Annotated in this window: 100 protein-coding genes, 4 tRNA genes and 2 pseudogenes (2 of these 106 cut by a window edge); 38 read left to right on the top strand and 68 right to left on the bottom strand. The window is 55.6% G+C overall.

The window, feature by feature from the left end; translation table 11 throughout:
- From eno to rlmD, 5 genes are all read right to left on the bottom strand, one after another.
- A protein-coding gene (eno, locus tag FHN83_RS06665) for a phosphopyruvate hydratase (protein ID WP_039029937.1) crosses the window boundary here: on the bottom strand, positions 1-758 show its 5' portion. Its footprint begins 538 nt before the window's first position; 758 of the gene's 1,296 nt are visible here — the first part of the coding sequence; the start codon lies at positions 756-758; its stop codon lies off the left edge, out of view.
- Between the two features lie 82 nt (positions 759-840).
- Positions 841-2,478: a glutamine hydrolyzing CTP synthase gene (pyrG, locus tag FHN83_RS06670; RefSeq protein WP_039029936.1), complete on the bottom strand. Its 1,638-nt coding sequence runs from the start codon at positions 2,476-2,478 to the stop codon at positions 841-843.
- A gap of 224 nt (positions 2,479-2,702) precedes the next feature.
- Complete coding sequence (gene mazG / locus FHN83_RS06675; RefSeq protein WP_139563528.1) at positions 2,703-3,494, bottom strand: nucleoside triphosphate pyrophosphohydrolase; 792 nt, start codon at positions 3,492-3,494, stop codon at positions 2,703-2,705.
- Positions 3,495-3,597: 103 nt separating this feature from the next.
- A complete protein-coding gene (gene relA, locus FHN83_RS06680; protein WP_039029934.1) occupies positions 3,598-5,835 on the bottom strand; it encodes a GTP diphosphokinase in 2,238 nt (745 codons plus the stop codon).
- Between the two features lie 52 nt (positions 5,836-5,887).
- A complete protein-coding gene (rlmD, locus tag FHN83_RS06685) occupies positions 5,888-7,186 on the bottom strand; it encodes a 23S rRNA (uracil(1939)-C(5))-methyltransferase RlmD (protein ID WP_139563529.1) in 1,299 nt (432 codons plus the stop codon).
- A gap of 57 nt (positions 7,187-7,243) precedes the next feature.
- On the opposite strand from rlmD, the gene barA reads away from it, so the two are divergent.
- Positions 7,244-10,000 carry a two-component sensor histidine kinase BarA gene (barA, locus tag FHN83_RS06690; RefSeq protein WP_039029932.1) on the top strand — a complete coding sequence of 919 codons (2,757 nt, stop codon included), beginning with the start codon at positions 7,244-7,246 and terminating at the stop codon, positions 9,998-10,000.
- A 468-nt stretch (positions 10,001-10,468) separates the two neighbouring features.
- On the opposite strand, the gene FHN83_RS06700 is transcribed toward barA, so the two are convergent.
- From FHN83_RS06700 to syd, 8 genes are all read right to left on the bottom strand, one after another.
- Positions 10,469-11,620, bottom strand: coding sequence for a glycerate kinase (locus FHN83_RS06700; protein ID WP_139563531.1), 1,152 nt, complete (start codon positions 11,618-11,620; stop codon positions 10,469-10,471).
- 87 nt (positions 11,621-11,707) lie between these two features.
- On the bottom strand, positions 11,708-13,048 hold the full coding sequence (gudD, locus tag FHN83_RS06705; protein WP_176556536.1) for a glucarate dehydratase: 1,341 nt from the start codon (positions 13,046-13,048) through the stop codon (positions 11,708-11,710).
- Positions 13,049-13,060: 12 nt separating this feature from the next.
- Complete coding sequence (locus FHN83_RS06710; RefSeq protein ID WP_039030113.1) at positions 13,061-14,401, bottom strand: enolase C-terminal domain-like protein; 1,341 nt, start codon at positions 14,399-14,401, stop codon at positions 13,061-13,063.
- Positions 14,401-15,756 (bottom strand): MFS transporter, encoded by a 1,356-nt coding sequence (locus FHN83_RS06715; RefSeq protein ID WP_139563533.1) that lies wholly within the window; start codon positions 15,754-15,756, stop codon positions 14,401-14,403. The genes FHN83_RS06710 and FHN83_RS06715 overlap by 1 nt, the downstream gene beginning before the upstream one ends.
- A gap of 359 nt (positions 15,757-16,115) precedes the next feature.
- A complete protein-coding gene (locus FHN83_RS06725; RefSeq protein ID WP_039029928.1) occupies positions 16,116-16,565 on the bottom strand; it encodes a flavodoxin in 450 nt (149 codons plus the stop codon).
- Between the two features lie 24 nt (positions 16,566-16,589).
- The gene (gene truC, locus FHN83_RS06730; protein ID WP_138370543.1) at positions 16,590-17,363 is read right to left on the bottom strand and encodes a tRNA pseudouridine(65) synthase TruC; all 774 of its coding nucleotides are present in this window, start codon (positions 17,361-17,363) and stop codon (positions 16,590-16,592) included.
- Positions 17,360-17,686, bottom strand: a complete 327-nt coding sequence (locus tag FHN83_RS06735) for a YqcC family protein (RefSeq protein ID WP_039029926.1) — start codon at positions 17,684-17,686, stop codon at positions 17,360-17,362. Before FHN83_RS06735 ends, truC begins: the two co-directional genes overlap by 4 nt.
- 632 nt (positions 17,687-18,318) lie before the next feature.
- Entirely contained in the window at positions 18,319-18,864 is a 546-nt protein-coding gene (gene syd / locus FHN83_RS06740; RefSeq protein ID WP_138370542.1) for a SecY-interacting protein, read from the bottom strand.
- A 69-nt stretch (positions 18,865-18,933) separates the two neighbouring features.
- On the opposite strand from syd, the gene queF reads away from it, so the two are divergent.
- The 5 genes from queF (at position 18,934) to xni (ending at position 25,400) form a co-directional block, all read left to right on the top strand.
- The gene (queF, locus tag FHN83_RS06745) at positions 18,934-19,776 is read left to right on the top strand and encodes an NADPH-dependent 7-cyano-7-deazaguanine reductase QueF (RefSeq protein ID WP_138370541.1); all 843 of its coding nucleotides are present in this window, start codon (positions 18,934-18,936) and stop codon (positions 19,774-19,776) included.
- A gap of 116 nt (positions 19,777-19,892) precedes the next feature.
- Positions 19,893-21,257, top strand: coding sequence for a nucleotide 5'-monophosphate nucleosidase PpnN (gene ppnN, locus FHN83_RS06750; protein ID WP_039029923.1), 1,365 nt, complete (start codon positions 19,893-19,895; stop codon positions 21,255-21,257).
- A 550-nt stretch (positions 21,258-21,807) separates the two neighbouring features.
- Positions 21,808-23,097, top strand: coding sequence for an HAAAP family serine/threonine permease (locus FHN83_RS06755; protein ID WP_039029922.1), 1,290 nt, complete (start codon positions 21,808-21,810; stop codon positions 23,095-23,097).
- A gap of 63 nt (positions 23,098-23,160) precedes the next feature.
- Positions 23,161-24,528: an L-serine ammonia-lyase gene (locus FHN83_RS06760; RefSeq protein WP_139563534.1), complete on the top strand. Its 1,368-nt coding sequence runs from the start codon at positions 23,161-23,163 to the stop codon at positions 24,526-24,528.
- A gap of 113 nt (positions 24,529-24,641) precedes the next feature.
- Positions 24,642-25,400: a flap endonuclease Xni gene (gene xni, locus FHN83_RS06765; RefSeq protein WP_139563535.1), complete on the top strand. Its 759-nt coding sequence runs from the start codon at positions 24,642-24,644 to the stop codon at positions 25,398-25,400.
- Between the two features lie 92 nt (positions 25,401-25,492).
- Here the strand turns inward: xni and rlmM are convergent, their stop codons facing one another.
- From rlmM to FHN83_RS06785, 4 genes are all read right to left on the bottom strand, one after another.
- Complete coding sequence (rlmM, locus tag FHN83_RS06770) at positions 25,493-26,593, bottom strand: 23S rRNA (cytidine(2498)-2'-O)-methyltransferase RlmM (protein WP_039029919.1); 1,101 nt, start codon at positions 26,591-26,593, stop codon at positions 25,493-25,495.
- Complete coding sequence (locus FHN83_RS06775; protein ID WP_039029918.1) at positions 26,586-26,981, bottom strand: DUF423 domain-containing protein; 396 nt, start codon at positions 26,979-26,981, stop codon at positions 26,586-26,588. Before FHN83_RS06775 ends, rlmM begins: the two co-directional genes overlap by 8 nt.
- A 42-nt stretch (positions 26,982-27,023) precedes the next feature.
- Positions 27,024-27,938 (bottom strand): glycine cleavage system transcriptional regulator GcvA, encoded by a 915-nt coding sequence (gcvA, locus tag FHN83_RS06780; RefSeq protein ID WP_039029917.1) that lies wholly within the window; start codon positions 27,936-27,938, stop codon positions 27,024-27,026.
- Between the two features lie 349 nt (positions 27,939-28,287).
- Positions 28,288-28,515 carry a YgdI/YgdR family lipoprotein gene (locus tag FHN83_RS06785; protein WP_039029916.1) on the bottom strand — a complete coding sequence of 76 codons (228 nt, stop codon included), beginning with the start codon at positions 28,513-28,515 and terminating at the stop codon, positions 28,288-28,290.
- Positions 28,516-28,707: 192 nt separating this feature from the next.
- Between FHN83_RS06785 and csdA the strand changes: the two genes are divergently transcribed.
- A complete protein-coding gene (gene csdA, locus FHN83_RS06790; protein ID WP_039029914.1) occupies positions 28,708-29,913 on the top strand; it encodes a cysteine desulfurase CsdA in 1,206 nt (401 codons plus the stop codon).
- On the top strand, positions 29,913-30,353 hold the full coding sequence (csdE, locus tag FHN83_RS06795) for a cysteine desulfurase sulfur acceptor subunit CsdE (protein WP_138370539.1): 441 nt from the start codon (positions 29,913-29,915) through the stop codon (positions 30,351-30,353). Before csdA ends, csdE begins: the two co-directional genes overlap by 1 nt.
- Here csdE and tcdA read toward each other — a convergent pair.
- Positions 30,344-31,150 (bottom strand): tRNA cyclic N6-threonylcarbamoyladenosine(37) synthase TcdA, encoded by an 807-nt coding sequence (gene tcdA, locus FHN83_RS06800; protein WP_039029912.1) that lies wholly within the window; start codon positions 31,148-31,150, stop codon positions 30,344-30,346. The genes csdE and tcdA overlap by 10 nt on opposite strands.
- Positions 31,151-31,220: 70 nt before the next feature.
- Complete coding sequence (mltA, locus tag FHN83_RS06805; protein WP_039029911.1) at positions 31,221-32,318, bottom strand: murein transglycosylase A; 1,098 nt, start codon at positions 32,316-32,318, stop codon at positions 31,221-31,223.
- A gap of 207 nt (positions 32,319-32,525) precedes the next feature.
- On the opposite strand from mltA, the gene FHN83_RS06810 reads away from it, so the two are divergent.
- The 3 genes from FHN83_RS06810 (at position 32,526) to FHN83_RS06820 (ending at position 32,832) form a co-directional block, all read left to right on the top strand.
- A tRNA-Met gene (locus tag FHN83_RS06810) sits at positions 32,526-32,602 on the top strand.
- Positions 32,603-32,645: 43 nt separating this feature from the next.
- Positions 32,646-32,722, top strand: a tRNA-Met gene (locus FHN83_RS06815).
- Between the two features lie 33 nt (positions 32,723-32,755).
- Positions 32,756-32,832: transfer RNA gene (locus tag FHN83_RS06820), tRNA-Met, on the top strand.
- 103 nt (positions 32,833-32,935) lie between these two features.
- Here the strand turns inward: FHN83_RS06820 and amiC are convergent.
- A complete protein-coding gene (gene amiC / locus FHN83_RS06825) occupies positions 32,936-34,189 on the bottom strand; it encodes an N-acetylmuramoyl-L-alanine amidase AmiC (protein ID WP_139563536.1) in 1,254 nt (417 codons plus the stop codon).
- A gap of 229 nt (positions 34,190-34,418) precedes the next feature.
- Here amiC and argA point away from each other — a divergent pair, with 229 nt between their 5' ends.
- Positions 34,419-35,750, top strand: coding sequence for an amino-acid N-acetyltransferase (gene argA / locus FHN83_RS06830; RefSeq protein ID WP_039029909.1), 1,332 nt, complete (start codon positions 34,419-34,421; stop codon positions 35,748-35,750).
- A 469-nt stretch (positions 35,751-36,219) separates the two neighbouring features.
- Here argA and recD read toward each other — a convergent pair whose 3' ends face one another.
- The 12 genes from recD to rppH form a co-directional block, all read right to left on the bottom strand.
- On the bottom strand, positions 36,220-38,040 hold the full coding sequence (gene recD / locus FHN83_RS06840) for an exodeoxyribonuclease V subunit alpha (RefSeq protein ID WP_139563537.1): 1,821 nt from the start codon (positions 38,038-38,040) through the stop codon (positions 36,220-36,222).
- Positions 38,037-41,582 (bottom strand): exodeoxyribonuclease V subunit beta, encoded by a 3,546-nt coding sequence (gene recB / locus FHN83_RS06845; RefSeq protein ID WP_139563538.1) that lies wholly within the window; start codon positions 41,580-41,582, stop codon positions 38,037-38,039. The genes recD and recB overlap by 4 nt, the downstream gene beginning before the upstream one ends.
- A complete protein-coding gene (gene ptrA, locus FHN83_RS06850) occupies positions 41,579-44,461 on the bottom strand; it encodes a pitrilysin (RefSeq protein WP_139563539.1) in 2,883 nt (960 codons plus the stop codon). Before ptrA ends, recB begins: the two co-directional genes overlap by 4 nt.
- Before the next feature lie 141 nt (positions 44,462-44,602).
- The gene (gene recC / locus FHN83_RS06855; RefSeq protein WP_139563540.1) at positions 44,603-47,977 is read right to left on the bottom strand and encodes an exodeoxyribonuclease V subunit gamma; all 3,375 of its coding nucleotides are present in this window, start codon (positions 47,975-47,977) and stop codon (positions 44,603-44,605) included.
- Positions 47,978-47,989: 12 nt separating this feature from the next.
- The gene (locus FHN83_RS06860) at positions 47,990-48,313 is read right to left on the bottom strand and encodes a prepilin-type N-terminal cleavage/methylation domain-containing protein (protein WP_138370531.1); all 324 of its coding nucleotides are present in this window, start codon (positions 48,311-48,313) and stop codon (positions 47,990-47,992) included.
- Positions 48,298-48,702, bottom strand: a complete 405-nt coding sequence (locus FHN83_RS06865) for a DUF2509 family protein (RefSeq protein ID WP_039029903.1) — start codon at positions 48,700-48,702, stop codon at positions 48,298-48,300. The genes FHN83_RS06860 and FHN83_RS06865 overlap by 16 nt, the downstream gene beginning before the upstream one ends.
- On the bottom strand, positions 48,699-49,262 hold the full coding sequence (locus tag FHN83_RS06870) for a prepilin peptidase-dependent protein (protein ID WP_139563541.1): 564 nt from the start codon (positions 49,260-49,262) through the stop codon (positions 48,699-48,701). The genes FHN83_RS06865 and FHN83_RS06870 overlap by 4 nt, the downstream gene beginning before the upstream one ends.
- Positions 49,253-49,717, bottom strand: coding sequence for a prepilin peptidase-dependent protein (locus FHN83_RS06875; RefSeq protein ID WP_039029901.1), 465 nt, complete (start codon positions 49,715-49,717; stop codon positions 49,253-49,255). Before FHN83_RS06875 ends, FHN83_RS06870 begins: the two co-directional genes overlap by 10 nt.
- A 183-nt stretch (positions 49,718-49,900) precedes the next feature.
- Entirely contained in the window at positions 49,901-50,695 is a 795-nt protein-coding gene (thyA, locus tag FHN83_RS06880) for a thymidylate synthase (protein ID WP_138370528.1), read from the bottom strand.
- 6 nt (positions 50,696-50,701) lie between these two features.
- A complete protein-coding gene (gene lgt / locus FHN83_RS06885) occupies positions 50,702-51,574 on the bottom strand; it encodes a prolipoprotein diacylglyceryl transferase (RefSeq protein WP_039029899.1) in 873 nt (290 codons plus the stop codon).
- Between the two features lie 185 nt (positions 51,575-51,759).
- Complete coding sequence (ptsP, locus tag FHN83_RS06890) at positions 51,760-54,006, bottom strand: phosphoenolpyruvate--protein phosphotransferase (RefSeq protein WP_039029898.1); 2,247 nt, start codon at positions 54,004-54,006, stop codon at positions 51,760-51,762.
- Positions 54,007-54,018: 12 nt separating this feature from the next.
- Entirely contained in the window at positions 54,019-54,549 is a 531-nt protein-coding gene (gene rppH, locus FHN83_RS06895) for an RNA pyrophosphohydrolase (RefSeq protein WP_032613763.1), read from the bottom strand.
- Positions 54,550-54,992: 443 nt separating this feature from the next.
- On the opposite strand from rppH, the pseudogene FHN83_RS28525 reads away from it, so the two are divergent.
- From FHN83_RS28525 to FHN83_RS06910, 4 genes and pseudogenes are all read left to right on the top strand, one after another.
- Positions 54,993-55,091: pseudogene (locus FHN83_RS28525) on the top strand (hypothetical protein); the annotation flags it as partial.
- Between the two features lie 143 nt (positions 55,092-55,234).
- Positions 55,235-55,927, top strand: a complete 693-nt coding sequence (gene mutH / locus FHN83_RS06900) for a DNA mismatch repair endonuclease MutH (RefSeq protein ID WP_139563542.1) — start codon at positions 55,235-55,237, stop codon at positions 55,925-55,927.
- Between the two features lie 129 nt (positions 55,928-56,056).
- Positions 56,057-56,275, top strand: a complete 219-nt coding sequence (locus FHN83_RS06905; protein WP_039029896.1) for a YgdI/YgdR family lipoprotein — start codon at positions 56,057-56,059, stop codon at positions 56,273-56,275.
- A gap of 116 nt (positions 56,276-56,391) precedes the next feature.
- Entirely contained in the window at positions 56,392-57,432 is a 1,041-nt protein-coding gene (locus FHN83_RS06910; RefSeq protein ID WP_039029895.1) for an NADP(H)-dependent aldo-keto reductase, read from the top strand.
- 106 nt (positions 57,433-57,538) lie between these two features.
- Here FHN83_RS06910 and lplT read toward each other — a convergent pair whose 3' ends face one another.
- Together lplT and aas are read right to left on the bottom strand one after the other, a co-directional pair.
- Positions 57,539-58,732: a lysophospholipid transporter LplT gene (lplT, locus tag FHN83_RS06915; protein ID WP_139563543.1), complete on the bottom strand. Its 1,194-nt coding sequence runs from the start codon at positions 58,730-58,732 to the stop codon at positions 57,539-57,541.
- Positions 58,725-60,884, bottom strand: a complete 2,160-nt coding sequence (gene aas, locus FHN83_RS06920) for a bifunctional acyl-ACP--phospholipid O-acyltransferase/long-chain-fatty-acid--ACP ligase (protein WP_139563544.1) — start codon at positions 60,882-60,884, stop codon at positions 58,725-58,727. Before aas ends, lplT begins: the two co-directional genes overlap by 8 nt.
- A 423-nt stretch (positions 60,885-61,307) precedes the next feature.
- On the opposite strand from aas, the gene galR reads away from it, so the two are divergent.
- A complete protein-coding gene (gene galR, locus FHN83_RS06925) occupies positions 61,308-62,324 on the top strand; it encodes an HTH-type transcriptional regulator GalR (protein ID WP_039029892.1) in 1,017 nt (338 codons plus the stop codon).
- On the opposite strand, the gene FHN83_RS06930 is transcribed toward galR, so the two are convergent.
- The 4 genes from FHN83_RS06930 to FHN83_RS06945 all read right to left on the bottom strand — a co-directional run bounded on the left by FHN83_RS06930 (position 62,285) and on the right by FHN83_RS06945 (position 66,383).
- Positions 62,285-62,761 carry a GNAT family N-acetyltransferase gene (locus FHN83_RS06930; RefSeq protein WP_039029891.1) on the bottom strand — a complete coding sequence of 159 codons (477 nt, stop codon included), beginning with the start codon at positions 62,759-62,761 and terminating at the stop codon, positions 62,285-62,287. The genes galR and FHN83_RS06930 overlap by 40 nt on opposite strands.
- Positions 62,758-63,531: a GntR family transcriptional regulator gene (locus tag FHN83_RS06935; RefSeq protein WP_039029890.1), complete on the bottom strand. Its 774-nt coding sequence runs from the start codon at positions 63,529-63,531 to the stop codon at positions 62,758-62,760. The genes FHN83_RS06930 and FHN83_RS06935 overlap by 4 nt, the downstream gene beginning before the upstream one ends.
- A 90-nt stretch (positions 63,532-63,621) precedes the next feature.
- Positions 63,622-65,049 (bottom strand): glycoside hydrolase family 1 protein, encoded by a 1,428-nt coding sequence (locus FHN83_RS06940; protein WP_139563545.1) that lies wholly within the window; start codon positions 65,047-65,049, stop codon positions 63,622-63,624.
- Positions 65,046-66,383 carry a PTS sugar transporter subunit IIC gene (locus FHN83_RS06945; protein ID WP_139563546.1) on the bottom strand — a complete coding sequence of 446 codons (1,338 nt, stop codon included), beginning with the start codon at positions 66,381-66,383 and terminating at the stop codon, positions 65,046-65,048. Before FHN83_RS06945 ends, FHN83_RS06940 begins: the two co-directional genes overlap by 4 nt.
- Before the next feature lie 291 nt (positions 66,384-66,674).
- Here FHN83_RS06945 and FHN83_RS06950 point away from each other — a divergent pair, with 291 nt between their 5' ends.
- Positions 66,675-67,712: a LacI family DNA-binding transcriptional regulator gene (locus FHN83_RS06950; protein WP_139563547.1), complete on the top strand. Its 1,038-nt coding sequence runs from the start codon at positions 66,675-66,677 to the stop codon at positions 67,710-67,712.
- Here FHN83_RS06950 and lysA read toward each other — a convergent pair.
- Complete coding sequence (lysA, locus tag FHN83_RS06955) at positions 67,682-68,944, bottom strand: diaminopimelate decarboxylase (RefSeq protein ID WP_139563548.1); 1,263 nt, start codon at positions 68,942-68,944, stop codon at positions 67,682-67,684. The genes FHN83_RS06950 and lysA overlap by 31 nt on opposite strands.
- A 119-nt stretch (positions 68,945-69,063) precedes the next feature.
- Between lysA and FHN83_RS06960 the strand changes: the two genes are divergently transcribed.
- A complete protein-coding gene (locus tag FHN83_RS06960) occupies positions 69,064-70,002 on the top strand; it encodes a LysR family transcriptional regulator (RefSeq protein WP_138370521.1) in 939 nt (312 codons plus the stop codon).
- On the opposite strand, the gene FHN83_RS06965 is transcribed toward FHN83_RS06960, so the two are convergent.
- On the bottom strand, positions 69,989-70,681 hold the full coding sequence (locus FHN83_RS06965; protein ID WP_039029884.1) for an aspartate/glutamate racemase: 693 nt from the start codon (positions 70,679-70,681) through the stop codon (positions 69,989-69,991). The two genes, FHN83_RS06960 and FHN83_RS06965, sit on opposite strands and share 14 nt — an antisense overlap.
- A gap of 137 nt (positions 70,682-70,818) precedes the next feature.
- On the opposite strand from FHN83_RS06965, the gene FHN83_RS06970 reads away from it, so the two are divergent.
- The 6 genes from FHN83_RS06970 (at position 70,819) to FHN83_RS06995 (ending at position 77,017) form a co-directional block, all read left to right on the top strand.
- Positions 70,819-71,142: a cupin domain-containing protein gene (locus FHN83_RS06970; RefSeq protein WP_114385821.1), complete on the top strand. Its 324-nt coding sequence runs from the start codon at positions 70,819-70,821 to the stop codon at positions 71,140-71,142.
- A 451-nt stretch (positions 71,143-71,593) separates the two neighbouring features.
- The gene (locus tag FHN83_RS06975) at positions 71,594-72,484 is read left to right on the top strand and encodes a carbohydrate ABC transporter permease (RefSeq protein WP_039029882.1); all 891 of its coding nucleotides are present in this window, start codon (positions 71,594-71,596) and stop codon (positions 72,482-72,484) included.
- Positions 72,477-73,379: a carbohydrate ABC transporter permease gene (locus FHN83_RS06980; RefSeq protein ID WP_039029881.1), complete on the top strand. Its 903-nt coding sequence runs from the start codon at positions 72,477-72,479 to the stop codon at positions 73,377-73,379. The genes FHN83_RS06975 and FHN83_RS06980 overlap by 8 nt, the downstream gene beginning before the upstream one ends.
- Positions 73,380-73,391: 12 nt before the next feature.
- Positions 73,392-74,519 (top strand): ABC transporter ATP-binding protein, encoded by a 1,128-nt coding sequence (locus FHN83_RS06985; RefSeq protein WP_039029880.1) that lies wholly within the window; start codon positions 73,392-73,394, stop codon positions 74,517-74,519.
- A 13-nt stretch (positions 74,520-74,532) separates the two neighbouring features.
- Positions 74,533-75,822 carry an ABC transporter substrate-binding protein gene (locus FHN83_RS06990; protein ID WP_039029879.1) on the top strand — a complete coding sequence of 430 codons (1,290 nt, stop codon included), beginning with the start codon at positions 74,533-74,535 and terminating at the stop codon, positions 75,820-75,822.
- A gap of 67 nt (positions 75,823-75,889) precedes the next feature.
- A complete protein-coding gene (locus FHN83_RS06995; RefSeq protein WP_139563549.1) occupies positions 75,890-77,017 on the top strand; it encodes an oligogalacturonate lyase family protein in 1,128 nt (375 codons plus the stop codon).
- Positions 77,018-77,122: 105 nt separating this feature from the next.
- Here FHN83_RS06995 and kduD read toward each other — a convergent pair whose 3' ends face one another.
- Positions 77,123-77,884 carry a 2-dehydro-3-deoxy-D-gluconate 5-dehydrogenase KduD gene (kduD, locus tag FHN83_RS07000; protein WP_039029877.1) on the bottom strand — a complete coding sequence of 254 codons (762 nt, stop codon included), beginning with the start codon at positions 77,882-77,884 and terminating at the stop codon, positions 77,123-77,125.
- A gap of 61 nt (positions 77,885-77,945) precedes the next feature.
- Positions 77,946-78,782 (bottom strand): 5-dehydro-4-deoxy-D-glucuronate isomerase, encoded by an 837-nt coding sequence (gene kduI / locus FHN83_RS07005; RefSeq protein WP_039029876.1) that lies wholly within the window; start codon positions 78,780-78,782, stop codon positions 77,946-77,948.
- A gap of 455 nt (positions 78,783-79,237) precedes the next feature.
- Here kduI and FHN83_RS07010 point away from each other — a divergent pair, with 455 nt between their 5' ends.
- Positions 79,238-80,413: an oligogalacturonate lyase family protein gene (locus tag FHN83_RS07010; RefSeq protein WP_039029875.1), complete on the top strand. Its 1,176-nt coding sequence runs from the start codon at positions 79,238-79,240 to the stop codon at positions 80,411-80,413.
- A 163-nt stretch (positions 80,414-80,576) separates the two neighbouring features.
- Here the strand turns inward: FHN83_RS07010 and ltrA are convergent, their stop codons facing one another.
- The 3 genes from ltrA to FHN83_RS07040 form a co-directional block, all read right to left on the bottom strand.
- A complete protein-coding gene (gene ltrA / locus FHN83_RS07020) occupies positions 80,577-81,866 on the bottom strand; it encodes a group II intron reverse transcriptase/maturase (RefSeq protein ID WP_225990717.1) in 1,290 nt (429 codons plus the stop codon).
- Positions 81,867-82,479: 613 nt separating this feature from the next.
- The gene (locus tag FHN83_RS07030; protein WP_139563552.1) at positions 82,480-83,163 is read right to left on the bottom strand and encodes an oligogalacturonate-specific porin KdgM family protein; all 684 of its coding nucleotides are present in this window, start codon (positions 83,161-83,163) and stop codon (positions 82,480-82,482) included.
- 327 nt (positions 83,164-83,490) lie between these two features.
- Complete coding sequence (locus FHN83_RS07040; RefSeq protein WP_138370519.1) at positions 83,491-84,669, bottom strand: acetyl-CoA C-acetyltransferase; 1,179 nt, start codon at positions 84,667-84,669, stop codon at positions 83,491-83,493.
- 235 nt (positions 84,670-84,904) lie between these two features.
- On the opposite strand from FHN83_RS07040, the gene FHN83_RS07045 reads away from it, so the two are divergent.
- The gene (locus FHN83_RS07045) at positions 84,905-86,083 is read left to right on the top strand and encodes a M20 aminoacylase family protein (protein ID WP_139563553.1); all 1,179 of its coding nucleotides are present in this window, start codon (positions 84,905-84,907) and stop codon (positions 86,081-86,083) included.
- Between the two features lie 15 nt (positions 86,084-86,098).
- Positions 86,099-86,875: a lysine/arginine/ornithine ABC transporter substrate-binding protein gene (locus FHN83_RS07050; protein WP_138370517.1), complete on the top strand. Its 777-nt coding sequence runs from the start codon at positions 86,099-86,101 to the stop codon at positions 86,873-86,875.
- A gap of 14 nt (positions 86,876-86,889) precedes the next feature.
- Here the strand turns inward: FHN83_RS07050 and FHN83_RS07055 are convergent, their stop codons facing one another.
- Both FHN83_RS07055 and FHN83_RS07060 read right to left on the bottom strand, forming a co-directional pair.
- Positions 86,890-87,417: a cupin domain-containing protein gene (locus FHN83_RS07055; RefSeq protein WP_139563554.1), complete on the bottom strand. Its 528-nt coding sequence runs from the start codon at positions 87,415-87,417 to the stop codon at positions 86,890-86,892.
- A 72-nt stretch (positions 87,418-87,489) separates the two neighbouring features.
- On the bottom strand, positions 87,490-88,365 hold the full coding sequence (locus FHN83_RS07060; protein ID WP_039029869.1) for a LysR family transcriptional regulator: 876 nt from the start codon (positions 88,363-88,365) through the stop codon (positions 87,490-87,492).
- A 105-nt stretch (positions 88,366-88,470) separates the two neighbouring features.
- On the opposite strand from FHN83_RS07060, the gene FHN83_RS07065 reads away from it, so the two are divergent.
- Both FHN83_RS07065 and FHN83_RS07070 read left to right on the top strand, forming a co-directional pair.
- The gene (locus tag FHN83_RS07065; protein WP_139563555.1) at positions 88,471-88,932 is read left to right on the top strand and encodes a multidrug/biocide efflux PACE transporter; all 462 of its coding nucleotides are present in this window, start codon (positions 88,471-88,473) and stop codon (positions 88,930-88,932) included.
- A 118-nt stretch (positions 88,933-89,050) separates the two neighbouring features.
- Entirely contained in the window at positions 89,051-90,280 is a 1,230-nt protein-coding gene (locus FHN83_RS07070) for an amino acid permease (protein WP_139563556.1), read from the top strand.
- A gap of 34 nt (positions 90,281-90,314) precedes the next feature.
- Here FHN83_RS07070 and FHN83_RS07075 read toward each other — a convergent pair whose 3' ends face one another.
- Together FHN83_RS07075 and yjdI are read right to left on the bottom strand one after the other, a co-directional pair.
- Positions 90,315-90,587 carry a GNAT family N-acetyltransferase gene (locus FHN83_RS07075; protein ID WP_039029866.1) on the bottom strand — a complete coding sequence of 91 codons (273 nt, stop codon included), beginning with the start codon at positions 90,585-90,587 and terminating at the stop codon, positions 90,315-90,317.
- Positions 90,588-90,597: 10 nt separating this feature from the next.
- Positions 90,598-90,828, bottom strand: coding sequence for a 4Fe-4S mono-cluster protein YjdI (gene yjdI, locus FHN83_RS07080; protein ID WP_138370514.1), 231 nt, complete (start codon positions 90,826-90,828; stop codon positions 90,598-90,600).
- A 223-nt stretch (positions 90,829-91,051) separates the two neighbouring features.
- Here yjdI and FHN83_RS07085 point away from each other — a divergent pair, with 223 nt between their 5' ends.
- Positions 91,052-91,450 (top strand): hypothetical protein, encoded by a 399-nt coding sequence (locus FHN83_RS07085; RefSeq protein WP_039029864.1) that lies wholly within the window; start codon positions 91,052-91,054, stop codon positions 91,448-91,450.
- A gap of 67 nt (positions 91,451-91,517) precedes the next feature.
- Here the strand turns inward: FHN83_RS07085 and FHN83_RS07090 are convergent, their stop codons facing one another.
- Positions 91,518-92,135 (bottom strand): outer membrane beta-barrel protein, encoded by a 618-nt coding sequence (locus tag FHN83_RS07090; RefSeq protein WP_039029863.1) that lies wholly within the window; start codon positions 92,133-92,135, stop codon positions 91,518-91,520.
- Between the two features lie 115 nt (positions 92,136-92,250).
- A complete protein-coding gene (locus FHN83_RS07095) occupies positions 92,251-92,880 on the bottom strand; it encodes a helix-turn-helix domain-containing protein (RefSeq protein WP_039029862.1) in 630 nt (209 codons plus the stop codon).
- A gap of 594 nt (positions 92,881-93,474) precedes the next feature.
- Here FHN83_RS07095 and FHN83_RS07100 point away from each other — a divergent pair.
- The 5 genes from FHN83_RS07100 to FHN83_RS07120 all read left to right on the top strand — a co-directional run bounded on the left by FHN83_RS07100 (position 93,475) and on the right by FHN83_RS07120 (position 99,453).
- The gene (locus FHN83_RS07100) at positions 93,475-94,032 is read left to right on the top strand and encodes a fimbrial protein (protein ID WP_139563557.1); all 558 of its coding nucleotides are present in this window, start codon (positions 93,475-93,477) and stop codon (positions 94,030-94,032) included.
- Between the two features lie 77 nt (positions 94,033-94,109).
- On the top strand, positions 94,110-94,814 hold the full coding sequence (locus FHN83_RS07105; RefSeq protein WP_139563558.1) for a molecular chaperone: 705 nt from the start codon (positions 94,110-94,112) through the stop codon (positions 94,812-94,814).
- Between the two features lie 43 nt (positions 94,815-94,857).
- Positions 94,858-97,371, top strand: coding sequence for a fimbria/pilus outer membrane usher protein (locus FHN83_RS07110; RefSeq protein ID WP_039029859.1), 2,514 nt, complete (start codon positions 94,858-94,860; stop codon positions 97,369-97,371).
- Positions 97,372-97,387: 16 nt separating this feature from the next.
- A complete protein-coding gene (locus FHN83_RS07115) occupies positions 97,388-98,731 on the top strand; it encodes a fimbrial protein (protein WP_139563559.1) in 1,344 nt (447 codons plus the stop codon).
- Positions 98,728-99,453, top strand: coding sequence for a molecular chaperone (locus tag FHN83_RS07120; protein ID WP_139563560.1), 726 nt, complete (start codon positions 98,728-98,730; stop codon positions 99,451-99,453). Before FHN83_RS07115 ends, FHN83_RS07120 begins: the two co-directional genes overlap by 4 nt.
- Before the next feature lie 239 nt (positions 99,454-99,692).
- Here the strand turns inward: FHN83_RS07120 and FHN83_RS07125 are convergent, their stop codons facing one another.
- A complete protein-coding gene (locus FHN83_RS07125) occupies positions 99,693-100,577 on the bottom strand; it encodes a hypothetical protein (protein WP_139563561.1) in 885 nt (294 codons plus the stop codon).
- Entirely contained in the window at positions 100,574-102,055 is a 1,482-nt protein-coding gene (locus FHN83_RS07130) for an AAA family ATPase (protein ID WP_139563562.1), read from the bottom strand. The genes FHN83_RS07125 and FHN83_RS07130 overlap by 4 nt, the downstream gene beginning before the upstream one ends.
- A 64-nt stretch (positions 102,056-102,119) precedes the next feature.
- On the opposite strand from FHN83_RS07130, the gene FHN83_RS07135 reads away from it, so the two are divergent.
- A protein-coding gene (locus FHN83_RS07135) for an IS3 family transposase (protein ID WP_088569307.1) occupies positions 102,120-103,207 on the top strand; the annotation gives its coding sequence in 2 pieces (ribosomal slippage) (positions 102,120-102,372 and positions 102,372-103,207; 1,089 coding nt in all).
- A 751-nt stretch (positions 103,208-103,958) separates the two neighbouring features.
- Here the strand turns inward: FHN83_RS07135 and FHN83_RS28530 are convergent.
- The 14 genes and pseudogenes from FHN83_RS28530 to actS form a co-directional block, all read right to left on the bottom strand.
- The gene (locus FHN83_RS28530) at positions 103,959-104,285 is read right to left on the bottom strand and encodes a hypothetical protein (protein ID WP_139563563.1); all 327 of its coding nucleotides are present in this window, start codon (positions 104,283-104,285) and stop codon (positions 103,959-103,961) included.
- Between the two features lie 247 nt (positions 104,286-104,532).
- Complete coding sequence (locus FHN83_RS07145) at positions 104,533-105,318, bottom strand: hypothetical protein (protein WP_139563564.1); 786 nt, start codon at positions 105,316-105,318, stop codon at positions 104,533-104,535.
- The gene (locus tag FHN83_RS28180; protein WP_014830800.1) at positions 105,315-105,488 is read right to left on the bottom strand and encodes a hypothetical protein; all 174 of its coding nucleotides are present in this window, start codon (positions 105,486-105,488) and stop codon (positions 105,315-105,317) included. Before FHN83_RS28180 ends, FHN83_RS07145 begins: the two co-directional genes overlap by 4 nt.
- A 413-nt stretch (positions 105,489-105,901) precedes the next feature.
- Positions 105,902-107,665: a DNA primase family protein gene (locus tag FHN83_RS07150; protein WP_139563565.1), complete on the bottom strand. Its 1,764-nt coding sequence runs from the start codon at positions 107,663-107,665 to the stop codon at positions 105,902-105,904.
- Positions 107,662-107,976 carry a DUF4222 domain-containing protein gene (locus FHN83_RS07155; protein WP_045356324.1) on the bottom strand — a complete coding sequence of 105 codons (315 nt, stop codon included), beginning with the start codon at positions 107,974-107,976 and terminating at the stop codon, positions 107,662-107,664. The genes FHN83_RS07150 and FHN83_RS07155 overlap by 4 nt, the downstream gene beginning before the upstream one ends.
- 10 nt (positions 107,977-107,986) lie before the next feature.
- Positions 107,987-108,190 carry a hypothetical protein gene (locus tag FHN83_RS07160; protein WP_023325056.1) on the bottom strand — a complete coding sequence of 68 codons (204 nt, stop codon included), beginning with the start codon at positions 108,188-108,190 and terminating at the stop codon, positions 107,987-107,989.
- A gap of 115 nt (positions 108,191-108,305) precedes the next feature.
- Entirely contained in the window at positions 108,306-109,181 is an 876-nt protein-coding gene (locus FHN83_RS07165) for a tyrosine-type recombinase/integrase (protein WP_139565425.1), read from the bottom strand.
- A complete protein-coding gene (locus FHN83_RS07170; RefSeq protein ID WP_139565426.1) occupies positions 109,174-109,368 on the bottom strand; it encodes a host cell division inhibitor Icd-like protein in 195 nt (64 codons plus the stop codon). Before FHN83_RS07170 ends, FHN83_RS07165 begins: the two co-directional genes overlap by 8 nt.
- A gap of 47 nt (positions 109,369-109,415) precedes the next feature.
- Positions 109,416-109,700: pseudogene (locus FHN83_RS07175) on the bottom strand (ash family protein); the annotation flags it as partial.
- Positions 109,701-109,803: 103 nt separating this feature from the next.
- Positions 109,804-110,001: a helix-turn-helix transcriptional regulator gene (locus tag FHN83_RS07180; protein WP_139563566.1), complete on the bottom strand. Its 198-nt coding sequence runs from the start codon at positions 109,999-110,001 to the stop codon at positions 109,804-109,806.
- 167 nt (positions 110,002-110,168) lie between these two features.
- Positions 110,169-110,765: a hypothetical protein gene (locus tag FHN83_RS07185; protein WP_139563567.1), complete on the bottom strand. Its 597-nt coding sequence runs from the start codon at positions 110,763-110,765 to the stop codon at positions 110,169-110,171.
- A 68-nt stretch (positions 110,766-110,833) separates the two neighbouring features.
- Positions 110,834-112,048, bottom strand: a complete 1,215-nt coding sequence (locus FHN83_RS07190; protein ID WP_139563568.1) for a tyrosine-type recombinase/integrase — start codon at positions 112,046-112,048, stop codon at positions 110,834-110,836.
- A gap of 164 nt (positions 112,049-112,212) precedes the next feature.
- Positions 112,213-112,286 (bottom strand) — tRNA-Gly (locus FHN83_RS07195).
- Between the two features lie 80 nt (positions 112,287-112,366).
- A complete protein-coding gene (actS, locus tag FHN83_RS07200; RefSeq protein ID WP_139563569.1) occupies positions 112,367-113,101 on the bottom strand; it encodes an amidase activator ActS in 735 nt (244 codons plus the stop codon).
- 181 nt (positions 113,102-113,282) lie between these two features.
- Here actS and idi point away from each other — a divergent pair, with 181 nt between their 5' ends.
- Positions 113,283-113,834, top strand: a complete 552-nt coding sequence (gene idi / locus FHN83_RS07205) for an isopentenyl-diphosphate Delta-isomerase (protein WP_139563570.1) — start codon at positions 113,283-113,285, stop codon at positions 113,832-113,834.
- A 46-nt stretch (positions 113,835-113,880) separates the two neighbouring features.
- Here the strand turns inward: idi and lysS are convergent, their stop codons facing one another.
- Positions 113,881-115,343 carry the 3' portion of a lysine--tRNA ligase gene (lysS, locus tag FHN83_RS07210; RefSeq protein WP_039029841.1) on the bottom strand. 55 nt of this gene lie beyond the right edge of the window, so 1,463 of the gene's 1,518 nt are visible here — the last part of the coding sequence; the start codon falls outside the window, past its right edge — the gene reads right to left on this strand; the stop codon is at positions 113,881-113,883.

Consider the following 115,343-nt stretch of genomic DNA (forward strand, 5'->3'; position numbering starts at 1 on the left):
TAGAATTCAGATGCTGCACAGTCCATCGCCAGGGTGATGTCGGTGCCCAGCTCGTAGCCAGCTGCTTTAACCGCTTCAGCGATTACAGCCAGTGCTTCGGCGTTGGAGCCCAGGTTAGGTGCATAACCACCTTCGTCACCTACTGCAGTGTTCATGCCTTTAGCTTTCAGAACTTTAGCCAGGTTGTGGAACACTTCAGAACCCATACGTACTGCTTCTTTCAGGGATTTCGCGCCAACTGGCTGAATCATAAATTCCTGAATATCAACGTTGTTGTCTGCGTGCTCACCGCCGTTGATGATGTTCATCATCGGAACTGGCATAGAGTATTTGCCTGGAGTGCCGTTCAGTTCAGCAATGTGTTCGAACAGTGGCTGACCTTTAGAAGCAGCTGCTGCTTTGGCGTTCGCCAGGGAAACAGCCAGGATTGCGTTAGCACCGAAGTTAGATTTGTTTTCAGTACCGTCCAGATCGATCATGATCTTGTCAATGCCAGCCTGATCTTTGGCATCTTTGCCAAGGATTGCCTGAGCAATAGGACCGTTTACTGCGCCAACCGCTTTGGTTACGCCTTTGCCCAGGAAGCGGGATTTGTCGCCATCGCGCAGTTCCAGCGCTTCGCGGGAACCAGTAGAAGCACCTGACGGCGCAGCAGCCATACCTACGAAACCACCTTCCAGGTGTACTTCGGCTTCAACAGTCGGGTTACCACGGGAGTCGATGATTTCACGACCGATGACTTTAACGATTTTGGACATTAGATTTTCCTCAGTACAAGTTAAACTAAAACTCCAGACAAACAACGCGTACCTTTGGTACGCGTTGCCGTTCTAACTTTTCTTACTTCGCCTGACGCTTCTGGAACTCATTGGCGGCTTTCACAAAGCCAGCAAACAGCGGATGTCCATCACGCGGCGTAGAAGTAAATTCCGGGTGGAACTGACAGGCAACGAACCATGGGTGGTTCGGCACTTCGATGATCTCGACCAACTGATCGTCCCCGGAGCGGCCCGCAATACGCAGACCCGCGGCTTCAATTTGTTTCAACAGCAGGTTGTTCACTTCGTAACGGTGACGATGGCGCTCAGTGATGACCGGCGCACCGTACATCTGGCGTACCAGGCTGTCGTCAGAGAGCTGGCAAGCCTGAGAACCCAGACGCATCGTGCCACCCAGATCGCTTTTCTCGGTACGGACTTCGACGTTACCTTCTTCGTCGCGCCATTCGGTAATCAGCGCCACAACAGGGTACTTACAGTCTGGCACAAATTCCGTAGAGTTCGCGTTTTCCATCCCCACCACGTTGCGTGCAAATTCAATCAGCGCAACCTGCATACCCAGGCAAATGCCGAGGTAAGGAATATTGTTTTCACGCGCATAGCGTGCGGTAGCGATCTTGCCCTCAACACCACGGTAGCCGAAGCCGCCAGGGATGAGAATAGCATCCAGATCTTTCAGAATTTCTACACCGCGGGTTTCAACATCCTGCGAATCGATCAGCTTGATGTTGACGGTAACGCGGTTCTTCAGGCCACCATGTTTCAGCGCTTCGATAACTGACTTATAGGCGTCCGGCAGTTCAATGTACTTGCCGACCATACCGATAGTCACTTCGCCTGCCGGGTTCGCTTCTTCGTAAATAACCTGTTCCCATTCAGACAGGTTAGCTTCCGGACAGTTCAAGCTGAATCGTTTACAAATATAATCGTCCAGACCCTGTGATTTCAACAGGCCCGGGATTTTATAAATGGAATCGACATCTTTCATTGAAATAACGGCTTTTTCTGGCACGTTACAGAACAATGCAATTTTTGCACGTTCGTTGGCCGGAACCGCACGATCGGAGCGGCAAACCAGGATATCAGGCTGAATACCGATAGAGAGCAGCTCTTTAACAGAGTGCTGGGTCGGTTTAGTTTTCACTTCACCTGCGGCAGCCATGTAAGGCACCAGGGTCAGGTGCATGAACAGCGCGTGTTCACGACCGATATCCACCGCCAGCTGGCGAATCGCTTCAAGGAACGGCAGGGATTCGATATCACCTACGGTACCACCGATTTCAACCAGCACCACGTCGTGGCCTTCGCCACCGGCAATGATGCGCTCTTTAATGGCGTTGGTGATGTGTGGGATAACCTGAACGGTTGCGCCCAGGTAGTCACCGCGACGCTCTTTACGCAGAACGTCAGAGTAGATGCGGCCAGTCGTGAAGTTGTTACGACGGGTCATTTTGGTGCGAATGAAGCGCTCATAGTGACCCAGGTCCAGGTCGGTTTCAGCGCCGTCTTCAGTAACGAACACTTCCCCGTGTTGGATTGGGCTCATGGTACCTGGATCGACGTTGATGTACGGATCCAGCTTCATCATGGTCACATTGAGGCCACGGGCTTCAAGAATGGCTGCGAGGGAGGCTGCGGCAATGCCTTTACCCAGAGAGGATACAACCCCGCCGGTCACAAAAATATAGTTCGTTGTCATGCTGAACCTGAGAAGTTAGGGTGAAACGATGGAATAACCAGGACGGGAAAGTAGTATACCCGAACACGGCGAGCGCCACAAACTTTCATTCTCCGTCTCCTGTCTCAGGCTTTGACTCACATTGGGAGTGAGAAAATAGCCCCTTTTGGGTAAATGTTTTTGACGCAAATCAAGCGCTTGTCATTTAAAAAATCACACAAATTGCGCTTGATCGCAAAAACCCGTTAGAGATCAGATTCCTGGCGTTTTACTTCCTGCCACACTTCTTCCATCGCCTCGAGGTCCACGCCGGTCATTTCCAGGCCGCGGGCAGCGATAATGCGCTCCACTTCCCGGAAGCGACGCTCGAATTTGAGGTTCGCTTTTTGCAACGCCACTTCGGCTTTTACCCCTAAATGACGCGAAAGATTGACGGTGGCAAACAGCAGATCGCCCATCTCCTCTTCCAGCTTATCCTGATCCACAACCGCCTGTTGCGCTTCGTGCATCACCTCGTCGATCTCTTCATGCACTTTGTCGAGCACCGGGCCGAGAGTCGTCCAGTCAAACCCCACCGTCGAGCAGCGTTTCTGGATCTTGTGCGCGCGCATCAGCGCCGGCAGGCTCAGCGGGATATCATCCAGCGCGGAATGCTGCGACTTTTCCGCCCGCTCCGCGCTTTTGATCTGCTCCCAGCGGGCCAGCACTTCGTGGCTGTTCTCAGCGGTGGCTTCGCCAAAGATGTGCGGGTGACGGCGCTCCAGCTTGTCGCTGATGGCAGCGCAGATATCGTTGAAATCAAAGCGCCCCTCTTCCTGGGCCATTTGCGCGTAGAACACCACCTGGAACAGCAGGTCCCCCAGTTCGCCGCGCAGATCGTCAAAATCTTCCCGGGAGATGGCGTCCAGCACCTCATAGGTCTCTTCCAGGGTGTAGGGGGCGATGGTGGCGAAAGTCTGCTCTTTGTCCCACGGGCAGCCGTTTTCCGGGTCGCGCAGGCGTTGCATAATGCCGAGCAGGCGGTCGATTTGGGTCATGTCTTATCCTGTTTGAATCGAGGTTGCCGGGTAGCGGCTGACGCCTTTCCCGGCCTACGTAAAAGCGTAGCCCCGGCAAGCAACGCGCCGCCGGGGAGATAGATTAACCGCCGTGCAGACGACGGGCGTCAATCACATCCGGCACCTGGTTCAGCTTGCCGAGCACCCGGCCCAGCACCTGCAGGTTATAGATTTCGATAGTCATATCGATGGTGGCGAGCTGCTGACGGGTGTCGCTGCGGCTGGCAACTCCCAGCACGTTCACCTTTTCATTCGCCAGAATGGTGGTGATGTCGCGCAGCAGGCCGCTGCGGTCGTTGGCCGAAACCCGCACCACCAGCGAATAACCGGCAGAATAACTCTCGCCCCACACCGCATCCACGATGCGTTCCGGGGCGTGGGACTGTAAGTCGTCCAACTGATCGCAGTCCGCACGGTGGATGGAGATCCCGCGCCCCTGGGTAATAAAGCCGACGATCTCATCCCCGGGGATCGGCTGGCAGCAGCGGGCGATGTGGTGCATCAGGTTACCGACGCCTTCCACCACCACCCTGCCGTTGTCTTTCTCTTTGCTACGGTGCTGCGGGTTGTAGCTCTTCTGCTGCAACTGCTTCAGCGCCGCGGCATCCTGCTCTTCCGCGCTCGGTTTGTTGAACTGCGCCTGCAGGAAATTCACCATCTGGTTAAGACGGATATCTCCGCCCCCAATGGCGGCCAGCAGCTCATCCAGCTCGTTAAAGTTGTAGCGCGGCAGCAGGAATTTTTCCGCCTCTTTCAGGTGGATGCCTAAATGTTCCAGCTCGTCATCGAGGATCTGGCGCCCGGCAAGGATGTTCTTGTCACGATCCTGCTTGCGGAACCAGGCGTGTATTTTTGAGCGCCCGCGGCTGGTAGTGATATAGCCGAGGTTCGGGTTCAGCCAGTCGCGGCTCGGGTTCGGCTGTTTCTGGGTGATGATGTCCACCTGATCGCCCATCTGCAGCTGATAGGTGAACGGCACGATACGCCCGCCGATTTTGGCCCCGATGCAGCGATGCCCCACGTCACTGTGGATGTGGTAAGCGAAGTCGAGCGGCGTTGAGCCCGCAGGCAGGTCAACCACGTCGCCTTTTGGCGTAAAGACGTAGACCCGGTCATCAAAGACCTGGCTGCGCACTTCGTCGAGCATTTCGCCGGAGTCGGCCATCTCCTCCTGCCACGCAATCAGCTTACGCAGCCAGGCGATGCGATCTTCGTGCCCGGAGCGCGCCCCCCCTGAGGTGCCCTCTTTGTACTTCCAGTGCGCGGCGACGCCCAGCTCGGACTCTTCGTGCATCTGTTTGGTACGGATCTGGATCTCGACCGGTTTGCCGCCCGGCCCCAGCACCACAGTGTGGATCGACTGGTAGCCGTTCGGTTTCGGGTTAGCGACGTAGTCGTCAAACTCATCCGGCATGTGGCGGTAATGGGTGTGAACAATACCCAGCGCGGCGTAGCAGTCCTGTAACCGCTCCGCCACGATACGCACGGCGCGCACGTCAAACAGCTCGTCAAAGGCGAGATGCTTCTTCTGCATTTTGCGCCAGATGCTGTAGATATGCTTCGGACGGCCATACACTTCGGCCTTCACGCCCTCTTCTTTCATCGACTTACGCAAGCCGCCGACAAACTCGTCGATGTAGTGTTCACGGTCGATACGGCGCTCGTGCAGCAGCTTAGCAATGCGCTTGTATTCCGCCGGGTGCAGGTAGCGGAAGCAGTAATCTTCCAGCTCCCATTTCAGCTGCCCGATCCCCAGACGGTTCGCCAGCGGGGCATAGATATTGGTGCACTCTTTCGCCGCCAGCACGCGTTCATCTTCCGGCGCGTCTTTCACTTCCCGCAGATGGGCGACGCGTTCCGCAAGCTTGATCACCACGCAGCGGAAATCATCCACCATCGCCAGCAGCATACGGCGGACGTTATCGACCTGTTCAGAGGAGACCGAATCGGTGTGGGTGGCTTTAAGCTGGCGGATGGCCGCCATGTCGCGCACGCCGTGGATCAGGGCGACAACGGATTTACCCACGCTTTCGCGAAGGACATCTTCTGTGACCACCTCCGCGTCCGCCAGCGGGAACAGCAGCGCAGCCTGCAGCGTTTCGATATCCATGCTCAGCATCGAGAGGATTTCGACCATTTCAATGCCGCGCCACAGCATCAGCTCGGCGTCGGGATGCCCCTGAGTGGTGCGCAGACAATAGGCCCATGTTTCGGTTAAGCGTTCACACGACTGCTGGCTGGCAATCCCCAGACTTGCGATCCATTTTTGTGGGTCAAACTCACCAGCTTTATTGAGATGTGCACTTCTTACCGCAACCATTGTCCTCTCCTTTAGGGACCCTTGCCTGTCGAATTCGACAAGCCGAAACTCATCAGTTGTGTTCAAACAACGCCATTGATTCCAGATGTCCAGTGTGCGGGAACATATCAAGCATTGCCAGACGCTGAATCTGGTAACCCGCCGCGAGTAACGTCTCGCTATCCCGGGCAAGCGTCGCCGGATTACAGGAAACATAGACCACGCGTTTGGGAGCGAGTTTAATAATATGCTGCATCACGCCTGGCGCGCCCGCGCGTGCCGGGTCCAGCAGGATTTTATCGAAACCGTGCGCCGCCCAGGGCTGCCTGGTGACATCCTCTTCCAGATTCTCATGAAAAAATGTCACGTTTTGCAGCGCATTGTGAACAGCGTTGTCGCGCCCCTTTTCCACCAGCGCCGCCACGCCCTCTACGCCCACGACGCTGTGCGCCCGTTTTGCCAGCGGCAGGGTAAAGTTGCCCATCCCGCAGAACAGGTCGAGCACCCGGTCTTCTGGCTGAATATCCAGCCACGCCAGCGTGGTCGCCACCATCTGCTGATTTACACCGTCATTGACCTGAATAAAATCGCGCGGACTGAACGTTAAGCGTAGCCCGTCTGAATCATACCAGGGCGTTTCACCGCTCAGTTGCTCAAGTATCTCGCTTTGCGGAGCGAGATAAAGCGCAAGGTCAAGGGAATGCGAAAAGCGTTCCAGTTTTTCACGATCCTGGGCCGACAGCGGCGCCGTATGGCGCAGAACCATCAGCGGACCGCTGTTGGCCAGCACCAGCTCAACGTGCCCGAGATGGCGAGCACCCTGCAGTTCAGAGAGGCATTTGCGCACTTCTGGCAGCAATGCCTCAAGACGGGGCACCAGAATGGGGCACTGTTTTACGTCCACGATGTCGCTGGAGTTAGCCTTGCGAAAGCCCATCTCCAGACGCGCGGTTTTCGGCTGCCAGTTCAGGCTCAGACGCGCCCGGCGGCGGTAGCCCCAGGGCTTATCGGCGATGACTTCATCGACGTCGTGCTTTAGCAAGCGCGCCAGGGCATTGCTTTTGCTGCGCTCCTGGAGCGCAACGCTGGCGTGCTGCTGTTGGCAGCCGCCGCACACGCCGAAGTGCGGACAGCGTGGCGTTTCGCGTTCCGGGCTATCATTAAGACGACGCTTTACCTGCCCGCGTGCGTACTGACGTTTCTCTTCCGTCAGGGTGATTTCCGCACGCTCCTGGGGCAGCAGTCCGGGGATAAACACGGTCTTACCCTCATGGCGCGCCACCCCCTGTCCGAACGGATCGAGGTCTGTCACTTCAACAGTTATGATCTGACGCGTCGTCACGCGTCGCTTTGCAGAGTAGAATTGCGCCATCGCCGGGAATTTTCTCAAATGAACATATTGACTCTAATTGTCCCATAACGGAACTCCATGACCAACTACAGCCTGCGTGCGCGCATGATGATTTTGATCCTCGCCCCTACCGTACTCATTGGTTTACTGCTGAGTACCTTCTTCGTGGTGCACCGTTATAACGACCTGCAGCGCCAGCTCGAGGACGCAGGGGCCAGCATTATTGAGCCGCTGGCAGTCTCCAGCGAATACGGCATGAACCTGCAAAATCGCGAGCCAATAGGCCAGCTCATCAGCATTCTGCATCGCCGTCATTCAGAGATTGTGCGGGCTATCTCGGTGTATGACCAAAATAATCGCCTGTTCGTCACCTCCAACATCCAGCTTGACCCGGATACCCTGAAGCTGCCGGACGGTTCCGCGTTTCCCAAGCGGCTGAGCGTGATCCGCCAGGGCGAAAAAATGATCCTGCGCACGCCGATTATCTCGGAAAGCTATTCACCGGATGAATCACCCGCGTCGGACGCCAAGCCCAATAACAACCTGCTGGGATATGTGGCCCTGGAGCTGGATCTCAAGTCCGTGCGGCTGCAGCAGTACCGGGAGATCTTTATCTCCACGGTGATGATGCTGTTTTGTATCGGCATCGCGCTGATCTTCGGCTGGCGTCTGATGCGCGATGTAACCAGCCCTATCCGCAACATGGTGAATACCGTCGACCGCATCCGCCGGGGCCAGCTCGACAGCCGCGTCGAAGGCTTTATGCTCGGCGAGCTGGATATGCTGAAAAATGGCATCAACTCGATGGCGATGTCGCTGGCGGCGTACCACGAGGAGATGCAGCATAACGTCGATCAGGCCACCTCCGACCTGCGGGAAACCCTGGAGCAGATGGAGATCCAGAACGTCGAGCTGGATCTGGCGAAAAAACGCGCCCAGGAGGCGGCCCGCATTAAGTCAGAGTTCCTGGCGAACATGTCCCACGAGCTGCGCACCCCGCTTAATGGGGTAATCGGCTTTACCCGCCTGACCCTGAAAACCGAGCTCAACCCGACCCAGCGCGACCACCTGCATACCATCGAGCGTTCGGCTAATAACCTGCTGGCGATCATCAACGACGTGCTGGACTTCTCCAAGCTCGAGGCGGGCAAACTGATCCTCGAGAGCATTCCGTTCCCGCTGCGCAACACCCTGGATGAAGTGGTCACCCTGCTGGCGCACTCCTCTCACGATAAAGGGCTGGAGCTGACGCTGAACATTAAAAACGACGTGCCGGACAACGTGATTGGCGATCCGCTGCGCCTGCAGCAGGTGATCACCAACCTGGTGGGTAACGCCATTAAATTCACCGAGAGCGGTAACATCGACGTGCTGGTTGAAAAGCGCGCCATCAGTAATACCAAGGTGCAGATTGAGGTGCAGATCCGCGACACCGGGATCGGTATTCCTGAGCGGGATCAGTCCCGGCTGTTCCAGGCCTTCCGTCAGGCCGATGCCAGCATCTCCCGTCGCCACGGCGGCACCGGGCTGGGGCTGGTGATCACCCAGAAGCTGGTTAACGAGATGGGGGGTGATATCTCCTTCCACAGCCAGCCTAACCGGGGTTCAACCTTCTGGTTCCATATCAATCTTGACCTGAACCCGAATGTCCTGACCGATCGCCTGGCCATGGATTGCCTGCAGGGTAAACGGCTGGCGTACGTGGAGCCCAATACCGCCGCCGCGCAAAGCACCCTCGATGTGCTGAGCACCACTCCGCTGGAGGTGGTTTACAGTCCGGGGTTCTCCGCGCTGCCGGTTGACCATTACGACATTCTGCTGATGGGGATCCCGGTGACCTTTACCGGCGAGCTGAGCATGCAGCAGGAGCGGCTGGCGAAAGCGGCCTCGATGACCGATTACCTGCTGCTGGCCCTGCCGTGCCATGCGCAGATTAACGCCGAGGAGCTTAAGCATGACGGAGCGGCCGCCTGTCTGCTGAAACCGCTGACCGCCACCCGCCTGCTGCCGACCCTGACCGAGTACTGCCGCCTGAACCATCACGCCGCGCCTGCGATCAGCGATGAGAGCAAACTGCCGATGACCGTGATGGCGGTGGATGATAACCCCGCCAACCTGAAGCTGATTGGCGCGCTGCTGGAGGATCAGGTACAGCATGTCGAACTGTGCGAGAGCGGCCTGCAGTCCGTGGAGCGGGCGAAGGAGATGCCGTTTGACCTGATCATGATGGATATTCAGATGCCCGGCATGGACGGCATCCGCGCCTGTGAACTGATTCGCCAGCTTCCTCATCACCTGCAAACGCCGGTTATCGCCGTAACGGCGCATGCGATGGCGGGTCAAAAAGAGAAGCTGCTGAGCGCCGGGATGAACGACTATCTGGCGAAGCCGATCGAAGAAGAGAAGCTGCGCAGCCTGCTGTTGCGCTACAAACCCGGCCCCGCCACGGGCAACCGGATAGCCCCGCCGGAGCCCCCGGCGATAGTGGTTAACAGCAGTGCAACCCTCGACTGGCAGCTGGCGCTGCGTCAGGCTGCGGGTAAAAACGATCTGGCGCGGGAGATGCTGCAGATGCTGGTGGCCTTCCTGCCGGAGATCCGCAATAAGGTGGAAGAGCAGCTGGTAGGTGAAGATCCGGAAGACCTGCTCGGAGCGATCCATAAGCTGCACGGCAGCTGCGGGTACAGCGGGGTGCCGCGCCTGAAGAATCTCTGTCAGCTGCTGGAACAGCAGTTACGTTCCGGCACGCCGGAGAGCGAGCTGGAACCGGAGTTCCTGGAGCTGCTGGATGAGATGGATAACGTTACGCGGGAAGCGATGAAGGTGCTGGGATAGTAAAGCGACCCCCTCTCACTGAGGGAGAGGGTTGGGGTGAGGGAGAATATGCCGCACCGGTGGCTGTTCCGTTCACTTCCAGAGTCGTGCTTCTCTGTTACAACGGAACCGGTGAACGTGCCAGGGCGGCTCAATCGCCACCGCCCTGGCGACCCGGGCTACCGGCAAGAAAATCGCCGCTTCGCGGATTGTTCGCCCCATCCCTGGGGCTCACCCCTTCGGGGCCAGCGCAAGCGCTGTCCAAAATTGCTCCCGGCAATTTTGTCCTCAGCTTATTCCTTCAGGCTTTCGGGTCGGGCACCAGCCTGCATCCATGCAGGCTATGCCCTCTCGGCGCGTCCATGCGCCTCGCCCCGGCCTTACGGAAACGCTTCGGCGATTTTCAGCCGGACCTTGTCATCGCTGTAATTAATTAATTTTTTTCTAAAAAAATCTTTCGCTTTAAAGATAAAAAATCTCTGAGACCTCTTAGCCCTTCTGACCTGTCCCCATCCCCACCTTCAGTACGGCCGCAATATTCCTCGCCGCCATCCGCACATTCTCCTCGGCGTTTTCCAGCGCCTCCTCCAGCGTGCAGACGGTGTAAATCACGCTGAACACCGCGTCGATGCCGTGTTCATGCACCACGCCGACATCCGCCGTCAGGCTGCCCGCGAGGCCAATCACCGGTTTATTGTGGCGTTTGGCAATCTTCGCCACGCCCACCGGTACTTTGCCATGAATAGTCTGGCTGTCGATCCGCCCTTCGCCGGTGATCACCAGATCGGCGTCGGCCACCTGGCTGTCGAGGTTGAGTGCATCGGTCACAATTTCAATGCCCTGGCGCAGCTGCGCGCCGCAAAAGGCATACAACGCTGCCCCCATACCGCCCGCGGCACCGCCGCCGGCCAGGTCGAGCACGTCAACGTCCAGGTCGCGGGCGATGATCCGGGCATACTGCGTCAGCGCACGATCGAGACGAACGATCATCTCCGGGGTTGCCCCCTTCTGCGGACCAAATACCGCGGTGGCGCCGTTGTCGCCGGTCAGCGGATTGGTGACGTCGCAGGCCACTTCAATGCGGCACTCCGCCAGCCGTTTATCCAGGCCGCTGATGTCGATACACGCCAGCTTCTCCAGCTCGCCGCCGCCCGCGCCGAGGGCGTGACCCTGTTCATCCAGCAGCTTCGCGCCAAGCGCCTGCACCATCCCTGCGCCGCCATCGTTGGTGGCGCTGCCGCCAATGCCGATGATGATATGTTTTACGCCCGCATCCAGCGCATGACGGATCAGCTCCCCGGTTCCCCAGGAGGTGGTTTTCAGCGGATTACGCTGGGCCGGAGGGACCAGTTCAAGACCGCTGGCCGCCGCCATCTCGATAAATGCGCTTTTGCCATCGCCGGAGCGGCCATAAAAACCGTCAACATGCTCGCCGAGCGGCCCCGTTACCCGCACCTGAATAATGTCACCCTGAGTGGCGGCGACCATCGCTTCCACGGTGCCCTCGCCACCATCGGCAACCGGCAGTTTCACGTACTCCGCTGTCGGGAAAATCTCGCAAAATCCTTGCTCTATCGCCGTCGCCACTGCCAGAGCACTTAGGCTCTCTTTGTAGGAGTCCGGTGCGATAACTATTTTCATAAGCCGTCCTTACGCATGTTGACTACCATAAGCATACACCCGTCACGCAAGAGAAAATGCCGACTCCCGCAGGAACCGGCACCGGACTTAACGCACCATGCAAGGGCGTTTGTTGTTGAAGGTCCACTCCGGGATCAGGTACTGCATCGCCATCGCGTCGTCGCGCGCGCCCAGGCCGTGCTGCAGATAGAGCTCGTGCGCCTTCATCACCCGATCCATATCCAGCTCAACGCCCAGACCCGGCGTGGTCGGCACCTGCACCATACCGCCTTTGATTTCGAACGGCTCTTTGGTCAGGCGCTGGTTGCCCTCCTGCCAGATCCAGTGGGTGTCGATGGCAGTGATGTTGCCCGGCGCGGCGGCAGCCACGTGGGTGAACATCGCCAGCGAGATATCAAAGTGGTTGTTGGAGTGCGAGCCCCAGGTCAGGCCGAACTCGTGGCACATCTGCGCCACGCGCACCGAGCCCTGCATGGTCCAGAAGTGCGGATCCGCCAGCGGAATGTCCACCGACTGCAGCGACAGGGTGTGCCCCATCTGACGCCAGTCGGTGGCGATCATATTGGTTGCGGTCGGCAGGCCGGTGGCGCGGCGGAACTCAGCCATCACTTCGCGGCCGGAGAAGCCCTGCTCAGCCCCGCACGGATCTTCCGCGTAGGCCAGAACCCCCTTCAGGCGTTTACCGATGCGGATCGCTTCATCGAGCGACCATGCCCCGTTAGGATCGAGGGTAACGCGCGCCTGCGGGAAGCGTTTCGCCAGCGCGATGATCGATTCGGCTTCCTCGTCACCGGCCAGCACGCCGCCCTTTAGTTTGAAATCGTTGAAGCCGTACTTCTCGTAAGCCGCTTCCGCCAGGCGGACAACCGCATCCGGGGTCATCGCCTCTTCGTGGCGCAGGCGATACCAGTCGCACTGCTCATCCGGCTGGCTCTGGTACGGCAGCGGCGTCAGCTTGCGGTTGCCCACGAAGAAGAGGTAACCCAGCATCTCGACTTTAGAGCGCTGCTGCCCGTCACCCAGCAGCGAGGCGACGTTCACCCCCAGGTGCTGGCCCAGCAGGTCGAGCATCGCCGCTTCAATACCGGTGACCACGTGAATGGTAGTGCGCAGGTCAAACGTCTGCAGCCCGCGTCCGCCCGCGTCACGGTCGGCAAATTCGTTACGTACCGCATTGAGGACGTTTTTGTACGCGCCCAGCGTTTTGCCGACGACCAGCGGGATCGCATCTTCCAGCGTTTTACGGATCTTCTCGCCACCCGGGATTTCACCCACGCCGGTATGACCGGAGTTGTCTTTGATAATCACAATATTACGGGTGAAGAACGGGGCATGGGCGCCGCTCAGGTTCATCAGCATGCTGTCATAACCGGCAACCGGAACGATCTGCATGGAGGTGACAACAGGCGTAGTAAAAGTGCTCATAATTCAATCCTTTAATCAGTGGCGACCGAACGCAGGGCGTTTACGGTCAAAGGTCCAGCCGGGGATAAGGTACTGCATCGGGCCTGCATCATTACGTGCGCCGCCAGGCAGTTTCTTATACGCCTCATGCGCTTTGTGGATCTGATCCCAGTCAAGCTCCACGCCAAGCCCCGGTGCGTCAGGAACGGCAATCTTGCCGTTTTTAATTTCGAGTGGATTTTTGGTCAGGCGCGCTTCGCCTTCCTGCCAGATCCAGTGGGTGTCGATAGCCGTCGGCGTGCCCGGAGCGGCGGCACCGACGTGGGTAAACATCGCCAGCGAAATATCAAAGTGGTTGTTGGAGTGGCAACCCCAGGTTAAGCCCCAGTCATCGCACAGCTGCGCCACGCGTACCGCGCCGGAAAGGGTCCAGAAGTGCGGATCCGCCAGCGGAATATCCACCGAGTTCAGCATCACCGCATGGCCCATCTCGCGCCAGTTGGTGGCAATCATGTTGGTTGCCACCGGCAGGCCCGTGGCGCGGCGGAACTCTGCCATCACCTCACGGCCGGAGAAGCCCTGCTCAGCGCCACAGGGATCTTCGGCGTAGGTCAGCACATCGCCCAGGCCTTTGCACAGGGCGATGGCTTCATCCAGCAGCCACGCGCCGTTGGGGTCCACGGTGATGCGGGCATCCGGGAAGCGTTTTTTCAGGGCGCGGGCGCTGTCGATCTCCTGCTCGCCCGGCAGTACGCCGCCTTTCAGTTTGAAATCTTTAAAGCCGTAGCGATCCTGCGCCGCTTCCGCCAGGCGGACCACCGCCTCGCTGGTGAGCGCCTCCTGATGGCGCAGGTGATACCACTCGTGGTTGCCCGGTGAACGCTCCAGATAAGGCAGATCGGTTTTGTTGCGATCCCCCAGGTAGAAGAGGTAGCCCAGCACGGTGACCGCATCGCGCTGTTTACCGGGACCCAGCAGTTCACATACCGGCACGTTCAGCGCTTTGCCGAGAAGATCCAGCAGCGCCGCTTCCAGCGCCGCCACCGCATTGACCCGCAGTTCAAATGTCCAGGCGCCTTTGCCGAAGGTATCGAAGTCGGCAGACTGGTTGCCCTTGTGCACGCGCTGTACCACTTTGTTCAGCCGCGCCACCTCCTGACCGACCACCTGCGGGATGGCATCCACCAGCGTCTGGTAGATCACCTCGCCGCCGGGGGCTTCCCCTACGCCGGTATTCCCGGCGTTATCGGTCAGCACCACGATGTTGCGGGTAAACCAGGCGTTATGTGCGCCGCCGATGTTCAGCAGCATGCTGTCCTGGCCGGCGACCGGAATAACCTTCATTTCAGTGACGATAGGGCTGGATTGCATACTCATCATGAACGCTCCGCAACAGGTTTCAGCTCGATACGTTTGATATCACCCACCAGCACCAGGTAGCTCAGCACCGCTACCAGGGCATGGATCCCGACGTAAATCAGCGCCCCGTTGAACGAGCCGGTAGTGCCGACGATGTAGCCGATGGCAATCGGGGTGACGATCCCGGAGATGTTGCCGAACATATTGAACAGACCACCGCTCAGGCCGCTGATCTCTTTCGGCGCGGTATCTGCCATCACCGCCCAGCCCAGCGCACCGATACCTTTACCGAAGAACGCCATCGCCATAAAGCCGATAATCATCCACTCGGCGTCAACGTAGTTACACACCACCATCGACATGGAGAGCAGCATCCCCAGCACGATTGGCGTTTTACGGGCGATATTCAGGGAACCCGTGCGACGCATCAGCCAGTCGGAAATTACCCCGCCCAGCACGCCGCCGACAAAGCCGCAGATCGCCGGAACAGAGGCCACAAACCCGGCTTTCAGAATCGACATGCCGCGTGCCTGCACCAGATAGACCGGGAACCAGGTAATAAAGAAGTAGGTTAAGGCGTTGATGCAGTACTGGCCGAGGTAAATCCCCACCATCATGCGGGAGCCCACCAGCTGTTTGATCTGGCCCCATTTCTGGCTGCACGGCACTTTCTCTTTGTTTTTCGCCTGATCCATGTTGATCAGCGCGCCGCCTTCGGCGATGTAGTCCAGCTCTTTCTGGTTTACGCCCGGATGCTGGTTCGGCTCGTGGATCACTTTCAGCCAGACAAAGCTGATCAGAATACCCAGACCGCCCATGAAGAAGAACACGTGTGACCAGCCCACCTCGTGAGTCAGCCAGCCCATGATTGGGGCGAAGATGACGGTGGCGAAGTATTGCGCGGAGTTAAAAATGGAGACCGCCGTTCCCCTCTCCTGGGCCGGGAACCAGGCCGCCACTATGCGGCTGTTGCCCGGGAAGGATGGCGCTTCTGCCAGACCCACCAGGAAGCGCAGAGTAAAGAGCGCGACGATAATGCCAAAGCCGTTGAAGATATCGACAAAGCCCTGTAACAGGGTGAACAGGGACCAGATGAAGATGGACCAGAAGTAGACACGTTTAGAGCCGAAGCGGTCAAGCAGCCAACCGCCGGGGATTTGGCCAATAACATAGGCCCATGAAAATGCAGAGAAAACATACCCCATACCGACCGGATCCAGACCGATATCTTTTGCCATCTCTGAACCGGCAATCGACAGCGTGGCGCGGTCGCCATAGTTGAAGGATGTGACGATAAACAGCATCACCACTATCCAGTAGCGGGCATTGGTACGCTTTTCAGCGCTGCTCGCCGCTTGGCTTAATGAACTCATTCTTGCACTCCTGAATCATAGCGTTTTCGCTACGTTCATTCTGAACAGCTCAACCGTAGGGTAATCAGAATGACGTGTATGTGTTTTTTGCAGTTCAAACGTGAGGTCGTTTCGCCTTACTGACTGCATTTTTATTAACTGGCGAAAAAAGTATAAGAAAGGATCCAGGTAGCCCTCACCGTGCAACGCCACAACATTGGGACCATCCTGTGCGGTTGTTTGTGGCAAAAGCCTAACTCAATGGAAGGTAGTTCACGGAAACGTGGCTGAGTGAGAAAACAGCAGAAGAGAAAGAGAAGAGTGTGAATCAGGTCGCTTGACGCGGTGGAATGCCCTCCCGCGGCCGGGAGGGAAAGGATTTAGCCGAGAAGCGTGCCCCAGTGTTCAACCCAGGGATTGGATTCGCTCTCCGGCTCGGGATGTTCAGAGGCATCAATCATCAGCATCTCACCGACGCGCTGCGCGCTTTGCTCCTGCAATAGCGCATCGAACTGCTTACCGCCGCCGCAGAAGTTCGCGTACGTGCTGTCACCGAGCGCAATAATGCCGTAGCGCATTTCCGGCTGGTAACCCAGCTTATCCTTGATCCCCTGAAACAGCGGAACGATGCTGTCCGGCAGATCGCCCTGCCCGGTTGTCGAGGTGACCACCAGCGCATACTGACCCTGATATTTTTCCCAGTCGGCCAGATCGGGATCTTCATAGACCGTGGCTTTATGGCCCATTCCCGCGAGAATCGCTTCGGCCTCTTCAGCCACCAGCAGCGAATTGCCGTACATCGTGCCGACAAAAATTCCGATTACCGCCATGTTTTACTCCCTGATTAGACGCAATTAACGATCATCCTGAACGCTGGCAACGTCAAACTCAACCCTTTCATTTTCGGGGAGTTGTCCGCGCCATCCAAACTGTGACAGCGCCTGCATCCACACCTCGTCCAGCCCGGCCCGGATCGTCAGCGGCTCACCGGTAAAGGGATGGATAAGCTGCAGCTGGCTGGCGTGTAACATCAGCCGGTTGCAGCCAAAATGCTCCGCTGCGCTGCGGTTCTGGCGTAGATCGCCGTGCTTGCTGTCGCCGATGATCGGGTGGCGCAGATGCGCCAGATGGCGTCGCAGCTGGTGCTTACGCCCGGTTTTCGGCTCGAGTTCGATCAGACTATAGCGCGTGGTGGGAAACTTACTGGTGGCAACCGGCATTTCAGTGGTCGCCATCCCGCGATAGTCAGTCACCGCCGGCTGCGGGCCCTTGTCGTCGCGGGCATACTTATCGGCGATTTTATCCAGCTCTTCCGTCAGGGGATAATCGAGGGTTGCGGCTTCTGTGAGCCAGCCGCGGACAATCGCGTGGTAGCGCTTCTGGATCTGATGCTGCTCGAACTGCTGCGACAGACGTCGTCCGGCTTCACTGGAGAGCCCCATCAGCAGAACGCCGGAAGTCGGTCTGTCGAGACGATGTGCCGTAAAGACATGCTGACCGATCTGGTCGCGCACCGTCTGCATGACGACGACTTTCTCATCCCGATCCAGCCAGCTGCGGTGTACCAGCCAGCCCGAAGGTTTATTGACGGCCACCAGCCACTCATCCTGATAGAGGATCTCGATCATGCGTCGTCGCCAAAGAGCGTATCCAGCGCCAGCAGTGCTGTGAGCACCGCGTCACGAGAAGGATGGGCGGCGTCCAGCGCCATTTCATAATAGGGCGCCACGGCAAAGCTCTGGGGCAGCGGATGACCGCTATCCAGCAGGGCGTGCATGCGGGGGATGAGCACCCATTGCAGCCACTCAAACGGCTCCAGGGTATCCATGCAGAAAGGTTGCGTACTTTCAAACGCGTCAGGCTGCGGCGCCGTCTCCTGCCACAGCTGATGCTCGCGCAGTAAAGCTTCGATAGCGTGCAGTTGCGCGCGCACGTTGTCGTGATGGGTCATGAAAACCTCAACTGAAAATGTGAACGACGCGCAGCATAGCAAAGAGCACGCAGAAATAAAAAAAGGGAGCACTGTTTACACAGTGCTCCCGGTTCGTTTCGCAGCAATCCAGCTACTTTTGGTGCTCCCTGCTCATCCGTGACAACTTTTCCTCTGACCCGAAGGTCTGGTCTTCCCTTGACCGCTGCATCCTGCGCACATCGTCCTGATGTGACTGCTTCATCCTGAAACGTCCTGGCCTTCCTGACCCACCGGACATCCTTACCGGCTCTCATTCTCCGTCCTGGAGGTGTCCTTCAACGCGTCCTGCGTTATCCTCTTGCTTCTTCCTGAAGCCTTCCCTGTAACGCCTTCCTGACGTGTCCTTGATAAGAAACGTCATCATCCTGATGTTCGTCTCTTGTGTCGGCTTCCTGTCGACGGACATAGAATCCCTTATTCCGCTTCGTCTTACAAGGCAGTGCGTAAGCCAGATTAAAGAGTCGGCTTATCTGTAAGACAGGATTTAATCGTTCAACTTATTGATTAAATTAACCTTTAATAGAAGCTTAACAGAGTGTGCATACAGGTCATGACGCCGATCTCTCACAAACTCTGTAAGAGATCTCTCACAAGCGCACTAGTATTCAGGATTACACAACGGGATGAAGATGATTGAGGAAATCCGCAAGGGAATCGGAGAGGAGCTGACGTTTTTGCGTGCCCAGCGTCTCTTTAATGACGTTGCCTGTGAGATTACAGACGGAGATAACGTCCATTTCACTGTCGAGCGTGGCGATAAACAGCGTTGGCGATAGCTTCAGACGCTTCTGGGTCACCAGGTGCCCAATCAGATTCTCCTGTACGCGCAGCAGGTCCTCTTCACTCCAGGTTTGCAGCAGCGTCAGCGCTTCATTAGCAAAGCGAGCAGACATATCCCCGGCGAACTGAGTGGTATAGAACGCGTGGACCGCTGGTTGTACCACAATGTCCATGGCGCGTTCAATGGCATTTACATTCTGCTCAGCGGTAAACGGCTGCGGCTGCCAGGTTACCCTATCTGCGGAAGAGGTAATAATGCAGGGTGAAGGCACGCCGTACAGCTCTTCGCTTTGCGGCCATGACTCTTTCTGTTCATGCCATGCGTCACAATAACGCGTGGTAAATGCAGTTAACGCAGCAGCAGTCTCTTTATCCACCGGTTTCTCTCTTCATATAAGCCAGGATACACTCAGCCCCATAGTTTACCTTTAAAGTGACAACGAAACATGTCTTACGAAAATCATGACGCCTTATCGGGCCTGACGCTGGGCAAAAGCACAGCCTACCGCGACATCTACGATGCCAGCCTGTTACAGGGCGTGCCGCGCAGTCTCAACCGCGATCCGCTGGGTCTGAAGGCCGATGCCCTGCCCTTCCACGGCGGCGATATCTGGACGCTGTATGAACTCTCCTGGCTGAACGCCCGCGGGCTGCCGCAGGTGGCGGTCGGTCACGTTGAGCTGGATCACGCCAGCGTGAATCTGGTGGAGTCTAAAAGTTTTAAGCTCTACCTCAACAGCTTTAACCAGACGCGTTTCGACAGTTGGGAAGCGGTGCAACGCACGCTGGAACGCGACTTAAGCGCCTGCGCCCAGGGCAAGGTCACCGTGGCGCTCTACCGGATTGATGAGCTGGAAGGTCAGCCCATCGCCCACTTCCACGGCACCTGCATCGACGATCAGGATATTGAGATCGACAACTACGCGTTTGACGCCGCCTGGCTGGAAAATGCCGCCAGCGGCAAAGTGGTGGAAGAGACGCTGGTCAGCCACCTGCTGAAATCCAACTGCCTGATTACCCACCAGCCTGACTGGGGCTCCGTGCAGATTAAGTATCGCGGCGCGAAAATCGACCGTGAAAAGCTGCTGCGCTATCTGGTCTCTTTCCGTAATCATAACGAGTTTCACGAGCAGTGCGTTGAGCGCATCTTCAACGACATTCTCCATTTCTGCCAGCCAGAGGCGCTGAGCGTCTATGCCCGCTATACCCGACGCGGCGGGCTGGATATCAATCCGTGGCGCAGCAACACCGATTTCGTTCCGGCGATTGGCCGGTTAGTGCGTCAGTAAAATAAATAAATTCACAATATGCGCGGTCTGTTCCGCGCTTTAGGTTGTGAAACGTCATAAGCCAGGGCTATTGTAATCAACAGGGAAAGACGATAAACGTCCCGTAAGGAGCTCACTTGATTACACATATTAGCCCGCTTGGCTCAATGGATATGTTGTCGCAGCTGGAAGTGGACATGCTCAAGAGCACGGCCAGCAGCGATCTCTATCAACTGTTTCGCAACTGTTCGCTTGCCGTTCTGAACTCCGGTAGCCTCACTGACAACAGCAAAGAGTTGCTGTCCCGCTTTGAAAGCTTTGATATCAACGTCCTGCGTCGCGAACGCGGCGTGAAGCTGGAGCTGATTAATCCACCTGAAGATGCCTTCGTGGACGGACGCATTATTCGTGCGCTGCAGGCCAACCTGTTTGCCGTCCTGCGCGATATCCTGTTCGTGAATGGTCAGATCAGTAACGCCGGTCGTTTCCAGCATCTGAACCTGGAGAGCTCGGTCCATATCACTAACCTGGTGTTCTCTATTCTGCGTAACGCCCGCGCCCTGCACGTGGGCGAAGCCCCGAGCATGGTGGTGTGCTGGGGTGGACACTCCATCAACGAAACCGAATATCTCTACGCCCGTCGCGTGGGTACCCAGCTGGGTCTGCGCGAGCTGAACATCTGCACAGGCTGCGGCCCGGGTGCGATGGAAGCGCCCATGAAAGGTGCTGCCGTGGGCCATGCGCAGCAGCGCTACAAAGAGGGGCGCTTCATCGGCATGACCGAGCCGTCGATCATCGCCGCAGAGCCGCCTAACCCGCTGGTTAACGAACTGATCATCATGCCGGACATCGAGAAGCGTCTGGAGGCGTTTGTCCGCATCGCTCACGGGATTATCATCTTCCCGGGCGGCGTGGGTACGGCAGAAGAGTTGCTCTATCTGCTGGGCATTCTGATGCACCCGGCTAACCAGGATCAGGTCCTGCCGCTGATCCTCACCGGGCCGAAAGAGAGCGCTGACTACTTCCGCGTGCTGGATGAGTTCATCGTGCATACGCTCGGCGAGACGGCGCGTCGTCACTACCGCATTATCATTGACGATGCCGCAGAAGTGGCTCGCCTGATGAAAAAGGCGATGCCGCTGGTTAAAGAGAACCGCCGCGATACCGGGGATGCCTACAGCTTTAACTGGTCAATTCGCATTGCGCCGGATCTACAGATCCCGTTTGAGCCGTCCCATGAAAATATGGCAAACCTGAAACTGTATCCGGATCAGCCTGTTGAGACGCTGGCCGCCGACCTGCGCCGCGCCTTCTCGGGCATTGTGGCGGGTAACGTGAAAGAGGTGGGTATCCAGGCCATTGAAGAGTTTGGTCCGTATAAGATCCATGGCGACCGCGAAATGATGCGCCGCATGGACGATCTGCTGCAGGGCTTTGTCGCCCAGCACCGTATGAAACTCCCCGGCACTGCCTATATCCCCTGCTACGAGATTTGCGCATAACCTCTGTGTCCGGCAGCCTGCCGGACGCCTTCTCACTCGCCTGACCGCCGGGAATGGTTATAGCCGCCCGGCTTTTTTATTGCGTTCAGTAACATGGCCTGCGTTGTAACATCATCGTTACTTATATTTCCGTTATTTCATAACATAACGCAAACGATTACGTGGTTTTACAGAGCGTGATAAATTACCCCTAAACACCATAAAGCATTAAAAAATGCTCTAAACAGGCGCTTTTACAGCGTATGCCTCCTATCTTACAGGGCTGTCTGGTACGCCACATATCGTTGATGGTAGCCTTCGCGCCCAGAAATTCGTCGTGATGATTTATTAGCAGATAAATGGTCTAAAGATACCCACCTCAAAAGTAGATTATTGCATTTGAGATCGGGATCACTGATAGATCCATTACGAAAATGTATCTTTCCGCCCGCTGATAGTTACGGAGAAAAATCATATAAAAACCGTCACTGAGCGAATTTCATATTACGTTTAGCTCTTTTTGCATCGAATTTGACCAGAAACCTGACATTAGCTACTCCTGGAGACACAGATGGAAACCACTCAAACCAGCACCGTTGCTTCGATTGAAACCCGAAGCGGATGGCGTAAAACCGATACCATGTGGATGCTTGGCCTGTACGGCACGGCAATCGGCGCTGGTGTTCTCTTCCTGCCTATTAACGCGGGTGTTGGCGGCTTGATTCCGCTGATCATCATGGCAATCATTGCGTTCCCGATGACCTACTTCGCACACCGCGGCCTGACCCGTTTTGTGCTGTCCGGTAAAAACCCGGGTGAAGACATCACCGAAGTGGTTGAAGAGCATTTCGGCATTGGCGCAGGTAAGCTGATTACCCTGCTCTACTTCTTCGCAATTTACCCAATCCTGCTGGTGTATAGCGTGGCGATCACCAACACCGTTGACAGCTTCATGACCCACCAGCTGGGCATGACGCCGCCACCGCGCGCCATTCTTTCGCTGATCCTGATTGTCGGCATGATGACTATCGTGCGCTTCGGTGAGCAGATGATTGTTAAAGCGATGAGCGTGCTGGTGTTCCCGTTCGTTATTGCCCTGATGGTGCTGGCCTGCTACCTGATCCCACAGTGGAACGGCGCGGCGCTGGAAACCCTCTCCCTGAGCAGCGCGTCTGCTACCGGTAACGGCCTGTGGATGACCCTGTGGCTGGCAATCCCGGTAATGGTCTTCTCATTCAACCACTCCCCGATCATCTCCTCCTTCGCGGTAGCGAAGCGTGAAGAGTACGGTCAGGGTGCCGAGAAGAAGTGCTCCAGCATCCTGGCTCGCGCTCACGTGATGATGGTGCTGACCGTTATGTTCTTCGTCTTCAGCTGCGTACTGAGCCTCTCCCCGGCGGATCTGGCGGCGGCAAAAGAGCAGAACATCTCGATTCTGTCTTACCTGGCAAACCACTTTAATGCACCGGTTATTGCCTGGATGGCGCCAATCATCGCGATTATCGCTATCACCAAATCCTTCCTCGGCCACTACCTGGGCGCACGTGAAGGCTTTAACGGCATGGTGATTAAATCTCTGCGCGGCAAAGGCAAGAGCATTGAAATCAACAAGCTGAACAAGATCACTGCCCTGTTCATGCTACTGACCACCTGGGCGGTTGCGACCCTGAACCCGAGCATCCTCGGCATGATCGAAACCCTGGGCGGCCCGGTTATCGCGATGATCCTGTTCCTGATGCCGATGTACGCGATTCAGAAAGTGCCAGCGATGCGTAAATACAGCGGCCATATCAGCAACGTCTTCGTTGTGATTATGGGTCTGATTGCTATCTCCGCTATCTTCTTCTCGCTGTTCGCTTAATTCCTCCCGCGCCGTCTTCGGACGGCGCACTCTTCTCCTCTGACGTAAAGCAACGGACGCATCATGATTAGCGTTTTCGATATTTTTAAAATTGGTATTGGTCCTTCCAGTTCGCACACCGTCGGGCCAATGAAAGCGGGTAAACAGTTCACGGACGATCTTATTGCGCGCGGAATGCTGCACGACACCACCCGCGTGGTTGTGGATGTCTATGGCTCACTGTCGCTGACCGGCAAAGGTCACCATACCGATATCGCCATCATTATGGGCCTGGCGGGCAACCTGCCGGATAGCGTTGATATTGACGCCATCCCGACCTTTATCCAGGACGTAAACACCCACGGCCGCCTGCTGCTGGCCAAGGGTGAACATGAAGTCGAGTTCCCGGTTGATCGCTGCATGAATTTCCATGCCGACAACCTGTCGCTGCACGAAAACGGCATGCGGATCACCGCCCTCGCAGGCGACAAGGCCATTTACAGCCAAACCTATTACTCCATCGGCGGCGGTTTTATCGTCGACGAAGACCATTTTGGGCAGCAGGACAGCGCGCCTGTCGCGGTCCCTTATCCGTATAAATCGGCAGCCGACCTTCAGCGTCATTGCCATGAGAGTGGTCTGTCACTCTCCGGCCTGATGATGCAAAACGAGCTGGCATTGCACAGCAAAGCAGAGCTGGAGCAGCACTTTGCCAGCGTCTGGGAAGTGATGCGCGGCGGTATCGAACGCGGTATCACTACCGAAGGCGTTCTGCCGGGCAAACTGCGCGTCCCGCGCCGTGCTGCGGCCCTGCGCCGGATGCTGGTCAGCAGCGACAAAACCACCAGCGATCCGATGGCGGTCGTTGACTGGATCAACATGTTCGCGCTGGCGGTGAACGAAGAGAACGCCGCGGGTGGCCGCGTGGTCACGGCCCCGACCAACGGTGCCTGCGGTATCGTTCCTGCGGTGCTGGCCTATTACGACAAATTCATCCGTGAAGTGAACGCCAACTCGCTGGCCCGCTATCTGCTGGTCACCAGCGCCATTGGCTCGCTGTATAAGATGAACGCTTCGATCTCGGGCGCGGAAGTGGGCTGCCAGGGTGAAGTGGGCGTGGCCTGCTCCATGGCGGCGGCGGGTCTGGCAGAGCTGCTGGGCGGTAGCCCGGCTCAGGTCTGCATCGCGGCAGAAATCGGCATGGAGCATAACTTGGGTCTGACCTGCGATCCGGTTGCCGGCCAGGTGCAGGTGCCCTGTATCGAACGTAACGCGATTGCCTCCGTGAAGGCGGTTAACGCCGCACGTATGGCGCTACGCCGCACCAGCGAGCCGCGCGTCTGCCTCGATAAAGTGATCGAAACCATGTATGAAACCGGGAAAGACATGAACGCCAAATACCGCGAAACCTCTCGCGGTGGCCTGGCGATGAAGATTGTCACCTGCGACTAAGCCTGAAAAAGGAGCCTTGTTTTGCGAGGCTCCTTCCCGTTCTTCCCGCCTCTCGTAGTTTCATTCCGCCGACGGTGTTACCCTTAATCCACTGGATATAAGAGGGATTATCTGTGGCTGTTCATTTACTTATTGTCGACGCGCTGAACCTTATCCGCCGTATTCACGCGGTACAGGGTACGCCCTGCAAGGATACCTGCCTGAATGCGCTGGAGCAGCTGATTCGCCACAGCCAGCCCAGCCATGTGGTCGCCGTGTTTGATGATGAGGCGCGTAACAGCGGCTGGCGCCATCAGCGTCTGCCGGATTACAAAGCCGGACGTGCGCCGATGCCGGACGATCTGCACGCCGAAATGCCAATGATACGCGCCGCCTTTGAGCAGCGCGGCGTGCCCTGCTGGGGCGCTCAGGGCAACGAAGCCGACGATCTCGCTGCCACTCTGGCGGTTAAGATCGCCAGCGCCGGCCATCAGGCCACTATTGTCTCGACGGACAAAGGCTACTGCCAGCTGCTTTCCCCCACCATCCGCATCCGCGACTATTTCCAGAAACGCTGGCTTGATGCCCCCTTTATTGCCGCTGAGTTTGGCGTATCGCCCCAGCAGCTGCCGGATTACTGGGGGCTCGCGGGGATCAGCAGTTCAAAAGTGCCGGGCGTGGCGGGCATTGGCCCGAAAAGCGCGGCTCAGTTGCTGACAGACTTTCAGGATCTGGAAGGGATTTACGCGCGTCTGGATGAGGTGCCGGAAAAATGGCGTAAAAAACTGGAGGCCCACAAAGAGATGGCCTTTATCTGCCGGGACGTGGCGCGATTGCAAACGGATTTACAGCTAGACGGGAATTTGCAGCAGCTACGGTTAGATCGAGTATGAATGTTTGCCCGGTGGCGCTACGCTTACCGGTCCTGGGGGGACGAGTGTTGTTGTAGGCCCGGTAAGCGCAGCGCCACCGGGCGTTATATACGTTATCGCTCGTCGCGACGTCCACCTACGGCAGCCCACCAGCGGCGCACGTGCACCGTCACCTCTTCGCGGTCATGGTACAGCTGACGCGCCTGGATCTCGGCATTAATGCCATGCTCCTGAAGTTGGGTCTGAATGTACGCCAGGTTCTGGGAAACCTCTTCGTAGCGTTTTTTCATCGGCAGCTTGAGGTTGAAGATCGCCTCGCGGCACCAGCCGTTGACCAGCCAGGTCGCCATCAGCGCCGCCACTTTCGCCGGTTTCTCAACCATGTCGCACACCAGCCAGGTGATGTTATTGCGGTTCGGACGATAGCGGAAACCGTCTTCACGCAGCCAGGTCACCTGCCCGGTATCCATCAGGCTTTGCGCAATCGGGCCGTTATCAATGGAGTAGACCCACATGTTGCGTTTCACCAGCTGATAGGTCCAGCCGCCCGGACAGGCCCCCAGATCCACCGCATACATGCCGTTTGCCAGACGCTCATCCCACTCGTCGGCCGGAATGAAGATATGGAACGCCTCTTCCAGCTTGAGGGTGGAACGGCTCGGCGCATCGGAAGGGAACTTAAGGCGCGGGATCCCCATATAAAACGGCGAGTTGTTAGTCGTATAAGAATACCCGGTGTAGCAACAGCCCGGGGCGATAAAGAAGACATGCACCACCGGACGCTTTGGCGTCTCGTAGTTGGTCAGTACGCCGCTGTCACGCAGCGCAGCGCGCAGCGGCACGGTGAATTTACGGCAGAACTTCATCAGCTCTTTGCTTTCGTTGGTGTCTGCAACCTCAACGCGCAGTTCACCGCCCTTCTCCACCACGCCCTGAAGCATACCGGCGATAGGGGTAATGCGATCTTCTGGCGGCAGATCCTGCAGCAGCTCGCTGGCGACAAACATCTGGCGGGCAAAAATCAGCGAGCTGAACGGCAGGTCGCGAACCAGTTTATCCGCGTCTTCTGGCTGATAGCATTCGAAAACAACATAGCCCGCATTCTCTTTAACACGAGCAAAACCAAAGACTTCACGCTTCGCGGCTTTATCAGTAATTTCCGCGGCACACTCTTTTTCAAAGCCCGGGCGACAATATAAGACAACTTTATTCATGAACAACGCCCTTGCGTTTCAGACGGAACGAACCGATTAACATTAATACCCACCCGACCAGGAAGCTGACGCCACCTACCGGGGTAACAAACGCCCACAGGCGTAAATGCGACAGCGCAAGGCAGTAGAGGCTACCGCTGAACAACACGGTACCCAGCGCCATAAATACGCTGCTCCAGTAAAACCAGATGCTGATGCGACGCTGCATCGCCACCGCCAGTCCGAAGATCGCCAGGGTATGAAACGCCTGATATTCCAGACCGGTGTGGATCCAGCCCATCTCGACCACACCCAATGATTTACGTAATACATGTGCGCCAAAGGCGCCCAGCGCAACAAAAATAAAGCCACTCACCGCGGCAAAAATCAGCATAAAACGGCTGGTCATGTTTTTGTCCTGAAGTTATGCGCGTCCTGCGCGCAAAAGAATTTACTCGTACCTGAAGCGGAATTTTTCTTGCTCGTTGGCCGCCTTTGCCAGGATCCACTGGCGAAACGCGGCTATTTTACCCAGTTCTGCCTGACTGTCATGACAAACCAGATAAAATGCGTTCTTGCTGACCAAAACATCATTAAAGGGGCAAACCAGGCGGCCTGCCTCAATCTCGGACTGCGCCATCACGTTGTTGGCCAACGCTACGCCCTGTCCGTGGATGGCAGCCTGTAACACCATCGCGCTATGGCTGAAGATGGGGCCCTGCTGCACATTTATATGGTTAAGACCGAGCTGGCGGGTATAAGTTTGCCAGTCGCGGCGAGAAGCATCGTGTAAAAGCGTGTGCTGCGCCAGATTCTCCGGCGCTTTTAACGCTTTTTCGCCTGTTAAGAGTAGTGGCGAGCAGACCGGCAGCAAATATTCTGCGTACAATTTTTCGACACGCAGGCCTGGCCAGTTACCGCGGCCATAAAAAATCGCGACGTCGACATCGTCTGCCAGCTTGTCTTCCTGACGGTCGACCGCCTGGATTCGAACGTCGATTCCCGGATAAGCTGAGTTAAAGCTGGAGAGCCTCGGCACCAGCCACTGAATGGCAAAACTGGGCAAAAGGCTGACCGTCAGGGCCCCTTTCGCACTCCGCGCCTGTAGCTTACGGGTGGCCTCGGTGAGCTGAGAAAATATCTCTTTAATATCCTGAAAATAGCTCTGCCCCTCTTCCGTCAGAAGCAGGGAACGGTTGCGGCGGCGGAACAGCTTGAGGCCCAGAAAATCCTCGAGGGACTTGATTTGATGACTTACTGCGGCCTGAGTCACAAAAAGCTCATCGGCCGCGCGGGTGAAGCTTAAATGGCGCGCGGCAGCATCAAATACACGTAATGCATTAAGTGGTGGTAATCGCTTGGACATGGTTATCTGGCTTAGATGTTAACGGCTTTTAACAAACAGGAAACAACGTTTAACCTATTAGTTTTTTTTATCTGAGCCATTATAAATTGTCCGTTGAGGAACTACCAGCAAATACCTATAGTGGCGGCACTTCCTGAGCCGGAACGAAAAGCTTTTTTTGGAATGCGTGTTCTGATGGGCTTTTGGCTTACGGTTGTGATGTTGTGTTGTTGTGTTTGCAATTGGTCTGCGATTCAGACCACGGTAGGAAAACTACCACCTTTTCACTTCCTGTACATTTACCCTGTCTGTCCATAGTGATTAATGTAGCACCGCCCAATTGCGGTGCTTTTTTTTGTCTGCTGTATCCTTACTTGTTCAGCTCAACCATCTCTTTCACATCACTGCGGTTGATCTGCTGTTTGTTCCCGTTCGCATCCTTATACGAGATCATACCGGTATCATTATCTGTCTGCGGCTTACCTTCTGACACGATGGAGCGGCCGTCATTGGTGTGCATCACGTAGTTATTACCAGAACAGGCGCTCAGGGCAAAAGTAAGCATACAGGCAGAGGCAATTGCGATAGTCTTTTTCATTTTCTTCTCCTTTAGCAATAAATGCTATTCAAAGCGTGTTTTATAACAGGCTAAAACATTCTCCAGACACACTTTCAGCATAACCTGCTTCGTCTGTTGCGCCAGGATTAACAGACAATTCCGATAGAGATCAACCTCCTTGCCCTGCCGGGGAAATTGCGCGACGATCTGATCATCACGAAGAGGAATTCCATGAACGCATTCAGCCCTGCCCATTTTCGCGCGCAGTTTCCGGCGCTGGCCGATGCTGGCGTCTATCTCGATAGCGCCGCAACCGCCCTCAAGCCTCAGGCGGTTATCGAGGCTACCCACCAGTTTTACAGCCTGAGCGCGGGCAACGTGCATCGCAGCCAGTTTGCCGAGGCGCAACGCTTAACCGCGCGCTACGAAGCGGCGCGGGATCAGGTCGCCCGTCTGCTCAATGCCGAAAGCGGTAAAAACATTGTCTGGACGCGCGGGACAACCGAAGCCATCAACATGGTGGCGCAATGCTACGCCCGCCCGCGCCTGCAGCCGGGGGATGAGATTATCGTCAGCGAGGCGGAGCATCACGCTAACCTCGTGCCCTGGCTGATGGTTGCCGAACAGACCGGCGCGAAGGTGGTGAAGCTCCCCCTGGGCGCTGATTTGTTGGCAGATGTCGCCCGCCTGCCTGAATTTATCACCCCGCGCAGTCGCATCCTCGCGCTGGGGCAGATGTCCAACGTGACCGGCGGCTGCCCGGATCTCGCCCGCGCTATCAGCCTCGCCCATGCCAGCGGGATGGTGGTGGTGGTGGATGGCGCGCAGGGGGTAGTGCATTTCCCGGCGGATGTTCAGCAGCTGGATATCGACTTCTATGCTTTCTCCGGACACAAACTGTACGGCCCGACCGGAATCGGCGCGCTGTATGGCAAAGCGGCGCTGCTGGAAGAGATGACCCCGTGGCTCGGCGGCGGCAAGATGATCACCGAGGTGACCTTCGACGGCTTCAAAACTCAGGAAGTGCCCTATCGTCTTGAAGCCGGGACGCCAAACGTCGCGGGGGTCATTGGCCTGAGCGCGGCCCTGGAGTGGCTGGCGGATATCGACCTGCAGCAGGCGGAGAGCTGGAGTCGCGGGCTGGCGACGCTGGCAGAAGAGGCGCTGAAACAACGCCCCGGTTTTCGCTCATTCCGCGTGCAGGATTCGAGCCTGCTGGCGTTCGATTTTGCCGGCGTCCATCACAGCGACATGGTGACGCTGCTGGCGGAGTACGGCATCGCCCTGCGCGCCGGTCAGCACTGCGCCCAGCCGCTGCTGGCGGCGCTGGGCGTTAACGGCACGCTGCGCGCCTCGTTTGCCCCCTATAACACCCAAAGCGATGTCGACGCGCTGGTTGCCGCCGTCGATCGCGCCCTTGCTTTACTGGTGGATTAATGACAAGCCCAACTCTGGCCGGACACCCGTTCGGCACCGTCATCACTGAAGAGACGTTAAAACAGACCTTCGCCCCGCTAAACCAGTGGGAAGATAAATATCGCCAGCTGATCCTGTTGGGCAAACAGCTGCCTGCGCTGTCCGATGAGCTTAAGGCCCAGGCGAAAGAGATCCCCGGCTGTGAGAACCGCGTCTGGCTTGGGGTCACGCGTATTGGGGATAAGCTGCATTTTTATGGCGACAGCGAAGGACGTATTGTTCGCGGCTTGCTGGCCGTGCTGCTGACGGCCATCGAGGGGAAAAGCGCCGCACAGATCCTGGGCGAAAATCCGCTGGACCTGTTTGATGCACTGGGGCTTCGCGGCCAGCTCAGCGCCTCGCGCAGCCAGGGGCTGACTGCGCTCAGTGAAGCGGTGCTGGAGGCGGCGCGTCAGGCCTGACGTTCCGCCTTCGCCATCATCTTTTTCAGGGCATGAGACACGGCGATAAAACCAAAGCTCGCGGTCACCATGGTGGCCGCGCCAAACCCGGAGGCACAGTCCATCCGTTTTGGCCCTTCTGCGGTACTCTTCATGGCACACACCGAACCGTCCGCCTGCGGGTAGACCAGCGCTTCCGTTGAAAAGACGCAGTCGATGCCCAGCTTGCCTTTACTGTTTTTCACCACGCCAAAATCGCTTTTCAGGCGCTCGCGCAGCTTAGCCGCCAGCGGATCCTGAATGGTTTTCGCCAGGTCAGTCACCTGGATCTGCGTCGGGTCAATCTGCCCGCCCGCTCCGCCGGTGGTCACCAGCGGCACTTTATTGCGACGACACCAGGCGATGAGGGCCGCTTTCGGGCGTACGCTGTCGATGGCGTCAATCACGTAGCTGTAGCCGGCGCCCATGTATTGCGCCACGTTATCGGCAGTCACGAAATCATCAATCACGGTGACGCGACATTCCGGGTTGATCTGGCGAATGCGCTCCGCCATCACCTCTGACTTTGCCAGCCCGACGCTGTCGCGCAGGGCGTGGATCTGCCGGTTGGTGTTGGTGACGCAGACATCATCCATGTCGATTAGCGTAATGGCGCCGATCCCGGTTCGTGCCAGCGCTTCCGCCGCCCATGAACCCACGCCGCCAATACCGACCACGCAGATGTGTGCATCGGCAAACAGCTGCAGGGCTTTTTCACCATATAAACGCGCGGTGCCACCAAAACGCTGGCGCCAGGCTTCGCTCATTACCACAGACATAAGACCTCAGATGTAAAAAGGGTGAGAGTTGCCCCTCACCCCGGAAAACATAGCGTCAATATTACCACACTCAGCCGCTAAACACGTTGCCCGCGCCTGCTGCGGATTTCAGCACCCATACGCGTCCGTAATGGTTATACCAGCCTGCACGGTGGCCGGCATCGGCACCAATGCCCTGATAAATATCGAAGTGCTGGCCTTTAATCGCGCCGCCAACGTCCAGCGCCACCATCAGACGCAGCTCGTACTGGCCGCTGAACTTGCCTTCATTATTCAGCAACGGGACTTCGGCCAGCAGCGTGGTGCCCGGCGGGATCACCGTCTTGTCTGAAGCCACCGACGCACGGCCAATCAGCGGTACCGCGCTGGCCCCTTTCACCGGCGCAAAGTTTTGCGGTTTAAAGAAGACAAACGACGGGTTCTGCTCCAGCAGCTCGCGCACCTCATATTCGCTGTGCTTCTCGCCCCACTCGCGGATCGCCTGCATCGACATATCTTCGCGTTTCACTTCCCCGCGATCGATCAGCACCTTACCGATACTGCGATACGCATGGCCGTTCTTGCCGGAGTAGCTAAAGAAGTTAAGCGGGCTGCCGTCACCAAAATCGATATAGCCGCTGCCCTGCACGTCCATGATGAAGTTATCCATCAGCGAGTTGCTGTAGGCGAGGACATAGTTGTCGCTCAGCGCACCCGAGTAGATTTCGGCGCGGGACGGCAGGCGGCCGCGTTTTGGCGGCATGCGGTAGATAGGATACTTGAACTCACCCTGTGCGGTATGGCGCGCCTGCACCACCGGGGTGTAGTAGCCGGTAAACTGGACGTTACCGTAGTTGTCGGTGCCTTCCATCTGCCAGGCGTCGATACCGTACTGGCGCATGGTGCGGGTATCGCCCCCGGCACGTAACCAGTCCTGCACGGCGTTATAGACGGCGTTCTGCGAGCCATACAGCCGCGGCGACGCGGTGCGGATCTGGTTTACCTGCTCCGCGAAGTCTCCGCCATTAATAGGCGCGCCCACGGCGTCCGGCTGGTTCACTAAAGAGAAAGGCTGGGTCAGTTTCCCGTCTTTATATTGCTGACCGCGATCGGTCGGTTTGGAGGAACAGGCAGCCAGAATAGCTACCATCGCGCCCGTCATCAGATACTTCGCCCAATGTCCTTTCATATATCCCATCTATAAGTTGCCCGATTCTGCGCAACGAAGATAACAAACCGGCAGGGGTATTGAAATGCGATTACCTTCCCCCACGCAAATTTTGCGCAAAAAACAGTCTAACTGTCGTTATTGCGGGCAACACAACGCCTAATTTGGTGATTTTTACGAAAAAGGGTTGCAACAAAAAGTCAGCAGAGTATAGTGCGCTTCCACGGACGCGGGGTGGAGCAGCCTGGTAGCTCGTCGGGCTCATAACCCGAAGGTCGTCGGTTCAAATCCGGCCCCCGCAACCAATTAAAATTTGATGAAGTATCTTCTGCAAAGCAGAAAGACGGACGCGGGGTGGAGCAGCCTGGTAGCTCGTCGGGCTCATAACCCGAAGGTCGTCGGTTCAAATCCGGCCCCCGCAACCAATCAAATTTAAAGAAGTACAAGCAGTACGGTGCCGCGGGGTGGAGCAGCCTGGTAGCTCGTCGGGCTCATAACCCGAAGGTCGTCGGTTCAAATCCGGCCCCCGCAACCAACACTTCTAAAAACAATAAACACCCTTTCGGGTGTTTTTTTGTTTTTGTCGCCAGCCCACCCGTAGGCCCGCGCAAGCGCAGCGCCGCCGGGCTATGGTGAGGTTATCCGCGTCTTGCCAGCGTCGCCCCATCCGAGAAGTAAGCCTTAATCCCTGACAGTATCGACTCTGCCACTTCCTGCTGGAACTTCGCCGTCTTGAGTTTGCGCTCCTCTTCCACGTTACTGATAAACGCGGTTTCCACCAGAATCGACGGAATATCCGGCGCTTTTAACACCGCAAAACCGGCCTGCTCAACGCTGTTCTTATGCAGCTTGTTCACATTGCCGAGCTTACCCAACACCGCTTTGCCAAACTTCAGACTGTCGGTAATGGTCAGCGACTGCACCATATCGAACATGGTGTGGTCGACGTAGCGATCCCCGCTCTTTCCCACCCCACCGATAAGGTCGGAGGCGTTCTGGGTATCAGCAAGATAGCGTGCGGCGGTACTGGTCGCCCCTTTTGTGGAGAGGGCAAACACCGATGAACCGCTCGGCTGACGACTGGTAAAGGCGTCCGCATGAATGGAGACGAACAGATCCGCGCGCTGCTTTTGCGCCTTCGCGACCCGCACCTTCAGTGGAATAAAGACATCTTCGTTACGCGTCATGTACGCGCGCATATTGCCTTCCCGGTCGATCAGGGCCTTCAGGCGACGGGCGATCTGCAGCACCACGTCTTTTTCCCGCGTCCGGTATTTGCCTACCGCGCCGGAGTCCTCTCCGCCGTGCCCAGGATCGAGCATGATCACAATCGGGCGATCGCGCCCGGCTTTGCCCGGCTGCGGGCCGCTTTGCGCTGGCGGCACCTGTTTTTCGAGATCGCCTTTATTGTAATCTTCCAGCAGGGCCAGCAACGGATCCTGAATATCGGTCGCGTTGGCAGGATAGAGATCCATCACCAGACGCTCTTTAAAGCCCGCCACCGGTGCCAGGGCAAACAGCTGCGGTTTCACGTTCTGCTTAAGTTCAAACACCATGCGCACGGTTTTCGGATCAAACTGCCCGACCCGCGCGGACTTGATAAAAGGATCGTCGCCGCGGATCTGGGCGCTCATCCCCTTCAGCACCGAGTTAAGATTTACGCCTTCGATATCCACCACCACCCGTTCCGGGTTGCTCAGAGCGAATTGCTTATAATTCAACACCCGGTTCGACTCGACCGTCACGCGTGTATAGGTCGACGATGGCCAGACACGCACCGCGATGACCTGACTGACGGCGGCAAGTCCTACCTGACTGACGCTAAGCAACCACATTGCTCCGGCCCCTTGTAACAGGCGGCGACGACTTAATGCTTTACTGGATCCCGACATGCTTCTCCCGAGCAAAGATATCGAATAACTTTTCATAACGTCCAAATTGACCAAAAACTTTAGCGAATGATGCATAACCTGTCATCCATAAAAGGGTAAACAATCATGCGTTAACGATAACTTCGCTGAATCTTTTCTTTGCTTCGCAGGAAATTTTGGCTTGCGCGCAAGGGCATATTCGAATAAAAATACAAAAATTACGAATAAACATTCATTGAGGGGTTATGCCGTGGTGAAGGAACGTAGAATCGAACTGGTCCAGGGATTCCGTCATTCTGTTCCCTATATCAACGCCCACCGGGGAAAGACGTTTGTCGTCATGCTGGGTGGCGAAGCCATTGAGCATGAAAATTTCTCCAGCATAGTCAATGATATAGGCCTGCTGCACAGCCTGGGGATCCGCCTGGTGGTTGTTTATGGCGCCCGCCCGCAGATCGAACAGAATCTGGCCGCGCACCATCACGAGCCGATCTACCACAAGCATACCCGCGTTACCGACGCCAAAACGCTGGAGCTGGTTAAGCAGGCAGCCGGTCTGCTGCAGCTGGATATTACCGCGCGCCTGTCGATGAGCCTCAACAACACCCCGCTGCAAGGGGCGCACATTAACGTGGTCAGCGGTAATTTTATTATCGCCCAGCCGCTTGGCGTGGATGACGGTGTGGATTATTGCCACAGCGGACGTATTCGTCGTATTGATGAAGAGGCCATCCATCGCCAGCTCGACGGCGGTGCGATTGTGCTGACCGGCCCGGTCGCCGTCTCCGTCACCGGCGAAAGCTTCAACCTCACCTCCGAAGAGATAGCCACCCAGCTGGCGATCAAGCTGAAGGCTGAGAAAATGATCGGCTTCTGCTCCTCTCAGGGGGTGACTAACGAGCTGGGGAATATCGTCTCCGAGCTGTTCCCGAACGAAGCCCAGGCGCGCGTCGACGCGCTCGAGGCGCAGGGTGATTATTACTCCGGCACCGTGCGTTTTCTGCGCGGCGCAATCAAAGCCTGCCGCAGCGGCGTGCGCCGCAGCCACCTGATCAGCTATCAGGAAGATGGTGCCCTGCTGCAGGAGCTGTTCTCTCGCGACGGCATCGGGACGCAGATTGTGATGGAGAGCGCGGAGCAAATTCGTCGCGCCACCATCAACGACATCGGCGGCATTCTGGAGCTTATCCGCCCGCTGGAGCAGCAGGGGATCCTGGTGCGTCGCTCCCGCGAGCAGCTGGAGATGGAGATCGACAAGTTCACCATTATTCAGCGCGATAACCTGACCATCGCCTGTGCGGCGCTCTATCCCTTCCCGGAAGAGAAGATCGGCGAGATGGCCTGCGTGGCGGTGCATCCTGATTACCGCAGCTCGTCGCGCGGCGAAGTGTTGCTGGAGCGAATTGCTCTCCAGGCACGCCAGATGGGGCTGAGCAAGCTGTTCGTGCTGACCACCCGCAGCATTCACTGGTTCCAGGAGCGGGGGTTCAGCCCGGTGGACATTGATTCCCTGCCGGAAACCAAGAAAGAGATGTATAACTATCAGCGTCGTTCTAAGGTGCTGATGGCGGATCTGGGATAAGCTCTTCCCTCTCCCATCAGGTTTAGGGATCACCACAATAAATATTGGCACGGTCTGCCCCCTCTCCATTCAGGGAGAGGGCTGGGGTGAGGGGGAACATGCGGCTGTGGTGGTGGTTCCGTTCACTGTATCTTTTGTGCTTCTCTGTCAGCTCCGTCACCCGTGAACGTGCTAAGTGGGCTCGCCGCCGCCCCCTTAGCAATCCCGGCTCCCGGCAAAGAAAATCGCCGCTTCGCGGTGCACTCAGCTTATTCCCGCAGGCTTTTGGGTCGGGTACCAGCCTGCATCCATGCAGGCTATACCCTCTCGGCGCGTCCCTGCGCCTCGCCCCGGCCTGCGGTCAACGCTTCGCCGATTTTCAGCCGAACGAGGCAGTCGCTTTAAGTCATTTATTATCCTGAAATTATTTCATCGCATCAAACATACGAAAATTACTGGGGATTCTTCAACCCATTGGGAGAAGGAATAATCACAGGGTCTCAAAAATCGCACTCAGGCCGCTGCGCCGCTCTGTACGGGTGGTGACGGCCTGGGTCAGCACGCCTTCATCTGCATACAGCGACAGCCGCCGACGGGCGCGGGTAATGGCGGTATAGACCAGCTCGCGGGTGACGACCGGGGAGATCTGGTTAGGTAAAATCAGCGCCGCATGATCGAACTCAGAGCCCTGGGATTTATGCACCGTCATAGCCCAGGCGGTTTCATGTTCCGGCAGGCGGCTGGGCTGGACCGATTTCACGCTGCCATCGGGCATCTGGAACCAGACGCGCAGCCCCTGGCCGCGATCCAGCGCAATGCCAATATCGCCGTTGAACAGCCCCAGCGCGCTGTCGTTGCGTGAGATCATCACCGGCCTTCCCTCATACCAGCGCGAATGCGGCTGGCGACCAATCCGCCGTTTTTGCGCCAGCACCTGCTCCAGCCTTTCGTTAAGGCCGGCAACGCCAAATGGCCCATCCCGCAAGGCACACAGCAGCTGGAAGCCACCAAATGCAGCCAGAATGTCTGCTTCGGAGGCCTGCTGCTGCACGCTGTCCAGAAAGTGTTGATACCCCTGCAGGGCATCTTCGAGCATCACCAGATACTCTTCCCCGCTCTGAAGCTGTTTTTTCTCGATATCACTGAATTTGCCGTCAAATACCGAGCGGATAGCGTGACGATCGCCGCGGTTGACCGCCGCCGCCAGCTGTCCGATGCCTGAATCACTGCCGAAACGGTAGCTTTTTTGCAGCAGGCACAGGCTGTCGCGCAGCGCACCCGCCACCGGGCTGACGTTGCCCTCCATCTCGCATCCCGTCATGCTGGCAAGCTCCCGCGCGCGCTGGACGGTAAATCCGGCGCTGGCCCAGGTACAGATGTCTCCCAGCACCGCGCCCGCTTCGACGGAGGCCAGCTGATCGCGATCGCCCAGGAAGATCACCCGGGCATGAGGCGGCAGGGCGTCGATCAGGCGGGACATCATCGTCAGGTCGATCATCGAGGCTTCATCCACCACCAGCACATCCAGATGCAGCGGATTTCCGGCATGGTAGCGCAGGCGCTGGCTGCCCGGCTGCGCGCCGAGCAGACGGTGCAGCGTGCTCGCTTCCGTCGGGAATCGCGTACGCTGAGCGTCGGTCAGGGGGAGTTTTTGCAGGGCACCGCCCAGAGATTCGGTCAGGCGCGCGGCGGCTTTACCAGTCGGTGCCGCCAGGCGAATACGGCATTTCTGCTCCCCCGCCATCTGGATCAACACCGCCAGCAGGCGGGCAACGGTGGTGGTTTTACCCGTACCCGGCCCGCCGGAAATCACCGAGATGCGCCGCGTTAACGCGACCGCCGCGGCCACCTTTTGCCAGTTGACGGCTTCATCAGAGGTGAACAGCGCGTTCAGGGTACGCTGAACATCGGCGCTGTCATGAGGCAAAGGCTGGTTGGCTTCGCTAAAGAAGCTGGCCACCGCCCGCTCGTAGCGCCACATCCGGTTGAGATAGAGCCGCTCGCCGGTCAGCACCAGCGGTGTAGGTTCATCCCCGGTACTCACCGCGCGGGAGCGCAGGAGCGTGGTTTCCCAGTCCAGTTCTTCATCAAACAGGGCAAAGCAGGGCTGTAACGCGGCGCTTTTCGCCTCGGCCCGCAGTCGCGACAGCGGCAGGCAAACGTGCCCTTCTCCCGTATCACGGCTTAAAACTGCCGCCGCCAGCATTACCGCCGGCTCGTCGTTTCCGGCCACCATCATCGCGAACTGCACATCCAGACGACGCAGCACACGCTGCTCTACGGCCTCCAGCAAGTGTTCCTGCATCGTCATTGTGTTAGCTCCTCGTTACTGGCTGAAAACAGGCTATCCATTTGATCAATTAACGCTTCATCCGGGCGGGTGGCAAAGCAACCGGCACCCGGCGAGCTGCCATCCACCCCACGTAAAAACAGGTAGATCACCCCACCGAAGTGCTGTTGATAGTCATAGTCGGCAATGCGGTGACGTAAATAACGGTGCAGCGCCAGGGTGTAGAGCTGGTACTGCAGATCGTAGCGATGGGACTGCATCGCCCTGGCCATGGCCTGCGGGGTGTACGCTTCGCTGTTTTCCCCCAGCCAGTTGGATTTATAGTCCAGCAGGTAGTAGCGGCCATTGTGGCGGAACACCAGGTCGATAAAGCCTTTCAGCATGCCGCGCACCTGACGAAAATCAAGCGGTGGGCAGCCCTGCGACAGGGGATCGTACTCGCGGATCAGGGCATCCAGCGCATCGGCGGTGAGCGGTCCGGCCACGGGCAGATAAAACTCCATCTCAACCTGTTTATCAGCAGCCTTTAGCTTGCTCAGCGAGATGCCCTCCTCATTGAGCGGTGTCTCAAGCACCTGGGCGATCCAGCGGGTCAACACCGGCTCCCAGTGGGCGTCATAGCCCCCTTTTTGCAGCATCTCCAGCACCCACTCCGGGGAGACGGGCTGCGTAAAATCGAGCGCTTCAAACAGGCTGTGTAAAAAGGTCCCCGGCGAGGCCCCGCGCGGGAACTGGTGCGGGGTCAGCTCAGGCTGCTGCGGCACATCGCCGGTGCCCGAGGCATCAACGTCGAGGCGCGGCATCAGATCCTGGGCGATACTGTGCCCGTTCTGCTGTAACCCGGAGTAGCTGGTAACCCGCCAGTCGTCGAACAGCGAGCGGGCCACCTGCCGCGCCTGCAGATCCGGCGTTACCGGCTCCGGCATGTGCCAGCGTGCGGTGTCTGCCACACCCGCAAGCTGCAGCGCGATGTGGTCGTTGCAGAGCGCCTCCAGGCACTGGCGCAGACCGGCGGCGTCTTTCGGCTCGCCGCGCTGGATCAGACGCCCGAGCGCGCTCAGGTGAAAATCGCTGTCGCCGGATTTTTCACCCCGACGGCGGAACAGCGGCGCCACGCCTAAGCTGCAGTGCCACACCGAACGGGTTAACGCCACATACAGCAGACGCAGATCTTCCGCCAGCCGCTCGGCCTCGGCCAGCTCCACGCTGTCGTCGGCCTTGCTGAGGTCGAGCACCGCTTCAAAGGTTTTACGATCGTGATAAAAGGCCTGATCCTGCACCCGGTAATTGGCAATAAAAGGCAACCAGACCAGGGGATACTCCAGCCCTTTCGATTTGTGAATAGTGACGATTTTGACCAGGTGCTTGTCACTTTCGAGACGCATTTGCTGGCTTGAAGCATTGCTGTTTGGCTCAGCGATGTGCTGCGCCAGCCAGCGCACCAGGGCGTACTCGCTTTCAAGCTGTGCGCCCGCCTCCTGAAGCAGTTCACTGATGTGCAGAATATCGGTCAGGCGGCGTTCGCCTCCGGCGGTTGCCAGCATATTTTCAGCGATGTTGCGCTGGGTCATGATGTCGCGCAGCATCGCCATGACGCCCCGCTTCTGCCAGCGTTCACGGTAGCGGGTAAACTCCTCTACCGCCTCATCCCAGAGGACCTCGCTGTTATTCAGCGTATCGATATCCTGGGCGTTAAGACCGAGCATGGCGCTTGCCAGCGCGCTGCGCAGAGTGCTTTCACGCTCTGGTGCCAGCACCGCCTGCAGCAGCCAGAGCATCTCCTGGGCTTCCAGCGTTTCAAACACGCTGTCGCGGTTTGAGAGATAGACCGAAGGAATGCTCAGCAGGGTCAGCGCATCGCGGATCAGCGCCGCCTCCTGGCGGCTGCGCACCAGCACCGTAATGTCCGACGCCTTAACCGGCTGGGCGTCATCGCCCCGGTGCAGGATCGCTTCGCCGCGCACCCCGGCGCTAAGCCAGTCGCGGATTTGTGCTGCGCAGTGCTGGGCCATAAAGGTCTGGTAATCCCCGACGCCGCACCCCTCGCCCTCCATCAGCCAGATGCTCATCGCTGGCTGGAAGTCGCCCTTATACTCGAAACGCAGCGTGGCGTTCCTCGGGGCGGATTTGACCGGTAAAAAAGGGATTTCCCGGAACATGAAGGCGTCGTTCATCTGTGAGAAGAGCGTATTCACACTGTCGACCATGCCGGGCGCCGAGCGCCAGTTGGTGTCCAGCGTGTAGTGCGCGGCCACTTCGCCACGCGCTTTCATATAGGTGAAGATATCCGCCCCACGGAACGCGTAAATCGCCTGTTTCGGGTCGCCAATCAGCAGCAGTGCAGTATCCGGCTGCTGACGCCAGATGCGGCGGAAAATGCGGTACTGCTGGGGATCGGTATCCTGAAATTCATCGATCATCGCCACCGGGAAACGCCCCCGGATAGCGGCGGCCAGCGCCTCGCCATTGTCGCTGTTCAGGGCTTCATCGAGACGGCTGAGCATATCGTCAAAACCGAGTTCGCCGCGACGGCGTTTTTCGCGCGCTACCGTTTCGCGGATCTCTGCCAGCGCGCGGGTAATCATTAGATCGTTAAGTGTCAGCGGCTCTGCCAGCAGAGTGTCGATGGCGACAAACAGCGGGTGTTCAGGCACCTCGCCGCCCGCTTTCGTGCGCTCAGCAAGGAACGACTGGGAGAATTTTTCCAGCGCGTCGGGCAGCTGATAGCTGTGCTTCTCTTCCTGAGCCCAGGCGGTGATGCGCTCGATATACTTTGCCTGATTGCCGCGGTTAAACTTGCGACGGTCGATGCCGGATCGCTCAATCACCGCGTCGATTTCCGCCACGCTGTCAGACCACTGCTGTTTCATGGTGGCAATTAAGCCGACGATTTTCTCATGGCGGGACGCCAGCGTTTCGTCCGCAGGCGGAGCCGATTTAATGACCGGGGCTTCCCCCTGCAGATAGCGATCGATGGCCCGCAGCAGCTCCTCCGGGCCTTTCCACAATCCGTGTACCGCTTCGGCAATGTCGCGTGGCAAGGGATAACAGTGGCGACGCCAGAAGTCGGCGCACGCCTGGTAGCGCAGCTGGGATTCATCTTCGATCAGCTGTTGCTCAAAGAGCATGCCGGATTCAAAGGCGTTCAGGCTGAGCATACGCTGGCAGAAGCCGTGGATAGTGAACACCGCGGCCTCATCCATCTGCCGTTCCGCCAGCAGCAGCCACTGGGCCGCCTGCTGTTTATCATTAATCTCTTCCAGCAGACTGGCGTACAGCGGGTTATCCGTGCTTTGTCTCAGGCAGGCGATGCGCAGTTCATGAATATTGGAGCGGATACGGCCGCGCAGCTCTTCCGTCGCGGCTTCGGTGAAGGTCACCACCAGCAGCTCTTCCACGCTGAGCGGGCGGCTGAAGGCTGCGCTGCCGCCCAGTCCGAGCAGCAGTCGCAGATAGAGTGCCGCGATGGTGAAAGTTTTTCCGGTTCCCGCTGAGGCCTCTATCAGTCGCTCCCCCTGTAACGGTAAACCTAAGGGGTTAAGGGACTCAGCGGTATCGGTCATTCGTTCTTACTCCTGGGCAAAGATTGCTGCAATGCGCTCACGCTCTTCCATACCGTCCAGCCTGCAGGCGGGGTGACGTCGGCTTTTTTACTCTGGCTACCGGAAACCTGTGACAGGATAGCCATCCCCTGCGGGGCAACCACCGCCTGGTGGAAGAAGTCGGCCACTTTCTGTGGCGTGAGCTGTTTTATCTCGGCCACTACTTTATCACGCGAATCGAAGCGCATATTACCCCGATCAAAATCTTTGCTGATCTTTGACGCTTCTTCAGCCAGCGTCTGCGGCGGCTGCATCATCTGGGTAATGACCGCCTGCTGGATCTGGGCAAACTCTTCTGGCTTCATAGCGCGCAGCTTCGCTTCCGCCTGCGGGAAGAAGGCCTGGAAACGCTGCCAGAGATAATCCGGCTGTTTATCACTGCTTTGCAACAGGAAGCCCATCCCCCACTGGCGGCCAACGTTCATCGAGAAGGCAAAGACGGCATAGCCCAGCTGCTCTTCGGTACGTAACTGGGTGTAGAACCAGGGCTGCACGATTTGTCCGAGCATGGCGCTGTACGCCGAGCTGGCGTATTCGTCATAGCCGGTCGGGACAAAGACCGCTGCCAGCGCGGAATCCGTGCTGCTGCCTGCTTTGTCGAATATCACGTTCTGCTGTTTTTCGACCAGCACGTCCTGGTTACGACACCATTCAGTCCCCTTCGCACCCAGCTGTGTACGCACGTCCTGCGCCAGGGTTTTCGCCTGATCTTCGCTCATGTTGCCCACGACCAGGAACTCCGGGCGGGCGTTGGTTTTCAGCGCGGCACGATAGGCCATCACCTCGTCGAGGGTGATGGACGGCAGCAGCGCCCGGCGCTCTTCGCGCTGGAAATAGGGAACCTGGGAGAGCATCTGCACCGGCATGATGGCCTGATCGAAGGCTTTGCCTTTTTCGGCAGAGTCCATCATCTGCGCATACCAGGATTTCGCCTGCTCAAGCTGCTCCCCGGTGGCGGTGTAGCTGAAATAGCCTTCCAGCAACGCCTTGAACAGCTGCGGCAGACGCTGGGTATAACCGTTAGCGTTCAGCATCAGGCCATTGTTGGCGTTGGTTGAGAAACCGATCCCGCCTACCGCGGCCTGGTTGCTGAGCTGATCCAGCGCGATACCCGCCAGATAGTCATTCAGCGCGAACATCACCTGATTTTTAGCAGTGTCCATCGCCGCAGGGTTACGCAGCACCATGCTGACGTTAGCTTTAGGCTCGCTGGCGAAATAGCGGCTGGGGGTATAGACCACGCGCAGGTCAGGTTCATCCACAATCAGCTGCGGTTTTGGATACTCTTTTGTGGGCTTGATCAGGGTGAAATCATCCGGGATATAGGGGTTCACCTCCGGCAGCTTGAGGGCGATGCCAGCGGCTCTCTTCTGCCAGTCGGCGAAAGTTTGCTCGCTGATTTTGTCCACCTGGTACTCGGCATTCACAAAGTAGGCCGTTTTGTTATGCGGCTCGTTCGGGCTGATATACCAGATACGGGCGTTCTGCGGCGTCATCATCGCCAGGCGGGCTTTAACGGCCTCAGCATCGTATTTATCGGCGATGTTGACCGCATCCAGCGTATGCTCAACCGGCACGCGGATCATGGTGTCCGCCAGCCATTCGACGTAGTCCATATCGCGGGTGATGGAAGGATAACGGAAGTCGAGGTCCAGCACGTGCGCCAGTTCGTCGAAGTAGCGTTTATCAACGCCTTTATCACGCAGCAGCGAGAGGTAGCTGAAAATCGCGGCGACAACGTCGTCGCGATGGGCCAGCCCTTTATCGGTTAAGGTGGCAGAGATCGCCAGCACACCGCTGTTACCGTTGACGACAGGATCGGAGTCCGCGCGGATGCCTTCCACCAGACCCTGCTTTTGCAGCCAGTCGGAGAGCGTGTCCGGGCTACGGTTGCCAATCAGATAGTTAACCAGTTCGTCGGTTTTGCTGCGAAACTGCGCCGTATTGTTATCAATACGGAATTCAACGCGCAGCACCTTACGCGGCATCGCGGGAACATAGTGAATGATTAACCCTTTCTGGGCGTCGGTGACCACCGGAACGGTAGTTTCCGGGCGGGTAATATTTTTATTCGGCACGCGGCCATAGGTCTGGGCCGCCAGCTGCGCCAGTTCCGGCAGCGGCTTATTGCTGTACACCACGGCCTTCATCAGGTTAGCGGAGTAGTATTTGTCGCGGAATGCGTGCAGTGCGTCGAGCACCGGGCTACCCGGTTTATCGCTCAGCGTCTCAAGGTTACCGCCGGAAAAGCGAGAGCCGGGGTGCGCAGGGTTGATGGTTTCGGCGCTGACCTGCGCCATACGCATACCGTCCCGGGTACGCGCCAGCGTCAGCTCCGAGTTAACGGCGTTGCGCTCACGATCGGCATATTTTTTATCCAGCAGCGGCGCGGCAATGGCGTCCGCAAGACGATCGACTGCACCTTCCAGCGCATCGTTTTCGACTTCCAGATAAAAAGCCGTCCGGTAGGGCGCGGTGCTGGCGTTATGGCTGCCACCGTGCATTTTTAAAAATTCGGCCAGGCTGTCAGGCTGCGGATACTTCTTTGAGCCCATCAGGGTCATGTGCTCAAGATAGTGCGCCAGTCCCGGATGGGATTCCGGATCTTCCAGCGAGCCCACCGGCACCACCAGCGCCGACAGTGACTTTACGGCCTGAGGGTCGGAAACCAGCAGCACGACCATCCCGTTATCGAGGCGGATCGCCTGATAGTCACGGGTGTCTTTATCACTTTTGCGGATCGTTTCCTGAACGGGTTGCCAACCGGTATTTGCCTGACTGAGGGGGGCCCAAAGAGCGACGAACAAAACCAACGATTTCAACAAGGTGCTGCCTGGCATTCACTACCTCTTCATCACGGACATCATCATTAACAAGCTTCGTGCCGGACAAGCCAGCATCTCTTTGTTTTGGTACATCAGTCCATGACAAGATGCGCATCATAAATGAATGCCCATCCCTGTGCAATTTTTATACAAATGTCAGGACTGATTAAATTTATACAGCGGCAACAGGTAGCGTCGGGCCTCGTCGGTAATCGCCTCAAAGTACTCAGGTTCAAGGGTTCGCCATAAGCGTTGATACCAGACGTCGTCACCCTCGCCACTGACCATCATGTTGCCTTCGTAGGCCTGCAAAAATTTACTGCGCGCTTTTTGCAGGGTTGCGTCATCCGTTAACATGGCATCATTTGTGGCGTCGTAACAGGTTTTAATCCACGCCCCCCCACTTTCTGGCAGCAGCAGCAGAGGCTTATTCATCCCCTGCAGATAACCCTCAACCAGCTGCGACAGATAGTTCATTGCCTGTTCAGCGGGAAGCGCCGGGAAGCGCCATTCGCCGTCTTTACGTACAAACAACCGGCTCTCACCTTCGCCACCGCTCGCACAGTAGACAAGGTGTTCCAGCCAAAGTTGCAAACCTTGTGAAACGCTGAGCATCGACGGCCGCCAGCGCAGCAGCCCGTCAGGCTGCACATGCTGCAGCCACCCCGTCAGATTGATACCGTTGCAATTGAGATCGATCTCCATGCTCGTACCAGGCTGACGGCACTCAATCACCCGGCCTGCCAGCGCCTGCATCTCCTGACACTGGGCGTCCCAGACGATCTCACCGAAGGCACCATACGGCAGTTGTCCCGCAGCGCGATAGTGCCGGAACAGCTTCTGCGCATCCTCCTGCTCCACCAGCGCATTCAGCAGCTGCTGGTTAAGCTGATAACGGCTTAAGCCATCCAGCGTAAACGGCTCGGCATCCGGGATCTCGCTCTCCTCGGAGCGGAAGTTCACCTGCAACCGCATCTGGAAAAAGGCCCGCACCGGGTGGGCCCAGAAGCGCTGAAGCTGCTCGAAGGGGACAGTATCGATCGCTAACGGCTTCAGGGTCTGGATAAAGTCGCCATGGGCAACCCCTTCTCTCTTCGCGGCGGGCAGCCATTCCCGGGCGTAGCTCTGCTGCTCGTTGTCCTCGTAGTTAACGGCATCAAACGGCATACGGCTGTGGCAGCAGGTGATATGCGCTTTTACGCGCTTTTCGCTTTCGTCACAGTTGAGCTCTTCATCGCCCGGCAGATAGTGGCTTTGGCCGATGTAGTCCACCAGTTCCTGCACCAGCACGGAGGGGAAACGCTCGCTGTTATCCTGAATCGAGCGGCCGATATAGCTGATATAGAGCTGCTGTTGCGCGGAGATCAGCGCCTCAAGGAACAGATAGCGGTCATCATCGCGACGACTGCGGTCGCCGCGCTGCGCATTCTGACTCATTAAATCAAAGCCCAGCGGCGCCAGCGCGCGCGGGTAAATACCGTCGTTCATGCCCAGCAGGCAGACAACCTTAAACGGAATGGAACGCATCGGCATCAGGGTGCAGATATTCACCGGCCCGGCGAGAAAACGCTGGCTGATACGTTCCTGATCGAGACGCTGGGTGAGTTCATCCCGCAACAGCGACAGGGGTATCGCTTCGCCATAATGCGAGGAGATACCCTCGTCGATAATGGCCTGCCACTGCTGCTCGATTAACGCCATTGCCGCTTCGGTTTCCTGGTCCGGCAGGAAGAAATCATTGAGCATCTCCCGGCACACCGGCATCCACTCGTCAAGCGGACGGGCCTTCATCAACTCCCGACGCCAGCGATTAAGCTGCATCAGGAGCGAAGCCAGGTGCCCGACCAGTTCGGCGATTAAGCCGCTGGATTCGTCATAAGGCAGAACGGCATTCCACTCTCCCTGACTGCTCTCCATGGCGTAGCCGAGCAGCATACGCGTAAGACCAAACTGCCAGGTGTGCTGACCGGTGACAGGCAGCTCAAACTCCTGCACGTTGTCATCGTCCATCCCCCAGCGCACGCCCGATTCGTTGACCCACTGGCGCAGGTAGCGCAGTGCGTCCTCATCGATATCAAAACGGGCTGCCAGCACCGGAACATCCAGCAGAGCCAGTACATCTTCCGGAACGAAGCGGCTATCCGGCAGGGAAAGCAGGCTGACAAACGCCTGCAGCGCCGGGTGAGACTGGCGAGCACGACGGTCTGAAATCGTAAACGGCAGATAGCGATCGCCCGTGGCACTACCAAATACGGCCTGAATATAGGGGCTGTAGCTGTCGATATCCGCCACCATCACCACGATATCGCGCGGCGTCAGGTCAGGATCGTCTTCCAGCATCGCCAGCAGTTTATCGTGCAGTACTTCCACCTCACGCTGCGGGCTATGGCACAGGTGAACGGTCACGCTGCGATCGTCAGGATCGAGCAGGCGCTTGCTGTCGCTACGGGAAAACTCTTTGGCGGTGATCCCTGTAACCGCGCGGTTATCCAGCTCCAGGATGTCCCGCTGGACGTTGTGCAGAATGCTGTCCGGACTGACATCCGCAAAGGCGTCGACATCCCCCTCGCCGGAGGCGGTCATCTCCGAGAGCATGTAGATATAGTCGCGCCCCAGCTTGCCCCAGGAGGCCAGCAGCGGGTTCGGTAAGTTCTGTATACCCTGTTCGTCAAAGAGCTCAGACGCCGTCTCGCTGTCCTTAAAGAGCGGCACCGTGCCCTCGTCAAACAGGCGGCGACGCTGGCGGGTCACCATACGGGCCAGCCAGCGGGCATCCTGAATATCCCCCCAGTAATGGCGACAGGGATTGGTAAACAGAATATGGATGTCGATGTGCCTGCCCAGCGCATTCAGCGCTTTCAGGTAGATCGGCGGCAGGGCTGATATGCCGCAGATAAAGACCCGGGACGGCAACCCGGCGGGCGTCTCAGAGGCGGATTCCAGGGTCGCGATAAAGCGATCATAGAGATTCGCACGGTGCCACTGCGGCTGGCCCAGCTGTTCAGTATGCTCAACCAGCGCTTTCCACAACGGTGCCTGCCAGATTTGCGCCTGGTCGAGGCCGTCGACAAGCTCGCCCGCTTCCCAGCGCGTTAACCACTCCGGCCGGTAGACCAGATACTGGTCATACAGATCCGCCGTCCTTGATGCCAGCTGGAACAGTTTTCGTTTATCGGTATCGTCGTTCAGGTAGTGGCGCAGCATGACGAACTCGTCATGGGTCAACATCTCAGGCAGCAGCGACATCAGCTTCCAGCTCATGCTCTGCTTGTTGAATGCGCTCTGTTTTGGGATCTCCGGCAGCACGCGGACAAACATATCCCAGATAAAGCTGGCCGGCAGCGGGAAATCAATGTTGGCGGCGATACCAAACTTTTGCGAAAGGGACATCTGTAACCACTGCGCCATACCGGTGCTCTGAACCAGGATCATCTCCGGTTCAAAGGGATCGTCGAGCCGCTGCTGTTCGACAATAAACTCCATCAGTGCTTCCAGCACATCAAGACGGTTTGAGTGGTAGACCCTTAACATCGCTGCTCCCAACTACTGGCTAACCGGGCAGTGCAGGCGCGTCATTTGACCCTGCCGACCCAGAGGAGAAATAAGTTTGACCGAGATGCTGACACATCCAGCCTGTGTTGTCTGCATCCTGTTTACCTGCCAGCCGGCGGGAACATCCCCGGCGCTCAGCTGTGACTGTGCGTGAACATAACGCCAGAGCTGGCGATACTGCTCAAGGGTGACAAACCGACTGGCTAAAACACGATGGTAACCCGCCAGCGCGGTGACGACCAAGACCATCAGCATCATCGCCAGCAGGACTTCCACCATGCTGAACCCCTTCTGTCTGGCTACGGTTGCTGACATAACGCCCTCTCCTTTATGGGACAAAAATCGCTCCAGCCGTGCGGCGAAAAACGTACGCCGTCTGCCGTTACCTCGCCCTGCCGCCACAGCGTGATGCTGTCGCTGCTGGCGATAAGCAGCGCGCGTGTTTCTATCAGGCGCAAACAGACCCGCCACGGCTGTTGCGGATGCTGCTGGCATGCGTAGTCCCCCTGCGTTTGCCAGTCGAGCGTTCTCCCCCACTCCAGCGCGGACTGAGCTATCGCCTGATGCTCTGTCGCCTGGCGCTCTGTACTAACGATACGCGCCAGTGAATCAAGCTGCTGATTAAGCCCGGCCAGCATCAGGCTGCCCAGAATTAACAGCAGGAGCACCAGCGCCAGCGACGACATTCCCCGCTCACGGCTCACAAATTAAATCCGGTCACGATGTGGTGCGCCTCAACGCCGCCATCGCGCTTCCCCTTAACGGAAGCCGCCAGCGTCAGACTCAGCTCCGGCGCAAAGCCCGCCCGTGTCATACGTTGCACCTGAAAACGCAGCACTCTGATCCTGTCGGGATCGGTCATCCTCTCCCACCCCTTCCCTTCGCAGTGCGTCGCGCCGCGCAATGTTTCCAGCGCGCCGCCGCTCAGGCGAAAACCGGTCTGTTCTGCCGCGGCCGCGGGAGTTGTTTCCCAGCGGCCGTTGCTGTTTTCGTCCCACTGCACAATGACACATTCTCCACCCTGCCCAATTTTCAGCGCCTCACCAACGCACTCGCCTGCACAATATCCGGCGCGCTGCAGATGCTTACCGATGCTGCTTACGCGTAGCCAGAGCTCCTCTTCAAGCTCCTGCTGTTTCGTCAGCACAGTGACAGACTGCTGTAGCGCGGGCAAAAACCGCGCGGCGCTCAACAGCAGCACGCTGCTTATCGCCATGGCTATCAGCAATTCCGTCAAAGAAAATCCCTGCTGCTTCAGCGACACGCGAACTCTCCCTTGCCGTTGCACATGCGGATACGCCCCCACGAGGAGATGACGATCAGCCACTCACCGGCCTGGCTTTGCAGTCTTACTCGTCCGGCCCAGGCGGTATCCCGTAAACCATAAAACCCCAGCGCAGGCGTTAACTCGGTGATGCTGATATTTCCCCACTGCGGAATAAGCACAAAGGCGCTGTCTGCCCGACACTCAGCCATATCCGTCTTTAACAGGCACCACCGTTTTCCGTCCAGTTTCAGGGTGACGACATGGTCACGGTTATTGCGCCAGGCATCATTGCGTAGCACCACCAGATAATCCCGCACCTGGCGCGCCGTCTGCCATAGCTGCTGTTGCCGCTGCCAGCTCCGCCAGCCGTACAGCCCTGCCGCGCTCAGCGTCATGATGAGCGAGAGGGCGATCAGCATTTCCATGAGGGTGAACCCCTTTTCCTTTTTCATGGCAGCAGTGTGCCGTGAGGAGATCAGCAATTCGAGAGGCAGTTAGGCGATTTACGAGGCGCTTTCCGCGCTTTTTTAGGGGTTGCAGCGCGTTGCATTTCTTGCGGAAACAGGCTCGCAAAACGCGTAAGCAGGCATAAAAAAACCGGCGCAGAGGGCGCCGGTTATGTCAGGATTGCAGCATCAGATGGCTACAGGGGCTTTGATCCCCGGATGCGGGTCGTAACCTTCGATTTCGAAATCTTCAAAGCGATAGTCGAAAATGGAGTCCGGTTTACGTTTGATAACCAGCTTCGGCAACGCACGCGGCTCGCGGGTCAGTTGCAGATGGGTCTGCTCCATATGGTTGCTGTACAGGTGGGTATCCCCGCCGGTCCAGACAAAATCCCCCACTTCGAGGTCACACTGCTGAGCCATCATATGCACCAGTAACGCGTAGCTGGCGATGTTGAACGGCAGGCCGAGGAAGACGTCGCAGGAGCGTTGATAGAGCTGGCAGGAGAGCTTGCCATCCGCTACGTAGAACTGGAAAAACGCGTGGCACGGGGCCAGGGCCATTTTATCCAGTTCGCCCACGTTCCAGGCCGACACAATAATACGGCGCGAGTCTGGATCGTTTTTCAGCTGGTTCATCACGGTGGTGATCTGGTCGATGTGGCGGCCATCCGGCGTTGGCCAGGCGCGCCATTGCTTGCCGTATACCGGGCCCAGGTCGCCATTTTCGTCCGCCCATTCGTCCCAGATAGAGACGTTGTTCTCACGCAAATAAGCGACATTGGTATCGCCCTGCAGGAACCAGAGCAGCTCATGAATAATTGAGCGTAAGTGGCAGCGCTTGGTTGTGACCAGCGGAAAACCTTCCTGCAGGTTGAAGCGCATCTGGTGCCCAAAAATGGAAAGGGTACCGGTGCCGGTACGATCGTTTTTTGGTGTGCCCTCATCGAGCACTTTTTGCATCAGTTCAAGATACTGTTTCATGATTCCTCAGGAGACCTGTTGCTGTGGACGACGATACGCCCAGACCATCATTGCAATACCCGCGACGATCATCGGTACAGAGAGGATCTGCCCCATGCTGATGTACTGCACCCACGCACCGGTAAACTGCGCATCCGGCTGGCGGAAGAATTCAACGATGATGCGGAACGCGCCATACCCAATCAGGAACAGGCCAGACACAGAGCCCGTCGGACGCGGTTTACGGATAAACAGGTTCAGAATGATAAACAGCACGACACCTTCCAGCGCCATTTCATACAGCTGCGACATATGGCGCGGCAGGACGCCGTAGGTATCGAAAATCGACTGCCATTCCGGGTGCGACGGCAGCAGCGCCAAATCTTCAGCACGAGACTGCGGGAACAGCATGGTAAAGGATACGCTCGGATCGACGCGGCCCCACAGCTCACCGTTGATGAAGTTACCGAGACGACCTGCCCCCAGACCAAACGGGATCAGCGGCGCAATAAAGTCAGCAACCTGGAAGAAGCTGCGTTTGGTGCGTTTCGCGAAGATGATCATCACCAGGATGACGCCAATCAGGCCACCGTGGAAGGACATCCCGCCGTCCCAGACGCGGAACAGGTAAAGCGGATCGTTCAGGAAGACCGGGAAGTTGTAAAACAGCACGTAGCCGATACGACCGCCAAGGAAAACGCCAAGGAAACCGGCATACAGCAGGTTTTCCACTTCGTCTTTGGTCCAGCCGCTGCCAGGACGTTTGGCGCGACGGCCAGCCAGCCACATGGCAAAAACAAAGCCGACAAGATACATCAGTCCGTACCAGTGAAGCGCAACGGGTCCTACTGAGAAAATGACCGGATCAAACTCCGGAAAATGCAGATAGCCACTGTTCATCTGTCACCACAAGATGTTGTTATTCCGCTGAAAGTGGACAGCGGTAGCGAAGCGCGCAGAGGAATACCCTGCGCTCCAAAGTTGCGAATCATAGCACAAGCGAGCGTGGAGGTTGCGCCGGAGATGTAAAAGATGTGTATAGGGGGTTGTATCCCTCTGCCCGAAGGTCGAGGGATACCCGGGGCTTAACGCCCGCCGCGGATCAGCCCGCCCATGCCGCGACGTTCCATAAAGGCCGCCACCTGATGACGCACTTCCGTCGCCAGCTGTGCTTCAAGGCTGCGCTGCGCCAGCTGCTGGGCCTCCTCATAGTCAATATGGCGCAGCAGATACTTCACGCGGGCCACAGATCGACCGTTCATGGAGAGGTGGCGGAAGCCGAGGCCAATCAGGATCGCCACACACATGGAGTCGCCAGCCATCTCACCGCATAAACGCAGGTCGATACCGTTCGCTTCCGCCTCGCGGGCAATCATCGCCAGCGCACGCAGCATCGCCGGATGCAGACTGTCGTAAATGCTCGCCACCCGGGTGTTGTTGCGATCCACCGCCAGCATGTACTGGGTAAGGTCGTTGGTGCCCACCGAAATAAAGTCGACGCGAGCAGCCAGCTGCGGAAGCATAAAGACCATCGACGGAACTTCCAGCATCACGCCGATACGCGGTTTCGGTATTTCGTAGCCGATCATCTCTTCGACTTCACGCCCGGCACGTTCAATCAGACGACGAGCCTCATCGATCTCATCAATGCTGGTGACCATCGGCAGCAAGATACTGAGGTTGCCGGTCGCCGCATTGGCACGCAGCATGGCGCGCACCTGGATCAGGAAGATCTCCGGCTGATCGAGGGTGATGCGGATCCCACGCCAGCCCAGGCACGGGTTCTCTTCGCTGATGGGCATATAGGGCAACTGTTTATCCGCGCCAACGTCCAGGGTACGTAACGTGACCGGTTTGTCGTTGAACATCTGCAACATGCCCTGATACTGCGCGACCTGCTCCTCCTCAGAGGGGAAGCCGCTTTGCAACATAAACGGGATTTCCGTGCGATAGAGACCGATGCCATCGATGCGGCTGCCGAGCTTCTCTTCGTGTTCCGGACTTAACCCGGCATTGAGCATCACCTTGATCCGCTCACCGCTTTTTAGCGCGGCGGGCTGGTTAACGTCATCTTCCGCCAGGCGGCTCAGCTCGTTCTCTTCGCTGATAAGCTTTTGATATTCCTGCAGCAGGACCGGTTCAGGATCGACCAGCAGCTCGCCGCGATAGCCGTCAACCACCAGCGTTCGCCGGTGCAGCGCAGAGGGCTGAATATCAGCGCCCATAACGGTCGGGATCCCAAGCGCGCGCACCATAATGGCGGCATGGGAGTTGGCAGCACCGTCGCGGACCACGATCCCGGCTAGCCTGTCCTGCGGCAATTCCGCGAGCGTGGTCGCAGAGAGCTCATCCGCCACCAGCACAAAGCGCGGTGGCCAGGTATTGGCCCCCTGAATGGTGTCATCGAGATGGAACAGCAGGCGCTGACCTAAAGTACGCAGATCCCCGGCACGCTCTTTCAGATAGCCATCGGTCAGGGCGGCAAACTGTTCGGCGAATTTTTCGATGATCTTTTTGACCGCCCACTCCGCCACGGAGCCACGGTCGACTTCGTCAAACAGTTCCCGGCGCAGTCGGGCATCGGACAGCAAGTGCGAGTAGAGATCGAAGATCGCCGCCGTCTCTTTTTGCGCGCCGGCAGCAAAGCGCTTGCTGTAGCGGCGAAACTCGTTAGCGGCCTCTTCCAGCGCGCCGGTCAGGCGTTCGCGTTCAAGGGCTGTGTCTAGCGTCGAGGCTTCGTAAACCTGCTCCATCAGCGGCAGCGTGGCGTCCATCCAGCCTTCTGCGATCGCCACACCGGGTGAGGCCGGTAAGGCGCGAATGCGCGTCTGCCGGTACTGACCAAAGAGTGCAGCAAGCTGAGACTGGGAGAGGATCGCCGCCATTTGCGTGGCCAGCGTAACGAGGAAGGACTCTTCGCTTTCGTCGTACTGACGCAGTTCACGCTGCTGAACCACAAGCACGCCCAGCAATTGACGACGCTGGATAATCGGCACGCCGAGGAAGGCGCGGAAGCGCTCCTCTTTTACCGAGGGGATATATTTAAAGCTGGGGTGCTTTTGTGCATCGGCAAGGTTGATGGGTTCAGCCAGACGCCCGACCAGACCCACAACGCCTTCATCAAACGCCAGCGCAACGGTACGGCCACGCGGTTTTTTTAATCCGCGCGTGGCCATAAGGTAGTAACACCTGCGGTCGTGGTCGGCCAGATAGACCGAACATACCTCGGTTTCCATCGCAAGGCAGATATCCGTGACCAGAATATCCAGCGCCTCGTTGAGCCGTGGGGCACTGGCCACCTTCTCGACTATTTCGCGCAGGCGGGTGAGCATAATGTGCGTAGCTTAACCTCTTTTACGTCGCCAGGCAGGTGCGCTCTGCGGCTTAGGAGGGGCCTCCTGAAGCATCATTACGGCACTTGCGAACTCTTTCATTACCCTGCGGTAAACGTCGCGCTTAAATGACACGACCTGACGAACGGGATACCAGTAGCTGACCCAGCGCCAGCCATCGAATTCCGGCGTGCTGCTGGTTTGCATATTGATATCCGCATCGCTGCTCACCAATTGCAGAAGAAACCATTTCTGTTTCTGGCCGATACATACCGGCTTTGTGTCCCAACGCACCAAACGCTTCGGTAACTTGTAACGCAACCAGTTGCGGGTCGAAGCCAGAATGCGGACATCCTTGCGGCTTAAGCCAACTTCTTCGAACAGCTCCCGATACATCGCTTGCTCTGCGGACTCTCCCGGGTTAATCCCCCCTTGGGGAAATTGCCAGGAGTGCTGACCATATCGCCGGGCCCACATAACCTGACCCTGGCGATTACAAATTACGATACCTACATTCGGGCGGTAGCCATCGTCATCAATCACCGGACTACCCCAAAACTAAACCTTATATATAAACGATTGTTTCACACTCCAGAGAGGCGGTAAACCACTCTCTTTGTGGCCTGGAGCCTAATAACATTTGAATAACTCACAATTATCAGCTGAGTTATAAACAGATGACCGCTCAAAAGGGCAATTTTATTCACTTTTTCTGTGGATAGAGTTGTGAAGAAGTGTGGAATTACCGATGGACAACCCAGATCACTCTGAATATTGCAGAGATTAGCGATTTTTACAACTCTCTATATTTCATGTAGTTAAATTATGAATTGTGTGAAATACACAGCATAGTGTGATGCAGGTCACCAGAAAGATCCTGGAGCTGATGAAAGATCGAACAACGTTGATTTTATCCACAGATTGTGCCAATAAGTTAGGCACATTTTGTCTGATTTTTCGATTTTCGTCCCACGTCAAGGCTGTAAATGGAAACAGTAGTAGGGGTTATTCCCAGTTATCCCATTTTTCTGTGGATAAGTGGGTGTAAGATCCTGTTTATTGTCAGTGACCAGTTTTGGACAACCGGGATATCCACTTAGCAGCATAGCGAACAAAAGCAATAAAAATACATATAAATCATTCACCTGGCGCATGCAAAAAGAAAAAGATAAACTCTCCCTGTGCGGTGGAAAACTGCTGTTCATTTTTTAACCAAAAGGCAATAACCATGCTCCCCCTGGCTCCCCTGACTTCTCCCCCTGCATCCGAAGCGGTGTTGCTGCAACAGGCGCAGCGCCTGGCGGGATACTCGCTGGGTGAACTCGCCGCTCTGGCTGGCCTGCCCATTCCTCCCGATCTCAGGCGTGATAAAGGATGGACGGGCGTGCTGCTGGAGCTATGGCTGGGGGCCAGCGCGGGCAGTAAACCTGAACAGGATTTTGCCGCGCTGGGTGTTGAGCTGAAGACCATTCCTGTCGACAGCGCGGGCCGTCCGCTGGAGACGACGTTTGTCTGCGTGGCACCGTTAACCGGCAATACGGGCATCACCTGGGAGAGCAGTCACGTGCGCCATAAGCTGAAGCGCGTGCTGTGGATCCCGGTCGAGGGAGATCGTGCGATCCCGCTGGCCAATCGTCGCGTCGGAGCGCCGTTGATCTGGAGCCCGGACGAAGAGGAAGATCGTCAGCTGCGTCTGGACTGGGAAGAGTTAATGGACATGATCGTGCTGGGCCAGGTTGAACGCATCACCGCCCGCCACGGCGAAGTGCTTCAGCTACGGCCAAAAGCCGCCAACAGCAAAGCCCTCACCGAAGCCATCGGCGCGCGTGGCGAACCGATCCTGACGTTACCCCGGGGTTTTTATTTGAAAAAGAACTTCACGGGGGCGTTGCTGGCGCGTCATTTTTTACTGAATACGTAACTTTTTAAACGGAATCTTGCCGTTTATCACATATTTGCCTGTTTTTTCAGATTTCACCGCTTTCAGAAAACCCTCTGCGGAGTTATTACTACACTAAGATGAGATACGAGCCAGGTGGAGGTCATAAAGATGAAAAAATGGGCAGTAATAATCTCGGCTGTTGGTTTAGCGTTTGCCGTTTCAGGTTGTAGTAGCGATTACGTCATGGCGACAAAAGATGGTCGCATGATCCTGACCGACGGCAAACCCGAAGTCGACGATGATACCGGGCTGGTCAGCTACCGCGATCAGCAGGGTAACAATATGCAGATTAACCGCGACGAAGTTTCCCAGATTATCGAAAGATAGTAAGAAAGGTCAGCAGTTTGCTGGCCTTTTGATTTTTCGCTTCCTCTCTGTCATGTTTATATTCCTTTGTCGGGAGTTTCCTGACGCAGTTAACATGTCTAATAAGGAAGCCGGCTATGCATTATCACCGTATCCCCCATAGCGCTCTTGAGATAAGCCAACTGGGGTTGGGCACGATGACATTTGGTGAACAAAATAGCGAAGCCGATGCCCATGCACAACTCGATTACGCCGTCAGCCAGGGCATTAACCTGATTGACGTGGCAGAGATGTACCCGGTCCCACCGCGTCCGGAAACCCAGGGATTAACCGAAACTTACGTCGGCAACTGGCTGGCTAAACGCGGTAACCGCGAAAAGCTGGTGGTGGCCTCCAAGGTCAGCGGACCGTCCCGCAATAATGACAGCGGCATTCGCCCGAATCAGATCCTCGACCGTAAAAACATTCGCGCCGCGCTGGACGCCAGCCTGACGCGTCTGCAGACCGATTATCTCGACCTCTATCAGGTTCACTGGCCGCAGCGCGCGACAAACTGCTTTGGCAAGCTGGGCTACAGCTGGAGCGACAGCGCCCCCGTCGTCACCCTACTGGAAACCCTGGAAGCCTTAACCGAGTGCCAGCGTGCGGGCAAAATCCGCTACATCGGCGTCTCTAACGAAACGGCGTTTGGCGTGATGCGTTATCTGCACCTGGCGGACAAACACGATCTGCCGCGAATTGTCACCATTCAGAACCCGTACAGCCTGCTGAACCGCAGCTATGAGGTGGGTCTGGCGGAAGTGAGCCAGTATGAAGGCGTTGAGCTGCTGGCGTACTCCTGCCTCGGCTTTGGCACCCTGACCGGTAAATATCTGAACGGTGCAAAACCAGCGGGCGCGCGTAATACCCTGTTCAGCCGCTTTACCCGTTACAGCGGTGAGCAGACGCAAAAAGCAGTGGCGGCCTATGTGGATATCGCGAAACGTCACGGGCTGGACCCGGCGCAGATGGCGCTGGCGTTTGTACGCCGTCAGCCGTTTGTTGCCAGCACCCTGCTGGGCGCGACCACCATGGAGCAGCTGAAAACCAACGTCGAAAGCTTCCATCTGGAGCTGAGCGAAGAGGTGTTAGCGGAGATTGAAGCGGTGCATCAGGTGTATACCTACCCGGCACCGTGATAAACGCGACGTAGGTCGGGTAAGGCGTAGCCGCCACCCGACAAGTCGCTCCGATGCCGCATAATCGCCCGGCGGCGCTTTGCTTGCCGGGCCTACAAGGTCAAAATCACCGCCGACGCTGCCACACCCACAGTGCCGCAATCGCCAGCGCAAACAGGCCGCCAAACCCGACGCCAATGCCCACCACCGGCACACCCACTTTTACCGCCAGCGAGTAAAGCCCAAGCATCAGCAGCATGGCGGCGTTTTCGCCGAGGTTTTGCACTGCAATGGCGTTCCCTGCCCCGACGGTATGCTTCCCGCGCTCCTGCAGCAGCGCATTCAGCGGCACCACAAAGAAGCCGCCGCAGATCCCCATCAGGAACAGCAGCGCATAGGCGGGTAACAGCGCATGTTGCAGGGCAAAGATCAGTACCATCACACCAATCAGGATCCCGGCGGGCATGCAGCGGGCCACGTTTTGCAGCGTCACCAGTTTTGCCGCCGCCCCGGCGCCCAACACGATCCCCACCGCCACCATGGCGTTGAGATAGGTTGGCGTGGCGTTATCGGTGATCCCCAGCGCCGTCGGCACCCACAGCACCAGCAGGAAGCGCAGCGTGACGCCCGCACCCCAGAACATGCTGGTTCCCAGCAGCGAGAAGCGGGTTTCACCGTTATGCCACAGCACGCGGCAGGCGTTAAAGAAGCTGGCGGTCATCGGCGTAAAGCGCCAGGACTGTCCCGGACGCGCCGCCGGCAGTTTCGGGATAAACAGGTTGGCGATCACCGCCCCGGCATACATCAGGGCGCAAACGCCCAGCGCCGCCAGCACGTGCCAGTCGGCCAGCACGCCGCCCGCCATCGAACCCAGCAGGATCGCCGCAATGGTCGAGGCCTCCATCAGCCCGTTAGCTTTAACCAGCTTATCCCCGGTGGTGAGCTCCCCCAGGATGCCGTACTTGGCCGGTGAGTAGGAGGCCGCTCCGATCCCCACCAGCGTGTAGCCAATGAACGGATTCACGCCGAAGCAGATGCTGGCCGCCCCCAGCAGTTTCAGGCTGTTGGCAAACATCATCACCCGCCCTTTGGCGAAGCTGTCCGCCACCTGGCCGACAAAGGGGGCAAAAATGATGTAAGCGCCCACAAACACCATCTGCAGGATCGGCTGGCTCCAGTCCGGATAAAACTGAGATTTCAGCAGCGCCAGAGTGGCAAACAGCAGCGCGTTATCACCAAAGGCAGAGAGGAATTGGGCGGCGGTGACCGCCATCATCCCTCTCGACCAGATGGAGGTGTTAGTGGATACTGACTCACTCATTATGCGACTCCGCCTGATCAACCATGCCTTTGAGAGTGACAAAGTCCGGTTTACCGCTGCCCAATACCGGAAGTTGCTTGAGATAACGAATATCGCGCGGCACGGCCAGCTCAGGGATGCCATGTTCACGCGCATGCTGCAGAAGCTGCTCGCGTTTCAACTCGCTGTCGCTGGTAAAGAGCACCAGCGCTTCACCTTTGCTGGCATCGGCTTTCACCGCGGTGGCGTGCATTTTGTCAGGCGATACGGCCATCGCCAGCTGTTCGACCATCTCCAGCGACACCATTTCACCGGCGATTTTGGCGAAGCGCCTGGCGCGGCCCTGGATCTGCACGTAGCCCTGCTCATCAAAGCGCACGATATCGCCGGTGTCGTACCAGCCGGTTTCCACTTCGCCGTTGATGTTTTCCGCCGTCGGCGCTTCCAGCACCCCCGGGTTTTCCACCCGCAGGTAGCCGTTCATGACGTTCGGCCCTTTCAGTTGCAGGCGTCCGCCCTCTTCAATACCCGGTACGGCCAGCAGACGCGCGTCCATCCCCGGCAGAATGCGCCCGACGGTGCCGGGTTTTGCCGCCATCGGCACGTTAATGGAGACCACCGGCGCGCACTCGGTCACGCCGTAGCCTTCCAGAATGCGCAGGCCAAACTTGTCCTGCCACAGCTGGCGGGTGCTCTCCTGCAGTTTTTCCGCCCCGGCCACCACGTAGCGCACGCGATGGAAATCATACGGATTGGCAAAGCGGGCGTAGTTGCCGAGGAACGTCGAGGTGCCGAAGATCACCGTGCAGTTCCGATCGTAGGTCAGCTCCGGCACGATGCGGTAGTGCAGCGGGCTCGGGTAGAGGAACACTTCGGCACCGGTCAGCAGCGGCGTGAACAGCCCCACCGTCAGGCCAAAGGAGTGGAACAGCGGCAGCGCCGACATAAAGCGATCCCGGGCAGTAAAATCGGCGATGGTTTTAATCTGTTCGACGTTAGCCAGCAGGCTTTTATGGCTGTGAACCACCCCTTTCGGATTCCCCTCCGAGCCGGAGGTAAACAGGATCACGGCCGCATCTTCCGGCTGCTGCTTCACCTGCGCCAGATGCGGCGCCAGCAGGTGGGCAAAAATCCACAGCTTGTCACCGGTGGTTACTTCCGCCTTAAGATCTTCGAGGAATACCCAGCGCACCTGGGTGAGCTGCTCCGGCAGATGCCAGAGTTTGCCTTTATCGAGGAAGGTGCGGGAGGTGAACACGGTGTTGATCTGCGCGGCGGTGATGGCGCTACTGAGCCCTTTCACCCCTGCGGTGTAGTTGAGCATCGCCGGAATACGTCCGCGGGAGACGGCACCAAAAATAACTGCCGCGCTAATCCCTGCGTTTGGCAACATCAGGCCGATCTTCTCCCCTTGCTGGCTGTATTTCTCAAGGATACGGCCAACAAACAGCGTTTTGGTCAATAGCTTGCGATAGGTATCGGGGGCAAAATTAATGTCGTCGATGCAGTTCTTCTTCGCCCCGTAACGGTACATCGCCGACAGCAGCGATTCATACAGCGTTTCGCGCGGGCGCACCGCCATCCGGGCTTCCATCATGACCTGATGCAGCATCTCACCGGCGATTTTACGCCGGTCGCGGGCGCGTGGCGCGTCGGGCATCGGCAGGGTGGTTGGTGGCAGCAGGTGCAGGGTGATGCGCGGGAACATGCGCTGTTTTACCAGCCCTTTCAGGCGGCTGAAAAAGGTAAGCTCCGCGCCTTCAATACGCAGCGGCACTACCGTCGCCCCGGATTTCGCCGCCACAAAGCCTGCGCCGTCATAGATTTTCATCAGCGAGCCGGTGATCGAGATCCGCCCTTCCGGGAAGATCACCACCGGACGCCCCTGCCCAATCAGACGCACCAGATGTTTGATCATCATCGGTTTGGTCGGGTCGAGCGGAACGAAATCAATGAGTTTTGTCAGCCAGCGCATGTACCACTGCTGGCTCACAGAGGTGTAGACCGCAAACACCGGGCGCACGGGTAAAAAGAGCGCCAGCAGAATGCCGTCTATAAAGGAGACGTGGTTAGGAGTAATAAGAACACGTTCCGCGTGCAGTGCCAGGGTGTCGCCAGTCAGACGGACGCGAAACAGAATTCGAAATAAGGTGCGGAAAAACCCAAATAGCATGTCAACTTCCTTTGCCTTTCAATGAGTAGGGTTACGGTAAATTGTGGCAGATTACACGAGAAGTGCGGTGGGAGCGACAGCCGGATAGAGACAAAAAAAAACCTGCGCATCTGCGCAGGTTGGTGCAAGAGATGAGTACGCAGTACGTACTAAGAATTCTCACCAATCAATACCTCTGGGATCTCAACTGTAGCAACGGGGGTTAATTCCCTGCCAGCAGACAATCGCAACAGCCTGAGGCAAAGTGTAACCAAAGATTCAAATTCACCCGCGTCTGTCACGCTTCGCTGTGTAACGATTACACACTTTCAGATTACGTTTATCACCTTTGTGAATTGCCTCACCGCCCTGCGCTTGAATACACCTCACTTTTCCGCAACACTATTTGATGTGTAAACGCTTACCCCAACAAGAAGGTAGAGAATGGCGACTATTAAGGATGTGGCCCGAATGGCGGGTGTTTCCGTCGCCACGGTTTCGCGCGTTATCAATAACTCCCCTAAAGCCAGTGAAACCTCCCGCCAGGCGGTGCTGACCGCCATGGAGTCCCTGAACTATCACCCCAACGCTAACGCCCGCGCGCTGGCTCAGCAGTCCACCGATACCGTCGGGCTGGTGGTGGGCGATGTCTCCGATCCCTTTTTCGGCGCGATGGTGAAAGCCGTCGAGCAGGTGGCCTACCAGACCGGCAACTTCCTGCTGATCGGCAATGGCTACCACAATGAGCAGAAAGAGCGGCAGGCGATTGAACAGCTGATCCGCCATCGTTGCGCGGCGCTGGTGGTGCATGCCAAAAAGCTGTCGGATGAGGAGCTGGTGCATCTGATGAAGCAGATCCCCGGCATGGTGATTGTGAACCGCATTATTCCCGGCTACGAGCAGCGCTGCGTGGCGCTGGACGATCGCTATGGCGCCTGGCTTGCCACCCGACACTTGATCCAACAGGGGCATACCCGCATCGGCTACCTCTGCTCTAACCATCCCATTTCCGACGCCGAAGACCGGCTACAGGGTTACTACGATGCGCTGCGCGAAAACGACATTCCCTGCAACGATCGCCTGGTCACCTACGGGGAACCCGACGAGCGCGGCGGCGAGCAGGCGATGACCGAGCTGCTGGGGCGCGGACGTAACTTTACGGCGATCGCCTGTTACAACGACTCGATGGCCGCCGGGGCGATGGGGGTGCTGAACGATAACGGGATTGACGTGCCGGGGGATATTTCGCTGATCGGCTTCGATGACATTCTGATCTCGCGCTACGTGCGACCGCGCCTGACCACGGTGCGCTACCCTATCGTCACCATGGCGACGCAGGCGGCGGAGCTCGCGCTATCCCTGGCGGATAAACGCCAGCCGCCGGAAATCACCCACCTCTTCAGCCCGACGCTGGTGCGTCGTCACTCCGTTGTGCCGCCGGCCGAGTCGGCCAGCGAATAGCGGTAGAGATGCACGGTTTTGTCCGGGTATTCCAGACCGTCGCCGATGTAGTGCCAGCCGTAGCGCTCATAAAAATCGCGGCAGGCGGACCAGAGATGCAGCTCGCGATACCCGAGCCCTGCGGCATGGGCTTGAACGTGCCGCTGTAATTTCCCCGCCAGCCCCTGCCCGCGCGCGGCGTCGTCAACGTACAGCGCCGCCAGCCAGGGACAGAGATCCTGGCGAGTGATTAGATCGCAGCGCCATAGCCCCACCGTGCCGAGCAGGCGTTCGCCCTCGGTGGCAATAAAGGTGAGCGGCAGCGCGCCAGGGGTCTGGCTGTGGTTCACAATGCTTTCGAAAAACGCGCGCGGCACGCCGTCGCCAAAGGCCTGCCACTGCCAGTCGATCACCTGCTCCGCGTGCTGCGGGGCGGCGTACAGCGGCTGGATATTCACACCGGCTTCCCCTGAAAAATAGGTACCGAATCAAACAGATAACCGTCAAAGTCCGGGGCGTCCTCGTCGGAGAGCTCCAGCAGGCTCTTTTTGACATTTTCCAGATGCTGGAACATCGCCTGCCAGGCCCCCATCACGTCGCGACGGCGCAGGGCGGCGAGAATGGTCTGACGGTCGCCCAGCCACTTCAGGCGGTACGCCCGGCTGGCAATGTGGGCATTAAACTGCTGCCAGAGCGGGCTGCTGTCCATGTTGTGCCAGACGCTTTCGACGGTCGCCAGCAGCATCTGATTCTGCGTGGCCCCCGCCAGCACCAGATGGAACATCTTGCTGTTGTCCTGGCTATTATCGTTGGCGGCGATGGCCCGCTGCTCCTGCTCGATGATGCGTCGCAGGTTGTCGATGTCTGCCCGGGTCGCCATCTTCGCGGCAAAGGCGGCAATGTTGCTTTCCAGCAGCTGGCGCGCCTGCAGGATCTCGAACGGGCCGACGTCGCTTGTTAACAGGCGCTCTTCCTCGTTCTCGTGCTCTTCGGGGATGCGCATAACGTAGACCCCGGAACCCTGGCGAATATCCACGGTGCCCTGCAGCTCCAGCATCAGCAGCGCCTCACGCACGATGGTACGGCTGACGCCGTAGGTTTCCGCGATATTGCGCTCCGGCGGCAGACGTGAGCCCACGGGATAGTGCCCCTGGATGATCTGGGCGCGTAAATCCTCGCCAATCTCCTGGTACTGCTTCTTTTCCGCCGGGACGACAGCCTTATCCACGTTATCACCTGTACTCTGAGTTAATGCGCGGGCCGGGCATCCTCCCGGCCAGTTAGGGCACTATGTTAGCAGAATCGTCGCGATCTTCGCCTACTTCCATTCATCGTCGATGGTCAGGGTCAGCACGCACTCATCGCGCAGTTGCCGGAACCAGCTGGCCGATTTTTTGGCGCGTCGGGCACGATTGTTCGCCAGATCGATCTCAATCAGACCGTAGCGGTTTTTAAAGGCGTTCATCGGCGAGACGTTATCGGTGAAGGCCCACAGCATGTAGCCGTGACAGTTGGCCCCCTCCTCCCGCGCCAGCAGCGTGTAGTAAAGATGTTCGCTGATGAAGTTAATGCGGTAGTTATCCTCAATCACCCCGTCGCTGTTGCGGTACTGGCCTTCGTTTTCGACCCCCATTCCGCTTTCAGCAACGAACCAGTTGATGTTGCGGTAGTCGTTTTTGATGCGCATCGCCATGTCGTAAATGATGCGCGGGGCGATCTCCCACCCGCGGGAGGTGTTCATCCGCCGCCCCGGGAGCTCAAACGGCTCGTAGTAGTACGCCGGATGGAACGGCGTGTCAGGATGCCAGGCCCGGGACGGGGCCTTCACCCGGTGCGGGTAATAGAGGTTGATCCCCAGTTCATCGACGGTGTTGGCGGCAATCAGGGCCAGCTCGTCCTCGCTGTACTCCCACTGCACCTGATGTTTTTCCAGCAGGGTGAACAGCTCCTGCGGATAGCGACCGTGCACCAGCGGATCGAGGAACACCCGGTTGTAGAACAGGTCATAAATCCCCGCGGCCTTTACGTCGTGGGCGGCGCGGGAACGGGGATAGGTCACTTCCGGGTTAAGAATGCAGCCCACCGTGCCGCGATAACCCTTCTCGCGGAACAACTTCACCACCTTCGCCGTCGCCAGCACCTTGTGGTGGTTCCACTGCATCCAGGTGTGGGTATTCTGCTCATAGGGCCAGCGCAGGGCGTCAAGGTAGACCCGGGTCTGGACCACAATCGGCTCGTTAAAGGTAAACCAGCGCGTCACCACATGGTGATAGCGGGCAAAGACCTTTTCGGCGTAGCGGGTGAACAGCTCCACCACGTGCTTCGATGCCCAGCCGCCGTAGGTTTCCAGCAGGGTCCCCGGCAGCTCGTAGTGTTCGAGGCAGATCATCGGCTCAATGCCCTGACGGTGCATCTCGGCGAACAGGGCGTCGTAATACGCGGCGTACTCCTCATCCACCGTCGCGTTTTCATAGTCGGTGAGAAAACGCGACCAGTTGATGGAGGTGCGGTAGTGGGTCAGCCCGGCCTGCTTCATCAGCGCCACGTCTTCACGGAAACGGTTGATGAAATCGGTCGCCACCGCCGGGCCGTAGCCGTTATGCCACACCTGACGATCGTTTTTGTACCAGAGGTCGATCCAGGAGTCCTGCCCGGCTTTTTTGCCGCTCCAGCCCTCGGTTTGCCAGGCGGAGGCCGCCGCCCCGAGGATAAAGTCCCCGGGGATAGTCATCTTTTTAATGCTCATGCGTTATTCGTCGCCTCCTGATTTGCGGCCTGAATCGCGGCCTGTTCCGCACGGCGTGATGCGATCTTCACGAACGGCAGATAGATAAGCACGGCGGTGATGATGCAGATACCCTGGGTGATCACCGCCCCCATCGAACCAGCGGTTGAGAGCCAGGCGTTGATCAGCGGCGGCGTGGTCCAGGGCACCATCACCACGGCTTTGCCGGCAAAACCGGTGACGGTGGCGAAGTAGCCGATGGAGCCGGTCACCAGCGGGGTGATGATGAACGGGATCGCCAGAATCGGGTTGAGCATGATTGGCATACCGAAGATCACCGGCTCGTTGATGTTAAAGATCCCCGGGCCAATAGAGAGCTTGGCGATCTCCTTCATCTCTTTGCGTTTGGTGCCGATCATCACCGCGATCAGCAGGCCGATGGTTAAGCCCGAACCGCCGATGCTCATGTACACATCCCAGAACGGCATGGTGATAATGTTCGGGATCTCTTTGCCCTGCTCAAAGGCGCTCATGTTGACGGTGATCGCCCCCAGCAGCTGCGGCTCGCGGATCGGTTTGATCATCTGATTGCCGTGGATCCCAATCACCCAGAACAGCTGGGCGACGAACATCAGCAGCAGAATGCCCGGCAGGCTTTGCACTACGCGCTCCAGCGGCTGCTGCACCACCTGGTATACCGCATCGTAGAGGTACATGCCGGTGACCTGATGGAACACAAAGCCGAAGGTGGCGATGGTGGTGGTGGTGATGATCGCCGGGATCAGCGCCGAGAAAGAGGCCGACACGTTAGGAGGGACGGTGTCCGGCATCTTGATTTTCAGTCCCGGACGCCCCTCCAGCCAGCAGTAAATCTCCACCGACAGGATGGCGATAAACATGCCGAGGAACAGGCTGCGGGTATCAGAGAACTGGCGCAGGAGCACATCTTTGACCATGTGCATTTCGCCATCAACCATCATCTCAACGGTAGTGGGGGTTACGCAGATAAAGCAGATCACCGCCAGCAGGCCGGGGAACAGCGATTTGATGCCGTTAATACGCCCGAGCTCAATACCGATCAGGAACACGGCCCCGATATTGAGGAAGTTAAGCGTGGCGTAGTTCAGGGCGCTGGTGATGGGTTTCAGCGCGGCCAGAAAAGAGAGCGACTGGAAACTGGCTAAGCCGTTCTTTGGATCCAGCACCATGTTGGAGATCAGCACCGAAAATGCGCCAACAATGATGACCGGCATTAAGGTGATGAAGGCGGACTTTATCGCCATGATATAGCGATAACTGTTGAACTTCGTGGCGAAACTGCCCAGAGAGTTGATCAGTTTTTCCTGTAATGCCATGGGGTAATACCTCAGTAAAAGGGCCTTTATTGGGATAAGGTGTTCAGCCGGCTTCTATTGGCATACCAAAAATAGCTTCTGGTGAAGATTTGTTCTGTGATTAAGCTCCCAACGCCGCAAGAGGTATCCCGGAGTGTGAATTATCGCCACTTTGGTATGCCACTTTTGTCCGGTACGCTACCCGTAACCAGAAAGCGTGATCCTGATGGGGGTTTTCCCTCTCCCGCCCGGCTTATGCCCCTGAACGTCTGTGATAAACTTCGGTGCATAACGTGGAAGCAGGAATAACGAATGGCAACAATGCTGGATGTCTCACTGCGCGCGGGCGTGTCGAAAGCCACGGTGTCGCGCGTACTGAACGGCACAGGTCAGGTAAAAGAGAGCACCCGTCAGCAGGTGTTTAACGCGATGGAAGAGCTGGGCTATCGTCCCAACTTCCTGGCGCGATCCCTGGCGAACCGGACCAGCAACAGCATTGGTCTGGTGGTCTCGACCTTTGACGGTTTTTACTTTGGTCGCCTGCTGCAGCAGGCCTCCCGACAGACAGAAACGCACGGGAAGCAGCTGATTGTCACCGACGGTCACGACACCCCGGAGCGGGAAGAGGAAGCGGTGCAGATGCTGGCCGACCGCCAGTGCGATGCCATCGTGCTCTACACCCGCTATATGAGCGAAAAAGCGATCATGAAGCTCATCGACAGCGTGCAGATGCCGCTTATCGTCATCAACCGTGACGTCAGCCAGGCGCGGGAGCGCTGCGTGTTCTTCGAGCAGCAGGAGGCGGCCTTCAACGCGGTGGAGTATCTGATAAGCCAGGGGCACCGGGAGATCGCCTGCATGACCGTGCCGATCCACACCCCTACCGGCAAGGCGCGGCTGATGGGCTATCGCCAGGCACTGGAAAAGCACGGCATTCCCTGGGATGAGAACCGGGTAAAGTATGGCGATTCGGGGATGACGCGCGGGTACGAGCTGTGTCAGGAGCTGCTGAACGAGAAGGTGCCGTTCAGCGCCCTGTTTGCCTGTAACGACGATATGGCGCTGGGCTCGTCGAAAGCGCTGCACCAGGCGGGGCTGCGCATTCCTGAAGATGTGTCGCTGTTCGGCTTCGATGACGCGCCGTGCGCGAAGTGGCTGGAACCGGCGCTCTCAACCGTCTATCTGCCTATCGATAACATGATCACGACCGCTATCGATCAGGCCATCCGGCTGGTCAAAAGCGAGCCGATCGAAGCGATCCCGCCCTTTACCGGCACGCTGGTGTTACGCGATTCGGTGGCGACGGGACCCTGGTTCGATCAGAACAGTTCGAGAGCGAGCAGTTCCTGAATGGTCTGGCGGCGGCGGATCAGACGCGCCACGCCGTTATCAAACAGCACTTCCGGCAGCAGCGGACGGCTGTTGTAGTTGGATGACATGGACGCGCCGTACGCGCCGGTATCGTGCAGCACCAGGTAATCACCCGGTACGACCGGTGGCAGCGCGCGGGTTTCCACTTTCCCGCCCTCCTGCTGGGTAAACACATCCCCGGATTCGCACAGCGGACCGGCGACCACCGTTTCCACTAAATCAGCCTGGGTTAAATCGCGGCCGTCGGCGGCCAGCGCCGTAATGTGGTGATAGCTGCCGTACATCGCCGGGCGCATCAGATCGTTGAAGCCCGCGTCGATCAACACGAAGTGACGGCTGCCCATCGCCTTCACGCTGCGCACCTGGGATACCAGCACGCCGGATTCCGCCACCAGGAAGCGGCCCGGTTCGATCTCCAGCTTCACCGCATGGCCCAGATGGGCGGCAATTTTGTCGCGCGCGCCGTTCCACAGGCCGTAGTAGTGATCGGTATCGATCGCCTCTTCCCCTTCGCGATACGGGATCGACAGCCCGCCACCGGCGGAGATCGCCTCCAGATCCTGACCAAACTCAACCACCTGGCGCACCATCGCGCCGCACACCTGCTCAAGGTGACCGTAGTCCACGCCGGAGCCGATGTGCATATGAATTCCCACCAGCTTCAGGCTGTAGCGCTGCAGAACCTCCAGCGCGGCAGGCAGATCGCTGTACCAGATGCCGTGTTTGCTGTTCTCGCCGCCGGTGTTGGTCTTCTGGCTGTGGCCGTGACCAAAGCCCGGGTTAACGCGCAGCCAGACGCGGTGGCCCGGCGAAACCTGACCCAGCTGTTCCAGCATGTCCACGGAACCGGCGTTGACCGGGATCTGCAGCTCGTGCACCCGGGCCAGGGTGGCGCTGTCGATCAGGTCAGCGGTAAAGACAATCGCATCGCTGTCGGCCTTTGGATCATAGCCCGCCGCCAGCGCACGCTCGATTTCACCCAGCGACACGGAGTCGACCTTCACGCCCTGCTCACGCATCAGGCGCAGAATATGGATGTTGGAGCAGGCTTTCTGGGCAAAACGCACCACGTCAAACTGATGCAGGGCCGCAATCTTGTCGCGAATAATCTGCGCGTCGTAAACCCAGACGGGGCAGCCAAACTCCGCAGGCAGGCGCAGCAGATTGTCGGCATTGAGGCAGGTATCGGTGTTGTTCAGCGGGCGTGGCATGGTGCTCTCCGGGAATTCAATTTTTTATGATTACGCCACAGCGCGAAGAGAATAAAAAATATCGTTTTATCGCCAGTCTATGCAAAAATGATATGGATTAGCTCAACAAGGTCGCCGCCATGCCCGCTGTGAATTTACGCCATATTGAGATTTTTCATGCCGTGATGACGGCGGGGAATCTGACCGAAGCCGCGCGTCTGCTGCACACCTCCCAGCCGACGGTGAGCCGCGAGCTGGCGCGCTTCGAGAAGGTGATCGGCCTGACGCTGTTTGAACGCACGCGCGGGCGTTTGCACCCCACGGTGCAGGGGCTGCGTCTGTTCGAGGAGGTGCAGCGCTCCTGGTACGGGCTGGATCGCATCGTCAGCGCCGCCGACAGCCTGCGCGAGTTTCGCCAGGGGGAGCTCTCCATCGTCTGCCTGCCGGTCTTCTCCCAGTCATTCCTGCCTGCCCTGCTGCAGCCGTTCCTCGCCCGCTACCCGGACGTGAATCTCACCATCGTGCCGCAGGAGTCCCCCCTGCTGGAGGAGTGGCTCTCGGCCCAGCGCCACGATCTCGGCCTGACCGAAACCCTCGCCACCCCGGCGGGTACTGCCCGCCACGAGCTGCTGTCGTTAGATGAGGTGTGCGTCCTGCCTGCAGGACATCCGCTGGCTGAAAAAGCGGTGCTGACGCCGGGGGATTTTCAGGGCGAGAACTACATCAGCCTGTCGCGCACCGACAGTTACCGGCAGCTGCTGGATCAGCTTTTTGCCGAGCATCAGGTGAAACGCCGGATGGTGGTGGAGACCCACAGCGCGGCATCAATCTGCGCCATGGTGCGGGCGGGAGTAGGGATTTCGGTGGTGAACCCGCTGACGGCGCTGGATTATGCCGACAGCGGAATTGTGATCCGTCGCTTCAGTATTTCGGTGCCGTTTACGGTGAGCCTGATCCGCCCCCTGCACCGCCCGGCCTCGGCGCTGGTGGACGCCTTCAGCGCGCATCTGCAACAGGGGCTGGCGGCCCTCACCGGCCCGCTGGAGCAGCTGCTGGCCTCGCCCGTTACGAAAGCATAAATTCCACCGCATCGGCGGCGTGGATCGCGGCGGTATCAAACACCGGGATCGGGCTCTCATCCGCCGGAACCAGCAGGCCAATCTCGGTGCAGCCGAAGATCACCCCCTGTGCCCCCCGATCGGCCAGTTTCTGGATCACCTCAAGATAGTAACGGCGTGACGCCTCGCTGAAGGTGCCGAGGCAGAGCTCGTCGAAGATAATCTGATTGATACGCGCCCGGTCCGCTTCGTCCGGGATCAGGCTCTCAATGCCGTACTGCGCCGTCAGTCGCCCGCGGTAGAAATCCTGCTCCATGGTGTAGCGCGTGCCAAGCAGCGCCACGCGGTTCATGCCCGCCGCCGTGATCGCCCGGCCCGTGGCATCGGCGATATGCAGGAACGGCAGCGAACAGCGGGTTTCAATCTGCTCCGCGACTTTGTGCATGGTATTGGTACAGAGCAGAATGGCCTGCGCCCCTGCTCCCTGAAGGCCCAGCGCCGCAGTCGCCAGGATCTCCCCGGCCTTTTCCCAGTCGCCGCTGGACTGGCAGGCTTCGATCTCATGGAAATCGACGCTGTGCAGCAGCAGGCTCGCCGAATGTAATCCCCCGAGGCGCTGTTTTACCCCTTCGTTGATCAGACGATAATATGGAATGGTGGACTCCCAGCTCATTCCCCCCAACAGGCCAATCGTTTTCATCGTGCTCTCCTTTCCGGTTTCATCCAGTGAAGCAAACTTGTGATCGAGTTTCCAGTTCTCTGGTTCGACATTTCCTTTTAGCCCTCTCTGGGATAAATTAAATGAAACGATGTTTCACTATATAACAGGACATGAGCATGTTTATTTTCCACAAAGAGACGCAGCTTGAAGATCTGGGTAACGGCGTGACGCGCCGCATTCTGGCGCACGACGGCAAAATGATGGCGGTTGAGGTTAATTTTGAACAGGGCGCCGTTGGCCCAATGCATAACCATCCGCATGAGCAGCTGACCTATGTTTTGTCCGGCGAGTTCGAATTTACCATCGGTGAAGAGAAACATGTCGTCACCGCCGGGGACACGCTTTATAAGGAGCCGCATATTATGCACGGCTGCGTTTGCCTGAAACCGGGCACCCTGCTGGATACCTTTACGCCGGTGCGTGAAGACTTCCTCAAATAAATGAAAAAGGCGATGCTCCGGCATCGCCTTTTTTCTGCTTAGGCGCAACTTCGCGTTATTTCAGCCGTTAATCATTCAACAAGTTAATTATATCCTCGCTAGCTTAATTGCCATGTTACAGATTTGCTACAAATATTAGTAGTTTGTATCTACCGCCAATAATTTCCAGAATACCTGAGCAAAGTCCTCTGTTTAGCCGGTTCTCTCCACCTTGCTATTCCGCGCAAACCGATAAAAATGCCACCCATCTCACCTTATTGAAACGCTGTTTCGACCTTGATCACATTTCCACTATTTATCGAATGACGTGGATTTTAATCGCAATAAAATAAATTAAAACGACGTTTTACAATTTGAAAACGATGGTTCATAAGTTTTAAAAAATTGAAACACCGGCTTGCACCAGGCGTAAAGATTCCGTTTTAAACCCTTAATTACCAGGTAGGTATGTATGAATGAAAACAAGATGCTGGGGCTGGCGTGGATATCACCCTACATAATTGGGTTGATACTTTTCACCGCCTTCCCCTTTGTCTCATCGTTCTTCCTCAGTTTTACTGAGTATGACTTGATGAGCCCGCCGGTATTTAACGGCATCGAAAACTATCGCTACATGTTTACGGAAGATACCCTCTTCTGGAAATCCATGGGCGTGACCTTTGCCTACGTATTTTTAACTATCCCGCTGAAGCTGGCCTTTGCGCTGGGTATTGCCTTTGTTCTGAACTTTAAATTGCGCGGCATCGGCTTCTTCCGTACCGCTTACTATATTCCGTCCATTCTCGGCAGCTCCGTTGCCATCGCCGTTCTGTGGCGTGCGCTGTTCGCCATTGATGGCCTGCTTAACAGCTTTATTGGCGTGTTTGGTTTTGACGCGGTGAACTGGCTTGGCGAGCCGTCCCTGGCGCTGATGTCCGTCACCCTGCTGCGCGTGTGGCAGTTCGGCTCCGCGATGGTAATTTTCCTCGCCGCCCTGCAAAACGTACCGCAGTCGCAGTACGAAGCCGCCATGATTGACGGTGCCTCTAAATGGCAGATGTTCATGAAAGTGACCGTGCCGCTGATCACCCCGGTTATCTTCTTTAACTTCATCATGCAGACCACCCAGGCGTTCCAGGAATTTACCGGTCCGTATGTTATTACCGGCGGTGGACCAACCTACTCCACCTACCTGTTCTCACTGTACATCTACGACACCGCATTCAAGTACTTTGACATGGGTTACGGCGCGGCCCTGGCCTGGATCCTGTTCCTGGTGGTTGCTGTCTTTGCCGCTATCGCCTTTAAGTCTTCGAAATACTGGGTCTTCTACTCCGCCGATAAGGGAGGCAAAAATGGCTGATATTCAACAACTCTCCACGGCGAGAAGCATCGCAGAGCGTGAAGTGGCGCGTACCCAGCGTCGTGAAAAAATTAGTGCCGGCATTCGCTATGTGATCCTGCTGTTTGTTGGCCTGCTGATGCTCTATCCGCTGGTGTGGATGTTCTCGGCGTCGTTCAAACCGAACCACGAGATCTTCACCACCCTGAGCCTGTGGCCGGCACACGCCACCTGGGACGGCTTTGTAAACGGCTGGAAAACCGGTACCGAGTACAACTTCGGCCATTACATGCTGAACACCTTTAAGTATGTGATCCCGAAAGTGATCCTGACCATTATCTCCTCCACCATCGTGGCGTACGGCTTTGCCCGCTTCGAGATCCCGTGGAAGAAGTTCTGGTTCGCGACGCTGATTACCACCATGTTGCTGCCAAGCACCGTACTGCTGATCCCTCAGTACCTGATGTTCCGTGAAATGGGCATGCTGAACAGCTATATGCCGCTGTACCTGCCGCTGGCCTTCGCCACGCAAGGGTTCTTCGTCTTCATGCTGATCCAGTTCCTGCGCGGCGTACCGCGTGACATGGAAGAGGCGGCGCAGATTGACGGCTGTAACTCCATTCAGGTGCTGTGGTACGTGGTCGTGCCAATCCTGAAGCCAGCCATCATCTCCGTGGCGCTGTTCCAGTTCATGTGGTCAATGAACGACTTTATCGGGCCGCTGATTTATGTCTACAGCGTGGATAAATACCCGATTGCACTGGCTCTGAAAATGTCCATCGACGTCACCGAAGGTGCGCCGTGGAACGAAATTCTGGCAATGGCGAGCATCTCCATTCTGCCATCCATCATTGTCTTCTTCCTGGCACAGCGCTACTTCGTACAGGGCGTAACCAGCAGCGGAATTAAAGGTTAAGAGGGAAATATCATGGCTGAAGTTATCTTCAACAAACTGGAAAAGGTTTACTCCAACGGCTTCAAAGCGGTACATGCTATCGACCTGAAAATCGCTGAAGGGGAATTCATGGTCATCGTCGGCCCGTCCGGCTGCGCCAAGTCCACCACCCTGCGTATGCTGGCCGGTCTGGAGACCATCAGCGGCGGCGAAGTGCGCATCGGCGAAAAGATCGTTAACAACCTCGCGCCAAAAGAGCGCGGGATTGCGATGGTGTTCCAGAACTATGCGCTCTATCCGCACATGACCGTGCGGGAAAACCTGGCCTTTGGCCTGAAGCTGAGCAAGCTGCCGAAAGCGCAGATTGAATCCCAGGTTAACGAAGCGGCAAAAATCCTCGAGCTGGAAGAGCTGCTGGACCGTCTGCCGCGCCAGCTCTCCGGTGGTCAGGCCCAGCGTGTGGCCGTGGGCCGTGCGATTGTGAAAAAGCCAGACGTGTTCCTCTTTGACGAACCGCTGTCAAACCTCGACGCCAAACTGCGTGCGTCGATGCGTATCCGTATCTCCGACCTGCACAAGCAGCTCAAGGCCTCCGGCAAACCGGCGACCACCGTCTACGTGACGCACGATCAGACCGAAGCGATGACCATGGGCGACCGCATCTGCGTGATGAAGCTCGGCCACATCATGCAGGTGGATACCCCGGACAACCTGTACCACAAACCGAAAAACATGTTCGTGGCCGGCTTTATCGGCTCACCGGAGATGAACATCCGCGCCAGCAGGCTGGTGCAGGAAGACGGTCAGCTGGCGCTGACCATCGGCAACCAGACCCTGCCGTTAAGCGCTGAGCTGAAAGAGAAAGTCGCCAGCTACGCCAACCAGGACATTTTCTACGGCATTCGCCCTGACTTTGTCTCTATCTCCGACGAGCCGTTTGCCGAAGGGTGCTGCACCGGCGAAATGGTCCGCGCCGAGAACATGGGCCATGAATTCTTCGTGTACCTGAAAGTTGGCGAGTATGAACTGACAGCCCGAATCCCTTCCGATGAAGCTAAACCTATGATCAACAAGGGTCTTCACCGTAAGGTTTACTTTAAGTTCGATATGAATAAGTGTCATATTTTTGACGCAAAAACTGAACAGAACATCTCTCTTTAATGGAGTTATAAAAATGAAAAAAGTGCTTTTAAGCGCCGTTATCTCCGCTACCTTTGGAATGAGTGCCCTACCCACTTTTGCTGCGGACAGCACCGATTTGCGTATGTCCTGGTGGGGCGGCAACGGCCGTCACCAGGTCACCCTGAAAGCTCTGGAAGAGTTCCACAAACAGAACCCGGATATTAACGTTAAGTCGGAATACACCGGCTGGGACGGTCACCTGTCGCGTCTGACCACGCAGATTGCGGGCGGCACCGAGCCGGACGTAATGCAAACCAACTGGAACTGGCTGCCGATCTTCTCGAAAACCGGCGACGGCTTCTACGATCTGAACAAGATGAAGGACGTGATCGACCTGTCTCAGTTCGATCCCAAAGAGCTGCAGTCCACCACGGTGAACGGCAAGCTGAACGGTATTCCAATCTCCGTGACCGCGCGCGTCTTCTACTTCAACGATGAAGCCTGGAAAAAAGCGGGCGTAGAGTACCCGAAAACCTGGGATGAGCTGATGGCGGCGGGTAAAGCCTTCGAAAGCAAACTGGGCAAACAGTACTACCCGGTGGTGCTGGAGCACCAGGATACCCTGGCGCTGCTGAACTCTTACATGATCCAGAAGTACAACATCCCGGCGGTGGACGAGAAGACGAAGAAATTCTCCTACACCAAAGAGCAGTGGGTTGAGTTCTTCCAGACCTATAAAAAGCTGATCGACAGCCACGTAATGCCGGACACCAAGTACTACGCGTCGTTCGGTAAGAGCAACATGTATGAGATGAAGCCGTGGATCGAGGGTGAATGGGGCGGCACCTATATGTGGAACTCCACCATCAAGAAATACTCCGATAACCTGAAGCCACCAGCGAAACTTGAGCTGGGCAGCTACCCAATGCTGCCGGGCGCAACGGATGCCGGTCTGTTCTTCAAACCAGCCCAGATGCTCTCTATCGGTAAATCTACCAAGAACCCGGAAGCGGCAGCGAAAGTCATCAACTTCCTGCTGAACAGTAAAGAAGGCGTTGAGACTCTGGGTCTGGAGCGTGGCGTACCGCTGAGCAAAGTAGCGGTGAAATACCTGACCGAAGACGGCACCATCAAAGAGAACGATCCGGCGGTTGCGGGCCTGCGTCTGGCGCAGTCTCTGCCAGCCAAACTCTCCGTATCGCCCTACTTTGACGACCCGCAGATCGTGGCCCAGTTCGGTACTTCTCTGCAGTACATCGACTATGGCCAGAAAACCGTCGAAGAGACTGCAGCTGATTTCCAGCGTCAGGCTGAACGTATCCTGAAACGCGCAATGCGCTAATTCTCTTACGTTATCAATACCCTACCGCGCAGGCGGTGGGGTATTTTTTTATCTGAAGGAACATACTATGAAAGGAAAAATCATTCCCCTGAGTTTTCGGACCCGTCACGACAGCGAAACCGGACACGAGGTGATCCGCCTGACGCCGCCGCACATCATCTGTCACCGTAACTACTTCTATCAGAAATGTTTTACCCAGGACGGCAGCAAGCTGATCTTTGGCGGTGCCTTCGAAGGGCACTGGAACTACTACCTGCTGGATATTGCCCGCCAACAGGCGACCCAGCTCACCGACGGCGCCGGCGATAACACCTTTGGCGGCTTTCTCTCCGCAGACGATCGCTCTCTGTGGTACGTGAAAAACAGCCGCGAGCTGCGGCGCGTCGATCTCGAGAGTCTGGAAGAGTACGTGGTGTATGAGGTGGATGACGAGTGGGTGGCGTATGGCACCTGGGTGGCGAACTCAGACTGCACGAAGCTGGTGGGCATTGAGATTAAAAAAAGCGACTGGCAGCCGCTCACCGACTGGAGCAAGTTCCGCGCGTTTTACTTCACTAACCCGGAATGCCGCCTGATTAATATCGACCTGCAAACCGGCGAACGCCGGGTGATTTTGCAGGAAAAACGCTGGCTCGGGCATCCGATCTACCGCCCGTTTGACGACAACACCGTGGCGTTTTGTCACGAAGGGCCGCGCGATGCGATCGATGCCCGTATGTGGCTGATTAACGAGGATGGCAGCAACCTGCGTAAGGTGCGCCAGCATGCCGAGGGCGAGAGTTTTACCCACGAATTCTGGGTACCGGACGGCTCGGCGCTCTATTACGTGGCGCACAAGGAGAACGATCCGCAGCGCTATCTGTTCAGCGCCGATCCCGCCACGCTGGAAAATCGCCAGCTGATGGCGATCCCGCCCTGCTCCCACCTGATGAGTAACCACGACGGGTCGCTGATCGTGGGCGACGGCGCACCGCACAACACGGGCGATATCAGCCTCAACGATCCCTTTATCTGGGTGTTTGATATTCAAAAAGGGACGCAGACCGCCATCTGTCAGCACAACACCAGCTGGAAAGTGCTGGATGGCGATCGTCAGGTGACCCATCCGCATCCGTCGTTTTCGCCGGACAATAAGTGGGTGCTGTATACGTCAGATGAAGAAGGCATGCCGGCGCTGTATCTGGCGCAGGTGTGAAAAAAGCCGGGTGGCGGCTTCGCCTTACCCGGCCTACAAAAGCGTCGTCGCCAGGCAAAAAAAAACCGCTGCCCATGGGCAGCGGTTTTTTATCAATGCGCTGGATTAACGCGCCAGCCAGCCGCCGTCAACCGCTACGGTGTAGCCGTTGATGTAGTCAGATGCGCCGGACGCCAGGAACACAACCGGGCCCATCAGATCGCTTGGCAGACCCCAGCGACCCGCAGGGATACGCTCGAGGATTGCCGCGCTACGCTCTTCATCAGCACGCAGCTGCTGGGTGTTGTTGGTCGCCATGTAGCCCGGCGCGATAGCGTTGACGTTGATGTTGTGCTGCGCCCACTCGTTCGCCAGCAGACGAGTTACGCCCATTACGCCGCTTTTGGAAGCGGTGTAAGACGGCACACGGATGCCGCCCTGGAAGGAGAGCATAGAGGCGATGTTGATGATCTTGCCGCCGTTGCCCTGGGCGATAAAGTGCTTCGCGGCCGCCTGAGACATGAAGAACACGCTCTTGATGTTCAGGTTCATGACGTCGTCCCAGTCCTGCTCGCTGAAGTTGATCGCGTCTTCACGACGGATCAGACCGGCGTTGTTCACCAGAATGTCGATTTTACCGAATTCAGCCACCGCACGATCCAGCAGCTCAGGGATCGCGTCGATTTTACGCAGGTCAGCGGTCAGGCTCAGGAAACGGCGGCCCAGCGCGGTTACACGCTCGATGGTCTCCTGCGGCTCAACGATGTTGATACCCACGATGTCGCAGCCCGCTTCTGCCAGACCCACCGCCATGCCCTGGCCGAGGCCAGTGTCGCAACCGGTGACAACCGCAACTTTACCCTGCAGAGAAAATGCATCCAGAATCATTTTTAATCCTTATCTTTCAGCGCCTGAACGAACAGGCAAGTTTATGCTTAACTGTCCGCGACTAGCGCAGATCCTTAACGGCAACGTGGTCCATATCATCGAAGACCTGGTTTTCACCTACCATGCCCCAGATGAAGGTATAGGCACGCGTGCCTACGCCGGAGTGAATAGACCAGCTTGGAGAGATGACTGCCTGCTCGTTATGCATCACGATATGGCGCGTCTCCTGCGGCTGACCCATCATATGGAATACGCAGGCGTCTTCTTCCATATTGAAGTAGAAGTACACTTCCATGCGGCGCTCGTGGGTATGGCACGGCATGGTGTTCCACAGGTTGCCCGGCTCAAGCTCGGTCAGACCCATGCTGAGCTGGCAGGTTTCCAGCACATCAGGAACGAAGTATTTGTTGATGGTGCGGCGGTTGCTGGTGAGGTTGTCACCGAGCGTGACCGGAGAAACTTCTGCCGGGGTCACTTTTTTGGTTGGATACGTGGTGTGTGCCGGGGCGCAGTTATAGTAGAACTTCGCCGGTTTGCTGCTATCGACGCTGGCGAATACCACTTCCTGCGCGCCTTTACCGACGTACAGGGCATCGCGATGGCCAATTTCATAGCACTGACCGTCAACGGTGATGGTGCCCGGGCCGCCGATATTAATTACGCCCAGCTCGCGACGCTCCAGGAAGAAGCTGACGCCCAGCTGTTTGCCCACTTCGCCACCGACAGAAACCGTTTTGGCAACCGGCATGATGCCGCCAACGATGATGCGGTCAATGTGGCTGTACACCATGGTGTATTCATCAGCGACAAACACTTTCTCGACTAAAAACTCATCACGCAGCCCCTGGGTATCCAGCGTTTTTGCATGCGCGCTGTGGATGCTTTGTCTGACTTCCACATTAACCTCCAGAATTTATCGGCCCCGAAGGCCTGGATAATTAACAAAACGGTGTTCCGTTTTCATGATGGGCACATATTATCTGCTGTGAAATGGGTTTTCAATTACATTAAAAACGATGTTTCACTTTTTCTGCAAGTTAATCTCAAAATTGCAGTTGCGATCACGATTGTCAGGGAGTTGACAACGCTTTCTTTAAACATTTTTTTAATTCTTTAGCGTTAATTTTTATAATAAACAATCAGTTATGAAAGGTTTAAAAATTAATGACCCGATGAGATAAAACTCAACGAATTTAACGAATTTGATGAGTCAGCGGGGTTTTCCTTCAGAAGTGCGCCACCAGTCACACACACTGAAACGATGTTTTGATATTTTAACACCCAGTTTTTAAACTCATATTTTACCGATCGGACCGCAGGCGCGATCCTGCCGTCGAATTCAAGGAGTGCATCATGGCAAAAGGTATGCGGGTCAAACTGAACTACGAGGTCAGTCGCGATCCGGATACAGGCGTGGAAGTGACCCGCCTGACCCCCCCTGAAGTTACCTGTCATCGTAACTACTTCTACCAAAAGTGCTTTTTCAACGATGGTAGCCACCTGCTGTTTGCCGGTGAATTCGATGGCCACTGGAACTACTATCTGCTGGATCTGAAAAACGCCGAAGCGGTGCAGTTAACCGAAGGCGCGGGTGATAACACCTTCGGCGGCTTCCTGTCGCCGGATGATAAATCCCTCTATTACGTTAAGAATGATCGCACTCTGCGGGAAGTCAATCTGACCACCTTTGAAGAGCGCGAAGTCTATCGCGTCAGCGACGACTGGGTCGGCTATGGCACCTGGGTGGCGAACAGCGACTGCACCAAACTGGTCGGTATCGAAATCGCGAAAAGCGACTGGACGCCGCTGAACGACTGGAAAATCTTCCACGACTTCTTCCATAAAGGGCCGCACTGCCGCCTGCTGCGGGTCGATCTACAGACCGGCGAAAGCAGCGTGATCCACGAAGAGAAAAACTGGCTCGGTCACCCGATTTACCGTCCGTTTGACGACAATACCGTCGCGTTCTGCCATGAAGGTCCACACGATCTGGTGGATGCCCGCATGTGGATGGTCAACGAAGACGGCAGCAACGTGCGTAAGGTGAAAGAGCACGCCGAAGGCGAAAGCTGCACCCATGAATTCTGGGTCCCGAACGGCTCGGCGCTGGTGTATGTCTCTTATCTGAAAGGTGAGCAAGGGCGTACCGTGTACAGCTTCAACCCGGATACCGGCGAGAACAAAGCGGTAATGAAGATGCCAGCCTGTTCGCATCTGATGAGTAACTTTGACGGCACGCTGCTGGTGGGGGACGGTTCCGGCACTCCGGTGGATGTGAAAGATACCAGCGGCTACACCATCGACAACGATCCGTATCTCTACGCGTTTGACGTGGCGAAAGAGGCTTACTTCCGCATCGCGCGTCACGATACCTCCTGGGCAACCGTGGCCAACAGCCGCCAGGTGACCCATCCGCACCCTTCCTTTACCCCGGATGATAAAGCGGTTCTGTTTAGTTCTGATAAAGACGGCAAACCTGCTCTCTATATTGCGAAGCTTCCTGAGCAACCTGAATTATTGCGTGAATAAATGTTAGTGTTTGTGTTCCTGTAACTGGCCTTGCCCTCCTTTATGGAGGGCTTTTTTTATTGTCCGCTTTTATCAGCACCGCCAGATATCAGATCGAGTAGGAGGCGGATTTACATCCGCCGTCCTCTCACACCACCGTACGTACGGATCCGTATACGGCGGTTCAAGCTATGCGGTTAAGCCGGTTTATCGTATCCAGTACCGAGACTAGTCCAAGTTGATCCCATAGTTTCTTCGGCAATGCCTGATTCATATGAGATGCCCCTGAGCTCCACCATGGGCCACGACCATTGAACGCTGATATGCAGGCGCGCGCTTCGCTAAGCCCCAGGCGCATCAAGTTACGCGCCCTCGTTGAGGGCTGCTTCCATTGACGCCAGACGACGCAGCGAAGCTTGCGACGCACCCAGCCGTCAATTTCCTCAAGTGGCCGTTTGCTTTGACTTAGCTTGAAGTAGCCTGCCCAGCCACGCAGCACTGGGTTTATCCGCTCGATGACACTCGCCATCTTGTGGCCCCGCGCTCCGCGCAGCAGCTCTCTGAGCCGGTCGCGCAAGCGACGCAAGCTCATCGTTGCCACTCGTAAGCGTGGCTGTCGATGCCAGCTCATCCCATAGCCCAAGTAATCACACATCCACGACCCGGCTACTCGGCTCTTTTCCCGGTTCAGCGTCAGTTTCAGGCGCTGCCTCAGGAATCGCTCAACGCTGGCCATCACCCGCTCACCTGCGCGACGACTGCGCACATAAATGTTCGCATCGTCGGCATAGCGTACGAAACGATGGCCCCGTCGTTCTAGCTCGTGGTCGAGTTCGTTGAGCAGAATGTTCGACAGCAACGGCGAGAGCGGGCCGCCTTGCGGCGTCCCTTCCTGCCGTCGGCTGACGAGTCCACCTGACATCGTTCCCGCTTCGAGATAGCGACGGATCAGCGTGAGCACACGTTTATCTTCGATTTGACGCTCGATGTAGGCCATCAGCACGTCGTGGTTGACCCGATCAAAGAACTTCTCAAGATCGAGTTCCACGCAGCAGCGATGACCCGCCGCCACGTGGGCACGGGCAGTTTCGATGGCTTGGTGAGCACTTCTACCCGGACGGAAGCCGTAGCTGTAATCCGAGAACAGAGGGTCGAAGATCGGCGTGAGCTGTTGCAGCAGAGCCTGTTGGATCAGGCGATCCACGACGCTGGGGATACCCAGCTGCCTTGTCCCGCCTTTGGGCTTGGGGATTTCGACGGCACGTACACCTTGCGGGTGGTACTCGCCTGCCAACAACCGAGCCTTGAGGGTCGGCCAATACTGTTTCACGTAGCCTGACAAATGCTCGACCGTCATGCCATCGGCACCCGGCGCGCCTTTGTTGCTGACTACGCGTTGGTACGCACGTCTGAGGTTGGCGGGTGCAAGCACCCGCTCCATCAGCGTGTCCGGCTCCGCGTTCGTCCACGTCACAGACGCCGCCGATACCTGTGCGCTGTCAGCCGTCATCCTCGGATACTGTCCGGGACTCGGAGTAACAGTCTTCTCTTGGAGAAATTTCTGCATTTCGGTATTCAACGAGACTTTGACGCCTACTGGCGGCATAACTTGTTCGGCCCTTGGTGACGCGGTTATCCGCCACTTACTACGGCCTCGGCTGACTTCTGCACGTTCATCCCGTCGCCTCTCGACGCTCGGTAGCACTGTGGCAAACGTGCAGATCTCCCAGGGTAATTCGCGCGACCTTCCTGCTTATGCCTGTCGGATCTACGTCGCAGCGTCCCGTGCAAGTATTGGGCTTTAGGGAAACACGCCCCTTTACCCCGCTGCGCCGCCTCTATCCGCTTGCTGTTCGTCAGGCCAGCATTTTGCCTCGGGCTTCCTTCAGATTCGCGGTCACCCGCGACACCCTTGCCTCTGGCTAACACTTCCCCTTGCCGGGTGTGTAGAGGACTTTCACCTCCAAGTCACCAGCGAGGCCACCACAGCCAAGCTGGTTGCGCTTGCGCGCAACGCGCCATGCCTGGCGCACATATAAAAAAACCGGCTCATAAGAGCCGGTTTATCCCGGAGGTACTGCTTGTTATCAGAATGAATATGCAACGCCGACACGCAGACGGGTCTGACGTTCATCGGTCTCTTTCACACCGACGTTACCCACTTCGCCGTACGGTGCCCAGTTTTTATCAATTTTGTACGCCAGCTTGACGTTATATTCTTGGGAGTAATCTTTGTTATTATTACGAATCGTTCCTTCGGAGCTTTTCGCGTATACGTAGTTAAGCTCGGTGCGCCAGTCGCCCATTACCCAACCAATCCACGCATCACCACGGTTAACTTTATCATCGTCTTTATTCGAGCTTGATGGATAACGGGTGTAGTCATAGCGATAACGGGCTGCGACATAGAAGCCATTATCAAAGCTATATTGCGCGTGCAGATAGGGTTTATAAATGGTGAAGCTGTCTTTACTTTCGAGCGTAAAACCTGGTGTTAACGCAATGTTCTGGTTGGCTTTCCAGCGCCAGCTGATCTGATCTTCGTGACCGTTACCCACCACATCCGCAAATGGCTGGTCAGCTTTATCGCCGCCTGATTTCCATTTTGCTTCTACAGAAAAACCAAAACCATTTTCGAAACGGTGCGAAACCGCAACACGGTCTGCGTTCGAGCCGCTATCGATGTATTCGTGACGCAGATCCACGGTGACAGCCTGAGCTGCGAAAGAAGCGCCAATAAGTGAAGCAAGGACCAGAGATTTCTTAAACATGGAAAAACCCTCGTTTAAAATGATGTTTCGTTTTTATGGAATTGCATTTTATTTTTTTAAATACGTAATTTTAGTGATCATGATCGTAATTATTTGTTTCATTTTTTTTGGCAAAGCCAGCCGTGAGCAATATCAACAAAAGAGGAGTTTTAAGGGGAATTTAACGGATCGCGATCACACTAAATCGTTATTAGCGATTCAGTGAATGCGTTAAATATTTCGAGGGTGTTTGAGAATTGACTTACAAGGGTAAAAATATGACGGGGGTCACAAACAAATAAGCCTCCGGGGTCGGAGGCCTGTTTTGGTTGATATATATCAACGCGATTATCTTTCTATGGCTAATGCCACGCCCTGTCCGCCGCCGATGCACAGCGTTGCCAGCCCTTTGCGGACATCGCGTTTCACCATCTCATGCACCAGCGAGACCAGAATGCGGCAGCCCGAGGCACCGATAGGGTGGCCCAGCGCAATGGCGCCGCCGTTGACGTTGACCCGGCGTTCATCCCACTCCAGCATTTTACCCACCGACAGCGCCTGAGCCGCAAAGGCTTCATTCACTTCGATCAGATCAACGTCCGCCAGCTGCCAGCCCGCCCGCTCCAGACAGCGGCGCGTGGCGTGTACCGGGGCGATCCCCATTAAGGCAGGATCGACGCCGACGCTGGCAAAGGCTTTGATCCGCGCCAGCACCGGCAGATTCAGCGATTCCGCTTTGCTCTCGCTCATCATCATTACCGCTGCGGCCCCGTCATTAATAGAGGAGGCGTTTCCGGCGGTAACCGAACCGGTAAGCTCAAAGGCAGGATTGAGCAGCGCCAGCCCTTCTGCGCTGGCGTCGGTGCGCGGCTGCTCGTCGGTATCCACCAGCAGATTCTCCCCGCCGGGCTTCTGGGCGACAACCGGCACAATCTCGTCCCGGAAGCGGCCTGCGTCGATAGCGGCCCGGGCCTTATGCTGGGAGCTCAGCGCGTAGGCATCCTGCAATTCGCGGGTGATGCCATATTCACGCGCCAGGTTTTCTGCGGTGACGCCCATATGGTAGTCGTTGAACGCGTCCCACAGGCCGTCATGCACCAGGCTGTCGATGAGCTGGCTATTGCCCAGCTGCGCCCCGGTGCGGCTGTCGGTCAGCACGTGCGGCGCGCGGCTCATGTTCTCCTGGCCGCCAGCGATCACCACATCGGCTTCGCCGCACTGGATCGCCTGGGTCGCCAGATGCAGCGCCTTTAAGCCGGAGCCGCACACGTCGTTGATGGTAATGGCAGAGACGGTGTTGGGTAATCCTCCCTTTAGCGCGGCCTGGCGGGCAGGGTTTTGCCCGGCGCCGGCGGTCAGCACCTGACCGAGGATCACTTCGTCGATCTCGTGTGCCTCAATGCCGCTGCGCTCCACCAGCGCGCGCACCACCACGCTGCCTAACTCCACTGCCGAATGGCGTGAAAGCGCTCCCTGGAAACAGCCGATTGCGGTACGCAATGCACCCACTATCACGACGTCTTTCATCTCTACCTCTGTGCAAAATGACACCGCCCATAGTAGAGGGTTGTTATCAACTAATGATGTAATTGTTTAAAAAAAGTGAGTTTTATCACAAAGAATCCGTGAGCCCGGATTAACGCCCCGTGATGTATTCACGCAATTGATAATTTTCACGGTAATTATTAGATAACTCGTTGGCATTACCGACGACGTGACGATAAGTTAGGAATGCAAACACGCGTTAACACTGGAGTAACAAATGTCCGACTGTATCATTCCAGAAATAAAAGAATCAGAAGAAGAGATCATCGCCATCCGTCGTCATTTACATGCCAACCCCGAATTAAGCCTGGAGGAGTTTAATACCAGCAATCTGGTGGCCCGCCAGCTCGAAGGCTGGGGCTACAAGGTGACGCGGGAGATCGGCAAAACCGGCGTGGTCGGCACGATCGCCAAAGGCCAGGGGACAAAATCCATCGGCCTGCGCGCCGACATGGATGCCCTGCCGATCTTCGAAGCCACCGACTTACCCTGGGCCAGCACCGTGCCGGGCAAAATGCACGCCTGCGGTCACGACGGCCACACGGCCATTTTATTAGCCGCCGCGAAATACATCGCCTCCGACGCCTGCCAGTTTAACGGCACCGTGCACCTTATCTTCCAGCCCGCCGAAGAGGCCATTGGCGGCGCGGATCTGATGATCAAAGAAGGGCTGTTCGACCGCTTCCCCTGCGATCGTATTTTTGCCCTGCACAATATGCCTTACCTGCCGACCGGGAAATTTGGCTTCTATGAGGGCAACTTTATGGCCTCCGCCGATACCGTCAAAATCACCCTGAAAGGGTACGGCGGGCATGGCGCGCATCCGGAACGCACCGTGGATCCGATTGTGACCGGCGCGGCCCTGATCATGTCCCTGCAGAGCATTGTGGCGCGTAACGTGCCGCCGGGTGAAACCGCGGTCGTCACCGTTGGCACCTTCCAGTCGGGCATTGCCTCCAACGTGATCCCGGACAGCGCGGTGATGGAGCTGACGGTACGTTCGATGAAGCCGGAGATCCGCGACCTGCTGATCCGCCGCATTCAGGAGCTCGCCGATTTCACCGCCCGCAGCTACGGTGCCACCAGCGAAGTGGAGATCTATGACTCCTACCCGGTGCTGGTGAACGATGCGGAACAGACCGCCTTTGCCCGCCAGCTGGCCGTGGAGTTCTTTGGTGAAGATGCGGTACTCGACAGCGTCTCCCCGTCCAACGGCAGCGAAGATTTTGCCTTTATGCTGCAGCAACGTCCGGGAAGCTACTTCCTGCTCGGCAACGGCGTGAAAGGGGAAAAAGGCGGCTGCATGGTGCATAACCCCGGCTACGACTTCAATGACGAGATCATCACCACCGGGGCCTCCTTCTTTGCCCGTCTGGTTGAAAACTATTGCCGTTAAAACAGGGACAGAATAATGAAAAAATACCTTTTACCGCTGGTGGCACTGCTGGCTGCCTCATCCGCCTTCGCGGCAGAGACTAAAGAGCTGCGTTTTGGCGTGGATCCGACCTTTGCCCCGTTTGAGTCCAAGAACCCGCAGGGCGAGGTGGTCGGGTTCGATATCGATCTGGGCAATGCCATCTGCCAACAGCTGCAGGCGAAATGCGTCTGGGTTGAAAGCAATTTCGACGGCATCATTCCGTCCCTGAAGGCGCGTAAGTTTGATGCCATCCTTTCGGGGATGTACATCACCGACAAACGTAAAGAGCAGATTGCCTTTAGCGACAAGATCTACAGCGGCCCGGCCTTCCTGGTGGCACGCAAAAACACGCTTCCCGGCAACAGCGTGGATCAGCTGAAAGGGAAAACCATCGGCGTGGAGCAGGGTTCCGCTCAGGAGACCTATGCCAACGAGCAGTGGCGCGGCAAGGGCGTTAACGTGGTGGCCTATCAGGGCGCGGACCAGGTGATTCGCGACCTGGAATCCGGGCGTATCGATGGGGCGGTGCTCTCAGGGGTGATGGCGGATTATAGCTTCCTCAGCCAACCGCAGGGCAAAGAGTTTGCCTTTGTCGGCGGTGCGCTGCAGGACGACGCCCTGTTTGGCGCCGGGGCAGCCATCGGCCTGCGTAAAGAGGATGAGCAGCTGCGTAAGGATCTGAACGGCGCTATCGCCGCGATCCTCGCCGACGGTACCTATAAAAAGCTCGCCGCGAAATACTTCAGCTTCGATATCTATACCGGCAAATAGCGTTGTTCCGCCCTTCACTGGCTGAAGGGCGGTGATTTCCAGAACTGCGTTAAGGGAGGCGAGTCGCCGTTTAACGGGTCCCGCTCAGGAAACGGCAGCGCAACGATGCGCGCCAGTATCGCTGGGGTCGCCGCCTGCTTGCACAGATCGAACTCCATGCCCGGCGGATACGCCCCTACCACCAGAAAATCAAGGGTGGCTGATAAGCGGCAATGTCCGGTTCCCGCAGGCAGTAACAGTGCATCCCCCGCTTCCACCTCCATCTCTTCCCCGCCAGGCCCGCCAATGACCAGCCGCGCCGATCCCCGGGCAATGCCGAGCACTTCATGTGCGGTGGAATGGTAATGGTGATAATCGAAGATCCCATCGCGCCACTGGGGCGGCCAGCCGTTGTCGGCGAACCGTTGTTCAAACTGGCTGGCAATATCGCCATCCGTTATCACCCCTTTATAGATAAGCACCGGCAGATGGGGATTATTCGGCACCCAGTCTTTCGCTGAGAGCATCAGCACCCGGGGCGTAATGGTATCTTTAGCGGTCATGGGTTTTCTCAGTCAGTGATGAAACTCAGTTAAGTGTAGTGCGTTTTTATTTCACTACCGCTACAGCCTTCATCACAGCGGATCCGCTGTTTGCTGCAGATAATGGCGCAGCCAGTTGCCTGCCGTTCCCGGTGGGGAGCGTTTATTCCACAGCAGATCGATCGCCACCGAGCGCGGCCAGCCCGGCACGTTGAGCTGCACCAGCGCTTTTGCCGGGGCGAACTCCTCCACCAGCGCACAGGGCAGCGCGCACCAGCCGAAGCCCTGCACCGCCATGCTGAGCAGCATCAGATAGTTGGGCGCCGACCAGACCGGCCCCTGCGCCAGCACCGGTTCCCGCTCCAGATAGGTGTTCAGGCGCAGCTCCCGCCAGCCGTGCAGCTCATCGGCTTCAAGGCGCTGTTGCCCGGCCAGCGGATGGCTGGCCGAGGTGTAGATCGCCATATGGGTCTGCATCGGCAGGCGAACGGCGGCGATGTCGGTGGGATAGCTCTCCCGCGCCTCGGTAAGGCCGATTTGCGCCCGCTCTTTTTGCAGCAGGTCGATGACGTCTTCCTCTTCGCCAATCAGACATTCGAATTCGGTATGGGGGAAACGCTCATCAAAACGAAACAGCATATCCTCCAGCACGTCCGGGTGCAGGGTATCGGAGAGGACAAAGGTCAGCCGCGCTTCGGTCTCTTCGCTGAGGGAGACCGCCAGTTCATCCAGCCGGGCGCTGGCGGCCAGAATCGACTGAACATAGCCCAGCACCTGTTTCCCTTGGGCGGTAAGCACCGGCTGGCGGGCGCTGCGATCGAACAGGGCGAAGCCCAGATCGTCTTCCAGATGGGCGATGGCGGTACTGATGGTGGACTGGCTTTTACGCAGGCGGCGGGCTGCGGCGGAGAACGAGCCCGCCGCCACCGTCTCGACAAACGCGGTTAAGGCTTCAGGTGAGTAGCGCATGATGTATCTACTTTATCGATGGGATCTAACTTTTATATATCAGTTTAAACGATAAAAATAGCCGCATTATTTGCCCATCCTGGCTTATTTTTGAGGTAAGACGTTATGCAGCACAACGATGTTAAACGCAGAAAACTGCCGGAACGCATTTTCCACGCCGTCTGTTTTGAAGGTATCGCCACGGCCATTCTCGCTCCGACCACCGCATGGCTGATGCAGCGCCCGGTGCTCGAAATGGGTGGGTTAACCATTATCCTCGCCACCACGGCGATGATCTGGAACATCATCTTTAACGCTGTGTTTGACAAGCTTTGGCCGCGACATGAGGTGCCCCGCACCGCGAAAGTCCGCGCCCTGCACGCGCTTGGCTTTGAAGTCGGGTTCATCTTTATCGGCGTCGGCATTGTGTCGCTGGTGCTGGGCGTGAGCCTGCTGCAGGCCTTCACCCTGGAAATTGGCTTCTTCATCTTCTTCCTGCCGTACACCATGGTCTATAACTGGGCGTACGACACACTGCGGGATCGCATTATGAAGCGACGCCAGCAGCGCCAGGCTGCCACGTACTAATCCCTCCGGCCGGAAATGCTTTCCGGCCAGCTTCCCGTAGCGTCAACTGCGACCCCAACCCATCATTATGGTAAAATAGTCTCCTTTTTGTTGGTTTTATAGTTGATACGTTTCTCTCATGTCGAAAATCTGGTCTAAAGAAGAGACCCTCTGGAGCTTTGCCCTGTACGGCACGGCCGTGGGCGCAGGAACCCTGTTTCTGCCCATCCAGCTAGGGTCTGCGGGCGCTGTCGTCCTGTTTATCACCGCCCTTGTGGCATATCCATTCACCTACTGGCCCCACAAAGCGTTATGCCAGTTCATCCTGAGCGCAAAAACCAAAGGTAGCGAAGGGATCACCGGCGCGGTCACGCACTACTACGGGAAAAAGATCGGCAATCTGATCACCACGCTCTATTTCATCGCCTTTTTTGTGGTGGTGCAGATCTATGCCGTGGCCATCACCAACTCCCTGACGGAACAGCTGGCGAAGCATATGACGGTGGACACCACCGTGCGGGTGCTGGTGAGCCTCGGCGTGGTGCTGGCGCTGAACCTGATCTTTCTGATGGGGCGGCACGTCACCATCCGGGTGATGGGCTTTCTGGTTTTCCCGCTGATCGCTTACTTCCTGCTGGTGTCGCTCTATCTCACCCACAGCTGGCAGCCGTCGCTGCTCACCAGCCAGATGGCCTTCGATCAACATACGCTCCATCAGGTGTGGATCTCCATTCCGGTGATGGTGTTTGCCTTCAGCCATACTCCGATTATTTCGACCTTTGCCGTCGATCGACAGGAGAAATATGGCGATGCCGCGATGGGCAAATGCACCCGCATCATGAAAGTGGCCTACCTGATTATCTGCCTGAGCGTGCTGTTCTTCGTCTTCAGCTGCCTGCTGTCAATCCCACCGTCGTACATCGTCGCCGCCAAAGAGGAAGGGGTGACCATTCTCTCGGCGCTGTCCATGATGCCCTCCTCCCCCTCCTGGCTTGGGATCTCCGGGATTGTGGTCGCCATTGTCGCCATGTCGAAGTCGTTTCTCGGGACCTATTTCGGGGTGATTGAGGGGGCGACGGAGATGGTGAAATCATCACTGAATCAGATTGGAGTGAAGAAAAGCCGGGCCTTTAACCGGGCCGTGTCGGTAATGGGCGTATCCTTGATCACCTTTGCGGTGTGCTGCATTAATCCCAACGCCATCTCGATGATCTACGCCATCAGCGGGCCGCTTATCGCCATGATCTTGTTTATCATGCCGACCCTGTCGACCTTCCTCATTCCGGCCCTGAAGCCATACCGCTCCGTCGGCAATGTGCTGACGCTGATTGTCGGGGTGTTATGCGTGTCGGTGATGTTTATCGCTTAAGAAAGAGAACCTGCAGCAGGCTGCAGGTTCAGAATCAGGCGCGGATATCGTCGTATTCGCGGGTGTTATCAAATTCATGTTTGGCGAACGGGCACAGGGGAATGATTTTGCGGTTTTCAGCGCGCATCTTTTCCACGACCTTCGCCACCAGCTGTTTGCCCACGCCCTGCCCTTTCAGGCTGGGATCGACATCCGTATGCTCGATAATGCTGAGATGCTCGCCGGTAGGAACAAAAACGATTTCCGCGACCTGATTGCCCTCGGCATCGTTCACGTAAAACTTGTTATGGCCTTCCTGAATTTCCATGGTTTCTCGCTTATTTGTGGCGGTATTTGAGTGCGCCGCTTGGGCAGGAGTCGATCACACGCACAACCGTATCCACATCCACTTCATCGGGGATGATCCACGGCTTACGTTTCAGGTTGAAGAGCTTAGCGCTGCCGCGCACGCAGTTTCCCGAGTGCTGACAGATACCGGTGTTGAAGTAGACGTCAATTTTCTCACCGGTATAGGCCCGGTATCCCGCCTCCAGCAGTTCATTATCCATGACATTGCCTCTGTAGTTATTATGGGGTCCGGGAACAAGCATAGCGCGATATTATCATTCAACCTACTGAGACAACGCTAATTTTAAAACCTTATGACCGGAGCTCATGATGTGAACTCGACTGGCAAGCATTCGTAATATTTAAAAATAAACAACATTACTCTGCAATCTGCCTATCCAGACGGGATAATTAACGCTGTTTTTCAGCAATACAGGTCAGATAATGAGAACCATACCATCATTTATACTGTTATTCAGTATGATTTCAGTCAGCGGTTGTAGCACGCCAAAACCAGACAAAGTAGAGCAGATTAATCGAATGCACATTCCTTTAGTGCTTCCTGGTGCAAAAACGCAACCTGTCCCGACATCACATATCGCCTCGCTGTACAATACCAATAAACAGGATATTGCTACGCTTACCGATACGATAAAAAAACAATATTTACAGGATGTAAAACAGAAAGAGATATTCGAAATGGATAGCGATGTGCAGCCAGTCTACACATCCCTTTCCAGATTAGAAGCATTAGCCATGATGAATCAGCAATACCTTAAAGAAAATAATGAAACAGGGTTGGAGCAGATTCAGATCGTGCTAAAACCGGTTCTGGCAGGCTAATCCCCAATATAAAAAAACCCGGCAGGTAAGTGCCGGGCTTGTACGCAGAGTCATGGCTAGAGGTGCGTCAATCGTTCTGGCCAAAACGATAACTCAGCCCGGCCGTAACCGTACTAACGTCAGCGCTTACCCCAATCTGATTGGCATTACCTACGTTGCTTACCCATTGATATTCAAGGCGTCCTGCCCAGTTTTTGTTGAAGGCATACTCGGTGCCCACAGCAGCCAGCGGACGAACACCGGTTTCAAAGCGATTATGACCGCTTACATCAGATTCCGCCCGGTATCCCATTGCCCCGGCCCGGCCATACAGGTCCCACTCTGGCGTGATGGCATAGCTCGCTTTCAGGGACATCTGGATCCCCTGACTTTTCAGTGTGGCTCCGGCGCCGCTGTGATGACCTTTAATCTGCATGTTACCTAAATAGTCGTAGCCACCTTCGACAGCCAGCCACGAGTTAATCTGGTAACCGGTGTAAATTCCACCACCTACGTTGTCATGGTCTACGTCAAAATGGTTTGAGCCACTATTATTATCCAGCGCTTTGCTACCTGTACTGGCATCGAAATAGTGTGACCAACCGAACTTTCCACCACTGTACCAGGTTCCGGCATCGCCCGCGGCAAACGCTGCGGTAGTCGTGAAAGCACTTACGATAATTAAAGCAACAACGGTCTTTTTCATAACAATCTCGTTTAAACTTACTGGAGGTAAATTTCGTTATTTAGTTCAGTAGGCAAACGATATACAAAAACCGCTGTCAGGTTAATTATCATTCTGTTTAAAATTAAATTTTCAATCAAAAATTTTCGGGTAACGCCTTTATTTCCAGCAGATAACCGCCACGTTTGAAGGCAATATAGCCCTCTTTTTTCAACGCGGAGATCACATTCAATACACTGCTGCGCGAAAGTAGCGTTCTGTCCTGAATATAATCCAGAATTGATGTTCGCATGCGCGTCTGTTCCGGCAGTGTTATCATCTCCAGCAGATGGTTACGTATTACCGAATAGGTTCGTTGTTGCACGACTAATGCATCACGATAAAACAGATAAGCGGTATGGTACGAGAGCACCGCGGCAACGTCCTCCCACAACCCCTGCTGGCAGATGATCTCAGCCGCCAGTTTTGCATCAATCCGTAACATTGTTGATTCAGATTCGGTACGCAAAATATGGCCTTTCGTCGGCTGGATCATCTCTGCAATGCCAAAAAGATGCGCTTCATACACGGTGACAATCAGCAGCCCATCGGAGGCACGCAGTATGGAGAGCTCCCCCTCAAGAAAAAAGTAGAGCTGGGGACGGCCTTTGTAGTTCCAGGTCATTCTTTTGCGCGGGATCACCTGGATTTTATCAGCAATGGGCTCAAGCGCCGCCAACAAACGCTGCATGGAATTTTCGGGACGTATGGGTGACATAAGATGCATAGTATTACCTGATAGCTTTGCATCACAGCCAGATTAGCCTCTGGAGCAAACCTGTAAGTTGCGCGGTGCGGCCTGATTCGCCTCTGCAGCACCCTGACTTTGATGCAGATTTAAAACACTTTCCGATATTCAGATATAGCAATATCTCTACGGCGGGTAAAATTTATGTTGTTTATTTTTAAATTTTTTACAATGAGCAGGGTCGGGAGGTGGGGAGCTTGTTCGAAGATTGTAAACTGTTGGTAAGCATATATCAGGTGGCAAAACGCTGGAGTAGATTCGATAATCTGGGCAATAAAACCCACCATTTCAGTTGCGCATAATTAATTTCTGCTTTATTGCCCTTCCCCCGCACTTACATTAACTTACGGCCACTGTCAAAATGTATTGATGCGATAACCACTATTTCCTGACCATTATTATCCTGGAGCGGATATTGTTGGCAACGCTCATTGTTTTATACTTCAAATATCCCTTATAAATCGCTAAAAAGGTAAGGTCACTATAGCAGAGATATAAAGGTTTAAGTTTAAAGCAGCGCCCCTCACAGGAGTGAGGTTGTGAGTAAATTAAATTATTATATAAGGATATAAAATGATTAATCAGTTGAAAAAAGTAGCACTGCTTGTGGGTGTAGGGATTTTACCTTGTGCTGTTTTTGCAGCACCTACAGTGACTTTCCAGGGCGAGGTCACCGATCAGACTTGTTCTGTCAATATTAACGGACAAACAAACTCTGTCGTGATGCTGCCAACCGTCGCCACCGCTGATTTTGGAACGACGCTGGCAAATGGGCAGAAAGCGGGTCTCACGCCATTCACTGTTTCCGTTAGTGGATGTACTGCGCCTGAGGCCGATCTTAATATCAAGACTAAATTCCTGGGATATGATGTTGATGTCTCTTCAGGGGTGCTGGGTAACCGCGCGACAGATAATGCTGCTGTTGGTTACGGTATTCAGTTAACCGCTTCCAGCGATGGAACTAACCCTGTCATCCTTTCTGGTCCAACCTCTGTTAGCGGTCTGGTTCTGAAAGCAACTGAAACGTCAGCAAGCCATGATTTTGGTGCGCAATATTATGTGGTCGATGCTGCTTCCGCCAAGCCAGGTAAAATCACTGCTGTTGCAGAGTATACCCTGAGCTATTTCTGATTGTTCTGAACTGGCTGGAGGAAGACTTCCAGCCAGAATTCCGCCGCACATTTATTAATAATTCAGGAGAGCGTAACATGCGCACTTATTCCACTTTGCTGGTTACGCTTTTTTTAATTCTCAGCCAGAACGCTTTTGCCAGCGTGGTAATGACTGGCACCCGAATAATCTATCCTGCCCAGAACCGGGAAAAATGCGTTCAGTTAAGAAACCAGGATAGTCAACCTTATATTGTCCAGATTGAGACGGACAAGGGTCAGAAAAATAGTGCTTCAGAGGATGGCGATTTTGTTATTACGCCACAAATATTTCGCATGGAGCCTAAAGCGGGACAGTCGGTGCGTTTGATGTACACAGGTAAAAATTTACCTCAGGATCGTGAGGCGATTTTTTATTTGAATTTCACCCAGTTACCCGCCACTAAAACAGCAAATCAAGGCAGTAATCAACTGGTCCTCTCCATAACAAACCGCGTAAAAATATTTTATCGTCCTCAGGGAATAACCGGTCGCCAGGGCGATACTGCGAAGAATCTTACCTTCGCGCTGAAAGGGAAAAACATTCAGGTGACAAACCCTGGAGGCTATTTTGCCGTTATTCGCCGGGCCAGCCTGATAATTCAGGGCCGCGAAGTCCGCCTGGCGGATTCGGTAATGGTCGCCCCTAAATCCTCCAGTGAATGGTCGCTTTCCACTCCCGTAAAAAGTCTTAAAGGCGCGCGTTTACGGCTGACGTTAGTGAACGACTACGGCATGGATACCGTCAGTGAAAGGGTGCTGTAAAAAAAGAGCAGCACGCATTATTTCGCACAGGCGGATAACGCAAATGAAATACGTTGTTATTTTATGTGCTGTTATCGCTTCTGTTCCTGTGGCGCTGGCGGCTGGCGGTCCTGATGACTCATCAGCAGACGATTATACTTTTGAACCCGCCCTGTTTCGCGGGGGGAAATTCAGTCAGGCTACCCTGGAGCAGTTTACGCGGAAAGACAGTATTGCCGCAGGCATCTACAAAGTAGATGTCTATGTAAACACCCGATTTATCGACACCATGAGCGTCGAATTTGTTAACGATGCAGACAATAGCGTCGCCCTCTGCCTGTCACCGGAACTTTTCAAAAGCGCCGGAATTAAATTTGATCCGCAGGCATCCGCGCACGCCAAAACCGATAAGGGCTGTTTTTTATTCAGCCAGGCGGTGAAAGGCAGCAGTGTCGATATGAATATGGCCGAGCTGCGCCTGAATCTTAGCGTGCCGCAAACGGATATGAGCAACGATGCGCGTGGCTATGTTAACCCTGACGATTTAGACGTCGGCAGTGCGATGGGGTTTGTCAATTACATCAGTAACTACTACCACGTCTCCTATTCCGGGGAGAACACCAACGATCAGGATTCCGCGTGGTTATCCCTGAACGGCGGGCTTAATCTCGGCAAATGGCAGTACCGACAAATATCCAACCTGAACTGGAGCCGGGATAGCGGCAGCGACTGGCAAAACATTCGTCGCTATCTGCAAAGACCGCTGCCGAAGATCGGCAGCCAGATGATGATGGGCCAGCTCGTGACGTCAGGGCGCTTTTTCTCCGGTATGAATTACAAAGGCGTCAGCCTGGCGAGCGACGATCGCATGCTGCCTGATTCCATGCGAGGCTATGCACCGGTGATCCGCGGCGTCGCATCCAGCAACGCTAAAGTATCGGTGCGTCAGAATGGCCAGGAAATTTACCAGACCACGGTCGCTCCCGGCGCATTTGAAATTACCGACCTCTACCCTACCAGCTATAGCGGCGACCTTGATGTAGAAGTGACCGAGGCTGATGGCTCCGTCAACCGGTTCAGCGTCCCGTTTTCTGCGGTTCCCGAGTCCATGCGCGCGGGCGTTTCTCGCTACAGCGTTGAGATGGGGAAAACGCTCGATAGCGGCGATGAATCGGCTTTTAGCGATCTCACCTGGCAACGTGGTTTAAGTAACAGCGTCACCATGAACAGCGGGCTGCGCCTCGCAGATGCTTATCAGGCCGTGATGCTGGGCGGGGTTTACGGCAGCTGGTTTGGCGCACTGGGAATGGACATGACCTGGTCGCATGCCGAACTCCCGGATACGGGCTATATCAGCGGGGGAATGGCGCATCTCTCCTGGAGCAAAACGTTTCCGGCAACGGACACCACGGTGTCACTTGCTGGCTATCGCTATTCCACCAGCGGCTACCGGGATCTCACTGATGTCCTCGGTGTACGCCAGGCCGCGAAAACAGGCGAAAGCTGGGAGTCCACCACCTACAGCCAGCAGTCCCGCTTTGAGCTCTCCCTGAATCAGAACCTTGGGGAGCTCGGGAGCGTGTTCCTGTCAGGCTCAACCCAGGATTATCGCGATGGCCGCAGCCGGGATACGCAGCTGCAGTTTGGTTACAGCAAAAGCTTCATGTACGGGATCGGCGCGAACCTGTCCATCTCCCGTCAGCAGATGGGGGATTATGACGACAGTGGCACCATGGAGACGGTGACATCGCTGTCTGTATCCATCCCGCTGGGCACTACCGATCCGCGCGCCCCGACCCTGAGTAACTCCTGGACCCACTCCACCAACGGCGGGGATCAGTATCAGAGTTCGGTCTCAGGCATGCTTGATGAGAAACAGACGACCAACTACGGCATCAACGTGAGTCGCGATCAGCAGTACAAGCAAACCGTAATCAGCGGGAACCTGCAGAAGCGCCTGGCCGATACAACAGTAGGGCTGAATGCCGCGCAGGGCCAGGGATACTGGCAGGCGTCCGGCAATGCCCAGGGCGCGATGGCTATCCATTCGGGTGGGATCACATTAGGCCCCTATCTGAGCGATACCTTTGCCCTGGTTGAAGCGAAAGGCGCCGAGGGCGCCCAGGTATACAACTCTCAGCAGGTAACCGTCGACGGCAATGGCTATGCGCTTATCCCTGCCGTCACGCCGTATCGCTACAACCGGATAACGCTCGATCCGCAAAATATGGATGGCGATGCCGAGCTGGTCGATAGCGAAAAACGAATTGCACCGGTTGCAGGGGCGGCCAGCAAAGTGGTGTTCCGCACACGTCGCGGCACGGCGCTGTTGATCAAATCGCGCTTCCCGGACGGGGAAGTTTTGCCTCTTGGGGCCGATGTCCTGGATGACAACGGCAACATTGTCGGCATGACCGGTCAGGGCGGGCAGATCTATGTTCGCAGTGAACAAACCAGTGGGCGGTTTACCGTGCGCTGGGGTGAGCAGCCCAGCGATCGCTGCTACCTGCCCTTTACGATCGCCCACGCCGAAGCCGGGCAGCCCATGGTCAGATTAACGTCAGTATGTTCAGGTTAAGGTTCAGGAAGTGATGATGAAAACAAACAGAGGATTGCTGCTGAAACTTTGCCTTGGCCTGATGCTGCTTCTGAGTGCCATGCCCGGATGGAGTCGTTGCACTAAGACCACTAAACTGCAAACGGAGGACGGCTATACGGCGATCATTCCGTTCGGAAAAATCAACCTGACGGATACGTATTTCGTTCCGGTAGGCTCCTTACTGGGAAGCGTCGTGGTACCGCCCACAAATTACACCTATGGCGGCTCGACGGGCTCGACGGTGCTCTGGGAGTGTGACGAGGCGGATCTCGCAAACATCTATTTCCTGGTGGCGACCAACGGTGATGACCGGGTGGGCGGCTACTATGACATTGGTACTAATGATGGGCTGACGGACGTCTATGCAACCTGGTTCGCTTACGTTGGGTTACGTCAGACCATGGCGGGCATAACGCTAAAACGCACCTGGCAGAAAATGCCCGTTACCTCGTGGGCCACCACCTCAGCAGGGAAAATTCAGATTCGCCTCCAGGATATCCCGCCGCTGCAGGCCGAGCTGTACCGCATTAGCACCTTACCAGGAACGTCTGCTAAATCAGCCTATTGTGGAAACAATAATACTGATGGTTCTGGTCTGGCCTACGGCAAACCTACCGGCAAGGTATACAGCTGCATACAACCGAACGCCTACATTCAGCTTTCCGGCGATCCCTCTGTTTCATTTGCTTTCGCCCACGATGAGGTCGGGGAAGATAGCTCTACAGATTTTAGTTTCTGGGGAGCAGATAACGGCTTTGGCTATGGGATGCGTACCGGCAGCTCCATTTACAGCAACCCAACCTGCGTGGCCCGCAGTGCGGATCCGATAGTCCTTCTGCCGACAATCTCTACCGCCGAGCTGGAAGCCGGGATGGGGGCAAGCTCGTCGTTTTCGGTGCAGGTTGAGTGCAGTGATTCGGCTAAGTCCGGGGTGGCCGATACGCAGACGGCGATGGGTTTCCAGGTTTCTGAAGGCGCCTATGCCGCGGCGCAGTCCCTGGGACTGGTCAACAGTAGCGGCGGCGTGAGCGCACTGGTGTCGGATAACTATAACGCCCCGGATATGGCGAAAGGGGTAGGTATTACGCTGGCAAACAGTGCTAATCCGGGACAAACCCTTAACTTTGTCGGCCAGCCTGGTATAGCAACGCTTAAGCCGGGCGGAAACAGCGCGGGCTGGTACCCGGTGTTGCAGGGCGCTAAAGCGATGGGAAGCGTGACGAGCGGCTACACCTATTACACCTACTCCTTTATCGCCACGCTGAAAAAACTGAGCGGCAAGGAGATAACGCCAGGTAAGGTGCATGCAACGGCGTATGTGCTGGTGAAAATGCAATGATGAAAAGGTCTGTTCTCTGGCTTCTGTGCCTGCTGTTCTCATCCCCGCTGCATGCAGGGATTATGGCTGCCGGCACGCGGGTAATTTATCCGGCAGGCAAGCGGGAGCAATCGCTGATGCTGGTGAATACCAATAAGTATCCGGTGGTCGTGCAGAGCTGGGTGGATGACGGCACAGGCGATCCGGAATCTGCCGCCGCGCCTTTTGTCGCGCTGCCTGCAGTGTTTCGTCTGAAACCGGGAGAGCGTCAGGGGTTACGGCTTATCTACAATCAGGATCCTTTGCCCCACGATCGTGAGTCCGTTTTTTGGATCAATCTTTATGAGATCCCTCCCCTGTCGGCAAAAAAGGCTGAAGCTGCACGCCTGACGGTGGCAATGAATACGCAAATGAAGCTGTTCTGGCGCCCAAAAGGTCTCACCATGACGCTGGAAGAGGCGGTGAAAAAGCTGGCTTTTCGTCTGGTACCCGATGGCAAAGGCTGGGCGGTTGAGTGCAATAACCCCACACCGCTGAATATCTCGTTTACCTCGCTTGCTCTGTTAAAGGGTACGCATGAACAGAAGGTCACCCAGCAACCCGATATGATGATCAGAACATTCAGCACGCGGCGTTATCCGCTGGATGCGGTTAAGGGCATGCCGGACGGATCGCGACTGCGTGTTCGATATTTAAATGACAGCGGGGTATCGGTAGAAAAAATGGTTTCGCTGCAGCAATAGCGTGGGTTAGCTGCGGGATAAGTTCTTACATAGAAAGAGGTTCTGGAGCGGGCGAAGGGAATAATACGAAGGCCAGTCAACTCAGTAAAATCAATGAACTAAGAGATTTCAAAAAATTTTCTATACACATTTCTATACACACAATGCTAACCCTTTGGACTAGATATATTGGAGGTATGAGCGTTCATTCACAGACCTCTAGATAGAGGTCTGCATTCAAATTTAAGGTTCTAGCCTCATCATTCTGAGGAAATGGCACCAAATGCTAGAAGACCTTGCCCTGTATGAGTTTTGAGAAATTCATTCAATTCGCAACCTATGCGAAGCCGCTCCTCTACAAATTGCTGAGACACAAAATGCTTTCCATACTTATGCTTTAAATGTTCAGCGAGCATTAACGAAACATCATGCCCGCGAGAAAGTGACCATTTTGCAGTATGTTTTGCACTTATTTTTTCAGCCTCATCAATCAGTTCATCTATGTTCATCGAGCTTGACCAATTTTTTATGCTATCTTTTATTCTTTCATCATCCACAACAAGCGAGTTAAGATCAAAAAAGTCTAATATATTCAAACCATTGAGAATGCTTTTTTCTTCACTACCACCCGTCATTTTATAATCAGCAGCTCTGTATTTGCCAATAATCCGTGACGCAACTTCAATTTTTTCTTTCAAATCTTCGACATCTTCATGAGAGATGTCTAGGCGTAAATTTGATAAAAGCTTTCTCAAAGCTTTAGAGTTAAAAATGAAAATATCTAAATCGTTATAAATATGTTCATTATCACTACTTATAAAAAAATATTGAATTCCAGAAACAGTACCTATTTCAGTAGTCAAATCATAATCAATATCAGCCAAGAAAAAAGCCGAATCTAAATATTTTTTAGATGTGTTGTCGGTTTTAAAATACCTAGCAACGCCCTCTACCGCCTCTTTCCCTACAAACCCATCAAATCTATAACCTTGATTAACCCAAGGCTGTAAAAAACTTTTGTCGTTGACCCCTTCAACAAATAAGGTTTTTTTCCCTAAACTCCTGAAGGATTGAATGGCTGAGCCAACCAGGACCGATGGCCTCTCCTGATATTTTTTTAAAGAACTTCTACGCATTTGGCTCATATGCTATCATCCTGATGATGTTGTTCTGCTAATTCGATAACATTTTCCCACCGGCCGCCTATGAGAATTGGCGAGTGAGTTGCCATAATCACAGTGAAGTCTTTTATGTTTCTTATTTCATTTATTATGTCAATGAAATCTTCTTGCCAGGCAGGGTGAAATGAAATCTCAGGCTCATCAATAAGAACAACATCACCTTTAGTTGCGCCGAAAACCAGCTTTCCTAACATAACTATAAGATGTTGTTCACCAGAAGATAGGCAGCTTAAATCAATCTGTACATCACTTCTATTTATAGGCGAAATAGAAAAACCACTTTCAAAATTAATTTCTACCTTTTTGAATGAAAGCAATTTATTTACAGAGTTCTTAAAAAGATTAAGCTTAACAGCAAGATTATCAAGAACTTTATATTTAAGCTTGATATCATCCAGATATACCTTCAATACAGTTAAACCAGTCCCTTCGTGTTGATATGAGAAGAACTGATTTAGTTGCTCTGTAGTTCTTTCTTTTTCGTTTGATAAAATTCCTAGCGACGAGAATCGCTCCTCATACTTCTGTATATCTTTAATAGACTTCATGACTTCGTCAACCCTTGCAGGGCTTTCACCGCCCTGAAGGCTTTGAATCAAGCGCTGTGGGAAAGTTGACTCTCTTCTTCTTCCCAGTTCAAACTGATTTCTAATTCCTTGCTGAATTTTCGACTTAATATCAGTTGCAAGAATATTGATCATAGACTTATTAGACATGCCAGCGCGCCTTCTTGAGCTAGCACTAGCAAAACGAACATCTGAATTCGAGTATTCGCTAACTTTTATCCTATCAGTAGTAATGTAATAACTTTTTATTTTTTTTGTTATTTCATCAACCCACTCTATATTAGGAATATCCTGTCTGGCTAATGTTGAACCACCGCAAACTCGGAGGATAGATTCTTTATTATAAGACTCCCCAGTGAATTCATTCTCCCATCGATCATATGACACACGATTAATATAAGGGAACTCATGAGAGAATTTTGTCCATAATTCATTGACCCCACCTTCAGAATCAATATCAATAATAACAGTTTTGTTCCTCCTATTAGTAAGATCTGTTATTGAGATAATGTTATTCATTTTTTTAATTTGAACTAGTATCGCTTTGTTATTATTGTGCGTGTTTGCTTCATCATCGAGAAAAGAAAGTTCCTCTTGTGCATCATGATGCGCCAAGTTTTCGCTGAAGGACTCATCATCAATATTTATCAAGCTTGAAGTGCTTTTCTTATCAGAGCTTTCTATAAGGAAGGTTATCTCACTAAAGACTTCAGAAAAGAAAGAAAAATAACTAGCATTCGAAAAACTGTAAATAAGCCTAAGTACGGTAGACTTACCATATCCATTTGGCGAGGTTATAATATTTATATCATGGTTAAATGAAAACGAATAATTAAACTCTTCAAAAAGGCCATCAATTTTAATTCCTTTGGTAATCCTCCCGAAAAAGCAGTGTGTTCATAAGTAGAATTTTCTCGTAATCTCAACTGAGGAGATCTCTATGAAAAAATCACGTTTCACCGACAGCCAAATCATGACCATTCTGAAACAGGCTGAAGCCGGAACACCGGTCCCTGAGCTGTGCCGGGAACATGGCTTCAGCAGCGCCAGCTTCTATAAATGGCGGTCAAAGTTTGGCGGGATGGATGCCTCTCTGATGGCGCGTCTCAAAGAACTGGAAGATGAAAATCGGCGTCTTAAGAAAATGTATGCCGAAGAGCGACTTAAAGCTGAAGTTATTCAGGAAGCTATGTCAAAAAAGTGGTGAGGCCATCTCAACGCCGACAGATGGCCAGACACGCCGTCAGCACGCAGCAAATCAGTATCCGCCTGGCCTGCCAGATTTTTTCTGTCAGTGAAACGTGCTATCGATATCTGCCACGTCTTTCTGTAGAAAATCAGCGTATTGCTGGCTGGCTACTGCGCATTACAGGCAGCCAGCGGAACTGGGGTTTTGGTTTGTGCTTTTTGTACCTGCGTAATGTGAAAGGTTTTCGCTGGAACCATAAACGCGTTTATCGAATTTACTGCGAATTATCACTGAATATGCGGATCAAACCTAAAAAGAGGCTGAAGCGTGATAAGCCAGAGCCGCTTGCGGTGCCGGAATACAGCAACGAATGCTGGTCAATGGACTTCATGCATGATCAGCTTTCAGATGGCCGTTCAGTTCGGCTTTTGAACATTATTGATGACTTCAACCGGGAAGCCCTGGCAATAGAAGTGGACTTCTCGCTGCCGTCCAGTCGGGTAAAACGCACACTTGAGCAGATCATTGAATGGCGAGGTAAACCCGCCGCAATCAGATGTGACAACGGCCCGGAATACACGAGCCACGAATTAATAAACTGGGCGGAGGATAACGGAATAAAACTCAACTTTATTCAGCCGGGAAATCCGCAACAAAACGCTTATATTGAGCGCTATAACCGGACAGTGCGTTATGACTGGCTGGGGCAGTATTTATTTTGTTCGCTGGATGAATTACAACGCTACGCGACAGAATGGCAGTGGTTTTATAATCACGAAAGGCCGAATATGGCACTGGGTGGTTATACGCCAAGACAACATGAGCTGCGCACAGCCTAAGTTCTACTATTGACCTCTGCTAAAAATGGGGGGATTACCCTTTTATTTCAAGCTTTTCTTCTTTCATATTGTCTCCACTAATGCGTAGCCTTGCTTGTAAGAAATAATAACTTCAAACAGATAGCACTAAGGATAACTGATCTGCAGGTTGCGCTCCACCTTTCTTTACTTCTTCAGACCAGCTGTCGAGCAGCTTCTGTACTATCTAAATGACTCATTTTAGTATAATTAACACAAAATGTTGGGGCCGCTTGATCTTTGATACTCAAAATAGCGTTTTAAGCTAAAAGAATGAAGTTCGGACTGAAGCAACTGTAACTTAGAGTGCGTTCTGCCAAAAATCCCCACTGGCGCTGACGGTGGGTGACAACTTTTGACAACTCAATCTGAACGCCAGCGTCCGGGCAAACCAGAACAGCGATCTGAAAGATGCTCGAGGATGGTTGCAAAGGGGGAGTGCTTAACACCTCCCCTTCACGAGTTCGTGTACCTGAAGTTTTCTGAAGCGGTAGCGGTTGACACTTTCCCCCTAGTTTCCCCTGGTAAGGCATAACAAACCATAACAGGCTGACACCTACCCTGCTTCGCATCAGGATTAACAAAAGCTAACAGCCAAGGCTCAACAAATCTCAACGCCAGCCCTTTACACTTCTGCTGTAGCTGCTGTTCGTAGGCGTCAGGATCCGTTAGGTTGGGTTGACACTTTTCCCAGTTTCTCGCGAAAAGTGTCAAGTTTGAGGGGCTGGGGGGTTTACAGTTTTTCGCCGTCCAGCAGGCAGAGTGACATTAAACCAGTTTTGTTCCAGTCATCCAGCGTATCGGGGTGCATTGTGGCAACGTAAGCAAGCTCAGAACGAAGAAACCGTAAAGCGCCTGCTGCACGGTCTTTGCCATAGAAGCTGTGGGTTTCTTCATCCGGCCGGAAGAGAATCAGCAATTGTTCATCGGGCTCGTGCTGAACATCAAAACCCAGCTCAGCGGCTGCTGCCTCTATTCGCTGGCCAGCATTAATATCAGCCGGCAGCTCTTTCCCGCCGTCATGCCCCCATACCCACGCGGCGGTCTGCGCCCACGTCATTGCATTGTGACGATCACCAGCACCAGCACCAGCACCAGCACCAGCACCAGCACCAGCACCAGCACCAGCACCAGCAGAATTTTGTTTAGCCTGCGATGCTTCGACATCCACTTTATCGCCTGAAATTACAATTTCACCGCGGGCTATCCAGCCGTAAACAGTTTGCCGGCTGACGCCCATATGCCTGGCGTAGGCTGATTTACTTAATAGCATCGTGTGTTTCCCTCCGGGCAGAAAAAAGCCGCCCTCAGGCGGCCTGCTTCTCTTCTGAATGTGTCTGCCGCTGGCTGCCTTTGAGCATCGCGCTGACATGTTCGCTTAATTGATCAAGGCCGGTCATGCGGGGCATAACTTCTGATGGATCGTCGTTCTTCCCGTAAACGAGATTGTTATACCAAGTTCGGACAGCTGTAATTTGTGCGACGTCCTTCCTTACCGCGTCGACCAGATCGGTAACCGCGTTAATCACCTGCCCGTTCTCTGATGCAATACGGGAGAAGCCGAGACGTTTTAGCTGTTCCGTATCGAGTCCCGAACACACTGCGTGCGCCCTTAGTAAGGCGTCCGCCAGCTCCTGATGCTTTCCACTGTGCATCGACAGCAGCATTTTTTCCTGGCTGCGGCGATCCAGTCGGGCGAATGCCTGGCGCATTTCACTGTCACGCATGAATCCCTGAATATCATCAGATGCCAGTGGATTAACCGGAACGAGCTTGTTCTTCAGGTAATCGAGAATGTTTGCGGCCTGCTCGCTTACGGCTGCCACCCCACGTGTAAAGTCTTTGAGCGTGTCCGGGTTCCGGGCTTCACCTGCCCTGCGGTTTTTTGCCTGTTCGTTCAGATCCGGATCGTTGCGGATAACGTCCAGCAAATCCGCCTCAGCTTCGGCCTGCTGCGCCGTTGTCCTCAGGCTGGTGAGTTCGCCCGCCATGCCACGGAATAAAGCGGCCATCTGAGTATTTGGCGCAACAACCTTACCGGCATAACCTGCCAGCTCGATACTGTGTTTCCCTATTTTGATTGAGTAGCTCACTGGCCAGCCTCCATTTTTGATAGCCCCGCATCAAATACCTTGCGTGCAACAGCATGGATTGACGGCGCGATCCCCATGCCCGATTTCTGGCGCTCCCTCTCCTGGATGGTTTTCAGAGCCTGAATCTGCTCCCCGTTCAGCAAAACGGGCTTAACGTTAACCTTGCTCATGATGCCCCCTGTTAAAGCGATCGTTAAAGTTTCATTAATCGCAACAACCAAATAATAAATTGCGATTTATGAAACGATGTTAATGAAATAGCAGGGGTCCACAACGTGAAAAGAGTGGATGCGTTTTAAAGAATTTGCCCTCAAGGTATACATGGTGTTCATAAGGGCGATAAATTACATAAAAAACAATAAATTAACCTATGAACACCGGTCTACATACAGGGGTTACAAGTGTTCATGGTGTTCATATTTCTGTTTACTTTATGAGCATATAGTCAAAGTGACCTATGAACACTATGAATACCCTATGAATACCTTACACAAAGGTGTTCATAGTTAATCTTATTGATTTTATTGAACTTTAATCAATCAATGAACACTATGAACACCTTTCGCCATATTTAGCCAAACATTCATCTTTTTTCCTCAGCTAACGGGTGCGTCTGCGGCAGCCAGTCCTCCGCACTTTCTGAAAGTTCGACGTTCGTCACCACGCCGCGGGTCTTTCTCTCCTTGCGGTACTCGTGATTAAACTCCCGCATGGCGCTTTCCATTCCCTCAGAGAATTTATTCAGCGTCAGCGGCTTCTCGAAACCGTTAGCCTCAAGAAACGTCAGATAAGCGTGATAGAGGTAAATGCGGGGGCGATGAGGCGGGTTACGGTTGCCCACCAGCATTCCCACGCAATCAGCCAGGCGCTCCAGATGCGCACAGAAGGCGTACAGGGGATCCGTTTTCTGCTTCACCTCCAGTGCTTCTTCGCTGTTCCGTTGCTCCAGCAGCAGCGCCCGCGCTTTTTCCGGGTCCGAAAAGGTTGCCAGCAGCCGACGAACAACCACCGGAATTTCAGCGGATATCTTTTCTGCCAGGTCGGGATCCTTATCCTCTTCGCTGACGCGCCGGTTAAACTGGAAAATTACGCGGCGCCGGGAAACGCCGCCGGCACGTTCGGTGAAAATCATCGGCGTGTTGTTCGTGGCCACAACCACCGCCCGCAGAACGGCGGTGTACTGGTGCTCGTGCTTCGGGTCGATCTCCACCGCATCCCCGCCGGTGATAGCCTTTATCCCGGTGCCCTCTCCTGAATATTTGGGCTGGTCAGGAAGGGTTATCATGCTCTTGCCGACGAACTGCGCCCGCCCGCGCGCGCTGTCGAGCGCCGCCATATTCCCGCTGGCGGTGTTATGCGCGCCGGCCAGCATCGTGGCGATGTGGGTAAAGACGCTTTTCCCGCTGCCCCCCTCCCCGGTTATCTCGAGGAACAACTGCCAGTCGTACCGGTTCGCCAGCACCATAAAGAGCGCCGCAGCGATGCGCTGCATCTTAATTGCGTCTTTATCTGATGCGTAACTTAGCCACTTATGGAAGTTCGGCGCGTGGTCGCGGAGGTTTTCGCCCGGCACCGCCGGCGTGTAGGTCACGCCGTTGTGGTTGGTCAGCCAGTTATCCTGGCTGTGTTCGGAGAAAACGCCGGTTTCCATATCGTAGACGCCGTTTGCAAAGGGGATCAGGCTGCGCCGCGGCTCCCCCATCACCGGGATAACGATTTTCAGGGCGTCGATAACGTTGTTGATCGCGCGCTTGCTGAAGTTGGTTTTGTTCTCGTTGTAGATAGCCACCATTTCGCGGCTCAGCTCGAGCAGAGACGTTTTCTCCCAGATGCCGGCGCGGTAGACGTACACGCCCTCGCTGTTTTCGTTGATTGCAATGCCGGTGTAACGCGCGGCCAGTATGAGCGCCTTTTCGTTATCAGCCAGGTCGCGGAGGTTTACATCCGTCAGCGGTTTGCCGATCACCATGCTTTTGCCGGCTTCCGCATCGGCTTTGAGGCGCGGCAGCTGCGGCGTCCAGTCCTCCAGAAGCTGATAACCTTCAGAGTAGAATTGCGCGCGCTCCACGCCGGCCACCGCCAGCTTTGTCGCGAGAATGGTTATCTGCCGTTCGGTCAGATGCCCGCCGCGGCAAACCCGGGCATAGAGCCGGCCATCATCCACAATGCGGATATTCTCCAGCTCTGCCAGCTGCTTTTTATCCAGCACAACCGGCGGCACCGTATCGCCAATCGGGTTCATTTCCTGCCATGCTTTGGCGAACGTCCAGGCATCGGCGCCGGCAAAGATGATTGATTCCTCCATGAGATCCGCCGGCTGCTTTTTAAGGTTTGGTGCATTCTTCATTTTCTGTTCCCTCGCTCCCTGATGATTTCCCGCATAACCCGAATTCGTTCGATGCCCTGCACCCGCATAATTCGATCGATATCTCTTCCACCGGTGCCCGGCGCGGAAGAGACAAATTCAAATTCCCGCACCAGTCTTTCGGGCGTACAAAAACACGGTGAGCTGTACCCTTCGCGGCAATATGTCACTCTGTCGAATCGGTAACTTTCGATAATTACGATGTTGCCCCGACCGTCCTTCCATTTATCGCCCGGCCTGATTTCAGGGTGAGCGCGGCCACCAGCAGCTAAGCCGGAATTTTTAATCGTCATATTTTTTACCTCACGCCGCTGGCGGGATTACCTGATAACCAATTTTCCTCAGAAAGCGCGCGGCACTCTCCACCGTAAAAATGATCTCGTCGTCCATAAGGGGGCGCATTGACTGCAGACCATTTGACGTGTCCACCAGATAGCGGCCGCCGGCCGGGAAACTGAAAACGTTTCTGCCGTCGGCCCGGCGAACCAGATCGTAAACAGGAGTCATAATTTCACCTCCCCTTCCCTTAATGACTGGCTGGCAAAACAATATCGCGCGCTATTTAATTGCTCAGATGCGTGATCGGCAAAAGCGCCGAGACGGCAAAATTGGATAACCATTTTCATACAGATACCTCCATGGCCAGACGGGATTGAATGGCGGAGGCCTTACTGCCTAACTGGAGGTAAGTTCGGGTGATTGCCGGGTTACTGTGCCCGAGCATTTCAGAGGCGACCAGCAGGCCCTGCTCGCCACCGGCAGACATAAGATTAAAGGCAGCAATTTTGCGGCTTGAATATGCGCTCAGGCGCAGGCGAGTGTTGATCACGCGGGTGAACCACGTCATGACGCCATGTAATTTCTTCCAGATCGTCTGACGGGTCACGCTACCTTCCAGAGACTGGCAACGGTTACTTTCAATCTGGCTGCGGGAAAATACCAGGTCGTCACCGATAAGATTGCGCTCCATGCGTTCACGCAGCCGCTTAATAATGCCCGGCGGCAGCTGCTTGGTGTCGTGCTTAACTTCAGCCTTTGCCACCAGCTCAAACACGATCGCCTGCTCCTGGTCGGTCATACTGGCGGCCAGCTCATCACAGCTTACGCTGTCCCAGTTCATATAGGCGATATGATCACCTGCCAGCCGGGCGGCATCCTTGCGTTGCTGGCGGACAATATCGATCCCTTTGCGGGTCGCCCGCGCTTCTGCGGCCTTGGTCTGCTTCGCAACGATAATTGTTGCAATGCCCGTTTCCCAGTTGATGCAGGAGTAACGGAAGTTGCACACGTCGCTGGTACGCCAGCCTGTGACGGTCGCGATATCCCACCAGAGCAGCACCCATTCCGGCTGCGTCTGCTGGATACGTTCGCGCAGCTTACGCTGTTCATCCCGTTCATAAACGGGGGTCATGGTGCGGGTACCTTTGGTCGTGGCAGCCTTGACCACGTTGCCGCGCAGCTCGCGGGCTTTAGCCGTCAGGGTCTGGAGGTTAAACACTATGCACCCCCTGGGCCAGTAAGCGGCCAGCAAAGAAACAGACGTGATCCCGTAACAGCTCCCGGCGGGCTTCACGCTCAGAACTTGCAGCAATATGATGGATTTTAGCGGTAATAGTCGGACAATCGCGGCGAACAGCGGCAATAATCCATATAAATTGCGGATTTTGGGTTGGGATAGTAGCCATGTGGCAGCCTCCGTATGCGATGAAATCAATTCACCACCGGAAACGCCAATTTCACTGGTGGTGAGCTGTGCAGGGTTGGCGTAACCGGCGCATACGGAAACCGGCGCTTCGTGAGAAGCCCCCACACAGCCCACCATAATTCGGGTGCGGTTGTGCTGCGACAATAAAAAAGACGCTGGGCGCGTCTGTGTCGCCGTATGCAAATGCAGGACGCCAATCCCGGCACCAGATTTTGCTGGTGCAATTAAAGAATAACCTTCACCTGAATCATAAGGCAAGGAGTTTTTTGGGTAAGCGAAGCCCTGCCCACAAAGAGCATTTTTTACATTCATGGCTTTAACCTGTATTGAAAGTTTTAGTGAAATGTCGCGACTTCAGGATGATGAATGTTAGTGAGCGCAACAGCACGCAACAAATTCACGCTGGGAAAAATTTTTAGTTAACCCCGTTTCGTGTTGCCTTGATACGCTGGTTTATCCAGTCATCGATTTCACTTTCAATAAAAGCGATAGCACGTGAACCAATTTTTATAGATGAGGGGAACCGTTGCTCAGCCATGAGTCGATAGATCCAAGCCTTGCTATAGCCGGTTCTACGTTGAACTTCCGGTAAACGGATAAGGGATTGAGACATATATACCTCTTGAAGTCTAATGTGGTCTACGAGGTATATTTCAGCAAAAACAGGAAGGTAGTTGTGGAAGTCACGGTAAAACAGTTGGAAGTGGCTCTTACCCTGAAATAGAAGTATGGCCATTAGTTTTAGAACCTGTAGTTCGTCCTTTTAGAAATTCTTATGAGCTATTTGTAAGCGTATGTGCTCAAAGCTTCATCAATTAACATAGTCATTGCCTTATCAGTCACATCAATACCATCGCCATGTTCCAGTATGATTCTTGAGGCACTTCTGGCAACTTCGGATTTATTTAGTTTTTTACCACGAACATATTTACCTCCTGATTTTTCAAGTGCTATAGCCATTCCTGCAATGAGCTTTAAAGCAGTATCTTTACCTGCATACTCGCCCCATCCGCATAGTGCAGGCTGATGCTCTTCGCAAGGACTATCTTGATCACATCCAAACCAACTATCTGTAGCTGTTATTTCTTTAACAGCCCAGGGCCAAATATCATTGGAATAAAAATCAGCGCCTGTGAGATCTCCACCTGGTGAGCTAGACCATTTTGTTTTGGGAAGCAGTTCTTCTGCATTTACAGCACTCAAAATTATCCTCAAGTAGCTGGAAGCTATGTTGTAGATCTCCGGAGCGCATTTAGCTTTCAATTCATCGAAACGAGAACAACTGTACACGCCAGCCATAGCCATTGCAGCCTGCTCAGCAGTAACGACACGTTGCCGGCGGAGATGATGGGGCATATTGAGGATATTTTCTCGCATAAAAACTTCCTGCTAACAAACGTCTACCGAAGTCTACTACTGTCAATTAGCACTGTCTATACATACAGTTAAGCGCTTTTTCCAAACGTTCCATGCACTACATTCCCACCGTTTTCCAACGCCTCCATGTAGTCGGCATACCACTGAAGCATTTCGCGGCGGCCGTCCAGATACTGGGCATGGTTGTACGTGCCGCGGATCGAATTTTTATCGACGTGAGCAAGTTGGGTTTCAATCCAGGTGGTATTATATCCCTGCTCATGGAGAATCGTGCTCATGGTATGGCGGAAGCCGTGCCCTGTCACTCTTCCGGCATATCCAATTCGACGGATCAGGACATTCATCGCCATTTCGCTCATTGGTTTACTATGCTGAATCCGACCAGGGAAAATAAACCGATAATTGCCTGTGATGAGGCGTAGCTGTTCTAGGATGACGATCGCTTGGTGGGATAAAGGGACGCAGTGAGGGCGTCGCTTTTTCATGCGTGCAGGTGGTACTTCCCATAGACGTTTATCAAAATCAATTTCAGCCCACTCACCCTGGCGCAGTTCTCCCGGGCGTAATCCGGTAAGAACTTGCAGGCGCATCGCCAGCTTCACGACAGAGCTGCCGCTATATGTGTTCAGCGTGCGGAAGAACTCGGGAAGTTCCTCACTGGCGAGAAAAGCGTAATGCTCCTTCTTATGAGGGGCAAACGCGCTGGCCAGATCCGGGGCCGGGTTATAAATAGCCCGGCCAGTCACAATTGCGTACCGCCACACCTCACCGCAACGCTGCCTCACCTTCCTTAGCTTTTCGGTCGCGCCTCTCTCATCCAGCTTCGAAAGAACGGCCATGAGCTCCATCGGTTTGATATCGGCGATCGGACGCTGCCCGATAATCGGGAAAACATCAGCCTCGAAGGTTTTCATCATCTCTTCGCCGTAGGACTCAGACCAGCGGTCTATGCGCTTGGCGTACCACTCGCGCGCGATCGCCTCGAAGGTATTTTCATTGCGGCTCTGCTTCGCCAGCTTTTCTTCTTTGCGGACATCGCTGGGATTAATGCCACCAGCAACCAGCCTGCGGGCATCATCGCGTTTTAACCGTGCGTCATTCAGGGTTACATCTGGATAAGTACCCAACGAAATCATTTTAGCCTTACCATCGAAACGGTAACGGAAACGCCATCCTCTCGATCCGTTCGGTTCGATGAGCAGAGAAAGCCCATTGCCATCATTCAATGTATAGGACTTCTCACGCGGCTTAGAACGCCTGATTTCAAGGTCTGTGAGGGGCATTGTGTATAGTTCCAAAGTGTAGAGCGCGGGCTATACGCATTACTATACACATGAATGTATAGATTTGAGTAGACGTTAGTTTACGTCAAAACACGGAGATATCGGCGGAAGCCTTGTTATTGCTGGGTTTTATTGACTTGAGTAGACGGTGAGAGAAGTGTGTTTGGAGCGGGCGAAGGGAATCGAACCCTCGTATAGAGCTTGGGAAGCTCTCGTTCTACCATTGAACTACGCCCGCTTTGAGGTGCGTAAAGCATTATAGACCTTACGCCCCTTCTGACAAGACTCCCGCGCGCTAACCGGCGATAAAATAACCACTTAGCACTTCGGTTTACCGCCCGGCGCGGGTAGATAGCGTACCGGATCGATAGCCGTCGCCCGATAGCGGATCTGGAAATGCAGCGCCACGGTATTGGATCCGGTACTGCCCATAGTGGCGATCTTCTGTCCGGCCTTCACGTTTTGCCCGTTATTCACCAGCATGGTGTCGTTATGGGCATAGGCGGTGATGTAATCCTCGCCATGCTTAATCATGATCAGGTTGCCATAACCGCGCAGCTGATTGCCGACGTAAACCACCTTCCCCGCATCGGAGGCATAAACCGGTGCGCCACGGGTGCCCGCGATATCAATGCCTTTGTTTCCCCCTTCCGCGGTGGAGTAAGGAAGCACCACTTTACCGCTGGCAGGCCAGACCCAGCAGCGCTGGCCGACAGGCGGCCAGGAGGATTTAGGCACGACGTAAGAAGGCGTGACGGCGGCGGTTTTCCCGCGGCTCTTTGAGGAGGATTTTTTGGCCGTGGTGCTGGTGCCGTTAACCTTCAGCTTTTGCCCCACTTCGATGGTGTAAGGCGGAGAAATATTGTTCAGGCGTGCCAGATCCTTCACGCTGGTGCCGGTCGCACGCGAGATGCGGTACAGCGTATCGCCGCGTTTAACGGTATACACACCAGAATCCGATGAGTTACTGCCCGCACATCCCGCCAGCAACAGGGCCAGGATCAGGCAAAACAGAGCAGAAACAGGTTTTTTCGTCGGGCTTCCTGCAAACAAAACAGTTCCTCGTCAACGTGAATGGCCGCGCTATCATAGCAGCCTCACCCCGGATGCCCAAGAGCACCCTATGCGACAAACAGTTTTGTGACGATTACGCTATAATCGCCGCGGCCTGGCCGTGCTGAACTTAGCGGATAACAAGTCAGTATCGCCCGGCGATTTCAGCACGGGAGTGATAATGGGTACACACGAACACGTCATTTTGGTTAACGACCACGGAACGGCTATCGGAACAGCGGAAAAATACGCCGCACACACCTCGCACACCCCTCTTCATCTGGCTTTCTCCTGTTGGCTATTCAACGACAAAGGGGAAACGCTGGTCACGCGTCGCGCCATGAGTAAGAAAGCCTGGGCCGGCGTCTGGACCAACTCGGTTTGCGGTCATCCGCAGCAGGGTGAAACCCTGGAGCAGGCGATGATCCGCCGCTGTCGCTATGAAGTCGGCACAGAAATCGCCGGGATCGCACCGGTCGCCCCGGCATTTCGCTACCGCGAAACCGATCCTTCCGGGATTGTCGAAAATGAGATCTGCCCGGTTTTTGCGGCGCGTGCCGTCAGCGATCTGGTGATCAATCGCGACGAGGTGATGGAACATCAGTGGGTAAAACTGGAGGCGCTGCTCGGCGCGCTGGAAGCCACACCCTGGGCGTTCAGCCCGTGGATGGTGATGGAAGCCCGGGCTGCGAGAGAAGCATTACTTCACTTCGCGGCCAACGCGAAGCAATAAAAAAGCCCCGACGCGTAACACGTCGGGGCTTTTTAGCAACAGTGGCTTATTTTACCGGACGCATCGCCGGGAACAGGATCACGTCGCGGATGGTGTGGCTGTTGGTAAACAGCATCACCATACGGTCGATACCAATACCGAGACCTGCAGTTGGCGGCAGGCCGTGTTCCAGCGCGGTCACGTAGTCTTCGTCGAAGAACATCGCTTCGTCGTCGCCCGCCGCTTTTGCATCAACCTGATCCTGGAAGCGCTGCGCCTGATCTTCTGCATCGTTCAGCTCGCTAAAGCCGTTGCCGATTTCGCGGCCACCGATGAAGAATTCAAAGCGGTCAGTGATTTCCGGGTTCTCATCGTTACGACGCGCCAGCGGAGAAACTTCAGCCGGGTATTCGGTGATGAAGGTAGGCTGAATCAGGTGCGCTTCGGCCACTTCTTCGAAGATCTCGGTCACGATACGGCCCAGACCCCAGCTCTTCTCAACTTTGATACCGATGCTCTCAGCGATCGCTTTCGCGGAGTCGAAGTTATCCAGATCCGCCATCTCGGTTTCCGGACGGTATTTCTTGATTGCTTCGCGCATGGTCAGCTTAACGAACGGCTTACCGAAGTCGAACACCTCGTCACCGTATGGCACTTCGGTTTTACCCAGAATATTCTGCGCCAGAGTACGGAACAGGGATTCGGTCAGCTCGATCAGATCTTTGTAATCCGCGTAGGCCATATAGAGTTCCATCATGGTGAACTCTGGGTTATGGCGTACGGAGATACCTTCGTTACGGAAGTTACGGTTGATCTCGAATACGCGATCGAAACCACCGACCACCAGACGCTTCAGGTACAGTTCCGGCGCGATACGCAGGTACATGTCAAGGTCCAGGGCATTGTGATGGGTGATGAATGGACGCGCGGATGCACCGCCCGGGATCACCTGCATCATCGGAGTTTCAACTTCCATAAAGTCGCGGCCAACCATGAACTGGCGGATACCGGCCATGATCTGGGAGCGAATTTTGAAGGTGTTGCGGGATTCATCGTTTGAGATGAGATCCAGGTAACGCTGACGATAGCGCGCTTCCTGATCCTGCAGACCGTGGAATTTGTCCGGCAGCGGGCGCAGGGCTTTGGTCAGCAGACGCAGCTCGGTGCAGTGAATGGACAGCTCGCCGGTTTTGGTTTTGAACAGCTTGCCTTTCGCGCCCAGGATATCGCCCAGGTCCCACTTTTTGAACTGCTCGTTGTAGATGCCTTCTGGCAGATCGTCGCGAGAAACATACAGCTGAATGCGGCCGCCAACGTCCTGCAGCGTAATGAAAGACGCTTTACCCATAATACGGCGGGTCATCATGCGGCCTGCAACGGCGACTTCAACGTTCAGCGCTTCCAGCTCTTCGTTCTCTTTATCGTCGAAGTCAGCGTGCAGTTGGTCTGAGGTGCGATCGCGACGAAAATCGTTCGGGAACGGCACGCCCTGCTCGCGCAGTGCAGCCAGCTTCTCGCGGCGGGTTTTCA

The sequence above is a fragment of the Leclercia adecarboxylata genome, assembly GCF_006171285.1.
GTDB lineage: Bacteria > Pseudomonadota > Gammaproteobacteria > Enterobacterales > Enterobacteriaceae > Enterobacter > Enterobacter barmai.

Bases quoted from the DNA above. Each gene is read 5' to 3' on its own strand.
- pyrG (WP_039029936.1), bottom strand. From the start codon at position 2,478: ATGACAACGAACTATATTTTTGTGACCGGCGGGGTTGTATCCTCTCTG.
- mazG (WP_139563528.1), bottom strand. From the start codon at position 3,494: ATGACCCAAATCGACCGCCTGCTCGGCATTATGCAACGCCTGCGCGAC.
- relA (WP_039029934.1), bottom strand. From the start codon at position 5,835: ATGGTTGCGGTAAGAAGTGCACATCTCAATAAAGCTGGTGAGTTTGAC.
- rlmD (WP_139563529.1), bottom strand. From the start codon at position 7,186: ATGGCGCAATTCTACTCTGCAAAGCGACGCGTGACGACGCGTCAGATC.
- barA (WP_039029932.1), top strand. From the start codon at position 7,244: ATGACCAACTACAGCCTGCGTGCGCGCATGATGATTTTGATCCTCGCC.
- FHN83_RS06700 (WP_139563531.1), bottom strand. From the start codon at position 11,620: ATGAAAATAGTTATCGCACCGGACTCCTACAAAGAGAGCCTAAGTGCT.
- FHN83_RS06710 (WP_039030113.1), bottom strand. From the start codon at position 14,401: ATGAGTATGCAATCCAGCCCTATCGTCACTGAAATGAAGGTTATTCCG.
- FHN83_RS06715 (WP_139563533.1), bottom strand. From the start codon at position 15,756: ATGAGTTCATTAAGCCAAGCGGCGAGCAGCGCTGAAAAGCGTACCAAT.
- FHN83_RS06725 (WP_039029928.1), bottom strand. From the start codon at position 16,565: ATGGCGGTAATCGGAATTTTTGTCGGCACGATGTACGGCAATTCGCTG.
- truC (WP_138370543.1), bottom strand. From the start codon at position 17,363: ATGATCGAGATCCTCTATCAGGATGAGTGGCTGGTGGCCGTCAATAAA.
- FHN83_RS06735 (WP_039029926.1), bottom strand. From the start codon at position 17,686: ATGACCCATCACGACAACGTGCGCGCGCAACTGCACGCTATCGAAGCT.
- queF (WP_138370541.1), top strand. From the start codon at position 18,934: ATGTCTTACGAAAATCATGACGCCTTATCGGGCCTGACGCTGGGCAAA.
- FHN83_RS06755 (WP_039029922.1), top strand. From the start codon at position 21,808: ATGGAAACCACTCAAACCAGCACCGTTGCTTCGATTGAAACCCGAAGC.
- FHN83_RS06760 (WP_139563534.1), top strand. From the start codon at position 23,161: ATGATTAGCGTTTTCGATATTTTTAAAATTGGTATTGGTCCTTCCAGT.
- rlmM (WP_039029919.1), bottom strand. From the start codon at position 26,593: ATGAATAAAGTTGTCTTATATTGTCGCCCGGGCTTTGAAAAAGAGTGT.
- FHN83_RS06775 (WP_039029918.1), bottom strand. From the start codon at position 26,981: ATGACCAGCCGTTTTATGCTGATTTTTGCCGCGGTGAGTGGCTTTATT.
- gcvA (WP_039029917.1), bottom strand. From the start codon at position 27,938: ATGTCCAAGCGATTACCACCACTTAATGCATTACGTGTATTTGATGCT.
- FHN83_RS06785 (WP_039029916.1), bottom strand. From the start codon at position 28,515: ATGAAAAAGACTATCGCAATTGCCTCTGCCTGTATGCTTACTTTTGCC.
- csdA (WP_039029914.1), top strand. From the start codon at position 28,708: ATGAACGCATTCAGCCCTGCCCATTTTCGCGCGCAGTTTCCGGCGCTG.
- csdE (WP_138370539.1), top strand. From the start codon at position 29,913: ATGACAAGCCCAACTCTGGCCGGACACCCGTTCGGCACCGTCATCACT.
- tcdA (WP_039029912.1), bottom strand. From the start codon at position 31,150: ATGTCTGTGGTAATGAGCGAAGCCTGGCGCCAGCGTTTTGGTGGCACC.
- mltA (WP_039029911.1), bottom strand. From the start codon at position 32,318: ATGAAAGGACATTGGGCGAAGTATCTGATGACGGGCGCGATGGTAGCT.
- amiC (WP_139563536.1), bottom strand. From the start codon at position 34,189: ATGTCGGGATCCAGTAAAGCATTAAGTCGTCGCCGCCTGTTACAAGGG.
- recD (WP_139563537.1), bottom strand. From the start codon at position 38,040: ATGACGATGCAGGAACACTTGCTGGAGGCCGTAGAGCAGCGTGTGCTG.
- recB (WP_139563538.1), bottom strand. From the start codon at position 41,582: ATGACCGATACCGCTGAGTCCCTTAACCCCTTAGGTTTACCGTTACAG.
- ptrA (WP_139563539.1), bottom strand. From the start codon at position 44,461: ATGCCAGGCAGCACCTTGTTGAAATCGTTGGTTTTGTTCGTCGCTCTT.
- recC (WP_139563540.1), bottom strand. From the start codon at position 47,977: ATGTTAAGGGTCTACCACTCAAACCGTCTTGATGTGCTGGAAGCACTG.
- FHN83_RS06860 (WP_138370531.1), bottom strand. From the start codon at position 48,313: ATGTCAGCAACCGTAGCCAGACAGAAGGGGTTCAGCATGGTGGAAGTC.
- FHN83_RS06875 (WP_039029901.1), bottom strand. From the start codon at position 49,717: ATGAAAAAGGAAAAGGGGTTCACCCTCATGGAAATGCTGATCGCCCTC.
- thyA (WP_138370528.1), bottom strand. From the start codon at position 50,695: ATGAAACAGTATCTTGAACTGATGCAAAAAGTGCTCGATGAGGGCACA.
- lgt (WP_039029899.1), bottom strand. From the start codon at position 51,574: ATGAACAGTGGCTATCTGCATTTTCCGGAGTTTGATCCGGTCATTTTC.
- ptsP (WP_039029898.1), bottom strand. From the start codon at position 54,006: ATGCTCACCCGCCTGCGCGAAATAGTCGAGAAGGTGGCCAGTGCCCCA.
- mutH (WP_139563542.1), top strand. From the start codon at position 55,235: ATGCTCCCCCTGGCTCCCCTGACTTCTCCCCCTGCATCCGAAGCGGTG.
- FHN83_RS06905 (WP_039029896.1), top strand. From the start codon at position 56,057: ATGAAAAAATGGGCAGTAATAATCTCGGCTGTTGGTTTAGCGTTTGCC.
- FHN83_RS06910 (WP_039029895.1), top strand. From the start codon at position 56,392: ATGCATTATCACCGTATCCCCCATAGCGCTCTTGAGATAAGCCAACTG.
- lplT (WP_139563543.1), bottom strand. From the start codon at position 58,732: ATGAGTGAGTCAGTATCCACTAACACCTCCATCTGGTCGAGAGGGATG.
- aas (WP_139563544.1), bottom strand. From the start codon at position 60,884: ATGCTATTTGGGTTTTTCCGCACCTTATTTCGAATTCTGTTTCGCGTC.
- galR (WP_039029892.1), top strand. From the start codon at position 61,308: ATGGCGACTATTAAGGATGTGGCCCGAATGGCGGGTGTTTCCGTCGCC.
- FHN83_RS06940 (WP_139563545.1), bottom strand. From the start codon at position 65,049: ATGAGCATTAAAAAGATGACTATCCCCGGGGACTTTATCCTCGGGGCG.
- FHN83_RS06945 (WP_139563546.1), bottom strand. From the start codon at position 66,383: ATGGCATTACAGGAAAAACTGATCAACTCTCTGGGCAGTTTCGCCACG.
- FHN83_RS06950 (WP_139563547.1), top strand. From the start codon at position 66,675: ATGGCAACAATGCTGGATGTCTCACTGCGCGCGGGCGTGTCGAAAGCC.
- lysA (WP_139563548.1), bottom strand. From the start codon at position 68,944: ATGCCACGCCCGCTGAACAACACCGATACCTGCCTCAATGCCGACAAT.
- FHN83_RS06960 (WP_138370521.1), top strand. From the start codon at position 69,064: ATGCCCGCTGTGAATTTACGCCATATTGAGATTTTTCATGCCGTGATG.
- FHN83_RS06965 (WP_039029884.1), bottom strand. From the start codon at position 70,681: ATGAAAACGATTGGCCTGTTGGGGGGAATGAGCTGGGAGTCCACCATT.
- FHN83_RS06970 (WP_114385821.1), top strand. From the start codon at position 70,819: ATGTTTATTTTCCACAAAGAGACGCAGCTTGAAGATCTGGGTAACGGC.
- FHN83_RS06975 (WP_039029882.1), top strand. From the start codon at position 71,594: ATGAATGAAAACAAGATGCTGGGGCTGGCGTGGATATCACCCTACATA.
- FHN83_RS06980 (WP_039029881.1), top strand. From the start codon at position 72,477: ATGGCTGATATTCAACAACTCTCCACGGCGAGAAGCATCGCAGAGCGT.
- FHN83_RS06985 (WP_039029880.1), top strand. From the start codon at position 73,392: ATGGCTGAAGTTATCTTCAACAAACTGGAAAAGGTTTACTCCAACGGC.
- FHN83_RS06990 (WP_039029879.1), top strand. From the start codon at position 74,533: ATGAAAAAAGTGCTTTTAAGCGCCGTTATCTCCGCTACCTTTGGAATG.
- FHN83_RS06995 (WP_139563549.1), top strand. From the start codon at position 75,890: ATGAAAGGAAAAATCATTCCCCTGAGTTTTCGGACCCGTCACGACAGC.
- kduD (WP_039029877.1), bottom strand. From the start codon at position 77,884: ATGATTCTGGATGCATTTTCTCTGCAGGGTAAAGTTGCGGTTGTCACC.
- FHN83_RS07010 (WP_039029875.1), top strand. From the start codon at position 79,238: ATGGCAAAAGGTATGCGGGTCAAACTGAACTACGAGGTCAGTCGCGAT.
- FHN83_RS07030 (WP_139563552.1), bottom strand. From the start codon at position 83,163: ATGTTTAAGAAATCTCTGGTCCTTGCTTCACTTATTGGCGCTTCTTTC.
- FHN83_RS07040 (WP_138370519.1), bottom strand. From the start codon at position 84,669: ATGAAAGACGTCGTGATAGTGGGTGCATTGCGTACCGCAATCGGCTGT.
- FHN83_RS07045 (WP_139563553.1), top strand. From the start codon at position 84,905: ATGTCCGACTGTATCATTCCAGAAATAAAAGAATCAGAAGAAGAGATC.
- FHN83_RS07050 (WP_138370517.1), top strand. From the start codon at position 86,099: ATGAAAAAATACCTTTTACCGCTGGTGGCACTGCTGGCTGCCTCATCC.
- FHN83_RS07055 (WP_139563554.1), bottom strand. From the start codon at position 87,417: ATGACCGCTAAAGATACCATTACGCCCCGGGTGCTGATGCTCTCAGCG.
- FHN83_RS07060 (WP_039029869.1), bottom strand. From the start codon at position 88,365: ATGCGCTACTCACCTGAAGCCTTAACCGCGTTTGTCGAGACGGTGGCG.
- FHN83_RS07065 (WP_139563555.1), top strand. From the start codon at position 88,471: ATGCAGCACAACGATGTTAAACGCAGAAAACTGCCGGAACGCATTTTC.
- FHN83_RS07070 (WP_139563556.1), top strand. From the start codon at position 89,051: ATGTCGAAAATCTGGTCTAAAGAAGAGACCCTCTGGAGCTTTGCCCTG.
- FHN83_RS07075 (WP_039029866.1), bottom strand. From the start codon at position 90,587: ATGGAAATTCAGGAAGGCCATAACAAGTTTTACGTGAACGATGCCGAG.
- yjdI (WP_138370514.1), bottom strand. From the start codon at position 90,828: ATGGATAATGAACTGCTGGAGGCGGGATACCGGGCCTATACCGGTGAG.
- FHN83_RS07085 (WP_039029864.1), top strand. From the start codon at position 91,052: ATGAGAACCATACCATCATTTATACTGTTATTCAGTATGATTTCAGTC.
- FHN83_RS07090 (WP_039029863.1), bottom strand. From the start codon at position 92,135: ATGAAAAAGACCGTTGTTGCTTTAATTATCGTAAGTGCTTTCACGACT.
- FHN83_RS07095 (WP_039029862.1), bottom strand. From the start codon at position 92,880: ATGCATCTTATGTCACCCATACGTCCCGAAAATTCCATGCAGCGTTTG.
- FHN83_RS07100 (WP_139563557.1), top strand. From the start codon at position 93,475: ATGATTAATCAGTTGAAAAAAGTAGCACTGCTTGTGGGTGTAGGGATT.
- FHN83_RS07105 (WP_139563558.1), top strand. From the start codon at position 94,110: ATGCGCACTTATTCCACTTTGCTGGTTACGCTTTTTTTAATTCTCAGC.
- FHN83_RS07110 (WP_039029859.1), top strand. From the start codon at position 94,858: ATGAAATACGTTGTTATTTTATGTGCTGTTATCGCTTCTGTTCCTGTG.
- FHN83_RS07115 (WP_139563559.1), top strand. From the start codon at position 97,388: ATGAAAACAAACAGAGGATTGCTGCTGAAACTTTGCCTTGGCCTGATG.
- FHN83_RS07120 (WP_139563560.1), top strand. From the start codon at position 98,728: ATGATGAAAAGGTCTGTTCTCTGGCTTCTGTGCCTGCTGTTCTCATCC.
- FHN83_RS07125 (WP_139563561.1), bottom strand. From the start codon at position 100,577: ATGAGCCAAATGCGTAGAAGTTCTTTAAAAAAATATCAGGAGAGGCCA.
- FHN83_RS28530 (WP_139563563.1), bottom strand. From the start codon at position 104,285: ATGACGTGGGCGCAGACCGCCGCGTGGGTATGGGGGCATGACGGCGGG.
- FHN83_RS28180 (WP_014830800.1), bottom strand. From the start codon at position 105,488: ATGAGCAAGGTTAACGTTAAGCCCGTTTTGCTGAACGGGGAGCAGATT.
- FHN83_RS07150 (WP_139563565.1), bottom strand. From the start codon at position 107,665: ATGAAGAATGCACCAAACCTTAAAAAGCAGCCGGCGGATCTCATGGAG.
- FHN83_RS07155 (WP_045356324.1), bottom strand. From the start codon at position 107,976: ATGACGATTAAAAATTCCGGCTTAGCTGCTGGTGGCCGCGCTCACCCT.
- FHN83_RS07160 (WP_023325056.1), bottom strand. From the start codon at position 108,190: ATGACTCCTGTTTACGATCTGGTTCGCCGGGCCGACGGCAGAAACGTT.
- FHN83_RS07170 (WP_139565426.1), bottom strand. From the start codon at position 109,368: ATGGCTACTATCCCAACCCAAAATCCGCAATTTATATGGATTATTGCC.
- FHN83_RS07180 (WP_139563566.1), bottom strand. From the start codon at position 110,001: ATGTCTCAATCCCTTATCCGTTTACCGGAAGTTCAACGTAGAACCGGC.
- FHN83_RS07185 (WP_139563567.1), bottom strand. From the start codon at position 110,765: ATGCGAGAAAATATCCTCAATATGCCCCATCATCTCCGCCGGCAACGT.
- FHN83_RS07190 (WP_139563568.1), bottom strand. From the start codon at position 112,048: ATGCCCCTCACAGACCTTGAAATCAGGCGTTCTAAGCCGCGTGAGAAG.
- idi (WP_139563570.1), top strand. From the start codon at position 113,283: ATGGGTACACACGAACACGTCATTTTGGTTAACGACCACGGAACGGCT.